We start from the raw sequence: 115343 nt of genomic DNA on the forward strand, positions 1-115343 counted from the left end.
ACCTAACTAATCTAGCCAAATCCTTGTTTCTCAACAAGTTTTTATCTGCATCACCGCCGATGGATGTGCATTCTACAGCATTTCAGGGAAGGTGCAAGGGATTTATTCAAATTTATTTCACTTATCGCATCAACCGATTATTTTTTACACAAATAAGGCTGAAAATGTGCGATTTGGTCGATTATTTGCTCAGTTTTATTTTTTTCTTGCCAGTGTAAAGGTCTGCAATCGATATATTCACAGTATCCCGTGCCCTCATAACTCCGATTGTCCCATAAGAGTTGATAGTGAAAGCTGCCCACATAACCTGCTGCCAAACCAAATTTATAATCACCTCGACTTTGTGCTGTTAGTTGAAAGACAACAACGTCCTTTTCTGAATATTGCCAACTAAATTCTCGTGGTAAATACATATCTCGTCCATTTGGTGTTTGTACTTTTGGATAAACACGGCTGACATCAAAAATGACTTGATCATCATAAAGTCGAGATTGCTGTTCATTCGACTGAATTTCAATCCGAGAAAAAATAATACTATTCCACTGGTTTCTGAGTTCGGACAAAATAATTTGCAAATCTGCATTAATCTGAATGATTTGATAGGTAAAAAAATGAAAAGCTATAAAAGGCAAATGAATGGCTCTAGCATGTTTTAAAATACCCTGTGCTTCAATTTGATACTTTTGTTTTTTATAGGTGATTTCCCCTTCACATTGGCAACGCACATACCAATAATCGCCAACTCCCCATTGTAAAGCTGAATGATTTTCTATTTCAGAGTCAATATTCACTTGGAGTTGACAACCGAGCTCATCATCATCACGCTTAAAATAATAATTTGGGAAATCAACTTGGATTTGATCTACATCTAAAAACTGATAACGGTCTTGCTCCAATTGACACTGCTCTTTGGCACTATAACTTTTGAGATGTCCAACAGTTGAGGCACTACTACTGACCAAAACGGTCGCAGTATCAATTGCCGTCGTAGTAATAGCACTGGCGTTATAACAAATCGGAATGCGAGGTTGACCGATTAGACTAATAAAATTTAAGTAATAAAAGGGCTCAGGTAAATTCGGCAGAATTAAAGCTTGATAAACAATTTTAAATAAGCCTTTTGGCGGATAGAATGTTAAAGCTTCTGACTTATTGAGGTTCAGCCGCTTTAATTGATTGTTATTCATCAATATTGGCATACTGAACCTCTCTTTTCTAAGTTATTATTTTTGCTTCATTCTTTTTTGCAAATAAAGTCGTTACAAAGCCTGAAAGTACATAAAGAATACATACAATCAAGATCCCTACTGGAATGTTGTACGTGATTGCCGCAAAAATCAAGACCACAGGCAACATCACAACAAAAGGTACACGTTTACGATCCATTTGTTTAAATGAATAGTATTTGATATTTGAAATCATCAACAAGCCAACACTGACCATGACAACACAGTTCACAACCTGAACCACGATGTCCTTTAAGTCAAATAGTAAGGGAAAATCCCGTCCCACCCAGACCATTGAGATCACCGTCACTGCTGCAAGTGGGCTAGCAATTCCAATAAAGTAACGCTTATCCACCACACCAATTTGCACATTAAAACGTGCTAAACGAAATGCAGCACACGCGGTATAAATAAAACAACAAGCTAAACCGATACGTCCAAGGTCATGTAAACTCCAGCTATACATCAGAATCGCTGGTGCAACACCAAAAGCTAATAAGTCAGAAAGTGAATCATACTGCTCACCAAATGCACTTTGCGCACCGATTGCGCGTGCAACTCGACCATCTAATCCATCAAGCAATGCAGCTAAAAAGATTGCGTAAATCGCCTGATTAAAGTTGCCATTCATACTCGCAATAATGGAGTAAAAACCAGAAAGCAACGCTGCCGTGGTAATAAGATTAGGCCATAAATAAATACCACGGCGTTTTACTTTTTGCCCTTCATGCGTTTGTTCTTCTTCTTCTACTTCAAAGGTGATGCCATCAAAAGAATGGTCTTCTTCATTTAAATCAGCATCAGGTTTAAGAGAATTTGTCATTATTTTCAATTCCTCGAGAATATTTTGACTTCTTTAGTGGCGAGATGGGTTATTCACCCACCAACCAACGCACAGCGGCATGACCACCATTTTCACTCATACGTAAATGCGGGAATAGCCATTGTAAGGCTTGGTCTGCATCTTCAGAGAATTTCCAAGGGGGGTTAATCACGAGTAAACCGCATCCATTCAAGCCAACTGGCGTGTCATCAGGCCAAACACAAATTTCACAAATTAATTGGCGACGAATTCCTGTTTTGAACATTTTCTTTTCAAAACGTTCAATCATGGCGCGATCTTTGATTGGATACCAAACTGCAAACACACCTGTTGGCCATTTTTTATGTGCGGCTTGGAGAATTTCAACCAATTGTGGGAAGTCTTTACGCTCAATTTCGTAAGGTGGGTCAATCATGACCAATCCGCGTTTTTCTTTAGGTGGAATGACACCCATCAGACCTTCATAAAAATCACGCTCATGTAAGCCCGCACGTTTATCGCGGATATTAAAATACAATTGTTGAAACACATCACGCTGCAATTCAAATATAGTTGCTTTATCAATATCACGCATGCCTTCAAGCGCAAACCAAGGTGAACCTGGATAAGCGCCTTTACCTGAACCTGCACGCATATCTTCAACAATTTTAAGATATTGTTTTATGCCTTCAGGTGCATTACGTTTAATCGAATCATCAAGCTTGACCAATCGATGGATACCCGTTAAAAACTCACCTGATTTTTGTGCTTCAGACGTAGATAAATCATATTTACCTGCACCACCATGGGTATCGATATATCGATAAGGTTTATCTTTAGCATTTAAACGAGCGAGCAGTTGAAGCAAAAGTACATGCTTCATAACATCGGCAAAGTTACCCGCATGGAAATGGTGACGGTAATTCATGTTGACAATTATTCCTCAATTCAAAAGATAGTTTAACATGAAAGAAAAAAGTATTCTTTAGCGTTGATGTGATCATCTAAAATTGCACTGTAATCAACTTACTAATGAACTGGAGTTCTATGCAACAAACCTCTTTCACAAGTTCATGGAACTTAAATCAAATTTTAGATGATTTAAATGAATTTGGTTTTGCTCTAATTGATGATGTCTACTCGGCTGAATATGTGGAATCACTAGTACAAGAATGCAGCACCCATCTTGCTGAATTCAGAGCAGCAGGAGTACAAAACGGCGTTGTCAGTCATATCCGTAGTGACCATATTCTATGGATTGATGGTCAGTTACCGATTGCCCAACAGCATATCCAAGCTTTAGAAGAGTTCTCACAAGCGTTAAATCAGGCGTTTTATCTTGGGATTAAAGAAGTAGAAGCACATTTTGCCTGCTATAACGCAGGTGAATTTTATGCTTTACATCGTGATAATCCGCAACAGAAAAATGACCGCATGATTTCAACCGTTTTTTATCTACATAAAGATTGGCAGGAAGATTGGGGTGGTCAATTACGTTTGCAGGATAAAAATGGTCAATGGCATATTATCCAGCCCTCGCCTAATCGTCTGGCGATTTTCCAGAGCGATTTATTACATGAGGTTCTACGCTCAAAACACCAGCGCTTGTCGATTACTGCATGGTTACGCAGTGGAGGCTCAATCTGGAATCAGGGCTAAGCCCTTTAAATTCAAGAAAACAGCCTTATATAGCTAAGCATAACTGATGATTATGGATCAATACATGTCGAATGAGACGAAACAAGTCATTGCACGAATTGGTGAAACTGACCAGCTCTTTTTAGAGAACAATAGTCCTGAACTTGCTTTAGAGCGTGCTGATCTGCGTTTACAGCTAGTCGTACTCAGCCATGTACGTCAGGAACAATTACACTTCTTACAGGAAGCAATCGTACTGCTTGAACAAGCACGTATTGAATATGATGAAATGCCATTAAGTTTGTATTTGAATTTGTCTTTATGTTTAGCCAAAGCGTATATGATTTACTTTGAGATAACCAAAGAGCAGCGTTTTGCTTTAATTACACAGCAAATTCTTAAACCTTTGGCATATACAGAACACTTAGAGATTTATTTCTTCTTGGCTTACGCTTCAGCTGCGAAGCAAGAACCAGCATTAACACGGCATTGGCTAACGAAATACGTATCTTGCTTAGAACATGATTTAGAGTTATTGCAGCTTCATCCTGCTTTTGGTGAAGTCCGCAAAGAAGAATGGTTTAGCACCCTATTACGCAATAAAGCTCACTGATGTGAGCTTTATTTTTACTGAATCATTATTTGGTACTGTCTACATGCAACTGTTGATTCAGTTCATCAATCACAATGGCCCATTCATCATCTTTGTGCCAATGACTTTTTAGAAAATCTCGCTGACCTACGCTCCAAAACTCAGCTTCATGTAATTTCTGGTCAGCACTGAGCTGATGGGTTTTTATAAAACTTTCAATTGAGGCATCATCTGCCTCCAGTCCAAGCTGCTCAAATAAAAGCTCAAGTGTTGGTTGTTGTTCAAACATTGTTATTCTCCCAAACAAGTTACTTCATAGAAATAATTTAACAGTAATACTGCTAACATACAGAAAGATGCCTATATTTTATTGTTGTTTTTTGTGTGTAGTTAGCATGAAAAAAGCACCTTATGAAAGGTGCTTTTTCAATCTATCAAACTGATAAATTAGTTCAACATGTCTGCAATTGCAGCACGTTCTTCTTCAAGTTCATTTAACGTGAAGTTGATACGCTCACGGCTGAACTCGTCGATTTCTAAACCTTGAACGATTTTGTATTCACCGTTTTCAGTTGTTACAGGGAAACCAAACATAACGCCTTCTGGAATACCATAAGAACCGTCAGAAGGAATACCCATAGTTACCCATTGACCATTTGTACCTAATGCCCAATCACGCATATGATCGATTGCAGCATTCGCAGCTGAAGCAGCTGAAGACAAACCACGCGCTTCGATAATCGCAGCACCACGTTTACCAACTGTAGGAAGGAATACATCTTTGTTCCAAGCAGCATCGTTGATTTTGTCTTTTAAGCTTTCGCCATTTGCTTTAGCAAAACGGTAGTCAGCATACATTGTTGGAGAGTGGTTACCCCAAACTGTCATATTTTCGATGTCAGAAACTGCAACACCCGCTTTTTGAGCAAGTTGAGTTAACGCACGGTTGTGGTCAAGACGTAACATTGCTGTAAAGTTTTTCGCTGGAAGATCTGGAGCAGATTTCATTGCGATGTATGCATTGGTATTTGCAGGGTTACCTACAACCAATACTTTAACGTCACGGCTAGCAACTTCGTTAAGTGCTTGACCTTGACCAATAAAGATTTCGCCATTTACTTTTAATAAGTCAGCACGTTCCATACCTGGACCACGTGGACGTGAACCAACTAATAAAGCATAGTCAGCATCTTTAAATGCAACTTTAGGATCATCAGTCCCGATCATGCCTGCCAATAAAGGGAAAGCACAGTCATCAAGTTCCATCATTACGCCTTTAAGCGCTTGTTGAGCTTTCTCAAAAGGAACTTCAAGCAATTGTAAAATTACAGGTTGATCTTTACCTAACATTTCACCGCTTGCGATACGGAATAATAAGCTATAACCAATTTGACCTGCAGCGCCTGTAACGGCAACACGAACGGGTTGCTTCATGTGATATTCTCCAATGAGATGCGTTTGCACAATTGAACGCTAAAGTGGTTCAATCGAATTATCATAAACGGCAAATATTGTACTCTAAAGCAAACACAGATGCATTTAAAAGAGAATGGATTTCAACAAAAGTCTGATAGAAAATACAAATTAAGTGAAGAAAAAGCTTAATAACTGCCTTTAATTGTAAATTCATTTGGACATCCCGTCACAATATGACTTGCACATTGTTTGTATTGCCCATTTTTTTGATAACACACCCGAATCTCAGTCAACATGGAATCAAATTTTGAAGACTGACAGGTAAAGCGAATTCCTGTAGGAGGTAATGACGGGTTTAATTTCATAAATTGTTGTCGAAGGTTTTCTTTTTGCACTTCAATGGTATTCGGACTCGTTAAATCAGCAGGTACTTTTAAGCGCTCAGCAAAATTAATAATCGTTCTAAAATATTGACTGGCATTCATCGATGTACACCCCCCCACTTCCTGCCATAACTGCACACGTGCATTTTCATCGGGCATTACACGCGCCACGACTTTAGCTTGTAAGGGAGATAATTTCGCAGAGGTTTTAGTGGAACAATCCCGATTTAAAGGAACTTCTGGCAATAAGCTTGCGATAGTAAGAGAATAACCTTCTAAACATTTACGCTGTTTTTGTCTTGATGAATCAAAGGAACAAGCTGCAGGAGTCATTTGAACATGCATCACATAACCCGAAATATCAGGGTTCTCTGCAGCATGTAACGGCGCAGCAAGTGACATGACCAAATAACAGATCAAGATCTGCAATGATCGAACTAACCGTCCCTTGAATAAATTCATAAATTTCATCAAATATAAAAACTTCATTGTTTCAAATTAAATGTCTTTGTTTCCCTAAGGTTCATTGCGCACAGGTATTGTTCCCATCCTTTTTTCTAAGGATTGCGCGCCTAGCCCTAACACAACACCATAATGCGTCGCATTGGTCATCACATGTTTGACGTAATCACGTGTTTCCAACAATGGAATCGTTTCTGTGTATTGATCAGCCGCCATGGTTTGAAAATCTGGCTGCCATCGTTTTGCACGATTTGGGCCAGCATTGTAACCTGCTGTTGCTAATACAGCATTGCCACTCAGTTGGCTTTGAATCATTGACAGATAGTATGTCCCATAACGAATATTGATATTCATTTCACTTAGAGCCGCTGGGTTATAAGTTTCACCCATTTGGCGTGCAACTAACTTTGCAGTATTCGGCATAATTTGCATTAAACCACCTGCACCCACATGTGAACGTGCGGATGTAACAAACCGACTTTCTTGGCGCATTAAACCATATGCCCAAGCTGGATCAATACCAGCATTGTAACTGTGACTCGTGACATTACTACGGTGTGGTGTTGTATAGCGATAAGTATCATTATGGCGCGAGGTTGTACGATCTGCGGCATAGATTGCTCGGTCATACCAACCAATATCATGCGCTTGCTTAGCGGCAGCTAAAAGTAAACCATCATCATGCTGCAAATACGCTTGGCGGACTGCCCAATTCCATTCGCGATTAATGTAATTTGCTGGTGCATCAATATTTTTTAACGCGAATGCACGTTTAAAGTGGATATTTTGGTTTAAACGTTGAATATCTTGTGAACTTGGTTGCTCGTTATAAGGCTGATGATTATAACGTTCGCCTAAACGATCTTTAGCTAGCAAATTATGGTAGTCATCCCCAGCTTGTGCCAGCTTACGATAAAGCTGTTGAGCAGCTTGCTTTGAAGCAGCATCTGAGCGCTGTTCAGAAGCACGCGCAAGCCAGTACTGCCAACGATCTTCTTGTTTCTGCGTGATTGACATGGCATCAATTGCACGAATTAAACTTTCCCAAGCACCAAAACGAATTGCTTGACGTGCATAAATTTCTGCCTCTTCTGGACTAAATGGATAACCATAACTTTGATCATAGGCATTTAACACTTCTCGGTTAAAGCCATTCTTCATGACCGTCGTTCCACCCACATAACCTAGCGTACGATATAAATATTTTTGTACAGGTTGAGGCGTATCTTGTGCAACACGCTGAATATTTCCTAAAGCATTGGTGAAATTACTATCTGCGACACGTCCCAATGCAAAAATTAGATATGCATAATCAGCATCGCTGGCTTTAGGAGCATTCCATAAATATGCCAATGGATTAGATTGGATCTGATTCAATTGAGCCAAGGACAAATCCAAACCTATAGTTTGAGCGGTCGCAATCGCTAAACCAGATTGGCCCGCTCGCAGTTGTCCCCAAAGTCGTTGTTGACGATCTTGAGCAGTCATCAGAGGACTAGATAACATCAGTCGCCCTAAACCATTACACGATTCAGGCTGTGTACTTGTCGTTAACCAAATATCTTTATATTCAGCAAAAACTAGACTATCCCCCGTTTTGGCACGGACTTGTGCAACCGCACAACTCTCTTCTTGGTCAGGATTAGTGACATAGCTGAGTACAGGTTTTGCTTCATTAAAACTGGCTTGTTTTACTTTTTCTTCGACATAATCTGCTGCTAATTTTTCAGCCATCGCTGATTGAGGATAACGTTGCGCAAAAGCGATAATTGAAGAAGCAGGTTGTAGCCCTAGGTTGGTATTCAATTTCCAATACTCAGGGTAATAACCTAATACATCATTTTGCATTTCATATTGATATTGATCGAGCAATGCAACATTGCCAGAACTCGCAGCACGTAGAGCATCATTAAATTGTTCGTCTAGAGCATATACAGATGAGCAGATCACCACGCCGCCCATCGCAACAAGTCGACGGAAGCTTTTCTTGTTACTCAGTTTATTGATCATGATTGTTGTAAAATCATGTTGCTTATTCATCTTCATCAATACGTTTGCTCAATTTTGCCCGCCATTATAGTGTAATAAGTCTAAGTACCAACTATTGTTGTGTTATGTAACTTACTGATTCATATTCATTAAAATTCATCCAATTTTATTCATAAACTGTCCATTTTTGTCAGTTTTTTATTCTCTGCGTTCTTACAAAAATACTGCTATAATCCGCGGTTTGTTTAAATCCACCTTGTTTAGGAGCCTGCATGACGGTTCAAACATTCATTCCAAGTGCTGTAAAAGCTGCTTCAGAAAACACTGTTACCCAGCCAACGCACACCACTGATGTTTCAATTAAAAAATTATATATTGAAACGCAAGGGTGTCAGATGAATGAGTATGACAGTCATCGTATGGCAGACTTATTGGGTGATTCACATGGTTATGTGCTCACTGACAATCCAAATGATGCAGATATTCTGCTCATGAACACCTGCTCAATTCGCGAAAAAGCACAAGAAAAAGTGTTCAGTGGCTTAGGTCGTTGGCGTAAACTCAAAGAACAGAATCCTGATCTGGTGATTGGTGTCGGTGGCTGCGTTGCATCTCAAGAAGGTGACAACATTCAAAAACGTGCACCATACGTCGATATGGTATTTGGTCCACAAACCTTGCATCGTTTGCCACAAATGTTGGATCAGCATCAAGCTCAAGTTGAAAAGCCAAAGAAAGAAAAAATCAAGCTGGTTGATATTTCTTTCCCAGATATTGAAAAGTTCGACTTTTTACCTGAGCCACGTGTGGAAGGCTTTAAAGCATTCGTTTCAATCATGGAAGGTTGCTCTAAATACTGTTCATTCTGTGTGGTACCTTATACTCGTGGTGAAGAGGTTTCTCGTCCACTCGATGATGTATTGGCTGAAATCGCGGGCTTAGCTGAAAAAGGCGTGCGTGAGATCAGCTTGCTTGGTCAAAACGTGAATGGCTATCGTGGTGAAACCTTTGAAGGTGAAATTTGCACTTTCCCTGAACTGCTGCGTTTAGTTGCAGAAATTCCAGGTATTGGACGTTTACGCTATACGACTTCTCATCCGCTTGAGTTTTCTGATGATTTAATTCAATGCTATCGTGATTTACCACAAATGGTTTCACATTTACATCTGCCAGTACAAAGTGGTTCCAACGATGTGTTGCAAGCCATGAAACGTAACCACACCATTGATGTCTACATTGATAAAATTGCCAAATTACGTAAAGTTCGCCCAGATATGCATTTATCTAGCGACTTCATTATTGGTTTCCCGGGTGAAACAGATGAACACTTTGCGGAAACATTACAGTTTATTAAAGATTTAGATTTTGATCATTCATATAGTTTTGTCTATTCAAAACGCCCTGGTACGCCTGCATCTGACCTGCCAGATGATACCCCAGAACAGGTGAAAAAAGACCGTTTGGCTCAAGTTCAGCAAGTGATCAAACAATCAAGTATTGATAAAACTGATGCTATGCTGGGTAAAATTGAACGTGTCTTGATTGAAAAAGTATCGGATAAAGATCCAAATGTATTGGTTGGCACAGCAGACAATACTCGTTTGGTTACATTTATCGGTGATGCGACATGGGTTGGACGTTTCGCAGAGATTGAGATCACTGAAATTAAAACTTTAAATTTAGTTTATGGTGAACTCTTGAATCTTGAACCTGACGTGGCGTAATGTAAGGGTATTCCTACACGTGAGCTAAAAGGGTTTCTCTTGACTTCAGCGATTAAACGTACTGTAACGTTCCCTGAAATTTCCATGGAACATTTAAAACGAATGCTCGGTGCATACAACGGGCATTTAAAGCAAATCGAACAACGTTTAGATGTCAAAATTACTCACCGAGGCGATGCCTTTTATCTAGACGGTGATATAGAAACAGTTGAAAGAGCCGAAGCACTATTGCAACGGCTTTATCAAGAATCAGAAATTTCCCCACAAATTAGTGCCGATGTCCTGCATTTGATGATTCAAGGTTCACAGACAGATCGTGATTTCATGGATGATTCCGAACAAGAACATACAGGCTTAGATAGCGTTTGGTTACAGACCCGCAAAGGGCGAATCAATCCTCGTGGTGCCAATCAAAAGCGTTATGTACAACGTATTTTACAAAGCGATATTTCCTTCGGGATTGGCCCTGCAGGGACTGGTAAAACTTATCTAGCAGTTGCTGCTGCAGTGGATATGTTAGAGCGTAATGAAATCCAACGAATCTTACTGGTTCGTCCTGCGGTTGAAGCTGGCGAGAAACTCGGTTTTCTACCGGGTGACTTGACCCAAAAAATCGATCCCTATTTACGTCCACTTTACGATGCTCTCTATGAAATGCTGGGCTTTGAAAAAGTGGCCAAACTGATTGAACGCCAAGTGATTGAAGTTGCTCCGCTTGCCTACATGCGTGGACGTACGCTGAACCACTCATTCGTCATTTTAGATGAAGCACAAAACACCACCCCTGAACAGATGAAGATGTTTTTGACTCGTTTAGGGTTTGGTTCGCGTGCTGTGATTACAGGTGACGTGACACAGGTTGACTTACCTCGTGGGCAACAATCGGGCTTAGCACAAGCATTACGTGTACTGGAAAATGTCCATGAGATTCATATCACGCGTTTCCATTCTCGTGATGTGGTACGACACCAATTGGTACAAAAAATTGTTGAGGCTTACGAAGGTTGGGACAGTGAACAGCAACGCCTGTCTGCTGAAGCCCGTGCCGAACGCAAAGCCAAACAAGAAGCATTGATTGCAGAAAATGATTCTGCGGCAGATGCGCAACACATTTAAAAATCCCCCTCCCCCCTTTTATTGCAATACTTTAATCGCATATCAGGGGGACGATTTTAAGGATCTATTTTGAAAATCAATTTAAGTCTTCAACAAGACTTTCAAGCGAATGAATTACCACTAAAACGTGGTCAAATTAAAAAGCAGATTGAAACCACACTCCGTCATGTCGGTTTCGACGTAGACTGCGAAATCGGAATTGCCTGCGTGGACCTCGCAGAAAGCCACGAGTTGAATCTACAATACCGCGAGAAAGACAAACCCACCAATGTACTGTCCTTTCCAAGTGATATTCCAGAGGAAATGCTGAGTTTACTGAATGCTGAACCTTTGGGTGACTTGGTGATTTGTATCCCTGTGGTTTTACAAGAAGCAGCAGAACAGCAAAAAACACCAACTGATCATTTCACGCATTTATTGGTTCATGGCGTTTTACATTTACTTGGCTACGATCACGAAACCAGTGAAGCTGAAGCAGAAGAAATGGAAGCTTTAGAAATTGAGATTTTAAAAAAACTAGGGATTGCCAACCCTTATCAAGCCGATGAAAGCTAATTTAAGACACTATGTATATCGTTATTTTTAAAGCTACGATCAAACAACTTGATGCAACTTAATTTGAAATGGCACAGAAGCTAAGAAATAAAGCCTTGAGTCAATTTAACTGTGTCAAATTTGAAGCGTGTAATGAAAATGGTTTTGAAATTGCGTTGTCTTACTGGCATGGCCTTGAAGATATCAAGCAGTGGCAACGCGCTGCAGAACATTTAGTTGCTCAGCGTTTGGGTAAAGAAAAATGGTATCGGGATTTTAGTGTTGAAATCTGCACAGTTGAACGTGCTCATTCAAATCAAAATAGCTTGTGAATAGATGTAAACTTATCCACATCTTCAATAAAAAACGGCTGAATTCAGCCGCTTTTTTATTATCTATTTTTAAAATTGATAACGTAAGGTTAATGTTGCGTTACGTGGTGCGCCTTGAGTAATAGTACACCTTTTTAATGTACTTCAAATTCCGCATCGACAGGATCAAAGCGCCATGTTCGAATAATTCGTAATTCAGAAATGTCCTTTTTCATATCATTATCAAAGGGTCCAAAAGGTGCTCCACGGCGCACCGAAGCTTTTGCCGCATCATCCAGAATCGCATGTCCTGAGCCTTCAATGAGACGAATAGCACGGATACCCCCCTGTGCATTCAGGATCACCATTAAACGTACTTCACCCGATAAATGTTGTTGTTTCGCTTCATCTGGATAATAACGATTACCGTATAGTTCAACTTTCTGACGAAATTTATCAAGATAAGCTGCTGACGCATCTTGTTTTGCCTGAATCCCATCTACTGTTTTAATACGTTGTTTACGACTAAAATTTTGCTGACGTTGTAAATATTGTGCTTCCAAACTCGCAACCATCGCGGCTTTGGCTTGAAATTGACTCTGTAACTCATCTAAGGTTTTTTTACGTTCAGTTTGCTCTACTTGCTTCTGCCAGCTTAAAACCGTCATGAGCACTTTTTCTTCAAATTTTAATTCTCGTTTTTGCTGGACTTTCTCTAAACTTTCGAGCTCAGACTCTCCTGTTGTCGCATCTGCTTCCATCGAAGCTGGCATATCACTCGACATGCGATGTGCTTCACGAAAGTCACCTGAACCTTTTTGATCAGCTTGCGCCAAGAAATCGGCATCTTTGACTTTTTCTTGACTTGTACGAACCGTAACTGCGATTTCTTTGGTTGATGTATCTGTAGGTGATGGCATTGCGAACTGAATGGCAAGCACAGCACCATGTAGAAGCATCGCTAACGCAACTGCCCCGATAAAAATTGGATCTTGCCACCAGTAAGGGGACAGTACTGAACGAAAATTTCTTTTATTCCACATGGCATTCAAGCGACAAAATATGTCTCATCCCCAACAGCAATCACCGTATAAAACCAAACTAATATTCAAAATATTAAAAAAATGTGATCCACTTATAGTCACAGTGTTTCCGTACCATCATTTTATGAAAATGTAGCAATTAATTTTGCTACACTGCAAGTCAGAAATTTATTTTTATTTTTTAGCTAATACAAAGATCGTGGTATTGCATTCAGATTTGTTGATGATTGAGTTCGGTTAGAAACATCAAAAAATCTATAATCAATTCACTTTCTGGAACAACTTTTATGCAAACGCTAATTTCATCCGTTGTTAAACGTCTACGTAAAGTTTACCAAAAAGCAGAAGAATTCATTGAAGAAGAAAGAGAATTTGCACTTTCACAGGTATTTGTGAATGCGACAATGGAGCGTTATGTCACAGAAAAAGTTGGAATTATTCAAGATCTACACGCTGATCTATATGATGGATGGCTACGTTTATATTCCACGATTGATGTTAAAGGGCTACATACCACCTTATCCGTTGATTTAAAACTTATTCAAATGGAAATGAATAAAGATGTTCAACTGATGGTGTTCGAACAAATTAGTAATACACAAATGATTGAAGCATCATTTAAGAATATTTTCCAAAAATGGGGATTTTATATTGCGATTTGGTATTACCAAAAATTTCGTGATGAAGATCCTCTAGGAAAAATCTTAGAGCATTTTGAAGTTGTTTCAGTCAAAGATGAATTGCTTTATTTAGATTTAAATCGCTGGTTTAAAAAGAAACCGAGTATTATTGAAACGCTGAGCAAAGTTCATGTAAACCGCGCCAGAGTCCGTCCAGCTGAACTGATTGTTTGGGGGAACGTCAATTTGGCTGCCATTTTGTATCCGCCAAATGAAGATGACTTTGATGAAGAGGGATTAGATGACACAGAAGTCACACCAATTCAGCAAAAAGACACTAGAAAATAATCGTATTGAATAGGGTGGTATGAATTTCAGATTTATGCCACTTACTCAAATACCATCATGATTTATACGAAAAATTAACAAGCATTGAGTAAAAAACCTGATTTTTTCTTCATAATCTACAGGCATAATAATCACAAATCTTAATGATAAATGAATGATTGCTCATTGATGATCATTCAAAGGATGTATAGCGTGATGACAAAGAAATTATTGAAAGTAGTGAGTATTACGTCGGCTGCCCTGTTCAGTGTCAGCATGTCTAGCCATGCTCTAGCAATGGCACCTTTCCAAGCAAGCTATCAATTTAGCTACAACAACAAAAACCTCGGTTCAGCGACACGTACACTTTCGCAACAAGGACATAATTGGACCTATCAGTTTAGCGCAAAAGCAGGCGGAATTGCCTCAGCCTCGGAAACGAGTCAATTTAGCTTTGTGGATAATAAAATTACTTCACAAAAGTTTAGCCGCAGCAGCAAAATCTTAATTCACAGTAATACGATGAGTATTAACTTTAATCCAAACACTAAAGTTGTGAATACGAAAAAAGATGACACCGCCCGCTCATTCCCATGGCAAGCAGGTGCGTTAGATGAACTGAATGCTGAATTGCAAATCCGTGAGGATTTAAAAAGTAATTCACTTAGAACCAAATATTTAATTGCTGATGCAAAAGCTTTAGATGAACGCCGTTTTGTTAAGCAAGGCACGGAGACCATCAAAACCAATTATGGGACGTTCAGCACCATTAAAGTCGTTATGCAACACGATAAACCAGAACGTAATACGGTATTTTGGTTAGCACCAAAACTTGATTACCTACCTGTCAAAATGGCACATAATGATGGGAAATCTTCTTATGGCTTATTATTAACAGGCTATTCAGGTAAAACCAACTAACCATATGGTCAATTTTAGCTTGCAATTTTTTAGATGCTTTTTAAAATATGCCTTTGCTTGAAAAAGCATCCGTTTAGAGGATTCTCCCGTGTACGCTTTAGAACAGAAAATCTTAAATGAAGGTATCGTTCTATCTGATCAGGTTTTGAAAGTTGATGCTTTCTTAAATCATCAAATTGACCCCGTGTTAATGCAACAGATTGGTAAAGAGTTTGCTGCTCGTTTTAAAGATGCAGGCATTACTAAAATTATTACGATCGAAGCTTCAGGAATTGCACCTGCAATCATGACTGGCTTGGAGCTGGGTGTTCCAGTAATTTTCGCGCGTAAATACCAATCTTTAACACTCAAAGATGATCTTTACCGTTCTAAAGTGTTCTCATTCACCAAACAAACTGAAAGCACTATCGCGATCTCTAACAAGCATCTTAACGCAACAGATAAAGCGCTTGTAATTGACGACTTCTTGGCAAATGGTCAAGCGGCATTAGGTTTAATCGATTTGATTCACCAAGCAAATGCTGAAGTTGTGGGTGTGGGTATCGTAATTGAAAAGTCATTCCAACCAGGTCGTGATGTGTTATTTGAAAAAGGCTATCGTGTTGAATCTTTAGCGCGTGTTGAGTCTTTGACTGATGGCAAAGTTAGCTTTATCACAGAATAAGCCTGACTGCTAACGAAAGGGCGCCTTAAGCGCTCTTTTTTATATTGGAAAATGAAAAAATACTACACATCGCAAGTGTCATGCCAAGCGCAATCAAGGTATCATGACAACAATTTTGCTGCCCCATATTCACTGGTTTCAACACCTATCTTGATTAACCACAGAGAATGTTTTAGAGAAAGTTATGCGTACATATTTAGACCTTTTACAACATATCCTCGACAATGGCGGCGATAAAGGCGATCGTACAGGTACGGGTACTCGTTCAGTATTTGGTCATCAAATGCGGTTTGATCTTTCTAAAGGCTTTCCACTATTAACGACAAAAAAAGTACACTTCCGATCTATCGTGATTGAACTACTATGGTTTCTAAAAGGTGATACCAACGTTCAATATCTCAAAGATAATAAAGTCAGTATTTGGGATGAATGGGCAACCGCAGAACAAACTGCACGTTTTGGTCGCCCTGAGGGTGAACTTGGTCCTGTGTACGGGCATCAATGGCGTAACTTTGGCGCAACCCAAAATGAAGATGGTAGCTATCAGCAAAATGGTTTTGATCAGATTCAATGGCTTGTGAATGAAATTAAAACTAATCCTAATTCACGTCGTTTGATCGTCTCGGGTTGGAACCCAAATGAAGCAGCTAAAGTTGCTTTACCACCTTGCCATACCTTGTTTCAGTTTTTCGTACAAGATAACAAACTATCATGCCAGTTGTATCAACGGAGCGCAGATGTTTTTCTAGGCGTGCCATTTAATATTGCCAGTTATGCCCTACTTACACATATGATTGCTCAAGTTTGCGGCTTAGGTGTAGGTGACTTTGTTTGGACAGGTGGTGATACTCATTTATATGCTAATCACTTTGAGCAAGCACAATTACAGCTTACACGTGAGCCTCTACCCTTATGCCAATTAAAACTCAATCCCGAAATTACTGATATTTTTGACTTCAAATTTGAGGATATCGAAATTATTGGCTATGAGTCACACCCTGCTATTAAAGCACCCGTCGCAGTTTAAATCGATCAGAGAGAATATAAAATGGCATGGCAAGGTATTGAAGTTGTCCACGTAGTCGCAATGGATAAAAACAACTGTATTGGCAAGGGCAATGCTTTACCGTGGCATATCTCAGCTGATCTCAAACACTTTAAAGCGATTACCCAAGGCGGTGTTGTCTTGATGGGGCGTAAAACTTTAGAGTCTATGGGACGTGCTCTTCCCAACCGAGTGAATTGGGTCATCACGCGTGATTTAGAATGGCAATTTGAGGGTGTTAAAGTAGCACATAGCATTGAAGATGCTTTGACACATGCACTTACAGACGTACAACACGCTGAAAAAGCATCTTTATTTATTATTGGGGGGGGAGAGATTTTTACCCAGACCCTCGCAATTGCTGATCGTCTTGAATTAACCCATGTTGATCTAGATGTACAAGGTGATGCACATTACCCAAAAATCTCTGAGGATTTTCGCAAAGTAAACTCAGAACAACACATTGATGAAAAATCAAATATTGCTTTCGAGTTTGCGACCTACCAAAAATAAAAAATGGATCGCGCGTCATCATGCATAATATTGGATCACGTGAGTTTTTACTGGCGCTAGGCATTGGGCTATTACACAGTTTTTTTGCCTTATTTGTGATCCTCTCAAGTATTTGGTTATGTCTGGCATTCTGGATTCAACATCCTTTTGGAACAATCTTCAGCCGAATCATTATCATTCTTTGGGCACTGTTTGCACTTAGCCTACTTGGTGTTTATGTCAGTGGGCATATTTTTAGTCGCCGTACTGATCTTTTAATTTACTGTGTTGCCTTCGCCTGTTCACTGGTCTGGTATTTTTCATTAGAGGCTCGACAAGATCTTGACTGGAATCCTGAAGTCGCTGAGCAGCTTACTTACCAAAAGCAAGGCAATCTAGTACAGCTGCATAATGTGCGTAATTTTAATTGGCATAAAGACGGCACTTATGACATTCGCTGGGAAAATCGTACAATTGACCTAGATAAAATTACAGGCATCAATGTCATCACATCCTACTGGATGGGACCTCAAATCGCGCATACGTTAGTGAGTTTCGATTTCTCAGATCAAAAACCTTTGGTTTTTTCTATCGAGATTCGCAAAGAAAAAGGAGAAGAATTTTCCGCGATTGGTGGCTTCTTCCGTAAATATGAACTCAGTTTAGTGGCTTCTGATGAAAAAGATCTGATTTATACGCGAAGTAATATTCGTCATGAACAAGTTTATTTATTTCCAATAAGAATGCCTCAGACTGAACGTAAAGCGCTATTTATCGAATATCTACATAAAGCAGATGAGTTACGTGCTGAAGCAAAATGGTACAACACGCTTACCAGTAACTGTACAACGCTCGTTTTTGACATGATCCAAGCGATCAACCCACAAACTTTACCTAAAGATTATCGTTTACTGGCTTCCGGCTATTTACCCAATTATCTTTTTGATCTACAAGCACTTAATCAAAATTATAGTATGAAAGAATGGTATCAATTGGCATGGATCAATACACGTGCTGAAAAATATGAACAACAACCAGATCAATCCAGTGAATATTTTTCGAAAATCATTCGACATGGATTACCAAAAGCAAATTAGTCCATTTCGCTTTTTAACAAAACAATACTCAATCTCCTTCTATAGTCCATTTTGATTGATTTAAATCAATCAAGATGTATGCATTCACGTGATGATCGCGAATCCACAATCATCCTCGCAAATTATTGCAAGATCGTGGATAGAAATACCACATCATGAATACATAGGAAAAATACGCTCAGGCTTAGGTGAATTTTTATGAAATTTATAAGGGATACTGAATCAGTTATTTGATTTTTTGACATAAAAAGCTAAATCTCTGATTGATGATGGGCTTTTACTTTTCATTGACTTCGTATACTTTATTAGTATTCTTAGAATTAAAAATTGGGAAAATTTATGCAACAAGCACTATTCGGTGGAGGTTGCTTTTGGTGTGTAGAAGCTGTTTTTCTACAACTAAAAGGCGTCGAAAAAGTTGTGAGTGGTTATGCTGGTGGTATCGTTCACAATCCAAGTTATGATCAAGTTTGCCAAGGTAATACTCAACATGCAGAAGTTGTATTGATTGACTTTGATGAACAGCAAATCAATTATACTCAACTCCTAAATGTTTTCTTTACCACCCATGATCCAACTACTTTAAATCGTCAAGGTAATGATGTTGGCACCCAATACCGTTCTGTTGTCTATTATTTTAATGATGAACAAAAGCAGCAAGCGGAGAAAATTATTCAAGATTTAGAAAATGATGGTCTCAATATCGTAACTGAACTTAGCCCAGCACCAACATTTTACCCTGCTGAAGAATACCATCAAAATTTTTATGCCCGTAACCCATCACAAGGTTACTGCAATTTTAGCATCCCACCAAAACTGTCAAAATTGCGTTCAAAATATCTCGAACTACTCAAAACAGAGTAAGCATAAAAAAAGCAACTCACTGAGTTGCTTTTTTATGAAATAAATTTTAGTTTTCACTCACAAATGCAATATCACTCAACCCTGCTTCACTCGCCCGTGACATGACTTGCGCTACTGTATCGTATTTTGATTCTTTATCAGCACGTAACTGTACTGTCGGTTTTGCTTCTGCTTTTGCTGCTTCTTGGAAACGCGTCTGTAACTCATCCAAACTAATAATTTGAGCATCCCATGCCACTTCACCTTTTTCATTAATACTGATGGTGATTGCTTTCGGTGGTGGGTCTACAATGTCAGCGGTCGTTTTTGGTAAAGCTAATGGAATTGATGGGTTAGCAACCGTTGCTGTGACTAAAAAGATAATCATCAATACCAACATAATGTCGATCAGAGGAATGAGATTCATCTCATTCATGCCACTGTCGTGGTCTTCACCCAATTGAAAGCCCATCTTAAGCTTGACCTCCAACTAAACTTTGTTGAGTCGCTTTAGTTTCTGTCTTTGCAGGTGTTTCTTGCTGCAACATCGTATCGATTAACAAGCTATGTGCTTGATCTTGTAAATCATGTGCTAAACCACGATTGAAACGTACACAAATGTTGTAAGCCAATACCGCAGGAATCGCCACAGATAAACCCAAGCCAGTCATGATCAATGCTTCACCAACAGGAGTTGCAACTTGAGCTAAACCCGCCTGACCGCTCGTACCTACAGCGACAAGTGCATGGAAAATACCCCAAACAGTCCCAAACAAACCCACAAATGGCGCAAGCGAAGCAATTGTTCCAAGAACAGATACACCTTTTTCTGCTTGAGATTTTTCAGCTGAGATTTGACGAAGTAAAGCTTGCTCAGCAACCGCTTTGCGTTGTTCAAAGGTCAAAGGTTGTAACTTAGATTTAAGCTGAGCCAAAGCTTGAACAAGTTGACTGTAAGCCTGTTGTTTTAATTGGCGTGTTCCTAATAGACGTAGAATAAAGATCGTCCACGTTGCAATCGACATTGCTAAAAGGATGAAATACAGGGTTTTACTCACTGCATCTGCATGTTGCCAATAAACTGAAAAGTTCATATACGAACTCCTGATTTAATCTGTCACTAGGACGCAAATTTATTAAGGATTAAATTCAAACGGTTGCTCTGTTTTGATTGGATAAGCAATACCATTTTCCATATACGGTTTAAACTTTGAACTTCTAACAGCACGTAAAGCCTTTTCATCAAGACTCGGTAAACCACTACTACGAGTAATTCGAGCATTGGTTACTTTACCTTTTTCATCTGCCTCGATATAGATCGTAATTAAGCGTGTTTGATTTTCTAAATCTTTCGAAGTAAATGATACTCTTGGAGATCTACTCCATTGAATACCTGTCCCCCCGATAGAAACTCGTTTTGGTGAAGAATCAGCAGCTGGCTGTGGTTTAGGCGCTTCTGGTTGTACAACAGGTTGTGGTTTTTCCACTGGCTTTTCTGTCACAGTTGTACTAACAACCTTCGTTTCAACTTTGGATTCGACTTTAGGTTCAGTCTTTTGCACTACTTTTTTTGGTGTTTCTGCTTTGACCTGTTGTACTTTGTCAACTTTTTTCGGTGGTGGAGGTAAAGGCTTATCAATCACTTTTACTTCTTTCACTTCCTTTTTAGGTTGAGGTTTTGGCTTTTCTTTCGGCTTAGGTGGTTCTGGTTTAGGTGGTTCCGTAATTTTAACAAACTTAACCTTGAGTGGCTTTTTCTCAATCGGTTTTAACTCAATTGGCTTCATGTGGCTAACTGCCCACAGAACTCCTGCATGTCCAATCACAACCGCTACAAGTGCAGTGATGATCTTCTTTTTCATCGAGTGTGGCATATTCAATATCGCAGGAGATTGACTCATAAGAATCTAAGTACCTAATAGATGGTGAAATCTTTACAAAGTGAAAAACGATTTCAGTCATCGGATAGAACAATTAAAGTGGCGCAATAATAAATGAGAAGTGTTTTCATTTGCAACTATTTTTTTGTGAACATCTTTTAATTGATTGATCAATTTACACTTATTAAAATAAAATGTTATAACATAGCGTTATTAATATAAAAGAAGCATGCTTTAAAGCATGCTTTTTTAAAAATCTATTTGGTTTAGAAAACAACCGTTTTATTACCATCTACAATAATACGATCTTCCAAATGCCATTTTACAGCGCGAGCCAATACATTACGCTCAACGTCTTCGCCTAACTCACGTAACTGTTCTATATTGTAATCGTGGCTAACACGTTCAACATCTTGTTCAATAATTGGACCTTGATCGAGATCAGCAGTCACGTAATGTGCTGTTGCACCAATCAACTTCACCCCTTTCTCATAAGCTTGCTTATAAGGATTTGCCCCTACGAAAGCAGGTAAGAATGAATGGTGAATATTGATAATCTTCATTTCCCACTGCGCAACAAAATCTTCACTCAGAATCTGCATATAACGCGCTAAGATCAGTAAATCATTGCCTTGCATCATGTCATTAATTTGTGCATAAGCTTCGACTTTATTGTCTTTATTCACAGGCACAACATGGAATGGAATACCAAAGTTTTCAACAGACTCACGTAACGCTTCATGATTTGAAATCACTTGAGTAATTTCACATGGCAATGAACCACGTGCATGACGCCATAAAAGCTCTAATAAAGCATGATCCACTTTAGAAACGAGGATACCTACTTTCTTTAGTTCACCAACAAAAGTCAATTTCCATTGCATTTCATAACGTTCAGCAACATTGGCAGCAAATGTTTGCATCAATGCTTCTTTACGAGAATGTAAATGATCAAGTTCAAACTCAACACGCATAAAATAACGCCCGCCTTGAGCTTCTGTTGCGTACTGATCAAGTGCGGTAATATTTGCTCCCTGATGATACAAAAAGCTCGATACAGCTTGCACGATTCCAGGCTTGTCTTCGCAAGTAATCAGTAATCGTGCGGTATGGGCGGTCGTCGTGTTCATGTGGTTAATATCACTTATTCGAATCAAAGTTAAAATCAAGCCGAGCATTCTAGCTCTTTTTTGCTTGTGACTAAATACCTATCACTTATTCATCACTATCATTTTTCAGATTAGATAAACTCGCAAACAAGTCAGATGGGCCTAAAGACTTTAATAATTGTTCATACGTTTGACGACTTTCACCCATTAAATACGGGCCTTCCAAGAACACCATTTGTCGTAAAGCTTGCCATACCCATTTTTCTTCCAAATGGTTGTTGTCACTGATATGACCTGACATATATAAAAAGTTAGTCCAGTTGGTGAGTACAATCCACAAGTTGATAATCAAAGCTTCAATTTCTGAATCAGTCATCTTCATCAAACCGGCATCCACAAAGGCACGATAAATTTTTTGCCCTTGCTGCATCACCTGCCCTGCAAAACGAGGATATATTTTTCTGAAGTCTTCATTATTTTCAACAAGATGATAGACATCACGGTGAATAAAGCGATAAGCCCACAACTGATTACTCAAAACTTGGAAATAACTAATTTTATCATTGGCATTTAAAGGTCGATCCGTTGGCAAGGCTAACATCTCCAAGGTTTCAGCCTGATATTGCTGTGCTAATTCTTTAATAATTTCCTGTTTATTACGGAAGTGATAGTAAAGATTGCCTGGGCTAATTCCGAGTTCAGCAGCAATATGATTGGTTGTGACCGAACGTTCTCCACGCTCATTAAACAACTGCAAACTGATATGCAGAATTCTATCTTTTGTTTTATTCGGTTTAGCGTGAGACATTGAGTTTAACCATCTATAACATTATCAATAGGTTATAAAACAAACCTATAAAGCGACTTGACACTTTAGAGTATTTACTCTAAAAATTAAAAAATAATAAGCTTTCTTTTGGTCCACTCTTATGAACAGTCAAACAAAAACAACCGCTATGACACCTCATGTTGATGTGAAACGGCTACATGATTTGCTTGAACAGCAAAAAGCAGCTTACCAACGCTATCCTGTGCCAAGCGCCAAAGAACGTATTGAGCGCTTAGCTCGACTTAAAAATATCTTGGTAAAATATCAAGATCAATTTGCTAACGCAATTAGTCAAGATTATGGCAATCGTGCCATTATGGAAACCAAAATTGGCGAAGTTCTAACATGTTTAGAACATATCAAATACTATAGCAAAAACTTAACTGAGTGGATGAAGCCCTCTAAGCGCCATATCAGTATGTTACACCAACCTGCAAAAGGCTGGGTACAATATCAACCATTAGGTGTGATTGGTATTATTGCACCATGGAACTATCCATTATTACTTTCAGTTGGCCCATTGATCTGCGCAATCGCTGCAGGCAATCATGCCATGATCAAGATTTCGAGTGCATCTTCTCAGTTTGGTGCTGTATTGGAAAATGCACTTGCAGAAGTATTTCCTCAGGAACTTGTGAGTGTTATCAATGGTGGTGGCGCGATTTCAGATGCCTTTAGTCATTTAGCATTTGATAAATTAATTTTCACAGGTTCAACGTCTGTCGGTAAAACCGTGATGGCAGCAGCATCACAGAACTTAGTTCCTGTGATTTTAGAGCTAGGTGGAAAATCGCCTGCTCTTGTACATTCGGCAATGAATATTCGTGATGTGGCACAACGTATTGCGGTAGGTAAACTTTGGAATGCAGGTCAAACTTGCGTTGCACCTGATTATATGTTCCTACCTAAAGGCAAAACGGCAGAATTCACCAAGCACTATAACGACTTTGTGAATACGATGTACCCAACGCTACGTGACAATAAAGATTACACGTCAATTGTAAATGACAAACAATACAATCGTCTTCAAGGCTATTTAGAAGATGCACGTGATCAAGGTGCGACGATCGTCGAGTTAAACAGCAAGAAAGAATCTTTAACTGAAGTTCGTAAAATTGCACCAACGTTACTCACAGGTGTAACCACAGAAATGGAAATTATGAAGAATGAGATCTTTGGTCCAATTCTTCCTATTCTAGAATATGAACATATTGAAGATGCACTTCAATTTATCAATAGTCGACCACGTCCACTCGCATTCTACTATTTTGATATTGATATGGCTCGTGCTGATTATGTTGCAGGACGTACCCATTCTGGACATTTTGGTATTAACCAAACCCTCACTCATGTAGCGCAAGATGATCTACCATTTGGTGGTATAGGTGCATCGGGTATGGGCAAATATCATGGTAAAGAAGGCTTCTTCAGCTTCTCTAACGAACGTTCAGTGATGTCTAACCCTGTTAACCCTAAACTTTATAGTTTAAAATTCATTCTGCCGCCGTACAACAAACCAACGCATAAACTGCTTTTGAAAACACTATTCCGTTAAGCTGATCAAGGCATGATCTATCACACTAGATCATGTCCTGTTTTTACCAAATTCGCTTGTCTTTTAATCGTATTTTTGGTATAAAACGCCCCTTGAATGATTTCATCCGTTTACTTGAATGGCTAGTTGCACGAAACGGTGCTATATAAACTAGCAATGGAGTTCACCATGTCTAAGGTTTGCCAAGTTACCGGCAAGCGTCCTATCGTTGGTAACAACGTATCGCACGCAAACAACAAAACCAAACGCCGGTTCGAGCCGAACCTGCACCACCACCGTTTTTGGTTAGAAAGCGAAAAGCGTTTTGTACGTCTTCGTTTAACCACTAAAGGTATGCGTATTATTGATAAATTGGGTATTGAGAAAGTTGTTGCTGATCTCCGTGCTCAAGGTCAAAAGATCTAAGGAGTCTGAACAATGCGTGATAAAATCCGCCTCGTTTCTACAGCTGGTACAGGTTATTTCTATACCACTACTAAGAACAAACGTACTATGCCGGAAAAAATGGAAATCAAAAAATTTGATCCAAAAATCCGTCAACACGTAATCTTCAAAGAAGCTAAAATTAAATAATTTTAGTTTTCTTAAAAAAACGACTTCAATTGAAGTCGTTTTTTTTGCTAAAAAAAATGTTTTGGCTAAAATAAAATGAATCACTATTTCATAATTTTTTTTGATAAATAAAAAATTTGTCATCAACAAATCCGATTTTACTTGTTACAATTTATTCGCTGTTTTCTTGGCATGTTTTATGCTGAATTATTTGTACCTTAACCGCAATGATTAAGGAGTTTCAATGCCTCATGATGTTGATTTAATTATATTACTTGCCGTCGGTTTCGGTGTAGCACTTATTTTTGGCTATATTGCCGCACGTTTACGTCTACCACCATTAATTGGTTATTTGGTAGCAGGTATTATTATAAGCCCTAACACCCCAGGTATCGTGGCAGATATACATCTCGCCAATCAACTTGCCGAACTCGGGGTAATGTTCTTAATGTTTGGCGTAGGGATGCATTTTTCCCTCAATGATTTATTACTTGTTCGTCGTATCGCCCTGCCCGGTGCGATTTTACAAATCGCTGTAGCAACACTCTTAGGTGTCGCTGTATCTATGTTTTGGGGCTGGAGTTTTGGTTCTGCACTGATTTTTGGTTTAAGTTTATCGTGTGCAAGTACCGTAGTATTACTCAAAGCACTGAGTGATCGTGGTTTACTCGATTCTGTCAATGGCAAAATTGCAGTGGGTTGGCTTTTGGTTGAAGATCTTGTTATGGTCTTGGTCTTAGTTTTATTACCTGCAATAGCTGTTCTACTTGGTGGACACCCATTAGCTGGAACGGATACCTCTCAAAATATTTGGATCACCATCGGCCTAACATTACTGAAAGTAACAGGTTTTATCGCCTTCATGCTGATTATTGGGAAGCGCTTAATCCCGAAAATTATGCAATTGGTTGCTCGTTTAGGTTCTCGTGAATTATTTACACTTACCGTCGTTGCTGCTGCCGTTTCGATTGCTTATGGTTCTTATGCGATCTTTGGTGTCTCAATGGCATTAGGTGCTTTCTTTGCTGGCATGGTCGTAAAAGAATCTGATTTCAGCCATAGAGCAGAAGAAGAGACGCTTTCATTGCGTGAAATCTTTGCGATCTTATTTTTTGTTTCAGTGGGAATGTTATTCGATCCAAAAATCTTGATTGAACAACCTTTACATATTTTAGCTGTCGTTGCCATTATCATGATTGGTAAGACTTTAGCAGCGATGGCTTTAGTTTTATTCTTCCGCTACCCAATTAATACAGCTCTCACTGTAGGCGCTAGTTTGGCACAAATTGGGGAGTTTTCATTCATTTTAGCAACCTTGGGCTTGTCACTCGGTCTACTCACCCCAGATGCACAAAACTTGATTCTTGCTGGTGCGTTATTTTCAATAACTTTAAATTCATTTGTATTTTCAGCGATTGAACCCGCTCAACGCTGGATACGAGAACGCTCACATTTAGCTCGCTTATTAGAACGCAGTGGCGACCCGCTTGCCATGCTTCCAGATGAAGTTGATCAAGCTTATTTACGTGATCAGGTGGTGATCATTGGCTATGGTGGCGTAGGACGCCGCATTAGTGAAAACCTGATGCAACAGAATATCAAGGTCGTGATTGCTGAAGAAAATCGTGAGATTGTTGAAAAACTGCGTGCCCAAGGAATGGCTGCCGTAAGCGGTGAAGCGACTGAACCTTATGTACTCATACAAGCCCATATTCAGCATGCACGCTTATTGGTTATTTCCCCTATGGATATTTTAGATATTCATCGTATTGTCGATATTGCAAAGCAATTGAATCCTGAGATTCAGGTCTTGATCTGTGCTGAAAGCAAGGAAGAGGCTGCTGTTATTCGCGATGAAAATATTGGTGAAGTTTTCTATGCGAAAGAAGAAATGGCGAAAAATATGAGCCATCATATCCTGAACCAAATTGAGCTTGCTCATCAAAGTACGTTACATTAACAATCTATTTTCAAATTAAAGCATCTAATACCAATTATTCAGATAGTTGGTATTTTTTATCTTTTAAATTTCAGTCTTATGATTTAAAGCTAAAATCCAAATACTTAATAACATTTAACCCTCGTATCTGCTCAATGCTTTTGAAAGCTGACGAAGTGTTTTGATTTGTTTGCCATAACGGCGACAAGAACGACAAGCAAATAAATGTAATTGTAGATTGCTCTGCTCTATAAACTGAAGTGGTCTATCCTGTTTCTCGGAAATTAATTGTGTTGCTTGTCGGCAAGTTAGTATGCGCAATCCTCCTTAAGTAACCATTTATTTTCTAGACATTCACGTAATCTAGTTCGGCTTCTATACACCAAGACATTAAAATTTGAGACAATAATCTCAAAACACGAACTTAAACCAAAATTAACTCTTATTAAATAGATGAAAATAGAGACTACGCCCACTGTAGACACAATTAACAGAATTAAAGACTTTCCAATGAGTTAACCTGAACGATGCTAAATAGCATTTAAAGAAAACCTCAACGGGTGTGCAGCATCAATACCGTCCGAAATGTATAGATTAAATATTTGTGGTAGTATTGCGCGCAATTGGAAATCTCTTAATCAAGCTAGAAGAGTTTCGTTGTTTGATGCTCACGCTCAATGTATCCAAATATTTAGTCATAGCGTCTGTTCGATCAGATCAATCGGTTGCGCTTTGCCGAAAATGTTTGGACATACATCAGTGATGAATTCTTACTTTAAGTTTATTTCCCACTATTTGTCATAAATAGTCTATTTTCTAATCCGCTCAATCATTTTATTAGGTTGTTTAACACTGAATAAAGGCATGATTTTTTATGAATATTGAAAAAACTCAGACACCACGAATCAGTGTTGCACCCATGATGGACTGGACAATCAAAATTTTATTTATATTTCAAATCAAAAACTTATTAAAAAATTTTAAAATTTTAGGCGTAAAATAGGCGCAAATAACGTCCACATTTTGTCCAATTTTGCTGTTCTATTATTTTAATTTTATTTGATTGTTATTTAACCAAAAAAGCTTTAATTTACTATATTTCTGAGAGTTCATATAAAAAATCTGAAACTTTCTGTGCAAGAATTTCATGATCATCTTGACTTTCAACAATATCCACCATCAAATCATCAAGTCCCGTATTATCTTGAATACTGACACCTTGAATTTCAAGGAAAGTAAGCATCACGGCAAGACCTGTCCGTTTATTACCATCTACAAATGCATGTCCTTTTGATATCGCAATACCGTACCAAGCAGCTATTTCATAAAGATCATCGACCTGATTGTAATACATTTGTTGATCAATTCTACTTAACACACTTTCTAATTTATCAAGATGACACCCCTCTCGACCAACTCCTGTTTGTCTCAAAATTTCATCATGAACAGCAATTACAAATGTAGAATTGATGGTACTCATTTATAAGCTAACTCTTGAATTTCTTTCTTATGCTGTTGAATGACACGTTTTGCACTATGCATTACGACACGCTTTGTTGCCTCATTGTTATCAAACGGAATTGATAATAGTTGACCAGCCATCGCTGAACGTGGCTTTCTATTTTCAATTTTAAAATCACTTAAACGTTTAGTCATAGTCCTCTTCCTATCAGGTGTTTCAATATACATTCATTTTAACATTGAATAGACCTACCGACACTCATTTCACAAAGCCTTGGTAATCTGACTCAAACAGTTTAAGCATTGCTTTCTCGTGCTTTTCAATTTGTTCTCTTTTCCAGACTTTTTCTTTTTCAAGCAATTGAATCATTAAGTATAATTTAAGTGTATCAATTTTACCCTTGTTTATCTCATGCATAAAATAATCACGTTTAGCACTTGGCAAGCGATTACCTATGCTCGAATTCTTACTCGAACTAATGAGGCCTAAGTTACCAAAGCTATGTAAATTTTCATCATCATCTTTACTATCCGCAACTTCAACTTGCTGTGCATAAAAATGCTCAACTGAACTCCGTTGCGTAAATTTAAAGTTTTTAATTACACCATGCCGATCATCTAAATTATGGTTTGTAGCGTCACAATAAATCAAGAAATCCAAATAGTTAAAGACAAAATTACTTTCAATATTGCCAAAGCTTAGTTTTGATGGATCAATTTTAAAATCATCAATTGTATGATTACCATAAATCAAATCAAAATAATCAATCTGTTTTTCATTTAGATACCGCTGAAAAATAAATTTTCTCGCTAAATGTTGTAATGCATTAAAATAGTCAGACTCAGATTTATCTTTATTTTGATAAAGCCAATACAGTGCACCATTTAACCAATATTTATAAGACAAGGTAGGCGTGGATACATGAAATGCTGTCATCAATAACAGAACTCTTTGAGCAATATCAGTATTATTTCCCTCAAATGTATTCACATACGAGCTACTATCTTTATATCGTTTAAGCCGCTTTATACTCCAATCATCATGATCCGTAGAATAATCCCGTTTAACAATGTATTGATCAAATATAAATTTGCACTTCAGCAGGGTAAACATAAAACCTTTTACATTCTCAATAACCCTTTCATGCTCTTGGTTTCCCTGCCCTTTTAATAGAATATATTTTTCAAATTGATCAATCAGTTGCTTATCATCCAATGCAACTTTTTGATTACGGTTCGTTTGACTTAGCCAAATTTGTAAAACCTGCAATAAGAAATTTGGGAAATTAATGATACTGTTGAATCGTTCAGGTTTTTCTTCGCTTTTATCTGGATTTTTAATGTTGTCAGGAGGAATGGTAAGCATATCCAAAATTCTTAATTTAGATTCTTTTTTCTGATGAGACTGAACTAAATTATCTGCATAGTTTTGCTGTAATTCTGAAAAATCATTAGAAATAAAATCTCCCCAATCCTTTCCAAAAATCGCTTCACGCTGCGCAGTTGAAAAACCATATTGTACATAGCGCTCCATGTTAGCAGTCGCATTCCAAATGTTAGTGAATAACGCAATGCTTGATATTTTATCAGCTTCATCATTTATTTTATTGAGTACGCCAATCAATTTCGCTTTTAAAATTTCATGTTTTTCTAATTGTTCACCGCGACTATTCATCACCTCAAAATAATGATTGAGATTGGTATCCTTCGGAACTGCAACTTGTGTAATGACTACGTTTTGAAATAGGTATTCGCAAAAATCAACTAAACGTTTTTGTTTGATGATTTTTTGAATTGCTTGTTGAACTAACTCAAACCCTTGAATGATATCAGCGTTATATGTTGATGATCTCAAGTGTTGAAGTTGATCACCTCGTAATAAGACCTGAAAGGTTAAAGAAGACTTTGGACGACTTTCAAAATCAAGATTGAATTGATTAAACCAAGACATATCAAGAACAATTTTTTCTTCTTTGGATAATCGTTTCAAGCAAATTGCCAACAAAGTTAAAGTGGTAAATCGTTGCTGACCATCGATAATTTCATATTTGCCATTACTATGCTCAAAAACAACCAGCGTTCCAATATAATATTTTTTATTTTCTTTTTGATAATCTTGAATATCCAAAATTAACTGATCAATTTCTTTCTCACCCCAAGCATAATTCCGCTGATACATCGGAATCATATAAGCCTGTTTATTTTCTAATAGACTTTTAACATCAAGTGCATGGATAAATTCATTTGTCATGATGATGTTCCTATTTGATATAATTTAATTCTTTAAATAATTTAACTAAAGGCTCAACGTTAGTGCCTTCCTGTTTATCAACAATAGGAAGTGACCAGCCAAGTAGCTCATTGGGTGATTGAGCATATTTTAGTAAACTGAATATATTCTTTTCTCGAACATAGTTATCTATGGTTGCCAATTGCACCGAATATTGCCTAATCCGACAGTGATATGCCCAAATAAAAATCTTTTCAATCGCCTCTGATAACCGATCTGTAGCAAATTTATCGATGTAAAAAATCAATGCACAATCAAACAAAGTTCGCACATAACGATCACCTGACCGATGGCTTGCACGATGAAATTCATTCAATCTTTTGATAATTCTATTCGCTCTGTCTTGTAGTGTTGTACCAAATATAGAGTTCTGCTCAGACCGATCTTGGTGATCAACCACATTACTGATCTGTTTTTCATAGTATTCAACCATTTCAAAAAAACGACGACCGTTAATGATTATTTGATCAAGCTGAAATGGGAAACTCATTTTTTGTCGATCTATTTGCCGTTGATATTGTGCGTTATAGTCATCGATAAAATAATGCGCTATGCGTAATGGTTCTAAATATGGATGTTGCGACGCTTGTTCAAGATGAATACCTTTAAAAAGATACGCATGATCTTTATTGAAATATCTTGCAGACTTCCCCCTTGACCAAAGACGTATACGGAATAAATAGTTCGAAAATAAATTTGCCAAATGCTCCGAGTCTAAACTTTCCCAATGAGCAACAGTTTCGGCTTTTACCTGTTGTTCCTGTGCAGAAAATTCTCGTAAATGATAGGCTTTTAAAAGATCATGCGGTTCTAAATCACGACCACGTGCATTCTGCGAATCAAAAAACTGAAATGCTTCTGAAACATCATCTAAAATAAAAACCGCAACCTGACAATTATTTAATAAAAAATCAATATCTTGTTCCGAAAATTGTAACGAGACAATCCGTTTTGCTTCATTAAAATTTTGGTAAATGTTGTAATGACTAATATCACTATTGAATTCCTGCCTGCGCATAAAACCGTTAATAGCTTTAGATATTTCAAACAAATCTATTTTTAGACCATCTCGTTTTAAATCTAATTTTTGCTCCTGAATAGCTGCCCTAACGAGTAACATTAAAGTTATAGTTCGTTGTTGCCCATCCACAATATCTATATTTTTATAATTATCACTCATTGGATTACGATGTAATACGATAGTACCCAATCGATATGCAGATTTATCTTTATGTTCCTGTATATCATTGACTAGAGCATTTAAATTTTTTTCAGTCCATTTATACGGACGCTGGTAATCAGGAATACTCAGTTGTTCTAAACTTAATAGTAATTCTTGTACCGACCAAATCCCTGTTTGAAGTTGATCAACGTGATGCTGAGCCATAAAAAATTATCCTGAAATTAATTTTTTAATTGTTAAAATTGTTATTTCATACTTCGAAGCAATTTATAGCCATACCCATAATCCAGAACAAGAGTTTTTGTAGATTCACAAATACTTTTTTCAATCAACTGATTAAGCAATTGTTCTGCCTGAGTATATCCAATTAAAAACTTACGCTGTAAACTCGATACCGAAACAGCACCCACTTCCTCTGTGAATAATTTGGCACATTCAAAAAGATCATCTGATTGCATAATTCCCTCATTCTCAATGAATTAAATTTTTGCTCGTACTAAGACTATGCTGACATTGTCATATGCCTGCTTTGAAACTAATGACGCTTTCATATTGAGTAACCATGTTCGAAGCTCCATATCTGCTTTTAAAGGAAGCCATTCCCCACACTCCATCACATCATGTACACCATCTGTACAAACCAATAAGGCATCATTCTCAGTCAAATATTCTTCTGTTCTTGTAAAATCCATCACTTCATGCAAAGGATCAGCACAAAAGTATTGTAATAATGCACCATAAATACTGGCGTAGTTTTCTCCTGCTCTTAGCTCGCCACTTTCTCTTAACTGTTCAAGATAATTGTGATCTCTGGTCAGGCAGTGCCACTTTTGATCATGTTGGCTAAACAAATAAACTCGACTATCGCCAAGATGTTGAATGGTCACAAAACCTTGTTCGCCATCATTTTCAATGAGTGCGAGAGTTGAACTTGCGCCAAAACTATTTTTTTGATGTGCTACCTGATCAACAAGATACTGCTGAATAACGGATGTTTGATATTGGTCTAATTCTCTATTTTGAGTTAAAGCCTTTAAGACCGTGTATGAGGCTTTATCTGCTGTTGGGCTATTGCTAATCCCATCCGCTACAGCAACACACCACTGTTCTTTTTCAGAATGGCTATATAGTTTAGTGATGAGTCCATCATGTTGAATAACTTTATTTTCAATCAATATGGCATCTTGTTGATACTTCGATCTTGCCTTCCATGTCAGACCTTGCATTTCAAAAGTACTCATCACACCGATCTCACACTTGGTAATGATTTTATTTTTACCAAACCCCAATAGCACAATCAAGAAAAATATTAAATAAATTATTGATTAACAATAAATTATTTATTTAAAAACTTACTTTACGCTTTTTGATTCTCATTCATGTCTAACTATTTAAGCAAAGATGTAATAAAATATTTTTCAAGCTAAATCATGGTTTAAGACGATACTTTTGTTTCGGACTTTTCGGTTTATCTGGAATAGTACGTTCAATCAAGCCAGCTTCTATAGCAGGATTCAAGTAATTCTTTTGGAACGTTGCTCGATGAGTCAATCCGACCAATTGCATCAACTCAGCCAAAGTATAGTCTTCTTGCTTCATTGCCGAAATTAAACGCTGAACTTGATCGCTCACTTGTACGCCAGCTTGAGCGGTAACATGATCGCTATCTTGAGCGGTATCAGTTGAACTGAGGATTGCATCTAAAATCATCTGCAAAATAAATTCTATAAATGGTGCTGAATCAACACGATCAGTACTTGCTTGCAATGCTTCGTAATAAGCTTTTTGATTTTGATAGATCAAACTCTCAACAGGAATATTAGCAAAGATTGGATTCCATCTGCTTAATATCAAAGTTTGCCATAGCCTTCCCATTCGACCATTGCCGTCCGCAAATGGATGAATAAATTCAAATTCATAGTGGAATACTGAACTTTGAATGAGTGGATGCACATCACTGTCATTCAACCAATCAAGTAGATCAACCATTAATCGATTAATTTGATTTGCAGGCGGAGCCATATGCACCACTCGATCACCTGACATCACACCTACACCACCATGACGATACTGACCGACTTCATCAATCAAACCTGTCATTAAAATTTGATGCGCTTGTAATAGGTCTCTTTCTTGGCTTGGTTGCCATTGCTGAAAGGCTTCATAGGCTTTGATAGCGTTACGCACTTCCTGAACTTCTTTCGGAGGTGCTATTATAGTCTTACCATTAAGAATCGCCGTGATCTGCTCTGTACTTAAAGTATTCCCTTCAATCGCAAGTGAGCCTTGAATGCTACGGATACGATTAGCTTTTCTAAGTTTTAGGCTGTCTTGGATTTCCTCTAAAACAGTCAAGCGCCCTATATTCTCACTAATCTGTGCTATCAGATGAATGATTTTTGAGGTAATAGTATAAGGCGGTTGGTATTTCATATTCCCTCTATGATTTAACTTATTTAATTAGACTGAGAATTCTTCAAAACAAACTCTTTTAAAAAGGCAGCAACTTTCACATTGACTTTGAAAGGTGGTATTGACTTCCCATCCTCCTGCTCGAAATATTGCTTTGCTTTTGTCTTATCTACAGTATTCAATAATGCATCAAAGCGTGCAAATTCATTGATATTATTTTCATTGACATGTGCGCTGATCAAATGTCTTAGTTTGGACTCATCTAAACCAAAAGAAGTCGAGATAGCATGTATTTCATCTTCCTTGGCTTTAAATTGATACTCTGTAATATAGTCCCTAAATGACTTAGCTTCTTGCAATTTCACATCACCACGTTGAACATCATGCAAAAAGATATTGGCAATTCTTTGCTCATCATGCGTCAAAGCTGCAAAACTTTTATGCAGTTCATTTAATGCTTCTTCAACCGAAATTGTTTTTTCACTGTCATGTAATGCTTTTAAGTATTTGGTAAAGCGACTGTTCATGTAATCTGAATCAATTTTATCGGTATCAATTTCAGTCAAATAACCGTCTATCTCAAATGGAACACTGCCCCCACCGCCACCACTTCCACCCTCAGAAAATAATTCCTTATAACGTAAAGCAAGAATGAGATATGTTTGTTCATCTATTGCAACTTGAAATGGTAGTTTACTCGCATTATTGTCGTTAAAGTGATACGTCAGTATGTTCCAATTAAAGCCCTGAATTTTTGCAGCTTCTAGGTGCTCATTGAATTGTTTAAATAACTTTGCAAACTGACCACAAGCCTCTTTGTCTTCAGGTAACTTTTCAAAGTTTTCGATGCCCGCACTTTTAAATAGTTGCTCTATATCAATAAAAATAGCGTTTAATTTATTTAGGTTGTCTTGCAGTTTATCTACAAATAAAGCCAAAGGTTTATCGCCTGAATACAACTTTACTGCTGCATCAATATTACGTTTCATCGTATGCGGACGTCGGTAATATCGAATGATACCGAACGGTTTATCTTTACCAAATAAGCGGTTGGTACGTGAAAATGCTTGAATCAAGTTTGCATACTCAAGTATTTTATCCAAATACAAGGTATTGACCCATTTAGAGTCAAAACCTGTCAGCATCTGATCAACAACAATCAATAGATCAAGCTGTTTTTCAGGGGTATGTTCTACACGCTTATACAATTCTTTGTGGGCTAAACGGTCAGCAATATCACGCTTCATTTTGGCGTGGGTGGCTAAACTGAACTCCATGCCATAACGATTGTTATAGTCGCTAATGATCTCAACTAAACCATCTTCTTTGAATTTAGCATTTTCATTATTATCAATATTTGGATCAAACAGTGCCGTAATTTTTAGCTCAGGCTTAAGCTTTTTAAATAAGCGATAATATTCAATTGCTTCAGCAATACTACTTGTCGCAAACATGCCATGAAATTTATTATTTTGGCTATATTGAATCCAGTTCTCTAAAATATCCTCAACCACTTTCTTCTGGTGCGCTGGACGACGATACTGTTCAGTCAGTAAGTAATCCTCAATCCCTTTGATATAGTTATTGGCTTTGTCCCAATGACCTGCCATAGCAACCTGACTTTTATCCATAAAACGTAAATAAATTTCTTTCTTTTTAGGATCAGCCAAAGCTTCTTTAATCGTATTGGCTTTGGCTTCATCCAAAGCCACCACTTCTCGTAGTTTTGAATCTTTATAGGTTGAAATCAGGTAAGGATCAAAACCCAGTACATTTTTATCTCGAATACCATCTGCAATACTGTAACGATGCAACTCATTCCCGAATACTGTCGCTGTGGTATTCATATTCTTTTCGTTTTCGTCTTGAATCGGTGTCCCTGTAAATCCAAAAAAGACTGCCTGAGGAAAGGTTTCTTTAATGGTAATGAGCATATCGCCAAAGGTCGAACGGTGTGCTTCATCTACAATAATGACAATGCGCTTTTTCTGCATCTGCTCAATATCATGAGCTTTGAGTCCACCTTCTTCTTGTTTGATATTACTCATTTTTTGAATTGAGCTAACAATCAGGACTTCATTCGGATTTGTACTTTTGAGCTTGCTAATCAGCGCATGGGTATTTTCAGTGGATTGTACAAAGTCATCTGTATCCGCAAAGTTGTTGTATTGTTCTAAAGACTGCGTACCGAGTTCAATACGATCCATCAAGAAAATCACTTTATCTGCATCTTTCGAGGTTGCAATCAGATAAGCCGATTTGAAACTGGTCATGGTTTTACCTGAGCCAGTCGTGTGCCAGATATAACCACCTAAACGGTCTCTTCCATCCCACTCGATCCGTGCCACACGGTCGGAAATCGCACGGACGGCAAAGTACTGATAACTACGCATGACCTTTAACACGCCATCGGTTTTATCCGCTACGGTGTAAAAACCTATGAGCTGATGTGCCATAGGAATCGACAGCAATGTTCCTGCAATGTCTTTCCAATAATTGATTGGTTCGTTATTAAAGTCTGCCCAGTTAAAATAGTAGTCTGAGTTAAATGATCCATCTGGGCCTGGATTTGCAAAGTATTTGGTTTCTTCGGGGTTCATCGCTACAAAGATTTGTACCAATGAAAATAGTCCTGAAAAGATGCCTGAACGGGCATAGTTTTCGATTTGATGCGCTGCTTGACTAACAGGGATGCCTGAGCGTTTCAATTCGATATGAAACAGTGGCATACCATTAATCAACAGCATGATGTCGCCACGTCGGTCATTTAAAATCGGTGAAGACGTTGGGAATTTGGGTTGTTGTACAATTTGATAACGGCTTTCTCCAGCCGCAATTTGCTGTCGGTCATAGATACTGAGGCTAATTTCTTTACCTAAGTGTGCTACATCATTTGGATTGTCTCGTTTGATAGAAACTGTTTTACCGTTAATAAAGCCATTGAGTGCCAACGGTGTACGCAAGTTTTTAATTTGTTCTAATATTTGTGCCATTTCAGAGTCAGTAAGTGGCTGACCATTCAACCGATCTATACCACTATTATTTTCAAATAGAATTTTTGCCCAATTTTTAATTAAATCTTGTTCCGTTGGATTTTTTAGAACAGTACTTTCCCAACCCTTGTTAAATAGAGTTTCGATAAAGGCCTGTTCAAATGCTGTTTCTGTTTTAAATGTCATGGTCTATTTGCTTTTTATCAAGTCAATTTTAAATTCTATCTCCTTACATCAAGTAGGAGTCCCCCCTTTGTTAAAGGGGGTTAGGGGGATTAATTAAACAAACATCTTTTCTAAAAATGCTTGTTTTAGATTTTTTAGGGTTTGAAGCTGTTGCTGTTGTAATACGAGGGTTTCATCAAGTTGTTTAAAGAATTGACCTATTGCAATCTGCTCAGTTTTATCAGGAAACTTAAACTCCATTTGCTTAAACATTCCTGTAGTAATCTGATTAATTGTAGCCCCTAAATTTCGACTAACAGCTAAATCAAATAAACATGTATCAAATAAAGCATTAATAAAATATGGATTTTTAGCCTTTACTCCAGTCATAAATGCACCAATGACTGTATTTTTCATTTGCTTATTTATGACAGCATGTTTTCCAATTAAACTTCTCGATCCATTTCGTACCACAACAATAATATCACCAACTTCTACATTACAGACATTCACAGCATCATGTACGACATATACATTATCATCCATGAAAATTTGATTATCTTGAACATTTGAGGATCGTAAAACCAATGTTCCATTCTTGTTGGTAAGATCATCAGGTGAATAAGTTAATCCACTAAAGAATTCTACTTCATTATCTAAAAGTTTCTTTTCCCAATCCCCACTAAACCCTTTTAAACGAATTTCAGGCTGTTTGCTTCCTGCTTTTGGAAACATTTTTTCCAGCATGGCTTTTTTTAGATTTTGCGTTTGAGCTAGTTTTTTTTCATGTAAAGCAATGGATTGATCAAGATTTTGGAAAAAGTTACCGATTTGGGTTTGTTCATCATAACTAGAAAAGAAAGATAGGAATTCTTTCATATCCGATGAAAGAATATGTCTAATCGTATTACCAGTAGCAATTTTTTCTATAGCATTTTTTGTACTGTTCGTTTGCCATTGATAATTTAAAAAGTGAGGATCAGTTTGCACCTTATAATCTGAAAACATAATCAAAGCATGGGCAGCTGAATTGTTTAATTCTTCCGAAATTACAGCGGAGTGCCCCACATGACCTGACTGAACCATCACAATATCATTAGTTTTAAGCCATTTATCTCTTTGTTTAAAATAAAAATAATCATCAATAAAAATTTGTGTGTTTTTATTAATTTTTCCATTTTTTACATTATTAGACTCTAAGTAGAAATTTCCTTTTTTAACATAAAAAGGAGTCGCTGTACCAACAAAGGCATTTCGAATTTTGCCAAAAATATTATTTAATGGTTGCTGACTCCAACTTTCACTATGTCCGTTAAATCTCACCTCAGGGTATTTTAACTTTTCCATATTAAGCCCCTTTTAACAGTGCTTGAAACTGCGCCAAACCTTGCATATCAAAGTCATCACCTGTTAAGTCATCAATCAAGTTAGCAAGGCTATTTTCCGCTTCGGTGAGCTTTTGCGTGGTTTCGGTATAGGTCACTGCATACTTATCTGCCAAAGCCTGCACCACATCAGTCAAATGCTCAATCATTTCATTTGGTAATGCCAAAATTGTAGACACAATCGGTTGCACCCACTTCGCTTCCAACAATTCTAAAACTTGCTCATCTTGCAAAGCTTCAATCGTGACTTTAGTCAACAGATGCAAAGCATTCGCATCGGCTTTAATCTCAGCTTTCAACTCTTTTTCCTGTGCAAGCAAATCTTCCACTTCGAACAACTTCGCTTCCAGAGAGTCTTCCGCAAAAGTAAAATTCGCCTGTAACGTTTTTAAATAGGCTTTGACTTTGGCTACAGCAAATGTGCCGTTTTTATTGGCTTCAATCTTAGCCCACTGTACTTCAGGATGTGCCTGTATAAACTGTTCTTGCTCAGGCTTTTTGGCTTTATTTGCAAGCAATACTAACAATTCATGGATCGCACGGATTTCAGGCGTTTCAATCTCTTCAAATGCCTGCTTCAATGCTTTGGTAATTTCTGCGGTAACAAACGCATCATTGGCATCGTTCAATAAAGTGTCTTTTTCTTCCTCAGACAACGAGTCCATGATCGCTTCGATTTCAGCACTTGCCTCAGTTAAAGCTCGTTCTTTGCTTTGCAAAACAGTAAGTTCATCAATGAGTAAATGCTGTTGTACCAAATCAAATGGCAATACATAACCCATCCAACCGTCTTGAACTTCCTGCTCCTTACCATCTTTCTTTTTAATGACGATATTCGGATTGACAATCTTGGCAGCAGCTAAACCTTCAGATTGAATAATCTCCAAGTCCCCTGCGATGCTTTGCCATTGATCATCTAAGGCTTGATAGGCTTGATATTTATCAATTAAAGCAATATTTTCCAAACGCTTGAAAATATCCTGACTTAAAACATTTTCCTGCTGTGCAATATGCAAAGTCTGCATCTTGCCAATGAGTTCAGCTTTTAAATAATCATGGAAATTAGCAAAAGCAGTATTAAATTGCGTTTTAAATGTTTGAACATTGGCATGCTGATGAATAGCGTGACTGATTTCTGACGTGGCTAAATCGACATAAGGTGTATCGCTGTCCGTAAATAAGTCTTTACGAAGCTGAGGGAATGCACTCCAATAGTCGGCATGTGCATCAATTTCTTTTTTTGGAATACCGCCAAACATGGTGGCATAAATATCCCAAGTTTCTGCTGTTGCAGACGAGTCTACATAACGAGGAATATTTAAGTTATAACCTTGCCCACGGATTTCTTTCAAACTGACCAATTTAGAAAATTGCTCAACATCTTTACGCTGTACAACTACATCAACAACTTTCTTAATATTTGATGCTTGAAGATGATTATTCTTCCCAACTTTAATAAAGTCTTTCGATGCATCAACGATTAATACATCACTGCTTTGGCGACGCTGTTTTAAAATAATGATGACAGTTGGAATACCTGTACCAAAGAAAATATTGGCAGGTAGCCCAATGATTGCATCAATATGTTTATTTTCAAGCAAGTTTTTACGGATACGCTCTTCTTCACCACCACGGAACAATACGCCGTGTGGCAGAACAATTGCCATGATGCCATCAGGTTTTAAATGATATAGATCATGTAGTAGAAACGCATAGTCTGCTTTGGTTTTTGGCGCTAGTCCAAAACGAGCATAACGTGGATCAGATTCTTTATTTGATGAATCCCATGCCTGTGAATATGGTGGATTCGATACCACAGCATCTACATACAACGGCTCATAGGTATTGATCGGATCATTGTCATCAAAATACGGCCAGTCATCCTCAAGCGTATCGGCATTTCGAGCCACAATATTGGCAGGTAGAATGCCACGCATCACCAAATTCATACGGGTTAAGTTATAAGTATTTTCCTTTAACTCTTGAGCGTAGTATTTGATTTTATTTTCATCATTAACGTGCTTGGCAACGGAACTACCAATGTTAATCAACAATGATCCCGATCCACTTGTTGGATCGTAAATTTTAATTTCGTCTTGGTCTTTTAAATGATGTGCAATGATTTCAGACATCAACACAGAAACTTCATGCGGAGTATAAAATTCCCCTGCTTTCTTACCTGCATTCGCAGCAAATGAACCAATTAAATATTCATAAATAAAACCAAGTACATCATAGTCTTGCTTGCTATTCATCGGAATAACTTTGATCAGTTGCAATAAATCACTGATGGCTTTGGTTTGACTGTTTGAGTTGTCACCAAGTTTACTCAAACCTGTTTCTAGTGTTTTAAAAATGCCATCGAATACTTTTTTATGTGATGGGCTAATTAAACGTGAAAAAGCAGAAAGTGCATCACGGACATTGGCAACGTTGAAGTCATTGCCTTTTTTCAACCATGTCGAAAACAGATTGTCATAGGCAATAAAGTAACCAATACCATCTTTAATAAAATCAACAGTTTCAGGATCTTCTTCTGTGAGTGCTTCAATATCAGCCTGACTAAAGTCGTTAGTTTCTAAAAAAGCTTGCTCTTTGTCTGATAGAAATTTGTAGAACATGAACCCTAAGATATAGTCTTTATATTCATTTGCCTCAATTTTCGAGCGCATTTTGTTTGCGGAATCCCAAATTTTGGAAGCGAGTTGTTGCTTGTTCATAGGTTGTCTACAGTTCTTAAAAAAGTTAAAGCCTTTATGTAACGAAGGCTTATGATGACTGTATTCTCGTAGATTTTGGGGGCATTCTCAATCACGATTGCAAATTCCTTATGTTCTATCTTGAGATTTACTGTAAAAGTTGTTTACAAATTAAAATATTGACTTTTAACATTTCATATTCTTATTAATTTAATATAGTTTTTTCATATATTTAATCCAACAATTTTAACTTATGGCAACTTTAGAAAAGAACTTAGAAATAGCAAATTTAGTATGTAAATTTGGGGATCACAATCTACTAGACTTGTACAAAGAAGTTGTCGAACCTTCATTTTTCAAAAATAAAAATCGAAAAGCTGGCAAAAGTAATTTCTATTTTGATGAAGTATCATTGGTCAATCTAGGTGAAGATATTCTAGGTAAAAAAGATACTCTAGCTTTAGTAGGACGATTTGTAAAACAAACTAAACTTGAACGTGAACAGTATCGCGATTCAACAGGGAAACTAGTAAAAGATAAGAAAAAACTTGATTCTGCACCTTCTGCAATTTTTGCTTTAATTTTGAATAACCATAGATTACTTTATGCTGCTGAAACTAAATATGCTCCAACTCCAGAAAATTTTAGAAGCACATTGTCATATTTTTTAAGAAATGAACAAATTAATTATAAAGATAGTTTACCGAAAGAAGAAAGAAATCCCTTTTTAAAAAAATTCCCACTTGTTGAGCTAACACTTACTCCACTTACCAATCAAAAAACTTTAAGTGAAAATATTTACTTATTCAATAAGTTAAAGAAAGTGACATTTATTCTCAATGATCGCAATTCTGAAATTGATGGAGAGGATATGTTTCGTCAAATGCAAGAAACTTCAGATGAAGCTGGAGGTCAAGGAAAATTTGAAATTACCAATAACGAAGGTTTAAACCAAAAAGTTATCGCTAAAGAAGCAAATAAAGCGACTATTCAAGGAAACCAAAACATAATACTTCTTGGTACAGATAAGTCTGGCAAACGATTAAAAATTGATAATGAAGATGTGAAAATTCAAACGACTATTGATGTTGTTCAGAATAATATTTTTACTACAGTTCTACATATGTTTTCAGAATTCAAAAGTCTTATCCTATCAGAAGAAATCAAAGTCAAGGAAACTGATAGCGAAACACAAAAAATACTTGACTCAATAGATACAAGTAAAGTTCTTGACCTAAATGAGACTGAAGAATGAGTGAGCTATTACAAGAAAAAAATCTTAGGGAGATTTATAGAAAATCTAAAACGATTCCAATATCAAATTTTAATACATATTTTCCAGTAGTGGTCGGGGCTATTTTTTTGTTCATCTTGCATATTGGTAATGTAAGTATAGAAACCAGCTACAGTAAAATTAATGAATTGTCTTCATTTCTATTCTCTCCAATATTTGCTACCTTAGGTTTTTTAGTGGCTGGATACACGATTTTTTGTACAATTTCGCCGTTAGATTTGCAAAAAAAAATGATTAAATACACTGATGAAAAAACCAAGCTAATTTTTTTTAAGAAAGTCCATTTCACATTTATTAGAGTTTTTATTTACTTTATTGTCTTTAGTTTCCTGTTGTTTCTTATATTTTTTTTTAAAGATTTGAATCTAGACTTGGGAAAATCTATTTTTAAAATTGATACTTTAAGAGGAATTTATAAATACACTAACTACTTAATTCTTACACTCTTAATAACAGGGACTACTTTTTTATTTTGTGAACTTAGTTCATTTATTTTCAATATTTATAATTCAGTTGCTACAACCTTGCATTGGTTGATAAACAACCCACCAAACTCAAATAATGACAAATAAGTTATCCATAAAAGGGAGCAAAAGCCCCCACTATTATTCTTCTCGGCTCTCTAACTTAGTTTCTATCCATTGATGGATTTCCCAAGCTGACCAACCAATAAGAGATTCGCTTAAACGAATTGGCTGAGGAAATGTAGAATCATAATATTTTGACTCCTTATTTATGAGTTCGTAGATTTTTGACCGACTAATGCTGGTGAACTTCATTACATCTTTAATAGTAATAATTTGATTCATCTGAAAAGATTGAGCCATAAGTACATCCATGATGTTTTCTCCTAATCAATTCAAAGCCTGCACACTCTGCTGCAACCCTTTCTGAATATCCTGAACATGACTTAAATCATCGGTCTGCTGATGCTGTTCTGATTTAGATTCATCCGTGTAAAACTCCTCAACAGTATCTAAGCCCTCTTCACCTCCCACCTCAAAACTGGCATTGCCATAACCCTGCCGTGCCACATGATCCAACGCCTCCTGATAAAACCCTGCTGCTTTGCTCTGTTCATCCATCTGCTTGGCTGAACTAATCGCATCTTTCAAGTTTGTGCCGTCACGTAAGGTTAAATCCACGTAATAGATCGGGGTACGATAACTTTGAGTTGTGCTTTTGCCTCTCAGAGTGAGTTGCAAAGGCAGGCACGAAAGCAGGTCACCCGATGCTGCATGGTAGTAACGCAACCTTGCCGCCAAAGTGCGGATGCTATTAAAGCCCGTGGTTCTAAAGATGAATGTGCCAAACTCATCCGATTCATCTAAATTCACATACAATCGTCCATAGGGTTTGCACAGTCCACCTTGCGCCAATGAACAGAGATCAGGTGATGGGCATGGGTGTTGTTCAATGCCGTTTTGACCGAGTCGCTGGCAGGTTTCTCCATTACCTGAACAGATTAAACGCCCTGTTTGTCGGTCAAATAGGCTGTACTCTGCACGTAAATTCAGTTCAGGATCGTTGAAGATCATACGGACTGGAATGCTTCTGAGCTTTTGGTTTTGGTTCGGTGCTTTGGCACGGAGTTGTTCATCAAGTGGATGCTTCACCCAGCCATCCTTGTTCTGGATTTGACTGGTAATGGTGAACTGGTCATCCTTTTCAGGGAGGCGTTTGCCGTTCTTTTCCACGATCTTGCCGATGCTGATACGACCTAAAACGGGTGGTGTGATTGCTAAACCTTTAATCATGTTGGATTCCTCTTCGGTAATTTTTGACTGATGCCCCTTTGATATGAGTAAGAAGCAGTCATTTTTTGAAATGCATATAAATCTCGCAAGGCAGTCCATTTGCTCTCTATAGGTACGTTTCCTCAACGTGCTTATGGGGAGCGGGGGCTGTTTTGCGCTTTTTTGATGAATTGGGGATTTAATGGGTTGGATGGATTTTTGTGGGAATGTTTGGAGATTCGGCTTAGGCTAATTTATTTAGACTGATCATCATCTGCATAAATCTGAAAACGCCGTGTGCCCTGTTTGTTTTGTGGAAACTGTTGCAGGAACTCAGGATGCTGTTGCAACAAGGCTTTACTGTCCAGACCGACTGAATCCTTGGATTTCTTCCAAGTAACAGACCCTGTTTTAAAAGTCGCTCGTTCTGCATCCTGCATCTTGGCTTGGATTTGATGCTTAAGCTGGTCAAAGCTGGCTTGGTGCTGTTCAATCAAATGACGTTGTTTTAACAATTGCTCAAAGTCTTGATTGGCTGCCACATCTTCAGATAAATCTGTCGTACTGAGTGGAACATGGGCTGGATATAACAGTTGTAAAGCTTTGGCTGCCGATTCAGAGGCATCCACATCAGGCGGCACATCTTTTTCCACACATTCCCAGAAATAGCGTTCCGCATTGATGAGATATTTGATCACTGTTTCATTACGTGTGACCTTAAATATCTTGGTTTCATGCCCACAGATCAAGGCACAAATATGTGCTGCCTGCTTTCCTGTTACTGCCAATTGATGCTGCACCTGACACAGCACATATAAAGGCACGCCATCTCGCCATAGTTTTGAGCCATATTCCCCCACCGTTTTACATTCCAGAATCTGCACTTCATCATTACCGACTACGGCATAATCCAGATTTGCCAACATAAAGTGTTTGTCTTCATCGGGGTGTTGCAGCACTGCATTGACTCGACGGACTTTATGATTGGTGTGCATGCTGTAGTATTCAGCCACCAACGGTTCTAGCTGCTTGCCCCAGTACAACGGTGCATAGCCTGCGCTTTCATCCTCGATATTTTGTTGCATCCGCCCTGTCTTGATCATCCACAGTTCCAGCATCGACATATACGGATTCAGTCCACAGGCGGTGGCGGCATCACTACTGCCAATGCCCAGTTTTCTGACTTCCAGCCATTGTTGGTAATTCATCTGTTTGGTGTTGGCAAGTCGTTTTGCTACACGTGTTTTGGTTTTTCGTGGCTGCGTATTCGGTCGGTCTCGTTTGGTTCGAGTTCCGACTTCAACCTGTTGAGTCGATGAGTTTTGAGTGGTTGGATTCAGGTTGGGTGAATACGGCTGTAACGGTGGATTGTTTAAGGTGTTTTGAATTTGAGTATGACTATTCATTAAAAATATTCCTGTATCGATAAAAGTGTAAAAGCTGAATTTCGGGCATAAAAAAAGCCACGTCGGGGGAGACGTGGCGAAAAGGTTCTGCGGTTTAAGTTTTACCTGATGTTTAAATTAATCGGTTTAACTTAAATAAAACTGAACAATAACTAGATTTATTAAGTCACCATTCTTAATGCCTGTTCCAAACCTCGTTGTTTAATGGCTGCACCTGCACCAAACCAAGCTGAATCTAGTCGATGGTCGATACTCATGGCTCGACGTTCATGGTCACAAAACTCGGTGATGCTGCATAGCAAACCATACGCCGTATCTTTAGCGGAACTCAGTTCTGCCCCACGTCCATGTCCGTTAAACATGGTCATGACTTTTGACATTGCTCGTCCATTCGGTTCAGTTTTATTATCTGCTTTGGATGGGCTTGTTTGATTTGGCATCGCTGCATTGCGGTAATACTGAATAATGCTTTCATCCTGTTCCGCCATACTGAGATTGGTATTGTTAAATACCGCATCAAAGTAAGCTGCCGCTTCCTGCTGCGTCACCTTGCGCTGACTAAGCTGCTTCATTTCATACATATGTTCATCCCATGCACGAACTGAAATTCCGAGTTGCTGTTTGACCCGTTCAGCATCAAATCGGGTACTGTGTGGCACTTTGACTACACCTAAATTACCTTGTTGACCACGTAGTGCGATTGCCAAAGTGTTGTTACACACCACACGGATTGAGGTAAATTGTGCCGTGGTGGCGAGTGTGCCATCACAGGCGGTTGCTAAAAGAATATAGCCATTACTGACATCTTTTCCTTTTAAGGCTGCGCTTTGCCCTGTCCGTGCCAGTGCCCAGAATTTCTTACCGCCTTTCAGTACCCCTGCTGTTTCCAGTTCAAAGCCTGATTGCTCAGTCAAGTCTTTATAGAAATGCAGGATTTCCATTGGCTGGACTTCCTGAAAGCGCTGGCTCACTACCGATAACGGTGCATGGGTGTCTGAGCGGTAAAGTACCCGTTGTTCTTCAAAGGGCATAATGATGTTTTGTCCTCGATGGTTTTGTGCCATGTAGCTGACATCGGAGGATTCAATCCGCCAATCCATGCCTGCCTGCTCTGCCCAGACTTCCAGTGGTTGATTAGGTGTGAGCTGGTTGCCGAGCCCATGCCAAGGGGTTTGTCCAACGAATGCCATTGTTTCAACTAAATGTGCCATAAGATCTGTCCTTTAATTTTGCTGTAAATTGTGTCTTGTTCAGTATTTATGCGTGCTGATGCTGGAGCGGGTTTGATCGGCCAATACCAGAATCACGCCACCCAGTGCTGCACCTGCCACGCCACCAAGCATCGGTGAGAAGCCCATCGACTTGGCGAGGTTCATGCCCAGCATTGCCAATGTCGTCGGTGCGCTGGCAAGGCTGAGTTGCAGGGGTTGGGGTTCTCGAAAGCGAGGGCTATACGATTCTTCTTCTGTATCCAAATACGACATGGAGTTTCTCCAATAGTTAAGAAATGAGTGTTTAAAACGCTGTAGCAATGCCCCTAAGTTCAGTGCTTGGCGTTGCTTCATTTCAGTAATATGTATTTGAAATAATTTGGAATCGTATGCCTGTTCATTTTTTACTGAGTTGTACAAAACATCGGGACAAATCGAATTGACCTATGAAATCGTTATGATTATGATGGGCTTGCTGACCTACATCGTCAGTCGGTTTTGACAGACCGCTTCATACAGCGCATCAGGGTTTATTCATCTGAGTATTCTTCGTATGCGTAAAAACCTTCTCGTCCCCCTTTGCGGTAGAACGGGAGGGGGACGCGTTCGCGCGTGCTGGTTCTGTATGTCCAGTCTGTCAACCCCTTTTCGTTCTGCCACCATTATTTGACAGTGATGCGGTAGAACTCCATATACATACAGGAGTCAATCATGACTGTTTTCTTTATTTCCAATCACGCCCCACCCTTGCCTATCTGTCATGGCACGTTGCCTTATAACGTTACTCATCTGACAGACTAAATCGATATCAGCACAACTTTTTTGATGTGAATCAGGTTTGCATTACCCTTTCAATGATGTTCAGTCATTGCTGCGTTGCTGTGCCTAAATTCTGCAAATCAGTTTGTTCTGTGCCTTCTAAAAAAGTAATAAAAAACAATAATTCAGGATCACAATTTCATGAACAATCGAATCAAAGCATTTCTACAATGCAGTGCTGTTGCTGCCTGCATGTCCATGACCAGCCTCAGCCATGCCGATGCAAAAAGCATGACCCAGTTTTATAACAATCCCGCCAGTGCGCCTAAAGTGACCCGTTGTAAAGGCAACGTCAACTGCAACGCTTTTTTTGCCCTGTCTAAAGAATGGCAAGTGATTCCCAAGAACTACAAACTGGATGGTTATAACCTCAGAAGCTTTATTGAGGACAATGATGGCGATGGTTTAAACCGTGACTTTGCTCCGCCACAGCAAGATCGTGCCTACCAAATCCTCGAAGCGGGTGCATTTACCTTTAAGGAAAAAGCCCGTAATGATGCTGACCTGCTGATCTTTGTGAAAGGTCTGGCGGTTCTGCACTACATTGACCGTGGTCAGAAATAATAAAAATCAGGAATAAAAAATGAATAACTTTATTAAGACATTGCTTCAATGCACTGCGGTGGCAGGCTGCATGTCATTTGCCAGTTTAAGTCATGCCGACATGAATCAAGTCATGGCACTCATCAATGATCCCGCATCCGCACCTGCAATCAGGCGCTGTGATGGCAACCAGAACTGTAATGCCTTTGTGGCAATTAGCAAACAGTGGCAAGTGATTCCCAAGGATGATCCCCTGCGCTACTACATTTACAGTGCTGACCTGAATGCAATTCTCAGGGAGGGTGACAAAGGCCTGAATGAACAGAAGCTCAGGGACATCGATGAGTTTGCCTACCATCTGTTTGACTACAATGCGGAGAACTTTAATGACAGGTGGATGTACGTCAAGGGTTTAACCGTTCTGAAATATGTACAGCGTACCCAGTTTGATCCTCAGTGACAGGTACATTGCCCCACACATCCATCATCGATTTAAAAGGAACTTCCCGCCATGAAAAGATTCATACTTACGGCTGTGATTTTATCCAGCCTCACCGCCTGCAATAAGAAACCTGTCGGGGAATCCACAGAACCCGCAACCGATGTTGCCAACATGGATTTGGCTGACCTCAAACCACAAGGCGACACCTCAGAAAAAGCTGACTGGCCTTTGGATGCAGCCACAGAACAAAAGGCTGAGGCTGCCGCAATTGCCCATGACCAATATGATCCAGACAGTATTTATACGGGATCAGACAATATTGCCATTCCATCGCCCCAACTCAAAAGACGGCTGTTGCCTGGGGAAACGGTAGAGGTTCAGTTCAGACCCGAGGGATTTGTTCCGATATACAAGATTATCGCAAGTACAGGACTGGCTGGAACGCATCTGCGCATTGTTGCAGAAACAAATAATGATGTGATTGATGCTGTCAAAATTAATCAGGGCGATTGCAAGATTGCAGGTGTAGAACCCTACACCGTCAAGTTTCCGCAACGGGTACATTACGGCATGGTATTCGATCTTGCCATCGAAAACTGTACTGCCACTCAGATCAATAATGTCACCTTATCTACAGTACAGGGACAATTATCACACAGGCCAATGGAAGAATAATTTAAACCATTGATGGTCACCCATACAGGAAAAAACCATGAAAACCCCATTACTGATCTTGGCTTGCAGTTCATTCATATTATTCGGCTGTAACAAGAATACTGCATCACAAAACGCCAAGGACTCCACTGAAACCTCACAGACCGCTAGTGAAACCAAGACCATCGACCCAGACCGCCAGCAACTGATGGATGAACTGGCAGAATATAAGGACAATCCTGATATTCCCCCTGTACAGGAGAAATTGGCTCGTGCCTATTACCAAATGCTGAAAACAGGTGGTGGTGACTTAGAAGAGATTCGTGGATTTATCAGCGAACTACAGGACACCGAACAGGCTGCGGTGGAGCAAGCAGCACAAGAGGAAACGCCATCCGCCAATGAAAATTTTGAAGTTCGTTTGTCCTCTCAGGAAGTGCCTGGCACAGCGACCGCTCACTTTGCGGCAATGGCTGTGAACAAGCTTGAAATCATTTCCCTCAATGATGCCAGTACCTCTATCACAGGAGTTAAAGTGAATCGTGGCAATTGCCCTGTTGGCAGTGGCGAGGGCTACAGGAACATGCGTTATGGCAGCGTAGGCCATGTATTTCTGCGTTGTGATCCTCAACAGGTGCGTGAAGTCACCTTAACCACCGCCAATGGTGAATATACTTTTAATATGAATGGGCAATGAACAAAATCAGTAAAGTAATGAATCCCATCATTACTTTACACTTTCACAATAATTCATTAGCCAAATGATTAATCTAAATAACAAAAGATCAATTAGTCTTTTGCCTCCTCATTCTTAAACCCTTTTGCTACTCCGAAAAAGCTATGCTAAGATGACCTAACAAAGCCGCGTCATGCTGAACCTGCTGTCGGGTTAAACGACGTTCTATTACTTTATATATTCGACCTTGCCTATATTCCATTGTGGTCGATGTGTAATCGACAGACATCGACCAAGTAAAAGGTAATTGGCATGTCTGAATCTACTATTTTTATTTCTAAATCCGCATTCCGTAATCTCAAAAAAATAGCTAAGCAAAATTTAGGCTATGTTTCTTCGTCGCATCTAAGTGAGGGAGTTGCAGCTGCACTTGGATTCAAAACATTTGCAGCACTGCGTGCAAAATTTGTTGAACATAATACTACAGAGGTTAATAAACCTGATAATGCTCAGCTTCTTGAGCGTTTAGCACACTTTGGTTATCCCATACCAAATAATCGAATCATTTTACCGACATTCAATAAGTCCTATACTCCATTTCATAACCCACCTCTACTGAAGATGCAGGGTGTCCGTTGGACAGCATGGCGTAATCTCATGGTAGCAGCAATCAACGCTGGCCTAGAACAAAAGCTCTTTGGGCTATCAGCAGAAGACAACTGGTGGACAAATAAAGAAAGCTCTCATTGTCGCTATCTATTTTTATTTAATAACAGTATTCCTGCAACAGCTAGTGTTAAGGCTTGCCGCGGTGGTGAATTAGCGTTCCATATACTTCTTGCCCCAAGAAATAACACAGTTAATGCAGATGAATGCCGTGGAATACAGGATGGAATGGCTTTTGCACATGGCTGGTTGGAACGCACTCTTGGTGCTTGGATTATGGAGGGAGGTGAAGATTTTTCTTGCAAACGTGTTATACAGCCCCAAGTTGCCCAAACTGTAATTCAGCCTCAAGGCTATTCTGATCAAGGAAGTTTCATTTTCTAGCCTTATCACAAGCATTTTGCCTTTATCCCGACATGTCAATATCCATACCTTGAGCAGGTGTGGATATTACAGATAACAAATGATAACTGACACCATCACTTTTCTGTGACCTGATAACCATAGATTCACTTCAGAGAATTCCTAATCCATATTGCACAAATCCAAATAAATTTTTAGACTCAAATACCCCCTCTATTTCAATAATGAAGAAATGAAAGAACAAATTTTAGCCTTTGTAAAAAAAATGAACGGTCATGTTTCATTTGTAGAGTTACAAAATCAATTTCCTGAAATAAAAGGAAATGAACATTTTGGACAAGAAAGTTTTAACTTATTGTTCTGGCCGAATGTAACGATGGAATTTATTGAATCAATCAATACCCTAATAGCAGAAAATAAACTTAAGTTTGCGCCTTGCGAACCATTGCTCTATACAGGAGATGGCGTAATTTTTGACTTTCCTGTCGCAAAAGAGTTCAAGAAATATGCCTCGTTACGTTGGTATCCGTTGGTTTTTAGTGCTGCTTGAGCCTATCTCAGGTCAGTTTATAGACTGACCCTTGTACTCCATATAGAATAATTTTAAATATTAAAACTTAAATTATATACATCATACGAAAAAAATATGGTACATTTTGACAAAATCATTCAGGTATTATACTTATGGATATCAACGAGCTTCGCCCACACATTCAAAGTCGAATCGCACACGAATTCGGGAATATTTTTTTAGACAATCTAGAATTTTCTGTAAAAAATAAACTGTTAGAAAAAGACTTCTTTATTCAAGAAATGTTTGATTCTCCAGAACTTGCAAAACAAGAAAGTCCAAAGTATGAACCAGGTTTAATAATGGATGCTCTTAACTCCACAGCAAAAGATTCTGGTCATAAAGCCTCGATTGAAGATACAAAACCTAAAGGCCATCAATTTGTGCAGATGACAACTAATTCTTGTCACGTCGTTATAACTAGAAGAGATTCAAAAAATACTAGAAATGCTCATTTTTATATAGAACAAGCTCGGTCAAACATTGGTCTGGTTAAAGGCCATCAAAGTGATCTATTAGTTAAGGCTATTCTCAATGAGGATATCGAGCTTGACGACTTATTATTTGTTTGCGTAACCAGTTATTGGAATTCAGATTTTGAATTACTTGATCTAGATTTCATAATTCCACATCCAATTGAAAACAGACCTATTCTACATTTTAGTTTAGCAGAACTTAAAAAATCTGCCTTAGAACCGATGACTGATGTCGCAGAAGAACCTATACTCGCGATCAAGAAGCGCCTTGAACAAGCTGATGATGATTCTCGCGCTTCAGGTGAGTAAATATTGGAGGTACAGACGATGTTGGGTATAGATAAGTTCGAGCCAGAAAGGTTGAAACTTGCCCGTCAAATGTACGATGACTTAAGTAAGACTGCTTTGGCTACAATGATTGATGTAGCACCATCTACTGTTACAAAGTGGGAAGATGGCACTCATAGCCCTCAGCCAGAGGTATTAAATAATCTAGCTGAGGCTTTAGGCATTCCTTTGCATTGGTTTATTCGTAAAGTTCCTAATTACGGTAATCCCTTATTTCTAAATCGTGCAAAAAAACGTGTGCTTAAAGCCCCTTGTTCTAGATCGAATGCAATGCTAATGAATTTAGCAGAAGTACATGCAATTGCAGATGAGTGGATTTCATTTCCTAAAGTTGACTTAATTACTCCTCTATCTAGAGAAGAATCTCTATCATTAGATGATGGGAAAATTCAGTTATTAGCGGAACAATTACGCACACATTGGGGATTGGGCTCTTCCCCCATCCCAAATTTGATGAAACGTATAGAACGTGCAGGTATTGTAGTTGCTAGATTTGAGATTGGTTATGAAGAGATGGATGGTACATCTGCGTGGATAAATGATAAGCCTTATATTTTTATTGCTGCTGATAAACATAACTACTTCAGGAGTAGATTTGATTTAGCACATGAGTTAGGGCATATCGTAATGCACAAGTATCTAACAGAGGAAGATAAAAAGAATTGGTTTGATAAGCTTGAAAAACAAGCCCATTATTTCGCCAACTGTTTTTTATTTCCAACGAAAGCATTCATTGCGGAAACGAGAAGTCGTATTTCTTTAGAATCCTTAATGTTACTTAAAAAGCGTTGGGGCATCTCTTTAGCAGCAATGATATATAAAGCTAAGGATCTGAATATTATTTCTGAAGATCAGTACTCTAAGCTCTGGAGAAGTTACCGTTATCGTGGTTATACAAAGTTAGAACCTTATGATACTGAAACTATTCCTGAGGAACCTAATCTACTTAAAAATATGATCAAGATGCTGCTTGAACAAGGAGGATTCGATAAAGCTAATATTATTGATAAATTTGGTCTTAAAAAACATTTGGAACTGCTGGCAGGATTACCTAAAGGCTTTCTAGATGATGATTTTGGTCAAATAATCAACATGAAGCCTACAACTGTCAAATCGAATCAATCTGAAAGCTTAGTACCATTAAGTAAATCTGCGAAAATCATTAAATTTTCACGCAATTAATCAAAGCAGCCTCTGTGGAATCAGAGGCTGCTATTTAACTATTCACCAGACTAATATATAGATCATGGCTACATCTCATGCATTTATTTAAATTGACTAATGAGCAATTAACACAGATGCTTCTACCTGAGCGGTTTGCCTCCTCCTCAGCACAATTAGAAGTAGAAAATACTGATTGTGTTTTTAAACATTCAGATACGTTTGAAATCACTTATAAAGAACTTATTGAAATAATTGGTAAGGCGAGGTTAGCTGGAGCACAGCTTATTCCTACAAATACGAACCACTAAATGAGTAGTTCCCTAAAGAAAGTTAATCTCCGTTAGACATCAACAAATACGGAATACATGACGATAAAGGCTGAATGCGCCTATTTGCCTTGTCAAACTGGGCAATACCAAAAGTTCGCATTCTCCATATCTTGGATCGTAGGTACTGAAACTCTTTTTCAGGATTGACCAAGTACATGGCTGCGTTAATGGCATTCATCACCTGCTGAGGATTGTCACGATGAATCATACCAATGCCCAATGTACCCTCTCGCTCAAACTTCCTGATGTAGTCAGTATCATGACAATTAAAGTACATACCACTACGACCTGTGATTTCCAACCAAGCCTCACCAACCAACTTGGCTAAACCATAACCCTGCTGGTGTTTATGCCCGTCATAGATCAGTAATACATGTGCATGCAGACCCTTGGTAGCACCCTCTTCCAGTGCCCATGCATAACCCTGTAGGTCACTAAAACAACCGTCCTGATTGGCTAAACGGCTTCTAAAGGTATCCATGTGCTGTTGAAAGACACCGACATCCACTTGATACTGTTCTTCTTTTAAATAACCCAAATCAACACGTACAAACAATAACTTGGAATAGTGCTGGGTTAAATCCGTTAAATACTGCTGTAAACGTTTCCGATTTCTTTCCTCTTGATTCTGATGCTGACCAATGTATTCCTGCATACCATGCAGACTCTCACGAAATATGATTCTGAGGTATGACATTTCTTCATCACTGAAATGAATCATCTGGTCATAGGGTTGGAACGAAAGCATTTCATCTATTGCAGCAATGACATTCACAAAGCCTTGAATACTTGGTACATAGCGTAAGTCATTCCGATAGAACACTTTAAATGCAGGTACTAAATCAACCAAGGCATACTTTAATTGTTCATTGCTGATCTGGTCGTTATAGACCTGATGCATTACGTGATCAATGGCTGTTAAGACGTAAGATGAATTAATCGGTACTGTATTGAAATCTAACATGAAAGTTCTCTAGGATGATTGAATCATACTAAACAGACTCATGTGATAATTTACTTATTGTGGGATGGATATGAGTAAAGATCATAGTAGAGATATGATCTTAGTCTATTGATTAATATCAATAATCTTAGATATATATCAAGATATGTATATAGAAATATAAATGAATATAAGATTAGTTATATATTCATAATATTAATAACCTGCTCACCTGAGCACATAGACCTTCGATGAAGTGGCGGCAGCCCCATCACCAAATTCACCACTGCAACGGCAAAACAAGAAATTACCCTGTAAGCTAAAGTTACGTATCTTGAGGTTCATCTGTACCTGATGAATCTTTTTTACTTACTTTCTGCTTTTTTCTAGGCTTATTTCCCTTAATTAACACCTTAGGTATATTGTTATTAGGCTTTTCCTGAAATGTACAATCGACAATAAACTCAGGGACACTTTCTGTCAGTAACTTTTTCTGCCGTTCTTTATTTACAGATTCGATAAGTGCAGACCAGTTTGGTGCAATTTCTATTGAGGCTGACCATGATCGCCATCTCTCTGAAAATACATGAGTAATCTCTAATTTCGTCCTACTGATCTTTTCAGGAACCAACATCAACATTGTGGGTTTACAATGCTTATCTAAACAGCTTTCCCATTCTGCCTTAAGCCATTTAAGTATTTGATCATCCCTCACATTAAAAGCGTTGTTATCCAAGAAAAAAATAATTTCGGCATAAGGTGTGGTATCCTGATTTTCTCGCCAAAAGCCCCAATATCCACTCATCCAATATAAAGGTCGAGCTCTTTTGGCTTGATGTAGAAATTTAGTAAATAATTCCGAGAACTCACTTTGTTGCGTTTTTTTATACTTGAAAACAAGTTGGAACTTTACATAAAAGGCTTTAACATCGTTCTTTAGTAACGGTTTGAGATATTGATTCGTTGTATCAATACGGTCTTGATAAAGCTTATATTGATTTAGGCGATGTGTCGCAATTGACTGTCCCGCTAATTGCGTAAGAGGCAGATTTAGAAAGTCTCTTAATTTTGCAATATGATTATCTATATCTACCAAATGTTTTAATTTGATGCTTTTAGCAGCAACTGATTGTTTAAAATTAAGAATCAGTTGAAAATTTATTTTTTCACTGAACAACTGATGATATAGAAGACTATCTTTAATATGTACATAGTGTTCTGAAAGGGAAATAAATTGACGACCTATTCGTGTCAACGCTTTTTCTAGTACTGGAACTGTAAGCTCAGAAATATCAGATTGATCCTGTCTAAGGTCAAAAGCATAAAAAGATGAATCTAAAAGTGTCTCAATAAATATTTCAAGATAATTTAGACTTTTAGAACTAGCCTCATCCAAAGCTCGGTAATAGCGTTTCGATAAATTAATTCTATCTTTTGCATTTTTAGACAAATGTCGGGTAGACCAAGTACTCTTTTCATTGAAATTCAAAGCATCAGAAGGTTTTAACAATTTCTGCATTGATGCCTGTGCTGACTTTAAAGTTTCATGAAGTACTTCGTAGTTCGGTACCCCCATGAAGTTTTGATTAAGTTGACCATGCAGGTAATTCTCACTATGTAACTGTAAATACTGATCAATTTTAAAAAAGTAGTTGAGTACCCATTGCTTAAATGCCCTAATTTTTGTGGTATCAGTAGATTTTAAAAAACCTACTGCTTGTTTGGAATAATGCTTTCTGAGAACAGCATTCCAATTACGAATTTTTATCTGATTTAAATTAATTTGATTAGTGCGGAATAGACATTTTAGGTCATCAACAATCTGTTTTTCATCAATTGTTGGAGCAGACTTCAGATAAAGAATACAATGTAAATTAATACCTGATCTAAAATCTGGTTCAATTTTAACCAACCCATAGATACAACCTACGATTTGCGATAACACAAGCTTAACGCATTGAACAATATTAGCATTCTCAGCCCAAAATTTCTTTTCCTCTTCTCGATAGTTTATAAGTGAAAAATTGATAAATCTAATATCGAATACAAACACATACAAAGATGAATTTGCTTTAAGGAAATTTTGGAACACCAGATACTCATTTTCAATCTGATGCTGAACAAACTCCTCCATTTTTTGAGTCTTCTGTAAACGATATTGTGTATTTGCACGAACCAATGAAATAAGTTGTTGAACTTGTCGCATTGGAAAGTTTTCAACTGACCAATTTTGATAGTGGGAAGCTCTATAGATAAAAGCCTGCTTACTGTATTCATTTGTTGCTTTTCGATAAGCAAGCAAGTTTGTAAGCTTTAAATTTCTGGCTATTTCCCACTGACAGTCATTATCTAAACGTTCATAGTTTTTTCTCAAATCTTCAAAATAAACACTAGAGCTTAGAATCGGGTTTGAGAGCAGATTTAATGGAAAACGAAAGGTATCCAACTCTGCACATACTTGATCAATTTTTCTACGGTTATTCTTACGCTCAAACAATTCTGCCAGCCAATTTTCATCCCAAATGCCATCCTGAATATCGCAAATAAATTGTTCCGCTTTTTGCAACAGATCAACATGCTCTTTGAATAATACATATTGCTCTTTACTTACAGCTGATGTGTTTTGAGCTCCACTAACTCGATGCCTAAATAATTTATAAAATTCATTATTTATAGTTAATCTATTTTTCTGCATTTTAAATGTACTAAACCCTTATATATAAATGATAGTAGACAAATTACAATTTTTTTAAAAATCTATTAAGAACAGTTAATATATAATTAAAACACATCAAAAAATATAGGTTAATACAAAAAATAAACCCATAAAAAGGATAAAAATGAGCACACACCAACCCAGTTAAAGCTGGGCTGATGGGCTGTCAATTTAGTCAATTAGATATGTTTATTTGTTCCATTGAATACATCATTTTTTATTGGAATTAGTGCAGATACCAGACGGTATGTAGGTCAACTTTTTTTATTTTTTACGACAATTTGCTCAACAATTTCTGGATGCTTTTTTAAAAGATTCTTGATCGATTCTGGTTGGTACAAAGTGTTGTAAGCCAACTTATTCCCTAATATCGAAGATGGATCATCTGCCAAGGATGCTTTTTTAAAAGTCTCACATTCCATTCTGAGACCTCTGATCCAATCCTCAATCGTTTTGTCCCGTGTCTTAGGTTGGTAGAAGTTTCGTTCAGGTGGATTCTTCTTATATTCTTCAAATTCCTTTACGGTTTGCTTTAATAATTGTGTTTTTTCTTCCAATTTTTGATTGATCCATGCCTTATCAAAATCTTTTAATACACGATCCAGCTCAGGCAGTACGCTTTCAACAGCTTGATTCAAGTTTTTCCAACGACCTTGATTAGTTGCTTTTTCCAGCATGAATTCAAATATTTTTTGCTGCTTTGGGTATAAATAATCATTATATCTTTCTCGAACACCCCTCAAACCACTTAGACGACGACGTATAGTATCTGTCACGCCATTGCCTATCTCCATATCTAAAAATTTATTAAGCATTTCTTTGAAAAGTCTTTCACTTTCCTTTTTAGTCAATCTATTCAAATCTTGCTTTAAAGCATTTACTTTTTGAGCTAATTCCAAAAAATCTTGACTACAATAATTCTTATTATCTTTCATAACTTTAAGTGGCTCTTGCATTAACCTCAAAAGAACACTTTTATCATCATCGTTCACTAAACCATAGCCAACAGAACTCCATAGATAACTCAACCCCTGCTCGTCAAGTTTTAAATGATCAATGCCACAGTCACTCCGCCTCTTCACACTAAAATGATATAAAAAGTTCCAAAATATCTCACACTCTAAATCATTCAGAACATCTAAAGTTACATCAGACATATAAAACCAATTGTTTATAATTTTCATGATATTAGCATATCATTATAGTTGTGTATTTTTATACTTAACTGGTATTCTTTTTTTCTATAACTAAAATTATTAGCATAAAAAAATCATTAGATAACAAGATTTATCAGGAAAATTTATGGGCGCAGCAATTCAACTATCCACTTCAGACTATTTATTCATGAAATACCGTTCAATGACGGTTTTACTAGATGAGGTAGTAAAAGACTACTATCCTCACCTCAGCAAGGTGAAAGTCCTTGAAAAAGCACGTAATCAGGAATTTCCTTTTTCTTGCTTTAAATTGGATAAAAGCCAAAAAGCACCGTACTTTGTTCATATCCAAGACCTAGCCAAAGTTTTGGATCAAAACTATACATTGGCTCATCAGGATCATATTAATCTTCACCAATGAGAGGCAACACTTCTGCTAGCTCTATCGTCTTTTTTCTTTTTTTCACAGAAACATACCTTTCCAAACTTCCCCACGAATCATGCAAGCTTACCTGCTGAATCTGGGGAATGGTAAAGCCCTGTTCTGCAAGACGTGTACATCCCTCGTGCCTTAAATCGTGAAATCGTAAATCTTCAATACCCAGTAATTTACAGGCATTCCTAAACTCGCCCCCTATGGTTCTAGGGCTAAGTGGTATCAATAAGTCCTTATCGTATCCCCTTTTAAGCATACGTTTCCTGACGTCTTTACGCTGCAAAAGCTCAATCATCTTTTGACATGGTTCAAGGACATTAAACTCTTTATGATTTCCTTTGGAGCCCTTGGGATTCTTCAGGTCTCTAACTTTCCAAACTTCATTATCCACATCATGATCAGCCAGAAGCATCTCTGTGATTTCCGCCTCACGTCGGCATGAAAATATAGCAAACCACATGATCAAGTGCATGGGATAACTATATACAGGGTTCTGCCATTTTCGATAAAAGTATTCTGTCAGTTTTTTTAACTCCACCGTGGTCGGCAATCTGTCGCGCTTGCCACTGGAGGAAATTTGTCTGGTTTTCCTTAATTGAGCTGTAGCCTTATCAAAACCAGCCAAATCTACATTCACGTCCCACATGACTGAGGCATGGGACAATACACCACGGATATGCAACAGCTCATGTTGCAAAGTACTCGTTGCAATTGGCTTTAAATCCAGTTTGTCATACCCATTCTTGCGTAAAGCAACATGATCAGAAATATCTGCTGGTTTTATTTTTGTGATAATATGCTGCGCTATTGGAAATTTCTGAATTAGACGAAGACAGTAGGTTTTGGTACGACCATATTCATTGCCAACTTCATCAAGATATTTCTCTATGGCATTGGCTAAAGTGATGTTGGTCACATCCGATCTGCCTAATAAAATCTCTGGATTTTCTTCGATTTCCTCTTCACGCATTGCTAACCATTTTTGGGCAAGTCGCATTGAACTAAACGTTTTACTCTCTTTGAAATTTGCAAGGCCTTTACGGCTTATTCTAATTTCAGCACGAAAACGTATTGTTCCATCCGCCAATTTGCGTTGTGAAATTGTTCCCATAATTTACGCCTTATCTCTTTTCCAAGACCATAATGGCGTAATTTGGCGTAAATTTCAAAAATAATGGTGCGAAATGAGGCGTAAAAAATCGAAATAGTCCAAAATATGCAACACTGTAAAGGTATGTTTTTTAATATGAATATCAACAAAACCATTGAAAGCACGAAAGAACCTCGCATCAGTGTTGCACCCATGATGGATTGGACCACAAAAGACTATCGTTTCTTTGCTCGCTTATTTAATCCCAATGTCGTGTTGTATACCGAAATGGTCACTACAGGCGCGATTATTTACGGTGGTGCTAATCGGCATCTCGATTTCAATCAGCAAGAGCATCCGATTGTGCTACAACTCGGTGGCTCAAATCCACAAGAACTAGCTACCTGTACCAAAATGGCTGAAGACTGGGGTTATAACGAAGTTAATCTCAATGTCGGCTGTCCAAGTGATCGCGTGCAAAACAATAAAATTGGTGCTTGCTTAATGGCTGAACCCAATTTAGTTGCAGAATGTATTCATAGTATGCAAAAAGCAGTATCGATTCCTGTAACTGTAAAGCATCGTATCGGGATTGATGACATGCAATCTTACGAAGAAATGCTGCATTTTGTTGATACGGTGGCATCAACAGGCTGCACACATTTTATTGTACATGCACGTATTGCGATCTTGCAGGGCTTATCGCCGAAAGAGAATCGCGAAGTTCCACCATTACGCTATGAAGATGTCTATCGTTTAAAGCAAGAACGCCCACATCTAAAGATTGAGATTAATGGCGGTATCAAAACCTTTGAAGAAACACAACAACATTTACAGCATGTTGATGGCGTCATGATTGGTCGTGAGGCATATCATAATCCATACTTATTGGCGGAGATGGGTGAACTTTGGAATTTGGAAGCACCTAATCGTTTTGAGATCATGCAGCACATGATGCCTTATATTCATCAACGCGTTGCTGAAGGTGCTCCACTTTCGATTATCACTCGCCATATTCTAGGTTTATTTCAAAATCTACCAGGCGCACGTAAATGGCGTCAGGCCCTCAGTGGTGGAAATGCCAAAACGATTGCTGATATTGAAAATGCAATCATCAATATCCAAACAGCGATGCAACGTACTGAAGATTACGTTCGAGAACATCAAAGTTAATTTGATGTTCTACGCATAACGTTTACACATCGGAATATAGCGTAATCCGCCATTTTCAATCACTGTTGAAGTGACTGTAAATCCGAAATTTTCATAAACGGGCTGCGCATAACAACTAGAATTCACAGTAATTTTTGAATGTTGCTGAGAAAGTTTATCTTCTAAAAACATCCAAAGCTGACGACCTATTCCTTGCTGTTGTGAATCCTGCTTAACAAAGAAATGAATCAAATGAGAAGGTTGTTTATAAGCAATCACACCAATAATGGATAAATCTTTCTCGAAAACAAAATATTCAATGCTTTGCATTTCAAGTAATTTCTTAATCATATCCTGACTGAATTTTGCTTCACCCTCTACATTCAGTGCAAAATCTTTTATATATGGCTGAATTAATTCTACTATTTGCTTGATATCTGTTGCTTTTGCTGGACGTATCACTTGTTATTCTTTCCATGTTTCACTTTAATAAACAATAGTTTATTATTTTGCAAATCACAAAGCTTTGTTTCCTTGAATCAATGCTTGCGTATATTTTCCAATCAAAAAAGAAATATAATCTTACAAATCATTTTATTCAAACTAATTTACAACTAAATTCATGATAATAAAAAGATTTTTTATGTGATTTTTACGCTAAGTTCCTCACAACACCCTCAGACAGTTACGTTATTACATTGCAAATAAGTTTTTTTAAGATTTATCGATTAATATCTGCGAGCCACGGAATTTGGCGACCGTTTCAAAGTTGTTTTAGGATTGGTTGAGATTGAACTATGATTTATGATGCACCCTCATTAGATTCGATGATGCATGCACAGACTCAAAATGCAGTCATTATGCTCAGAGAAACTCCCGCAGATATTACACCACCATACGCATTATCCAAGAATTCGCAGCAAATTAACTTACAGAAGTTTTCAGATAAACTTTCTCGTGTTTCCTCATTTCATAGTTCAGCAAAGTGCGCCAAATCAATTCGCATCGCATTACAAACAGCGGGCGCAAAAATTGCACAATATCCTATAGCTGCCTCAGATTGGGGTGGAACGCTACAAAAGATTGGCTATAAACAAATTGACCCTGCTTTTGATAACCCAATGCCAGGTGATATTTATATTATTCATCGCACCAAAAAACATGTGTATGGTCATATTGCCGGTTTTACAGGCTCACAATGGGTTTCTGATTTTAAGCAAACTAGCTATGACGTTTATAAAGACAAAAACGTCACTTATACTTATTACCGTCTTGGTTAATTAAAGACTGAATCAAAGCCTAAACGAAGATTATGTTTTAGGCTTTTTAGCATCTAATTTTTTCAGCACTTCAGCCACCGCCACCATCGCAAAGCTTGAAGTCACCACCACCGCAGAACCATAGCCGCCACAACGTAAACCTGCGCTTGGACATACATCTGCACTGGAAAATGGATTATCAATCGAATACACGCAAGTGATTCCGAATTTCTCTTTTGGTTTTTTACAAATCCCTTTTGAACGCAGCTGAGTACGTAACTTTGCCAACATTGGGTCTTGTTCAGTCTTGGACAAATCTGCCACACGAATCTTCAGTGGATCAAGTTTACCACCCGCTCCTCCCGAAACAATCAACGGGATTTTGTTAAAACGGCAGTGCAGCATCAAAGCCAACTTGGCCTTAACATCATCAATACAGTCTAAAACGATGGTTGGGACAGGGTTCAGGATTTCCTTGACATTCTCAGGTGTGAGATAGTCATCAATCAGATTGACCTTCATTCGTGGATTGATTTGACGGCAACGTTCGGCCATTATCTCAATCTTTTCCTGTCCAAGTGTCGAGCTCATCGCTGGCAATTGACGGTTAATATTTGATGCTGCTACCACATCCATATCGACCAAAGTCAATTCACCAATCCCTGTACGTGCCAGTGCCTCAACCGCCCAACTGCCAACACCACCAATCCCAATCACCATGACATGACTGTGTTCATAATGCGAAAATGCATTTTCTCCATAAATTTTGGCGACACCAGCAAAACGGCGGTCATATTCGTCATTTGGAATTAATAAGTCGGTCATCATTACAAGCAACAGGGAGTATTTTCACAATATTATAGCAAGAGTTTATTTGAGTGTAATGAAAGAATATTTTTTCAACTTCATTCATTGTAAGATATAAAACAACATGCTATACACTATAAAAACAAGAGCTTACTAGATATAGACATGATGTCATTACAACAAGATTTTTTAAGATTTACTGACTGGAAAAATGAGTTCTCTGGTGAGGAGTTTGATCAATTTCTTGCCGAATTTGATATACATCATCCTGAATTTTTACAATGGATTGAACAACATCAAGCCCCTTATGCTTATTTTCAATTTTATGTATTATTGGTTAAAAATTATCTGAATCAGCAGCAAAACTTTGCAGAAATTTTAGATTTTTTATTCAATCAGGAACAAATGTACCTTGGTGGATTTATTCAACTCATTAAGAAGCCCCAAGCAAAATATCCTGATCTATTCGACTTAGAAAAATTTGAAGAATATCTCATTCAACATTTACAAAATAAAGAGCTTGAAATTTACTTTTCTACCTTTAAATCATTATTTAGTGGTTTCTGTTTACATTATTTCCGTTTTCAAAAATTACCTACCTATCTATGCCAACAGGTTACTGCAAATAATGGTGAATTAGTTTATGAACTCACCATGTGCTGTCATTGGCATAACTATGATTATGGCATTTTGGATAAATTACTTGAATTTAATGCACAAGGACATCATTATTACAATAGTTATCATGATTTAAAAAATTGGGCAGAATGTACTGAAGACTCAAAAATTCAAGAAAAAATTGCAACTATTATGCAGTTTAGTTTAAATGATCGATTAAAAGATCTGAGTCCTTATTTTTATGAACCCTATTTGCATGCCCTACAAAATCATCAAGCCAATACAATTGAAAGTTATATTGATTTTCTACGTTATTTACCGAATACAAAAACCAAAGAGCTTTTGAATCAACTCATTGAAAATCAAAATTTACATATTGCAATTCGTCTTGAATCAGTACTGATTTATTTTTTAACTTTCCAACAACAACATCCGCTCAAGCAGGAACTTACCCATACTTTACTCACCTTGCCATTAAATCAATGTTGGGGCGGTAGTTCTAGTAATAACGGCTTTGTTTATAGTTTTGATTTATTTAAACAAAATGATTTTTTTAGTTTAGATGAAATTTTACTGGCACTCAATAATACGCAATGGTGTTATACAGCCTGTAAAGCCTTATATGATTATAGCGATAATATTGCAATACAACAAAAGATTGTCACCACTGTCAGTGATGCAGTTGCTGCAATGATTCAACGGATGCTTAAAGTGAATGCAGATGATTATGTCACTGCTGAACCTATTGGTAATTTAGTTTCAGTCTTAAAAGCATACAATCTAAATTCCGAACAAAAGCAAAAACTCGAATTTATTTTAATAGATGGTTTAGAACGTTGTATTGCCCATTTCACCGAACAAAAACATTTACATCAAGAAATGGTCGAAATGATTTATTCATTAGGATTTAATGTACCTGATGACTACACTGGTTCATTAAGTTCTTGGACAAAATTAGAACTTTCCTATCATAGCAAAGGACTGAGTAAGCCACAGGTTTGGCAAATGCTGATAGATGCCGAAGTCATTCAATCTGATGCAACACTTGAACTGGATGAACCAATTTTTCCAAATTTTTTAGGCAGTGCGAATATGCTGACCTATAGCAGTCGTAATAATGATTATTCTTTTTATGATGAAATTTTTAAATATTATTTTCCTTTTAAAATAAAATGGCTCTATGATGAGGAACAAATTAAAAGTATTCCTGCTGACCAACTGATTTATCTTAATCAAGAAGATTCTGAATTAGAATGGAGAAGTATTGAACATTTATATTTTAAATATGACGAAAAATATTATACTTTCTTTATTTATAATTTTATGAGTAGAGATTGGGTCAATTTCCCCTCAATTGTTTCTATTTTTAATCAAATCTTAAAATACTTTAATATCCATAAAGCAGTCTATCAACTTAAAGATACTGAAGATTTTGGTCGTGATGATGTATTTTTTTCGGCTCATCCTGAAAAGTTTGCAGAGATTAATCAAATTTTGGGGATTGAATGTATTGAATCTATTTTCTTTACCCCACAAGCCAAAACAAAAGAATTTTTAACCATTGAAAATGAATATAAAAATATTATTCAAAATGGTGGTTTTATTTCCAGTTCAGATCAAAACTTGATCAAAATTCCAGAAACGGAATCCATGACAAGCAAACAAGCCCAACAATGGTTAGTTAGTAACAAAGATGAAATGCGTAATCAGGCTTTAAATTATTTAGCACAAAATGATTTTTCTCAAAAAGCCATTGATATCCGAAATTTATTTATTAGTTTAGCATTAAATATGGTGGGCGATTATTGTGTTGCACATAATCTAAAAAAGAGATTTCCACTATGGCAAAATACTCGCTATCTAAATGAAAATTTCAATTTAAAACAACGAGTCGACCTATTAGATACTATTTTCAATGCCGATGATTTAGCCATTCACCTTAAATACCCTTATGATTAACGGACAGATTTAAAGCATGTAAACTATTCTCCCATAGCCTTTGAGCTAATTTTTCAGATTCCATATTGAGAACTTGGCTTAACCCCTCTAATACATAAGGTAAATTCACAGGCGTATTACGGGTGCGATGCTCGGTCGAAGTTTGGCAACACAACGGCATCATATCTGGACAATCTGTTTCAATCACCAAATTTTCACTGCCAATCGCCTGCACTACTTGATGCAGCTTTTTGGCATTTGGATTGGTGATTTGTCCTGTCACCCCAATTTTAAAGCCCAGTTTAACCAATGCCTTGGCCTCTTCGACTCCACCACTAAACGCATGGGCAATGCCACCCAATTTGAATTTTTGTGCTTTTAAAATGGCAAGGGTTTCTGCATGTGCCTTACGGATATGTAATAACACTGGCTTTTGATATTGTGTTGCCAATACAAGTTGCTCAATAAAATAATATTGTTGCTTGGCAAACATTTCGGGCTGTTTATGTTGTTTTAAAAAAGTATCTAAACCAATTTCACCTATAGCCACACAGTGATGCTGTTCTAAGACTTGCTCAAGCCGCTGTAAATGTTCTGGCTGATGTTGTTCGATATAAAAAGGATGCAAGCCTGGGGCAAGATAAGAGCTTGGCACATTTTCCCAATATTGTAATTGTTGATGAGTTTGAATCAAGTCATCGAATCGGGATTCAACAAAACCAATCAACACCAAAGCATCGACCCCAACCCGTTTTGCTTGCTCAGCCAGATGTTGCCGATCAAGATCAAAATCGGCAACATCAAAATGGGTATGGGTATCGAACAGTTGCATTAACTTTGACTTGGCGTACTTGCAGCAGGCGTAGATGCTGCGGGCGTATCTATTTTTGGTAGATATTCAGGTTTTAAAACACCCTGCAATTCAGTAAATGGAATCACTAACCGCGGCAAACCGACGACATAAGGACCAATCTCATATTCACCATACTGTAGAATTAACCCCTGCTCACCTAATAAGAAATTATCGGTGACTTGAAATGGCCAAGCCTGTTCATATTCTTTCGGGTCAGTGGCGAGTTTTGAATCGACAATCCACACTTTAAATGCGTCATGCGCCAATTTGTCTAGAGTTGCTTTTTGCTTCGGTAATAATAGGTCATGCAATTGAATCTGTTTTTGGTTCGCTAAATCAAAGTTATAGTAACGTTGAGAGGTTGAACCATGTGCTCCCCCCAAATAACTGCTGCTATTTAACACTACAGTTGCTAGCTTGCCTTTCGATTGTAAAATTTTAGGCTTAATCATCAAACTGATCTGATGACTACTACTGAGCGCTTTTAACTCTTCATCAATCTTCACAAACGCATTAGCATAGGCTTGTGCCTGAGCATCTAAACCTATTTTTTGCTCACGCGTTTTTGCTGTAGATGCTGCTGAAGCATCAGCATCAACGACATCGAGCATTTTACTCAGTTGATCGAGAATCTGTTGATCCAGTAACTGGTCAATGAACGGGAAATTACTTTGTAATCGTTCAACGGTAAAATCTGGACAGGTATTGCCTTTACATTCAGGTAAATTTACCTGCAATTTCACGGTTTCACCACGCAGAATTGGCTCAGCAGTTTGCTGTACCACTGGCGGATCTGTCGGTTTATCCTGTGATTCTTTCGGCTCTGATTTCGGCTGGCAAGCAGCAAGCAAAATGGCACCTGCAAGAATGCTATATTTATAAAATGCTTTCATGTAAAACCTATCAGTATTGTTATTACACAAGATTTTTAAATGCTATCGAAGTTAAAGCAAAACCGCTATAAGCGCATGCAATTTCTATACGAAACTCAAGCAAGTAGATTAAAACATTTGCTGATAAATTTCAGGTTGTAGCATCTGTTTGCTTTGTTCAGTGCTTAAATAAATATCCAACTGCGGTGCATCTTTACTTATTTCATTGGCACGATAATGCAAGCCAATTCCTTCCCCATCGAAGAACCAATCTGCCTGCCCCCAATACAGTTTTTTAGGAACTTGTTTCTTCACCTCTGTACTTTGTTTTTCAATCCATTGTTGATAATGTGCTTGAATAATATTATTTAATTCATTTTGCTGATTTTTCTGTATCACATCGAGTACGGTTAGATTTTTTTGTAACTTACGATCAGCAACGAAAAAGTAAAATCTGTCTTTAACCGCAATATCTTCTTGCTGTGTATCAACGCCAATTTGCAACAACACATACTGATTACGCTGTGAAGCAATACGTGTCGTTAAGCGCAGCTCATACGCTTTATTTTTAGAATACTTATCTTGCCATTCATCTGACTTTTTCACATAGGCGTTGATGGCCTGTTGCAAGGTCAGGTTTTTATTCTGTTCAATCTGTTGCTGGATTACGTTGGCCTGATTTTTTGCAATCCACGTATTCAGCCATTGATCCTGAGTTTTAATGGTTTGAATGTCGACATCAATACAGTTTTTCTTTTCACAGAACGGTAAGGCATAATCCGCTTTGGCTTCTTGCATATTGAGGTATGGTAGGACTTCAGCTTTTTCAGTATGCGTTGATATTTGATTTATGTTTTGAGCTGTATCCGTCTCATTTTTTTTAGGATGATCGCATGCCGTTAAAGCCATCATTCCAATCATTATACTGACAGCAAAAAGTGGTTTTAAAGTATTCATCTCATCCTCTTTTTTAGATCGTTCAATTAAAAACAGCCTCTAATTTAGAAGCTGTTTTTGTACATTTTAGTGTTCTCGTGTGTTACGGAACTGAATATCTGGCCAGCGTTCTTGCATTAACTGCAAGTTTACACGGCTTGGTGCAAGATAAGTCAGATGACCGCCGCCATCTACCGATAACTGATCATGCGCTTTTTTCTTGAACTCATTCAGAATTTTTTCATCATCACAATGAACCCAACGTACCGTATGAACACTGACAGGCTCATAAATACAGTCAACTTTATATTCTTCTTTCAAACGATAAGCGACCACATCAAACTGTAACACACCGACTGCACCCACAATCAAATCATTACTAATTTGAGGCATAAATACCTGTGTTGCACCTTCTTCAGATAACTCTTTCAAACCTTTTTGCAATTGCTTAGATTTAAGAGGATCACGTAAACGAACTCGGCGGAACATTTCAGGTGCAAAGTGAGGGATACCTGTGAAATGAAGTTTTTCACCGCTGGTAAATGTATCACCGATCTGGATGGTACCGTGGTTATGCAAACCTATAATGTCTCCAGGCCAAGCTTCTTCCAAATGTTCGCGTTCGCCCGCAAGGAAGGTTAATGCATCGCTAATACGTACATCTTTACCGATACGCACATGATTCATTTTCAAACCTTTTTCATATTTGCCTGAGCAAATACGCATAAAGGCAATACGGTCACGATGTTTCGGATCCATATTGGCTTGAATTTTAAAAACAAAACCAGTGAAACCCTCTTCATTGGCATCTACTGTACGTTCTTGTGTTGGATGTGCTTTCGGTTCTGGTGCCCAATTGATAAATGCATCAAGCACATGATCTACTGCAAAGTTTCCTAAAGCAGTACCAAAAAGTACAGGCGTTTGTTTACCTTGTAAAAATAATTCACGATCAAGTGGTTCATTGGCCATTTGAACTAACTCAAGTGATTCTTCAAAAGAAGCCCAAGCTAACTCACCCACTTTTTCACGAATATCAGCATGATCATAACCATCACGTACTTCAATGTCCGTAATAGTTGAACCGAAACCAGCTTTATAAACATATAATTTGTTTTCAAGTAGGTTATAAACCCCAGCAAAGTCACGCCCCATACCTAAAGGCCATGTAATTGGGACACAGCGAATATTTAAAACATTTTCAATTTCGTCAAGCAATTCTAGAGGCTCGCGAATTTCACGGTCCATTTTGTTGACGAAGGAAATGATCGGTGTGTCACGCATACGACACACTTCCATCAATTTAATCGTACGTTCTTCGACACCCTTAGCACCATCGATGACCATTAATGCAGAATCCACTGCGGTCAAAGTACGATAGGTATCTTCCGAGAAGTCTTCATGTCCTGGTGTGTCCAGTAAGTTAATCGTATGGTTTTTATAAGGGAACTGCATCACAGACGTGGTAATCGAGATTCCACGTTCTTTTTCCATTTCCATCCAGTCAGATGTCGCTGCACGATCCGACTTACGACTTTTAACCATTCCAGCAACCTGAATAGCTTTACCCCATAACAGAAGTTTTTCGGTCATCGTGGTTTTACCCGCATCGGGGTGGGAAATAATAGCAAAAGTTCTGCGAGCCTTTACCTGTCTAGTTAATTCATCTTTAAACATGAGAAATATCTACAATATGTACACAGTTATGTACACATTTCTAAATATGTACTAAAACTGAAAAAGTGGGAATTCAAAATTGGCGTAATTGTAGCAGATTTAGCGTTGTATAGGCATAGTTGGGAATCCAGTGGCTTTTTTTGGGGGGTGAACCACCTATTAGAATATCAATGAAGTCCCTTAGTTTTATAAACTCAATCTAGACCTTTGCTTCGGACTTTTCGGCTTATCTGGAATAGTCCGTTCAATCAAACCTACTTCTATCGCTGGATTCAAATAATTCTTTTGGAACGTTGCTCGATGAGTCAATCCGACCAATTGCATCAATTCAGCCAAAGTATAGTCTTCTGACTTCATTGCCGAAACCAAACGTTGTACTTGATCGCTCACTTGTACGCCAACTTGAGCGGTAGCATGATCGTTATCTTGAACGGTATGAGTTGAACTAAGGATTGCATCTAAAATCATCTGTAAGATGAATTCTATAAATGGTGCTGAATCAGTCCGATCGGTACTCACCTGCAATTCTTCGTAATAGGCTTTTTGATTTTGATAGTTCAGGCTTTCAACATGAATATTGGCAAAAATTGGATTCCAACGACTCAATATCAAAATTTATTACCAGAGCCTCCCCCATTACCATCAGCAAGTAGATGGATAAAATCAAGGTAGAAGACTAAGCTTTGAATTAGTGGATGTATATCACTTTCATTAAAATTTAGTGTGCTTTTAATAAAACCTCTTCTTGACTAGGTCTCCATTCATGAAAGGCATTAAGGCATTACGCACTTCCTGCACTTCTTTCGGAAGTGCAATCACTGTTTACCATTTCAGGTATATTTTTTCATATCAAAGTAAAACTGTTGACTTGTCTCTGATAATATTCAAACCATTATTTTACATAGCACATTTGCCTAATGAATGCCGTTGAAATCGAAGCAGCCGTATCCGAACTTGCAAAAAAGTACATGCTGACTTTGTTGGCATTCACCCATTTATCGATGGCAATGGACGTACCTCGCGCCTCTTAATGAATCTTGAATTATTAAAAGCTGGCTATCCACCTTGTGTCATCACTGTTGAAAATCGATTAGATTATTATGAAGCTCTTGATCAATGGATGGTTTATGGGAAAACTGATGCATTTAACCACTTGGTTTCCGATGCGGTACTCGAAGGATTTAAACCGTATCAAGTTATTTTAGGTCTTTAAAATAAAAATTAGCTTGTAATGTATCTTATACAACAAGATCAAGTATATGGGTAAAGTATTCACTTTACCCATACCGAATTTTAATCAACCCTCTAATTCAAAAACTTATTGTCAATAACTCGAAATGTGAATATTGAAAAATTATTTAAAATATCAGATTACATTTTTATCAAAAAATAATATACATGATATATTTCACACAAAACACATAAATATGTAAGAGGGAAAAATGTTAAATGGCAATTTAAAAAAAAATGCTATTGCTCAATTTGAAGCTACAAAAAGCGCTTATGAACACCTGGGACAAAAAGTAGGATTACAGTCCGAAAAATTAATGAATCTTCGTAAAAATGATGCTCATAACATTATTACTAGAATCGAAGCACTTTTTAGTGGTATCGCCAATAAACCTAAAGAGTTTGATAAGACATTCAGTGAATATAAAGCTGAATTTAAAGTTTTTAACGATATTCTCGATAAGATTAAGGAAAACGCACGTCAAATTGATATACAGGCTGGTGGTACTGCTGGAGCTGGAGTAGCTGCTGGGGCTGGTGTTGCAGCTTTCGCCCCAACTGCAGCTATGGCAATTGCAACTACTTTTGGTACAGCATCTACAGGTACTGCCATTTCTGCTTTAGGTGGTGCAGCAGCTACTAATGCAGCATTAGCTTGGTTAGGTGGAGGAGCCCTTGCTGCAGGTGGTGGTGGTATGGCTGCAGGTAATGCTTTATTGGCACTTGCAGGACCAGTAGGCTGGGCCATTGGCGGTACAGCATTGGTCGGAAGTGCACTTTTTGCGCGCAGTAAAAATGAGAAAATCGCTAAAGAAGCTGATGAAAAAAGAAAGGAAATTGAAGTTCTAAATAGACAATTTAAGGCAGCCTCTTTAGAAGTGGAAAAACTTACGGAAGAAACACAGAAGCATATTATGGGGATGCAATACCAATTAAGAACACTAGATTCAACACTTACTACACTTAATTATAATCAATTAGATGATGGCCAAAAAGCACTTATGATTTCATTGAAGAATCATGTAGAGAGCTTATGTCTACTTATGAAAAAGAAAGTTGAACTCTAATTTTATTTAATAATCAGGCAATATTAATGCAAACAACTTCAGTACAAGACCAGATTTCTAGTGCCATAATCGATGGCATTAATGTTGCTAGACTGCAAGATGAAATTTCACAACTTAATCTGCAGGATCAATGCTTTATTAATTCAATGAAGCACGTCGATAAAGTCCGAGAATTTATTGGTACACCTGAAAATATTTTAGGTAGCGACCTTACTAAACATGGAGAAATTGCTGAACATGTTGAAGTAGGTATTCGTAATGCAAGAGATGCTCTTGCAGGTGATACTGTTAGAGCCACCTTTGAAGGAGTAGGACGGACTGCACCTGAAGATTATTTGATTGATGGAGTTCAGGTTCAATCAAAATTTATTAACGGTTTGGGTAACAACCTTGATCATGTGCTTAAACATATGGACAAATATGAAAATTTCGGTCGTGACGGATCCTATTATCATATTCCAAAAGATCATTATGAATTGATTTCTAAAATTCATCGTGGTGAATCCATTGAAGGTTTAAGTCAAAAGACGATCAATTCTGTTCAAGCAAAAATTGAAGAAATCCAAACCAAGTGTGGACAGCCATTTAATGAGGTAGTTCGTCCTGGGGTATCTGATTATGCTGAAGTTCAACAAGGTCAAGTGCATGAAACATTAAATAAGCACAGTACTGACCTCGAACAACAAAATGAAAAACTAAAAGATATTATTCATGATAAACATCAAGCTAATTTAACAGAAGGGCTAAAAGCAGCGGGAGCTGCTGCAGCTGTCGGTGGTGCTATTTCCTTAAGTTCCTCTTTATATCTTAAATATAAAAATGAAGGAAAAAATTTATTTAAGGGTGAGCTTAGTAAAGAAGATTGGAAGGAAGTTGGATTAAATACAGCTAAAGCATCCGCCTTAGGTGGTGTGACTGGTGCTGCAGTTTATGGTTTGACTAATTGTGCAGGTTTAGCTGCCCCCTTAGCTGGTGCATTCGTTACTGCATCTAAAGGGGTAAGCTCATTGGTAAATGACTTTTACCAAGGGAAATTAACTTTTGAAGAATTTCAGATGAATTCAATTTTTGTCTGTGCAGATAGTGCAGGTGTTGGTCTTGCTGCGCTAGCAGGACAAACATTTATCCCTATACCTGTTTTAGGTGCTGTTATTGGTTCAATCGCAGGAAAGTTTGTATGTGAAATTTTATTAGGTGAAGATAAAAAGCTTGCACAACAAATGGAAGTTTCTATGCAACTTTTTCTAGCTACGGTAGATGAAGTTTATATAAATGTCGTGAATAAAATTAATTCTGAATTTGAAAAAATTGCTGATTTAAGAACAAAAGCTTTTGACCTCAATACCAACATTTCGATCACAGAATCTAGCATTATCTTAGCTCGTACTCATGGAGTAGAGGAATCTAAGATATTGAAAAATGAAGATGATTTACGAAGTTTCTTATTCGATTGATATTTAAAAAGTATATTAGAGAAAAACTATGAGTCTTAGATTTCGCAAAAGTATCAAAATCTTACCTGGCGTAAAAGTTAATATCTCAAAAAAAGGGATTAGTAGTATTGGTTTAGGTAAATCAGGTGCATCAATTAATTTGAATAAAAAAGGAATACGCACAAATATTGGTATACCCGGAACCGGAATATCTTATTCAAAATTTCATCCGAATAAAAAACCACCTGAGAAAGAATTAGGACAAGAGCCTTCATACATCCCTATAAAACCACACTCAACTCCTTCAAAAAACTATGTTTTATTATTAGTAGGTATTTGTTGCTTTTTAATAGGTGTTATATTTTTTTAAATTCATCATACTAATTTTATTTATAATAGTACTAATCATTCCAAGAACTAATAATACTTACACAATTAATGAAGGCTTGAGTTAACAAAAAACTAACTCAAGCGAGACATATTGTTTCTAATCCACTACCTCTCTATTTAGACAACTTTACGAATTAGACATTTGAACATAAGCTAAACGACCACCAGAGTCTTTAGAAAGAATGATTTTCACACCCTCTTTCAACTCAATACGATTGCCAATTTCAATTTTATGCTGCCGATCTTCTTCATCAAAGACAAATAAGCCATTCATTCTCTCATTCACTAACCACCATTGTTGGTTATATTCAATAAAATACCCCATTCGACGCATTTGGTGCGCTTCTAAACGTTCATTAGGTAAAACCAAAGCATTAATATGCCATTCAAATAATGATTGGTTTGACCAAACCATTAACCGGTGATTATCAGATTTATACTCCTTCTGATTACGAGAAGAGTAAAAGTTCAGAATAGGTAATTTTTTCGTGTATGCTGTCCCACAGAATGGACATTTTGGTTGTCTTGAATTATCAAATACAAACCATTTTTGAGTACAATCTTGATTTACACAAGGTTGAAGTAAATCAGTTGTTTTAGTCAACGCAGCTTCCCAATCATTTGCCGAAGGTCTTTGATTAGGTTCATGTAAATAATCTTCAAAACTCTTTTTAAATAATTCTGATAGATATGGGCCAGTCACTGTATATGGAATTTTTTTAGTATCCACCCATGGTAAATATGATTTTTTCCAATCATCAGCATTAATAGCATTAGATGTATCTATAGAGTGTTCAACAAATAGCGCATGATCTCCCATACTTAATTTTTCATCATTCTGACTATCATTCAGGTCATGTACTTTTTTACCACGTAATGGATGGCGATATAGCAAATACATATAAATCAATACTGCTAGTGCATGTCTATCTGTTCTGATGGATGGAAGAAAACGTTTTGGATCATTCCGATCTAGATGACTTGTAGCTATAACTTCAGGTGCAATAAAGTCAGGTGTACCAACAACATCTGGCGGAAATTTACCCGGCACTACCAAACCATCTAGATCGATAATACATGCTCTACCTGTCACAGGGTCAATCAACACATTCTTATAAGATAAATCTGAGTGAGCTAATCCAGCTGCATGCATGCGTCGAACACCTCGAGCAAGCATCATGCATATTTTTAAATAACTTGCCCACGTGCCTTTCTCTCTCGCATCAAGAAAACGATTTTGATTACTTGCACTTGCGAACCATCTTCCTTCTTTTTCTCTACCTTTGATATTCAACTGATCATTATTAGATGAACCAAATTTAAAAAAGAACTCTTTACTATAAGCGGGTGCAACAATACCCAATAAATTGTTATGCTCAACTAAAGCATTAGGCCAACAAAAACCACTTTCCCAATATTTCCCCCCCAAACCGTTCATAATACTGTCATGCTTAGTCGTGACGATTTCTAGTAAACGCCGTTTCTGTTCTTGATAGTCATTTTGATTATCATAAAACTTATTTTTTTTCTTATTAAAAAAACATACGACATAGCTTTTATCAGGTGAGAAATAAACATCTTTCATCGCACCTGAAGCAATAATTTGATCTATATAACTAATTGATCTTCCATCATGGGTTTTACAATGAACGATATTAGACATCTGTGAAACTCTCATCTGTGAAACTTAAATTCGGTTCATTGTGTGGTAAAAGCACAAGAAGCGTTCTGTCATCATGATGTCCTTTTTTGAAGAAATGAATTTTTTCATTCAACTCAGCCCCATCTATATCGTTATTTAAAACTTCTTTATATTCATTATAAAATTGAGTCCAATTATCTAGACTACTTAGTTCACTATCTGTTTCAAAATATGGATCTGAAATACCATCAGACATTAAAAACAACCAATCGTGTACAGATGCAATTGTGATACTTACATATTGATGAAAGGGTTCTAAATTTGGACTCAAGAAAACTGTTTGTCCCACATAATCCCCTCCATCTGTTTGACCTAACAAACGTACCTTCTCTTGGTTATATACCGCAACAGCACCATCTCCAACCCAAAAACTTGATACAAAGCGTTTGTCTTGCACATGTTTAACAATTACAATTTGTAAGGTAGTTGCAAAATCTCTGAAAGAACTTTGAGTATTTTCAATTTTCTGGCGAATCTTCTCCATTGCATAATCAGTCGCTTCTCTAAATAATTGAATTGATGCTGTATTCCAATTTTCAACAATAGATTTATTTATTTCAGACGTGTGTGACTCCTCAAAAACATACTTTTCTAAATCCTGAAAAGCTTGTATTTCGGCCAATTTATGGCTTAAAAAGTTTATTGATTGTTCTGTGGCTAATCTCGAACCTTCTCTTGAATACTTTGCACTTCCAGCACCATCTGCCACAGAAAGAATTACTAAGGATGGATCATGCTCTAAAATTTTATATTCGAAATGGTCATCCCTAAATGAACCATTATGTTCATGTGAACGTCCTCGACGACTTGCAGCAATAATTTTATAATTTTGGTTATTATTAAATTTTATCGTTTTATAAAATTCATGCTCTTTAGGAAATAATGAATCTTCGGCAGGCTCATTGACCTCCCATAGATCTTTAGGATCTGCAACAATAACTAGATTTACGCTAACCTTATAAATATTATCTTGATATTTATAATTAAAGTTGATAACAGATGATCCCGTTTTTTGAGGAATACCTACAATAAAATTATCTTCAACACTTAAACCGAGATTATTTTCTGAAAAATTAATGCTTTCATAGAGAATTTCAATTTCTATATTTTCCTTTATAGTAATTTTTTCTTTATAAAACTCTTTAATTTTTCCATTTGCAATTGAGAAAGTCACCTTTGGAGGTACTATCTTAGAGACTGATTTATTTTTTGATTTTTTAATATCAATATTTGATATCATTTGATTGCTATATTTATGTGTTTGTTGCTCATTAGTTTCACCGACTAACGCCTCTTGTTCTTTATTATTTATATTATTAATTTCATTGTTAACCAACTCAGCATTAACGTTATCCAGTTCAGTTGATTTTGAATTGCAAACCTCAGTCATTGATTTATTTTTCTTGTCTTGAACTTCTGTAGTATGTACTTGATCATTTGGAGAAATATCAGCAATTAGATTATCTACCTTTTCTTCAAAAGAAGAATTTAAAGCTTCAATATTATTTTTTTGAGACTCTAGTCGCTCCGCTTTAATATCTTTGCCAAAATCTTCTTGGTCTATCTTATTATTTCTCTCTGAATCAATTTGAATTTCATCATTTACAATCACAATATCCTGTGATAATAATTTCTCTAATTTATCAGAATCATTTATTTTTAAATACTCTTCGGCTCTATTTTTATTTGCTAAATCAGTCTCTGCTTTATCAACTAAAACCTCTTGTTCTATCAATAAAGTAGGTATATTTGTATCACCTATTTGATTAGAGTCTTTTGAACCATCTCTTTTATTAAAAAAAATGCCCCCTTTTTCATTAAAATCTATTTGTTCATTAATAATTTTTTTTATTTCATCTAATTCAGATAAAAGTTTTTTCTTAGGGTTAACTCCTCTCCAATTTCTCTTTAAATCTAACATTTCAATTAAATCTACTGTATGATTGAAAAAATCATCTAAATTCCCCCAATAATCTTTTTTACTTAGCATAATTTTAATCCTCAAATTTCAAGCACATATTAAAAACTGATTCTGTTAAATATTCGACATTCAATATATTATCTGTCAAAGTAATATATTTATATTTTGATTTTATAGTCAGATTATCCATAGAATAAATAACAATATTGGAAAATTTTGAAATATTACTAATAGTTTTAGAAAAAATTTCAAAAGTAAATACATCTACTGCATTATTTGAACTAAATATAAATAAGTTTGGGCGATAAAATTCCTTGCCAAAACTTATTGAGTTCTCTAAACCATAAAGAGCATTTCCCAAAAAATTCAAACCCAATAATTCATTTTCCGAAATTTGAAAATCTCTCAAGTTAGACTTACTATTAATAATACTTTTAAAAATTAAATTTTTAGAAAAAGTATAGAAGTAAATTTCACAACTTTCTTTAAGATAATCATCATTATTCAACAACTTATATAATACTTCTAGCGCAATATTTGTTGCTTGCAATTTTTCATGAGTATTATAAATTGAGCTGTCTACTAGGCATATTACAGGAAGTTTTTTCATCAAAAAATACCATAGCCCCTATTAGGCTATGGTGATCACCTCTTAAAATACGAAATTGATTTCAGGTGGTGGCGGAGGCAAATCCCCAATAACAGCATCACCTTGATTTGAATCAACTTTTTGACTACTCATTGAAACACTTTGCGTAACCCATTTAAAGAAAGCTGTAATTGTTGCACTGTCAGCAGTAGGTAAATTAACAATTCCTTCTGCTAATTGCTTTAGAACACTTGCAGCTTCAATACTGCCAACACTACAAGGAATAATGAGGCCCGGCTTTACTGCTTTCAGTTTTTCGAAACCCTGCTTCCAATCATCCGTTGGCACACCATCAGACATAATAAAAATTAATGGCTTCCAATCCCCTTTAGAATCATTTGTATTCTTTTTAACTTCGTTAATAATACAATTTGCTGTTAAAGTTAGACCTTCACCCAAAGCCGTCCAACCTCCAGCTTCTATAGATGGGGTTTGAAAATCTGCAAGTTCCGTTAATGGCACTATCTGCTGAGCTCTATCATCAAATGTGATTACTGATAAATAAGCTGTTTCTAGGGCATGTGGATCTTGTCGTAATGAAGAGACAAATAAGTCTATACCGTTTCTAACAGATTCAATAGGCTCTCCTTGCATCGATCCTGATGTATCAATAACTAAATAAACAGGCAGTCTTCTCATAATTCTTACTCATTATCGTAAAGAAAAAAATCGTTATTTCTTTTCAGTTTCAGTAAAGTATTTTTCATAAATTTATAAGCATAAAAATACTCATAGATTTTTTTAAAAACCAATTCATTATAAATACTTAGTTGTATTTCGATACTATCAAAATCTCTTAAGTTATTCAATTTAATGTGAAAAATATTTTTTGGTATTTTAGTCGTATCGAACCAAATCGTCATAGCACCCATGACTTTATCTTTATTAATAATAAAAGGTCCCTCAAGAGGGGTACTAGAAGATAAATGGATGATATCAATTTGTTCATGATTACAATCTAAAGTAAGCAAAACCATATCTGAAAAATCATCCATACTATTTTTGCTTTTAAGCTGAATATAAAATTTTTTCAGCTTGAGGCTTTCTAAAACAATTTCTGGCAAATAATTCATTTGATCATTCATATATTGCCATCATTTTTAAAGTGTTCATTTGCAAGTTTACGGATTTGTTCTTCTGTAGTTGTAACAACTCGAATATCAACGCGCTGAGATTTTGATGGATTTTCATTTTCACCACTATTTAGAGGTTCACCAGAATTATTTAAAGGCTTAGATGACGAATAACCAATTGCTCTTACCTTCTGACTAAGCCACTTTTTTTGATCAGCATTTAAACTTGAAGAGCTTAAAAGATAGACTAAGGTTGATTGCGCACGCGCCTGGGATAAATTCATATTTGCAATATAAGATTCTTGCGTTGAACTATTGCGTGACCAATATGTGGAGGTATGTCCTTCAATATAAATTTCTTTAATATTTTTTTCGATCTCTGGTTTCATTACAACTGTTAAATAATTCTTAAAAAACTCATCAATCACATTCTTAAATTGCGGTGATAAATCAGAAGAGCCTGTATCAAATTGTATAAATTGACTATTATTAAATCTCACAAGACCGGTCGTATCTAAATCAGCTCCCCATTTAGATAAATTATTTTTAAGTACTTTATTTAATTCAGAATGCAACATCACCTCATTTCTTTGAAAAACTTTTGGAAATTCAATAATATCTTTAGTGGAAACAATAAAATAAACTGCAATAAATAAAAAAACAAGCATAAGTGAGGTCATAATATCACTTAAGCTTACCCACTCATCTTCTCGACTTAATTTTCTAAAAAATCTCATTAATTAATTTTCACCCAAAGAAATACTAGTAGGTAGGGCTTTAGGTTCTTGGATACCCTTTATTGAAGAATGTTGATTTTCAATTTTCATATCAATCTTATTAATATAATCATTAGTCGTTTCAATTTTTTTTAAAAGTTCTAATTGTAGACCCGATAATTGTTTATCAAGTTTAGGAATTTGAATATTCTTTATTAAAGCATGTTGATTTTCAATCAGTGAATCTATTTTATTTAGGTGATCATTTGTCATTTCAAATTTTTGTGTAATGTCCATATGTACTTCATATAGTTGCTTATCAACTTTATTCTTAAATTTATCAATAGCAGCCATTTGGTGAACACCAACTTTTTCAATTAAATCTGTTTGATTTAAATATACCTTCTTAGAGTATTCTACATTTTTTTCATATATATCAATACTATTCTTTTTGAATAAATTATTAACTTCTATTACTTGCTCAAATGATTTCGCCATATCTAAAGAATTTTGTTGATAGGTTTTCATGTTTTCAATGAGTTCTAGATTTGATTGATTAAACTGGTTATATATCGCATCCATCTGTATGCGATATTTTTCAGCATCAACAATACTTTCTTTGCCTAAAGTAGCTAATTGTTCTACTTTTGCATCTATAATATTGATTTGCTTATCAAGCTCTTCTGAACTTGATTGAAGGGCTTTATTCATTTGAATGAAACTTTCAGTATAATTTTTCAACAAATCAAACTGTTTTTGTTGTTCAAGATAACTTTCATTTATTTGTTTTAAAGTGGCCTGATTATTTTTAATCTCTTCACTATAGCTATTCTGCCATGAAATAACATTTTCTAAAGTTTCATTCAATTTAGGGAAGTTAGAAGCAAATTGATTTCCCATATCTTTATTAAACTCCAACATTACAGACTTTAATGCAGCGATAAATATTTCATTATTCCTTTCTGTTTGAGAAGTAATAAATTTCTCATTACTTTCTTGCAGGGAGGCAATACGATTTACAAGTATGTCTTTATAATTTTTAAATTCAGTTTCTTGTTTTCTCTGAATTGCTAAAGTATCTGCATTACTAGTAACTAATTCTTTAATGTATTTGATGAAGGTATCTTTATAATCTTTTGATTCATTTTCCTGTCTCTGTTGAATCAATAAACTTTTTTCATTATTATCTAGAAATATACCTATTCTAGCCTCTAGCGCATCATCATTTTTTTGATCATTTTTTACGAAATAAAATATTGCTTTGTATAAAATAGAATAAAAAACTCCTATCGTCGATGCTATAAAAGCACCTTGTATATGTATCAAAAGATTGTTAATTGCCTTAGTAGGATTAGAGCTCAAATCGAAGTCATAAAGCCCTAAACCCACCCCCATGAACATAAAAAGAATGCCTACAGTAACCAAAAATGAAGGTGCATTACTTCTAATAGAGTAAACTTTATTGAAATAAATTAAAGTGAAAAATGCTATTGTTAGTGTGACCGTGCTGAATCCAATTATCCAATTCATACTTTTAGTTTAATTGAAATTAATTACACAATTTTACAGTTTTTTTTTAATTTAACTAGATTAAAACCATCTTAAAACAAATTATTTATAAAAATAATTTGGAGATTGGACGTGATGATATAAAAATTCCTCTGTACATGACAAAAAAGGTAACTCATTGAAATAAATGACATAATGGTAGTTTTTCTGACGAACGTAAACTATGCCACATCTCAACGAGCTACAACATATCCTAAACCAACATTTCAAATGGAACAAGGCGAGAATATCTTGTCTTACATTCATGATGATTGCTTTACTTTTCAAACAAACATCCAATCTTGCAAAGCTGTCTACCCTGTTTATGAATGAAGCTCAACCCCAATCATCTTACAGAAGAATTCAAAGATTCCTTTCAAAGCATTACATTGATTTTAATCACGTTGCACAGTGATGTGTGCTTAAAAAACAGGAGGGTTTAACTTGGTAAACTATACATACTCATTAGGAGTTTACCATGAGCAAGAAACAGAAGACTTACACCGCAGAATTTAAAGCTGAAGCCATAAAAACCATTGAAGAGAACCAAGGTAATGTATCGGAATCCGCTACACAACTTGGCATTTCAATGCAAACCCTTTCCAACTGGAATAACAAAGCAGTTATTTTATAATCAGCGAAGAATTCAAAAAGGCTTGGATTTTAAGACACCAAATCAAATGGCAGAAGACTTTTATCGGTTAGCTGCCTAGAATCTCCCAAGTGAAAGTCTCCTGCTAATTCAGCACACATCATATTGTTTGATATATACGCTTGGTAAAGTTTTATTTAAGGCAATCATGATGCCACTATTTAATCCAGTTCTATAGGTCAAAGTACCTTTGAGTTCTGTACCTTCTTCTTTACCATGCCCGCTGCTATGAACCAACACACCGTTATTTTTTTTCAATGTGCTTTAATAGTTCAATCACATGTTTAGAAGATGGTTGAAGACTTAATCCTGTATAACTTTTAGGAAAACTCATTACACCCCCTCCACTGCATTCGCTACCAAAGCATCTGCTAAATGCAATTTGGTTTTCTGTAATTTACTTTGTAAAACTTGAAGCTGTTCAATTATAGAAAAAAGTTGACTTACTTTTTCAATGATATATTTTTGCTCAATCAACGGAGGTAATGGTATTACTAGATTAGTGACATCTTCCATTTTAAGGTTTGGTTGTAAGCCACTATCACTAAATCTTTTTTTATAAAGATTAAGAACAAAATCACTGCGCATAAATAAATAGATATATTCATTCATATCAATTTCAAAAGGTCTAATCATACTCACTCGCTGATTGAGCAATGACTTATCATAACTTTGAGGACATTTACAAATTTTAAGACCTGTACTGATATATGGGCGTGTTAAAGCTAATAACAAATCATCTTGGAAAACTTGGAAAGCCTCTATTTTCTTGTTTAATTCAATATTCAAATAATCTGAAGATTCAATAAACTCTCCAACCCCAATATTGGTGATTTTAATAACTCTGTGTAAGCCATCTTCTTCAGTAAAATCCTGACTAGAAAAAGCATTTCCTGAGTTAATTAAAGAAATATTACCTAACTTTTCCCACTCCCACCCACTCGGCAATTCAAACGGTTTTTCATCCTCAGCAATCTCAGGCAAAGGCTTTGACTTCTTAATCTTACCTTCTTTAATGAGCTTAGCTTTTTCATCCGCAATCTTTTTCAGCAACTCACTTGCAGGCTCATCACTTGGGTCTTGTTTCACCAACTTACCCATTACAGCAAGCCGTAAAACCGTTTGTTTTAACTGCTCAATGCTGTATTCTGTGGTAAATAACACATCAAAATTTGCAACAATGCGTTTCCAGTTGTCTTGAAATTCATCGGCATCGCTCGATTCAGTGAGTGCTTTTAGCAAAGTATCGACCAATGTAGCATGGGCATCACTGCTTAAAGTTTGTTGTTGCTCAAGCTGATCGCACAGTTGCATGAGCTCATCAACTTTCTCAACTATACGGTGTTGTTCTTCTAGTGGTGGAATAGGAATAATAAATTTAGCAATGTTCCCCATACTTAAATTTGCACGAGCATTATCCACTTGTTTATCAAACATATAGCTTTTGCAAAGATTGCTATTAAAAAAGTGAAGCAAGTAATCCTTTGATAAATATTCACAGAATGTTCTAATCAAACACACTGCTTGGTTGATATTGGCAAGCCTATCTAAATCATAAATAGCTGTTCTTCCAATTGATCCTCCAACAATATTCATCAAAAAATCATCTTTTTTCAAAATGGAACGTGGTTCAATTTCATTGAATTTAGCTTCAACATATTTAAAATTATGGGTGATTAATTGATAGTTTCCTACATTTTCACTGGTAATAAATAAAACGTCATCACTATTTTCTGTGTACTGAACACCCTGCCATTTGGGTGAAGAACCCTTAGTTATTAAAGAAGTTAGATTTTCTAATCTACAAAATTCCCATCCATTTGGTAATTTAAATGGAATCTCTTTTGCACCAATTGCTTGTGGTTTTTTAGCTTCTTTAATTTCACCATTTTCTACTAATTTAGATTTTGCATTTGCGATATTTTCTAAAACTATTTTAGCTGGTGTATCCGTATTACGATGTTCAGATAATTTCCCCTGGATTGCTAAATCTAAAATCAATTCACGTAACTTCTGCACACCATAAATCGTATCATTCGAACCAGAACTACGCCCACGCCCTGACTTCTTCTCCGTTTCCGCAGTCAGCCAAATATCCAAATGCTCAGTAATGAGCTGTTTTACATCGGTCATCTCATTCACCCTAAATTATTGGCTTAACGCTTCATCTAAAATCGTTTTTAGCTGGTTACGGATTTTGCTGATCTCAGCTTGTAAATCCGCATACTGCGCCAACGATTCCTCAGGGTCTTTGACTTCCTCTTCCGCTTGATGCGGATTTTTAATATCTAGGTTGTAGTTACGATCTAAAATCTCTTGCTTAGAGACTTTCCACGCCTGCTCATTTTCAACACGACTGGTAAAACCGTCAGCTTCATTGCCCCACCATGCTTTTAATGAATCAAACTCTTTTAATTGAATCGGCTTGGTCTTGTTATACGCTTTTATGCCTTGTGGCAATTGATGCTCATAGAACCAGACATGCTCAGTTTTCTTACCTTTGGTGAAGAACAAGATATTCGTACTGATCGTGGTATAAGGCGCGAATACAGACTTAGGCAAACGAACAATCGTATGTAGATTACACTTCTCCATCAGCTCTTCTTTAATGGCGGTTTTAATGCCCTCACCAAACATAAAGCCATCAGGTAAAACCACGGCTGCACGACCATTGGCTTTTAAAAGCTGAATTAACAGCACCATAAAGAGGTCAGCCGTTTCACGGGTCTGAAACTTGGCTGGGAAATTATTCTCAATGCCATCTTCTTCAATGCCTCCAAAAGGTGGATTAGTCAAAATCACATCAACACGCTTATCTACTCCCCAAGAAATTAAAGGATGCGCTAAAGTATTGTCATGTCTAATCTGTGTAGGCACATCAATGCCATGTAAAATCAAATTGGTCGTACATAGCAAATGTGGTAATGGCTTTTTTTCTATACCAAAGATTGATTGTTGTAAGATTTTTTCATCTGCAGGAACTTTAACAAAATGCTTTCGTTTAAATTCAATTGTTGAAGTTAAAAATCCGCCTGTACCACAAGCTGGATCAAAAACTGATTCTTCTAATTTCGGAGCTATAATTTCAGTCATAAACTTTGTAACTGCTCTCGGTGTATAGAACTCACCTGCATTACCAGCCGATTGTAGATCTCTTAAAAGTTGTTCATAAATATCACCGAATGCGTGTAATTCTTTTGACTTCGTAAAATCCAACTCAGCTTCAATTTTATTAATAACTTGTCGTAACAACGTACCCGACTTCATATAGTTATTAGCTTCTTGAAATACACTTGAAACTAAAAAAGCTCTTGGATCATCATTGTTTTCGGCTAGAGTTTTTAATTTTTCAAAAAGTACATCATCGATAAACTTTTTAAGTGCATCGCCTGTTATTCCTTCAGAATTTGCTGCCCAATTTCTCCAGCGTAATTCTTCAGGGATTGGGGATTTAAAGACTTCACCTTCAAATAGAGCAAGAGTCTCTGCTTCCATTTCTCTGGCATCAACTACTTTCAGAAACAACATCCATACTAACTGACCAAGACGTTGTGCATCACCATCTACACCAACGTCTTTACGCATGATTTTTTGAATTGCTTTAATAGTTCCTGAAATACTCATAATTCGACTTCAAATGTTTAATATTAAATTTGTGTAAGAGTTTAGCAGACAGCCCTATCAAGACACATCATCGTAAAGTTGATCGCCTAGTTCTTTCAGTGCTTTTGTATATTCTTCAACCGAACCAAAGGACTGAATAATTTCCATGAGTGATCCCATCTGATTAAAAGGTGGAACTTTTAAAATCTGCACGTCTTCAATCGGCTGAATCCCTTGATCAGCAAACTTGTCCAGCAATGCATCTAACACCTGACGCGCCTGCTCGTTGTACTTGGTAAAGTAATTACGTTTACGGACGTTATTGGCACGTTCTTTTTTAGTCAGTGCTGGCTGATCAAAAGCAATATGACAAATCAGATCAAAAGCATCGAAGTCCTTACCAACTTCATCTTCCAGTGCTTCAAAAATCACACCTTGCTTTTGAAATTCTTCAATAATTAGCGATTTTTTATCTGCCCCTTTCCATTTTCGAAGGAAGGTATCTAAAGACTCATAATCCTTCAGAATATGCTGACGAGTGTAATCTTTAAGTGACTCTGTGACTAACTTGCCATCATTGTCATAGAACTGAATACGTTCCCCAATAACTTTCACAGGAACATTGTTCACAACAAATTTTTTAGGTGGTTCACCTTCAGTATCATCGTCATCGCTACCTCCTGTTGGAGGATCAAAAATCGTTGGCTCAGCAGTTGTATCATCACTAACTTCTCCATCGTCTTTTTCTTCTGGAGGGACAATCGGTTCACCTTCTTTTGGTTCATAAATCACCACAGGCTCACCATCAAAAGCAGGATCACTAAATAATTCTGTCGCTTTCTTAAAGTCCATAATCGTGAACCAAGACTTTCCAAACTCTTCATTTACTCGTGTACCACGACCAATGATTTGCTTGAACTCGGTCATGGATTGAATATGCTGATCGAGAACAATCAATTTACAAGTTTGGGCATCAACACCTGTCGTCATGAGCTTGGAAGTAGTTGCAATGACAGGATAACGTTCTTCAGGGTTAATGAAGTTATCTAGTTCAGCTTTACCTTCTTGATCATCCCCCGTAATGCGCATGACATACTTGCGATTTTCTTTAATTTTATCAGGGTTCAGGTTTACAAGTGCCTGACGCATACGCTCTGCATGATCGATATTGTCACAGAACACAATGGTTTTGGCATAGGGATCAGTGCTGTTCAAATATTCCGTAATTTTTCTAGCCACTAACTCTGTACGCTTTTCGAGGACAAGCGTTTTATCCATATCCTTTAAATTAAAGATACGATCTTCAATTTCATTACCATGTCTATCTTTTTGACCTTTAGCTGGTCGCCACCCTTGCAGATCCTTATCTATATCAATACGAATCACTTTGTAAGGTGCAAGGAAACCATCTTGAATACCTTGTTTCAAGGTATAGGTATATACAGGTTCACCAAAATAAGTGATGTTAGATGTATCTTTTGTTTCTTTAGGTGTTGCAGTTAAACCGATGTGGGTCGCTGAACTAAAATATTCAAGAATGTCACGCCATGCAGAATCTTCTTTAGCACTACCACGATGACATTCATCAATCACGATTAGATCAAAGAATTCAGGACTGAACTGCTTATAAATGTTCTTCTCTTCTTCTGAGCCTGTTACAGCCTGGTATAAGGACAGATAGATTTCATAGCTTTTATCAACCGTGCGATTGGTGATTTTTGTCATCTTGTCGCCAAAGGGTTTAAAGTCATTATTCTTGGTTTGATCAACTAGAATATTACGGTCAGCTAAAAAGAGAATGCGTTTTTTAGCACCAGATTTCCATAAACGCCAAATGATCTGAAAAGCGGTATAGGTCTTGCCTGTACCTGTTGCCATAACCAATAAGACACGATCTTGCCCACGAGCAATTGCTTCTAATGTCTTATTAATCGCATTGGTTTGGTAATAACGTGGTGTGCGATCTGTACCATCATCGTAATAAGGAAATTCAACAATAGCTTTTGCTTCAGGGGATATTACACCATGATGTTGCTGATATAGATTCCATAACACATCTGGTGCTGGGAATTGATCTAAACCTAACTCTGTTTCCACCTTATTGGGATTAAACAAACCTGTCTGGTCATGCAATAAGAAACCATCTCCATTCGTTGAAAATACAAATGGAGTTTGTAAACAGTCAGCATAACCAAGCGCTTGCTGCATACCAGCACCTAAAGTATGTTTATTGTCTTTGGCTTCAATCACCGCAATTGGAATGTTCTTTTTATAGTAAAGAATGTAGTCTGCACGTTTGGTCTCCCCGCGGGTATGTAATTTGCCACGAACCATGATTTGACCTTTGGTAAAAGTCACTTCTTCACGGATCTGTTGCGCTGTCCACCCTGCATTTATTAAAGCGGGATAGATAAAACGAGTGCAGATCTCACGTTCAGACAAATCTTTTTTAGACATATATCCTCAAAGCGAATAACTTAATTTTTATCATATATTTAAAGATAACCATTATTTTTAAAATATAAAAGCAAATACTGCATACTTTTAAACTTAGGTTGAATAGCTTGAAACAAAAAAATAAGGGAGCAAAGGCTCCCTTTCTATTCTCGACTCGCTAACTTACTTTCAATCCATTGATGGATCTCATAAGCTGACCAGCCGATACGATTTTGAGTAATTTTAACTTTCCTTGGGAATGTAGGATCGTAATAAGGTGAATTCTCATCCATCATTTCATAGATAGTTGAACGTCCTACTTCTGTAAACAGCACAACTTATTTGATATTGATAAGCTGATTCATTTGAAATGTTTGACTAATAAATGTATTCATGACTGATTCTCCTTAGATTGTTTAAGCGAGCTGTCTACCGCTCAAACAATCAGGACGTTCTGTAAAAAACTAATTTGAATACTTCATAACCTTGACCTAATTTACAGCCCTTACACTTTGTCTCAGACTCTGTTTTATCTCCGTGGCATCATTGACCGCTTGAGCAATCGATGCTGCTGATACGACATCAGACCTCACCTCAACAGCATTTTGCTGATCACTATAAAACTCCTCAACAATATCCAGCCCCTCTTCTCCACCCACCTCAAAACTGGCATTGCCGTAGCCCTGCCGTGCCACGAAATCCAATGCCTCCTGATAAAACCCTGCGGCCTTGCTCTGTTCATCCATTTGCTTAGCTGAGCTAATCGCATCTTTCAAATTTGTACCATCCCGTAAAGTTAAGTCCACGTAGTAAATCGGAGTACGGTAGCTTTGAGTCGTACTCTTACCTCTCAACGTCAATTGCAAAGGCAAACATGAAAGTAAGTCGCCCGAAGCGGCATGATAATAACGAAGACGAGCTGCCAGCGTCCGAATACTATTAAAACCTGTGGTTCTGAAGATAAATGTCCCTAACTCGTCCGATTCATCTAAGTTGACGTAGAGTCTGCCATAGGGTTTACAGAGTCCGCCTTGTGCCAGTGGACATAAGTCAGGTGATGGACATGGATGTTGTTCAATACCATTTTGTCCGAGTCGCTGACAGGTTTCTCCATTACCCGAACAAATTAAACGTCCTGTCTGTCGATCAAATAAGCTGTACTCTGCTCTAAGATTAAGCTCAGGATCGTTAAAAATCATACGAACTGGAATGATTCTGAGTTTTTGATTCGGTACTTTGGCACGGAGTTGCTCATCCAGTGGATGTTTCACCCACCCCTCTTTGTTTTGGATTTGGCTGGTAATAGTAAATTGGTCATCCTTTTCAGGAACACGTTTACCATTCTTTTCTATAATTTTACCAATGCTGATACGCCCAAGTACGGGTGGTGTAATTGCTAGACCTGTAATCATGAGATGAATCCTTATTTTGTTAAATATTTACGAAGTCACGATATTTACTGTAAAGCACCGCCTCTTCACCTATTCCAGTTCAGCCTGATCAATCACCTCTCTTTATTCATCGGTCACAAGAGATTGAGTGCATCAAAGATTTACGCAAAGCTTCTCCAACGCCCTTTCTCTGTTATTTAGAGGGAGGGCAAGTGGGGCGGCTTTGCGCATTTTTTAGGTTTAAGGAGGGGGGCTAGAGTTGGTTAAGAACTTGAATGAATATTAAATCTGCGACTACCAATACGGGTTTGAGGATACTGATCTAATAATTCGGGCTGTGTTTGGAGTAATGCTTTCTGATCTAACACCACACTATCCTTCGATTTCTTCCATGTCACGCTGCCCTGACTAAATATGGCTTTTTCAGCATCCTTCATTAATATCTGAATACGATGTTTTAGATAGTCATATTTGGTTTGATGGTGTGCTAGATGCTTCTCCTCATTCAGTAGATCAGTAAAAAGTTGATCTACTCCTGATAAAGTAGACAGATCCACAGTTTGTAAAGGTATATGCTGCGGGTATAAGAGTTGCAGAGCTTTAGCTGCTGACTCACTGGCATCGACATGAGGTGGTATATCGTTTTCTACACAAGACCAGAAGATTTTTTCTGAAGCAATCAGACGATTGATCACAATTTCATTGCGTTCAACTTTATATATCTTGGCTTCATGTCCACAGATTAAGACACAGATATGAGCTGCTTGTTTACCTGTAACAGCCAATTGATGCTGTACTTGAATGAGCACATACATAGGCACACCTTCTCGCCAATGCTTGGTTCCCCACTCTCCAACTGATTTACATTCTAGAAGTTGTACTTCATCACTGCCTACGACTGCATAATCCAGATTGGCTAACATAAAAGCTTTGTCTTCATCTGGATGTTGTAAAACTGCATTGACCCGACGAACCTTATTACCAGTACGCTGTTGATAGTAATCTGCAATCAGCGGTTCTAACTTGTTCCCCCAATACAAAGGTGAATAATGGTTCTTAAAAGGTTGATCTGGAGGCGCTTGCATTCGACCTGTTTTAATCATCCATAGTTCCAACATCGACATATGTGGATTTAAACCACAAGCTGCTGCGGCATCACTACTTCCAATGCCTTGTTTTCGTACTTGTAACCATTGCTCACGACTCATACCTTTGGTTTTAGCCAAACGTTTAGCTGAATTTGGCTGTGATCTAGAAGTCAGAGCGGTTTGGGGTGGATTTAGGTTTAAAGGCAAATGAGCGATTGCATGACTTGATGAGGTTTGAGTATTTGGATTCATCATATTCTCCATATCTGTAAAAAATTAAAAATTTGGGCATAAAAAAAGCCGCACCTGGGGGAGGTGCGGCAAAAGGAAAAACGAATCATTAAAATTGATTCAGGAAAGGTTCAGCTTATGCTATTCATTTAATAAATGAGCCCCTATGTATGTTGAGTTTAAGCCACCATTCTTAACGCTTGCTCTACTCCTCGTTGTTTAATGGCTGCCCCCATACCAAACCAAGCCGAATCCAATCGATGGTCGGTACTCATCGCTCGTCGTTCATGGTCACAGAACTCTGTAATGGCACAAAGTAAACCGTAAGCTGTATCTTTGGCTGAACTGAGTTCTGCCCCACGCCCTTGTCCATTGAACATCGTCATGACTTTTGACATTGCTCGTCCATTCGGCTCAGTTTTACTGTCTGATCGAGATGAATTTATTTGGTTAGGCATTGCAGCATTACGGTAGAACTGAATGATGCTTTCATCCTGTTCAGCATTGCTTAGATTGGTATTGTTAAACACCGCATCGAAGTAAGCTGCGGCTTCTTGCTGTGTTACCTTCCGTTGACTGAGTTGCTTCATCTCGTACATATGCTCATCCCATGTACGAACTGAAACACCCAATTGCTGCTTTACTTTTTCTGCATCGAAACGAGTGCTGTGTGGGACTTTAACAATGCCTGCACTATTCTGTCCTTTTAGCGCAATCGCCAAAGTGTTACTACAGACCACTCGAATTGAAGTGAATTGTGCAGTTGTAGCAAGTGTTCCATCACAAGCCGTTGCTAATAGAATATAGCCATTACTGACATCCTTGCCTTTTAAGGCTGCGGTCTGCCCAGTCTTAGCCAATGCCCAGAACTTCTTACCGCCTTTGAGTACACCTGCTGTCTCAAGTTCAAAACCTGATTGTTCAGTGAGGTCTCGATAAAACTCCAAAATAGAACTTGGTTGCACTTCTTGAAAGCGTTGGCTAACAACAGATAACGGTGCATGGGTATCAGAACGATACAAAACTCGTTGCTCTTCAAAAGGCATAATAATACTCTGACCTTTCTCATTCTGCGCCATGTAACTGACATCAGATGATTCAATGCGCCAGTCCATACCTGCCTGTTGCGCCCAGACTTCAATGGGTTGATGTGGGCTGAGTTGATTACCCAGACCATGCCACGGGGTTTCACCGACATACGACATTTGTTCAAGTTGATGTGCCATGATGATTTCCTCCCATCCTTAGTTGAAATTGCATTGGCAATTGTTGCAGTGGAAATAAGCGGTAGGCTGCTGTGGCTGTGAGGGTTGAACCAGACTATCCAGCAAACCACCCACCACTGCCCCAGCCAATCCACCGAGTAATGGTGAAAATGGCGTAGGGAAACTCTTGGCAAGGCTTGCACCAATCCCTGCGCCTGCCATTGAAGAAAAACTGTTATTGCCTGATGGCTGTGTGGTTGCACGACTGATATTGTCTGAATAACAATATGGACATGTAATATTCATAAGATATACCTCATTAAATGAAAAAAGGCTTATCGATGGATAAGCCTATGTTTTTGAATGTAAGAGACAAAGAAAACATTCAATCTTCATGTTAATGATATATATCTATGATTTTTTGGGATTGAGACTTTTCAAAGCTTTGGGGGAATTGCCCTTTACTAAATTCTCTCATACCTTTCAATCTAGCACGTAAGTATTGGTCATCCTTTTCAGGCAAAGCCAGATAACCTATTACCTCAAAAGCATTACTGACTGCAAATGGATCTTTACGTTCAATCAACCCTAGACCTAATTTCTTCAACTCGCAATATCGCTGCTTATGATCTTGCTGATTACAGTTAAAAAATAAACCATCACCTTTGGTAATTTGCTTGTGCCAAAGCTCTCCGATATTCTGCCCTAAGTAACTATCTCGACACCGTATAGAGCCATTATAGATCACTAACAAATGGCAATGGAAACCTTTACTTTTCCCCCCTTGCTCTAAACGATAGGCATAACCTACCTGATCTCTAAAAATCGTATCCTTGTTTTGAATGCGATTTATTAACTTCTTAATATCTTTATCAAATTGACTAATCGTTGCATTACGCTCATATTGATAAGACAAATCAACCCGAACTAATAATAATTTTCTATGTTGCCCTAACAAACCTTCAAAATATTTAAATAGCACTTGTCGGTTACGTTGGTTCTTAACATGAAGTTTACTAATAAAGTTTTTATGCTCTTCCCGTAATTGATTCTGAAAGGATTTAAATGCCTGCTCTTTATCAAAGACAGCGTAATTATCAAGATATATATTCTGAGGCATAAGGTCAAAGTAGGTCTGGACCAATGGACTGTATTCATAATTACCGTCATACACGGAGCTAGCTAATCCAAGAATTTGCTGATGTTCTGTTTTAAAGGATTTCCAATCATACATTTTGTTCGATACAACATGCATTAAGTTTTCGATTCTAAGTAAAGCTTGAGATTGATTCATTCGAGACACTCCAAGGTCTTTGTTCCATAGGAGTGTCTGTTTGGTATTTTTATAAATTAGAATAGATCTGTTTTGATTTATTCGTATTGATCTTTGATCAAAGTAGATGATCAAGATTGTTTAGGTATGGGTATTGAATGATATTAAATATATATCCTAGTCACTCATACCTTGAATTCGGTCTACAAACCTCTCCTCTAAGGAGAAAACCCTTCTTCTATAGCAAAATGGAAAACTATACAAATTTCTGTAATGCTATGTAGTGAAATGACAAGCTAAAGTTAAGTAAAGCTAGACTCAACCATTTAAATCTCTTTTTGCCCACGACCAAACCTTGACTTAATATCATCGGTATAAACAACATCAAATGTTTCCAGAAAAATGAAATATGGTAGAACACGCTTTTCAAAGAATGACCATTTTTCTTTATCCCCTGCTTCAATGATGAGCTCTGCTGGCATCTTCCATTCTGGATTTTGCAAGATAGGCACAGATTCGAAGTTCAGCTTGACCTCCATACCGTTAAAACTTTCTGAAGAGGCTTTAAGCAAATCACAAGTATAAGCAAGAAACTCGGTCGGGATATCTCTAAAACGTACCTCCGCATCACTCTCTTGAATTTTAGTTTCCATCAAGCTATTTGCATTAAAGACAATAATGATGTCTTGTACTAATTGCCCTGTAACAAAGTTCTCTCTCCAGAAATATAAATAGTTCAGATATCCTGAAAAACCTTCTGGCTTTGCTGCTTTCTTATTAAGAGAAGTAAAGAATTTCTGAAATTGCTCATAGGGAACCCTATCTTTACAATTCTTATAGGCAATTTCTAATCTAAATCGATAGAGAGCTATGTCTTTTTTCTTGTATCCATGGAAATACTGAACAGCTTTTTTTAATCTCTCCGAGTTTTGTGCCCACTTTTTTGTTACCTCAATATGACTTGGTTTAATAATTCTGGATTCCGTGTCACCATCTCTAAGTCTAAAAAGATTCTTATCTGTTCGAAGATTACCACTTTCAGCAAATGCTTTAAGCCTACATAGAAGTCTATTTAAATTACATAAAGCATCTTCAGTCAGATCATAATTCAGATCATATAGTGCATTTTTACCTCTTTTTTGTTCAACTTCAAATTTGAAAAATTCGGCAAGGATTTGGATGTTCCGACTGAAATAATTTCCAGTAAATTGCTTGATATCATCAACATTATCTAATACAAAGAGTAGCTCTCGGCCTAATTGAGTTATTCGATTCTCGCATTGTTTTAATGTTTCTTGGGCCTGCTGCTTAGATTGACTTGAAGCATTCATAAAAACAGGAACTGGCTTGAACAACAAAGCCAACATAAAAACTTCTAGCCTCATTAAAGTTTCATGAGGATCATATTTCTTATACAAATCTGCAATATTCTTAAAACGCGGTCGACGGCTTAACCGAGTCGAAGGGAAATCATCATATTCAACCTCTAATTCTTTATATAGGGTTTCAATGATTTCTAAGTATTCTCTTAATGGCTGATGCATATTGATACTGGACTTTAATTTTTTGTTATTCTCAACAATCAAATCTCTTAAGGGTTTATATGGTCGTTCCCTACACTTCTCTCTCTTTCCGCTATTGCTCAGTCCGAGATTATTTTCAGTTTTCGAAGCTTTGATTTCCGTAAGTAGTGCTTTAAATCTTTCATCATCAAATAGCTTATTGATAATTGAATCAGCAAGACCTTCGCTTGCTTGATTATCTATATTTGTTAGATCATCATTAAGATTCAAAATTTCATCGGCTCTGCTAAATGTTATTTGTCCCTCACCCACTGTCCTTATTCCTTATAATAAATGACTTGTAGCAACTTAATTTATCATGTTAATTCCAACTTGGTAAATCATTAATTCCCATAGTTTTTTATTCAAATTCCTAGTTATTTGAACATAAATTCCATTTTAGGTTTGAGTTAAAATATAGCTTTGGGATGGCATATCCACTTAGGTTGAGAGCCAATTTAGCTTTTACAGCGATCATCAAACTTAGCTCAGAATTTACCGTCAGAACTTCTTCTAACCATCGATAACCAAGCAGAAAAAATACAAAAATCTGAATATATTTTGCTATGTAATAAATTTAGGAATGTCGTCTATAACTTTCTGAAAATGCATAAATAGGAATCCACTAACAAATAAGTGGATTCCTATTTATGCATTAAATCTTTAGCTAGAGTGGGGGCTCACTGAATGCTTACTCTAGAACTTACTTTCACTAACATCAGATTTTTTACACGCTCTTTAAATCTCTGATTTTGGGAGAATGATCTGCTTTACAAGTTCCCTTTCATTTCGTAGACAATTAATTAGCGATAGCTCGATATCACTATTAAATAAAATTTCTCGTCCCAAGCTTATAAATGGGTATTTTCCTTTTAAAGCCTGAGCATATTTTGAGATGTTTGCATTGATGGAATTTAGTTCTTTGGCTAATTTCTTTTGTCTTCTCTTTGCATAGAAACGATCAAGATCATCTTCTGGATCTTGCACTCTTTTACTCTTTTGAGGTTTACCATTCTCTACAATGTGCTTTTGCACCTCTATTTTCTCAATAAGAATTTTCTTTTTATTTTCAAGCTCTATTAATCTTTCTGCTATAAAGTTCCGATCCATTTCTTCAAACTTTGCAATAACTTCGTCATATACATCATTCACAGCTCTATTCGGGTTTTTCCACTTACCCTGTTTTTCAGCACGCTCCTTAAGAATATTAAAAAAAATCTTATGTTTATCATAAAGTTTATTTTCATATCGAGCTTTAATCTTTACATAACCTTCTATTTTTTTTCTTAATACAGATTGCCTAATCAACGCATATTGTACTGTTTGGCCTGATTTAGTTGTTATCATTTCAATCAATCCCTCAAGAATCCTCTTATATTCTTTTTGGACGATGTAATTGGCTAGCTCATTAGAATTTCCTATCAACTGATCAACCAAACCAATTTGCTCAACAACTCGACTTGCTGTTACCGACTCATTAAAGTTACTTAAATCCCACAAACTATTTTCCCGATAAGAATCATTAAAGCTTTTATCACCAAGACTCACTAACTTTTTTAAAATTTGCTCTTTTGCTCCATTAGTTAAAGTCGCCTCTGCTTGTTGAATGTATTCTTTCCATTCAATCAAATGTAAATTCTCTATTGCTAATAGGTATAGCTCATTATTCAGGATATGTAAGTCTTCTGTACTTATCTTTTTCATATTTATAAATTTCAATTAGATAAATAAATTCTAGCAACTTTTTTATTAACTTCAATAGAAGTATTCATTTACATTCAAGTTATACCTAAGCTGACAACATCTAATCAATTTTTAAAATAGAGGGGCTTATGGCAAAGCTTAAAATTGCAGTTAAATTTAATTTAGTAAATCTATTACATGAAGATTCAAAACTTGTCGTAGGTAATTTTATTAATGAGGTGAATCAATGAGCTATTTAACATCAAAGGAGATAAGACATATATTAAAAGATTGCTCTGCATCTACATTATGGCGTTACCAACAACCTAATCAAAAAATGTTCGAACAACCCATGCCGCAACCTATTAAGAAATGTGCTGGATCTTCAAGTCTTTGGGATGAAGAAATGTTTAATGAATGGCTACTCAAATATTTCAATAACAACAAAATGAGCAATCTGTCTAGCTAGACAGATTGCTTAACTTTTTCCACCATTTTTTATAAGCTTTCGACATCTCTTTTTGATAATCATAATAGTCATATGTCCCCTGTTCCCCAGGCATTACATGACCAACCATCAATTCCGCAACATCCCTACTCGTAAATGCACTGAAATTTGTCCTAGCTGTACGCCGTAAATCATGCATAGACCAATGATCCATTTCAATTTTATAATTCTTCCTTGCAAATTGCATGAAGTTATAAGGGGTATCTGTTGGCCCACTACGCCCCATTGGCTCTTTGCCATTTTCATGTGGGAAAATGTATTCAGAATTACTCAAATCAATTGCCGACTGAAGCCACGGTTTGATCTCATCAATAATAGGTCGAACAATGTCCCCTTTACTTTCTCCTGTCTTATGATTTTCATACGGTACTGTCCATGTATTTTTACTAAAATCAAAATCTGATTTCCGTGCAAGCCTCAACTCACTATATCGATTACCATAAAACAAACATAACTTGAGAAATAAAACATTCCTTAATGATGTTCTAGACTCATCACAAATTTTAAAAATTAAAGATAACTCATCATCTTGTAATACTCGAACAGTTTTATTTTTCTTAATATTCAAGTCACGTTTTCCAGTGATATGTCTTATGGGGTTTTGCTCAATTAATTTTCGATTGATCCCCCAATCCAAACACTGCTTTGTATTCGTAAGAATGCGATCAGTTATCGATGGTGACTGTTTAAATTGCTCTTCTAGTAAATCTAACCACATATGTAATGTTATTTGCTCAGCAGGTATGCTACCTAACTTTGGGAAAACATAAAGTTCAAATGATCTCAAATATTGATCTGCATTCTTTTTATTAGGAATAGTATATTTCGCATGCCACTCACGAAATAACGCTTCAAAAGTTATAGCCTCTGTGATCTTGTGAAGCTCTACTTTTTTATGAATACGTGGGTCATGTCCCTTTTCTAAAATTGCTTTCATTTTCTGCAATTCAATACGAGCTTCTTTAAGGCTCATATTTGGATAGGTTCCCAAGTCTAAACGAGCTTGCTTATCGTTATATCGAAAACGCATCTGAAAAGTGAGCTTTCCTTTTTGCGATACACGAACGCTCAATCCATCTTGATCAGGCTCTGTATGTATAGCTGAACGTTCACGATCTAGATTCTTCTTAAGCCACGTATCTGTTAAAGGCATTTTACTCCACCTGTGTACATATTTTTTTTCAAATAGAAAATTCTAGAAAATATGTACACACATATGTACACAAACATACTGACTAGACTTGAAATCTATTGAACGGGGTTGAAAGACACAACAGATAAATAATAACAATATTTTTATATTTTTACAGCACTTACATTGATTTTATTATTATATTTGAAATAGGTTGAATGGGCTTAAAAGGGTATCAAATATTTGGGTGGGAAATGATCGCAAATGTGCGTCGTTGGGCAACTTGTGCCGCTAATTCATCTTTAAAACTCATGAGAAAAATCTTCAATATGTACACAGTTATGTACACATTGCTTAATATGTACCTTAACTGAAAAAGTGAGAATTCAAAATTGGCGCAATTGTAGCGGATTTAGTGAACTTGTTTATTGATTGTTGATAAGTACCAAGTTATCCACACAGAGCTTTATTTGTTAACAACCGAATTGAAATTGAGCTATAAACAGGCTTATGAGACCAAGCAATGCGGTCAGGTCATTGCAGATCGGCAAGCACATGCGGTGATTCCACCTAGAAAAAATACGAAACCATGGAAAGATACAAAGACTAGCTCGCTAGAGCGAAACGAATGACTTCGAACAGTTACACGTTTAGGCAGGACACTATGGAAAAAATGGTCAAACTATCATCGCCGAAGTTTGGTAAAAACCAAGATGCACTGCATCAAATTATTGGGTGATAGGCTTAGTGCAAGGCGTTTTCATAAACAAGTCAATGAGATTCATGCACGTGTGGCAGTATTAAATAAATTTACGGAGTTGGAGCGACCTCGCACCCAAGTAGTCACTTAAATTTGGATAACTTGGGACAAGTTTAGTCTTTGAATGTTTGTGCAACAAAGCCCCTATCCGACAAATAGTTCAGTTATAAATTGAAATTATGATTATTCTCAAAATTTTTCTCATATCTGTGTGAATGATTATGTCTTTTATCAAATCACGTAAGAAATTAGTATCTTCCGCAATCGCATCTTCACTCTTCGTGATTGCAGTACCAGCCATCGCTCAAGATCAGCCAGTACAACTCCCAACAATTCATACCCAAGCAGAACAAGAACAAGGTCTTAAAGTAGACCAATCCTCAAATAGCAAATTTGTCGTTCCTCTTTTAGATACACCAAAATCTGTTTCTGTTATTTCAAAGCAGCTTATTGCAGATACTCAAGTTACAAGTCTTTCTGATGCTTTACGTACGATTCCTGGTATTACTTTAAGTGCTGGTGAAGGTGGTAATCCAAACGGCGACCGCCCTTTCATTCGTGGCTATAACTCAGAAAGCTCAATGTATGTAGATGGCATTCGTAACTCAACATCACAAAACCGTGAGATGTTTGCAGTTGAACAAGTTGAAGTTACAATGGGTTCTGCCTCTGCTTTAGGTGGTGCAGGTACTTCTGGCGGTAGCATTAACATGATTTCTAAAGTTGCTAAAAAAGGCGATGCTTTAGAAGGCTCGATCTCAGGGGGTACAGATAATTATGCACGTATCACTTTAGACGGAAACAAAGATTTTAATAATGGTGTCGCAGCTCGTGTGGTGGTCATGGGTCATCAAAACGAAAAAGCGGGACAACATGATGGTGCTGAATATAAACGTGCAGGTATTGCACCAAGTATTACCTTTGGTTTAGATACAGCAACTCGCGGCACCTTGAGTTATTACTACCTTAAAACCGATGATATTCCAGATTCTGGTATTCCATATAACAATCCATTTTCTTCAAATGCTGATCCTAAAAAAGATTTTACTCATTTGAATGGCAATGGCAAACCGATTGATGTTCAACAAGGCAGTTACTATGGTTGGAAAGATCGTGATTTCCAAAAACAAGAAAATCAGTTTGGCACATTCAAATTAGAGCATGATTTAACCGACAACCTAACGCTGAGTAATACAGCTGTTTACACAAAATCTAAGAATGATTATCTGTGGACTAATCCAGATGATTCTAAGGGTAATTTCTATAACAAGACTACGGGTGCTTTAGATGGCTCAGTTTGGAGACGTACGAACTCTCGTGTTGCAGATACGGACGGCTTTACAGATCAACTTGCTCTAACAAGTAAGTTTGATACAGGTGCATTTAAACACCGTTTTAATACAGGTGTTGAGCATAGCGATCAAAAAACTGATCGTACTCAATATATTTTAAACGGCTTAGATTCAACAGGAAGCGCAAATAATACGTGTAACGCTACTGCAATTGCTTCTGGTTGGTGCACGTTAGTGCAGAATCCAAGTAATGTTCCGTGGACAGGTCGTATAAGTACTGATGGCGCTGATCGTTACAATATTCGTAGCAAAAACCAATCTGTTTATTTTCTAGATAATATCGAGCTAAGCCCACAATGGCTTTTGGACTTGGGTGTACGTTGGGATAAATTTGAAACCAAACAAACCATGACTTATGGTGCTCGCAATAATGCCGTGACAGGTCTAAATGATACAAAAATCACAGCTAAAGCTGGTGATCAAGTTACGGTTGAGAACAACAAAGATTTCTTTAACTACCAAGCTGGTTTAACCTTTAAACCAGTGGAAAATGGTTCAATCTATGTCAGCTATGCCACTTCAGCAAACCCAGTAGGTGTCGATGGTGGTGATGGTTCTGAAGGGATTACTTCTGCAATTCAAAACCTAAAACCTGAAGAAGTTAAAACATATGAATTAGGAACAAAGTGGGATGTTCTTAATGATAAATTAAACCTCACAGCAGCAATTTTCCGTACTGAAAAAACCAATACTCGTGCTACAGCTGAAGATGGCACCACTCAAAATATCGGCGAAACACGCGTTGATGGTATTGAGCTTGGCGTAAACGGCAACATTACTGAAAAATGGGCTGTTTCTGCGGGTTACACCTATTTAGACAGCGAACTTGTAGATGGTGGTTACACCAATGTAGGTAGTACTGCAGCCCCTGTTTACCAAGCAAATCCAAGTAATGGTAACCAAGTACAAAACGTTGCAAAAAATAGCGCTACGCTTTGGACGACATACCAAGTCTTACCAGATTTAACATTGGGTGCTGGTGCTGTCGCAATGGATAAAGTCTATGGTAATGCCACGAATACCAAGTGGGTTCCAGGTTATGTTCGCTATGATGCAATGGCGCGTTATAACGTAAATAAAAATGTTGATTTACAGCTTAATGTAAACAACTTATCTGATAAACGTTATTTCACTAAAGCATATTCATCACACTATGCAACTGAAGCGGAAGGTCGCAGTGCAGTATTGTCTGTGAACTTCAAATACTAAAACCTGAAAGTCCATTGTTAAACGATGGATTTTAATAAAAAACAGCCTCGTCACGAGGCTGTTTTTTTTATTGTCTTAAGGAAAAGCGATAAACACTATAGATTACGTTGATTGACGCGCTTTGACAGTTCTTCAGCGGACTCTTTCCGTTCAGAATAACGGTCTGTTAAATACTTGCTCTGCCCTCGCGTCAACAGTGTGAATTTATATAATTCTTCCATCACATCTACGATACGATCATAGTAAGACGATGCTTTCATACGACCATCTTCTTCGAACTCTAAAAATGCTTTTGGAATTGAAGACTGATTTGGGATGGTAATCATGCGCATCCAACGTCCTAAAATACGCATTTGATTGACACTATTAAAAGACTGAGAGCCACCACTGACTTGCATCAATGCCAAAGTCTTACCTTGGGTTGCACGAATTGCACCACCTGCCAGTGGAATCCAATCAATTTGCGATTTAAAGATGGAACTCATCGAACCATGACGTTCAGGCGAACACCACACCATGCCCTCTGACCACGCCAACAATTCATGTAGCTCTTTGACTTTTGGGTGTTCCATATCCGCATCTTCAGGTAAGGGCAAACCTTTAGGATGAAAGATTTTTACTTCAGCACCAAACTGCTCCAAGATACGCCCTGCTTCCATCACGGCTAAACGACTATAGGAACGTTCACGATTCGAACCGTACAACAATAAAATACGTGGTGGATGATCCAAGGCTTGCGCCTGCACTTTTTCTAAAGTGGGTTGATCAAGTAAATTCATATCTATATTTGGAAGAGTCATCACAATTACACCGATTTAAAATACTTTTTTCTGAGCCATAAAGACACACTGACCAAAGCAATCAGCACAGGCACTTCAACCAATGGACCAATCACTGTGGTAAATGCCACAGGCGAAGCTAAACCAAAGGTTGCAATAGCGACCGCTAATGCCAATTCAAAGTTATTCCCAGCAGCAGTAAAGGAAATTGCAGTGGTTTTCGGATAGTTATTGCCCATCCACTTGCTCATAAAAAAGCTCATGAAGAACATCACAACAAAGTAAATGGTTAATGGAATCGCTATACGAATCACATCGAAAGGTAAGCTCACAACATCACTACCTTTCAAACTAAACATCGCGACAATTGTGAAAAGTAAAGCAAGCAGACTCAAAGGACTAATTTTTGGTAAAAAAACAGTTTGATACCAATCTAAGCCTTTAGCTCGGACAAGGATCAATCGTGTCATAAAACCTAGAAAAAATGGAATCCCAAGATATACCAATACCGCATGCGTAATGGTCCAGAAGTCGACATTAATGACTTGTCCTGCAATGCCAAAATACGGTGGTAAGAAAGTTAGGAATAACCACGCATAAGTACTGAAGAATAAAATTTGGAAGATACTATTAAATGCAACAAGTGCTGCTACATATTGGTTATCACCACAGGCTAAACCATTCCAAACTAAAACCATTGCAATGCAACGTGCTAAACCGATCAAAATCAGTCCAGTCATATATTCAGGATAATTATGTAAAAACACAATTGCGAGTACAAACATTAATACTGGAGCAATCAACCAGTTCTGAACCAAAGATAAAGTTAAGGTTTTTTTATCTTTAAATACCTGTGGCAAAGCGGCATAGTCGACTTTTGCCAAAGGTGGGTACATCATCAAAATCAGACCAATCGCAATTGGGATATTGACGGAATCCACACTCATTTTGTCTAAAGCGACAGAAGCCTGAGGTAAGAAAACACCGATCGCAATTCCCAACCCCATGGCAATAAAAATCCATAGGGTTAAGTTACGATCTAGAAATGACAATCTTTGCTGAGCCATGATGTTCTCATTGAATATCTGAGATGTGATTGATTGCAGCAATCAATTCAGGACGAGACATATTTGCGCTATCTAATGCAAATAGAGCATCTAAACGGCGGTTGATATGATCTACAGTCACTTGGAATGCTTGTAATTTTTCTGATTTAGGCAAATCTAAATGTGAAGGATCAGTCAAGCCCCAATGTGCTTTAATTGCACCGCCTAAATACAGTGGGCAAGCTTCCTGAGCCGCAGAGTCACAAACTGTAATCACCACATCTGCCTGATATTGTTCACAGTCATCAATGGTTTTACTCCACAAACCATCAGTTGAGAGGCCTAAGTTTTCAAGCGTTTCAATCGTCAGTGGATGAACCTGTCCAGAAGGCTTACTGCCTGCGCTATATGCTTTCCAATTTTCAGGTGCACGACTGTTAAAAAGTACTTCGGACAAAATGCTGCGACAACTATTTCCAGTACATAGGAAAATAAATTTCATGCGGTATTACTCACAATAACTTTTAATTTGGAGAGACTGAGATTGGTTACTTGCGGAAGTTTGTTCACGTGCCAAGAGATTGAGTAATTCATGACACCAAACAGGCAACTCTGGATGAATGCTGTAATACACCCACTGGCTTTGTCGTCTGTCTTGCAATAAACCTGATGAACGTAATAACGCTAAATGTCTCGAAATTTTTGGTTGGCTCAAGTTTAATTTTTCAGTCAAATCACAAACACATAGTTCTTTATTTTCCGCCACTAAAGTGACAATACTGAGACGTGTTTCATCAGACAAACACTTAAAGAAATTCACTCGATCCATTTCCAACCTCAAATACTAAATTATTATTTAATTAACACGCTGACCATTTTCATCAATCACCTGTTCACCATCCTCTTTGGAAAAAGCACCTTGTTGTGCAACTGGTAAAATATCCAGCACCAACTCCGATGGTCTGCATAAACGGGTACCCTGACTCGTCACAACAAAAGGACGATTAATTAAAATAGGATGTTCAAGCATAAATTCGATTAATTGATGATCTGTCCAAGTCTCACGATCCAAATCAAGTTCACGATAAGGATCAACATTCGTACGGATCGCAGCCCTTACAGACAAACCAGCATCACTAATCAATTGAATAAGTTCAGATTTTGAAGGAGGGTTCAGTAAATATTCAATCACGATAGGTTCAATACCCGTATTGCGAATTAATCCGAGTGTATTTCGAGATGTCCCACATGCAGGGTTGTGATAAATCGTAATTTGTTGTTGAGTAGACATAATGAGTAAAAACATTTTGAATTAATGATAGTGACTTTATATATGAATATTCATATATGCGCAATACCATATATTAAGTTTGATAAGCCCACTTACGTATACGCCCCAACTGCCTAAATAAGTATTTTTGAGCAATTTACGACCATGCAATATTCGAAATTGATCATTTTCAAAAATAAGTTAAGCACATGAGTCACTGAGCTTAGGGACTTTTTCTTCTAATATGCGGCTACACAGTTGTAACCATAGAGTTCTTGCACGATGACTCAATTGCCTAAATTTAAAAATACCTTTGTTAACGCTAAAACAGCCCAATCAATCTTAAAAACGCGTGCGGGTAAGCAAGCTGCACAAGTATTTTCAAATGCGGCAGATCGTTTCTTGAGGGGACATCAACTGGCATTGTCAGGAAAGACACCTTTTGAAGTCGTTTATGAACGTGAAATTATTAGCTTACGGTTTTACAAGTCAGACGTAGAATCGGGTGAAAATAAACACCGTGTGCCACTGGTTATTATTCCCCCATTAGCAGCGAACACCTTAGTGTTCGATTTGTTTCCTGATCGTAGTCTCATTCGTTACTTTCAAAGCCAAGGTTTTGATGTATATATGATTGACTGGGGCACACCAAGCCTTAAACAAGCTAAATATAATTTCGGTACATATATCAAAATCTTTATGCCCGACTTTATCAACAAAATTCGTGAACATAGCGGACAACAACAACTATCACTGTATGGTTGGAGTCTCGGTGGAGCGATCTCGCTTTGCTATACCTCATTATTTAAAGATAAAAATATTAAGAATCTAATGATTTTGGCATCACCAATCAACACTCATCAATCAGGTTATATTGGTAAGCTCTATCAAAAGTTAAACACACCAGCACAATGGGTACGGACCAATACTAATTTCCGAATCCGTCAAATTCCGAGCCGCTATTTCCATATTCATGGTTGGCAAAATACGCTCGGATTTAAGCTCACAGATCCCGTGGGTAATTTTAAAAATTATTGGCAATTACTAAAAAATTTGAACGATCGGCAGTTTGTCATTAATCACGCAACATCAAGTTCGTTTGTTGACAATATGCTCGCCTATCCTGGGGGTGTAATGCGCGATATTATTTTACGCTTCTGGATTGATAACGAACTTTCGACAGGTCTCGTTAAATTCGGAGATCAAACGGCTGATTTTAAAGATATTGAATGTTCAGTACTTGCGATTGGTGGGGATACTGACATTATTGTGACTACAGAAGCTGTACGACCATTAATGGATTTGATCAGTAGCCAAGATAAAACCTTTGAAATTGTCTCTGGTGGTCATATGGGTTTGGTTTCAGGTAGCCAAGCACCACAAGCAGTTTGGCCTGTCGTAAGCGCATGGTTGCAACAGCGCTCAAATTAAGTGCTTACAATTGCTAAAATAGTCAAGGCTGTGAATCTCTTTTACTTGAAAAGATATGAGCAGCCTTTTTCGTGAATAGATGATATAGAAATCGTTAGGTCCAAATAAACTAAGCAAAGTTGTGATGATTCAACACTAAATTTTCAACATTTACAGGCATACCCAATAAATAACCTTGTAATTGATTACATCCTAAATTAGTTAAAATATCAGCTTGTTGCTGTGTTTCTACACCTTCAGCTGTGACGATTAAGCCTAACCTAGCGGCAAGGTGAATGATACTTTCTAGAATTGCCTCTTCTTTCGAGTTTGGTTGTAAATCTATGAGAAAACCGCGATCAATTTTAAGTTCATCAACAGGCAGATCTTTTAAATATAAAAAGCTTGAATAGCCAGTTCCAAAATCATCAATCGCAATCCGAATACCCAACTTACGCAAGCGTTCTAAAGTGCGAATACTTGAATCAATATGATGCATTGCTGTTGATTCAGTGATTTCTAAAATAAGATTATGGGGCTGAATTTGATATTGTTCTAAGAGCTGTTCTAATACGTTAAAAAGTTTTTTATTTTCAAATTGTAATGCAGATAAGTTGACGGCAATTGGATAAAAAGGACTATTACTTCGTTCCCATTTTTGAATCTGCTGACAAGCTTGCTCCAATGCCCAATATCCCATCGGAATAATCAAACCTGTTTTTTCTGCTCCCTCAATAAACATTTGAGGAGTCAACAAACCTAAGCTTGGATGCTTCCAACGAATGAGCGCTTCAATACCACAAACTTGATAATTCGCAGTAAATTTAGGCTGATAAAATAAAACAAATTGCTGCTCATCTACAGCTTTATACAAATCATTAATTAATTTGGATTGGCTACGAACATCTTGCTGATCCGTTGTAGAGTGGAAAACAGTAAACGTATTTCTACCCTGCTCTTTAGATGCCAACATTGCTACATCTGCATTAATTAATAAATCCTGAACATTCGTACCGTGCTCAGGATACATCGCAATTCCCAAACTTGCAGAAATATTAATTTCTTTTGTTGCGATTAGATATGCCTCTTGAATAAAATGCAGAACTTCTTCTGCCAGCAACATCGCTTGATTAACATCAGTATTTTCAGAGATCAATACAAACTCGTCACCACCAATACGAAATAGCTTATGGCTTGAACTTAATTTTTCATGTAACCGATTGGCCATTTGAATTAAAAGTTGATCACCAATATGGTGTCCAAAAGCATCATTTACCGATTTAAAGCGATCTAAATCTACATATAAAAATGCTGCTTTTTCTTCTCGTAAGCGATGATGGCTGAAGATTACTTCCGCATAATCTGTCAAATATAATCGATTCGGCAACTTTGTTAATGAATCATGTAGTGACTGAGTTGCTAATTCTTTATTTATTCTAACTAATTGTTGATTACGCTCCTCTAGTCGGGCTTCTAAAACTGCGACGGCAAAACCAGCAACAAATACCAAACTGGTAATAAAAATAATGCTAAACAATAAAACGGCTTGCTCTGTATGTACTGAGCCAAGTGCTTCCGCAAATCCTATATCAAAATAAGTGGCTGCCATACCCGTGTAATGCATACCTACAATACTAAAAGCCATCAATATTGCAACGACAGCCTTTAGTGCAGTTTTATATTTAACCGCGGTTTTATATTTAAAAACGAATAAACAGCTCAAACCAGAACCACATACAGCAATGAGTACTGAACAAATCACGAGTAATGGATCATATCTCAATTGATGGTGTTCAACTGAAAGCGCCAACATCCCCGTGTAATGCATTCCAGATATTCCTAGCCCTAAGAATAATGCACCTAAGATCAGACGTGGCATAGGTAAAGTAGGTCTAGTCGTTAGCCAAACAGCAAATACCGAGGCAGTTGCGCCTATCAAATATGAAAGCACAGTCAAACTAATATCAAAATGATAGCCTTCAGGCAAACGGCTCGCGAGCATTCCAATAAAATGCATTGCCCATATTGCCAAGCCTAAAGTCAACCCACTCGTTACTAAAATGCTTTTCTCCAACTTTTTATAAGCAGCTTTAAAAACGAGTTCTTCCATTGAAACTGCAGCATAACAAGTCGCTACTGCAACCAAAATGGAAGCGATGACCCATGTGCTATCGTAATCAACGTTAACCATAAAGGACTTCCATGATTATTCAGTACTTTTTTTTATTTATTGAGCGAATTGCTCAAAATCAGAACGATCATTAACACTCAAAAAAGATACAAATGGTGTATTCATAAACTTTCCTTAACAATAACATCATCTAGTATAAGTTCAAGTCTTTTTCATTTTATAAATCAATAGAATAAAAACACATATTCATTTCAAACCAATGAAAATTCTTGTTTTTTTACTGCAATTTTAAAAGCAACCAACAATTATAAAAGATGCACTACCTTTCATAAATACTCTAAACATGTATATAGTATGCCTTTTTATCATGCTGTTTGCTATAATTCTGTTATTAAAAAAGACTAAGAATATGAAGTTTTTTATATTGAAAGCAAATAAGTGACTACACTCCTTATCAGGTAATTTATTTTTTATACTCTCAGTAACATCTTAAAAATTCTGCTTACTTCCATACGAGCCGTGAGAATTAACTTAACAACCTAAACGGCAAGATTAGGCTATCATCACAAGGTACAGCACTTTAAGTGATGCAATAAAAAAGCCCTTGTATAAACAAGGGCTTTTAAAGATTAAACTAAAACTTAGTTCTTCTCTTTGTCTACGATTTTGTTCGCTTGAATCCAAGGCATCATCGCACGTAACTTGTTACCCGTTACTTCGATACCATGCGCAGCATTTTGACGACGACGAGCAGTCATAGATGGGTAGTTTAATGCACCTTCTTGAATGAACATTTTCGCATATTCACCAGATTGGATACGTTTCAATGCATTACGCATTGCTTCACGAGATTGTTCATTGATTACTTCAGTACCAGTTACATATTCGCCGTATTCAGCGTTGTTAGATACAGAGTAGTTCATGTCCGCGATACCGCCTTCGAACATTAAGTCAACGATCAATTTAAGCTCGTGTAGACATTCGAAGTACGCCATTTCTGGAGCATAACCAGCTTCAACAAGAGTCTCGAAGCCCATTTTAACAAGTTCAACAGCACCACCACAAAGAACTGCTTGTTCACCGAAAAGGTCAGTTTCAGTTTCTTCACGGAATGAAGTTTCGATGATACCAGTACGACCACCGCCTACACCTGAAGCGTAAGAAAGCGCAACGTTACGTGCATTACCAGAAGCATCTTGGTGTACAGCGATTAGATCTGGAACACCTGAACCACGTTGGTATTCAGAACGTACAGTGTGACCTGGTGCTTTAGGCGCAACCATGATTACGTCTAAATCTTTACGTGGAACAACTTGGTTATAAAGAATAGAGAAACCATGAGCAAATGCTAAAGTAGCACCTTGCTTGATGTTTGGCTCAATCACATCACGATAAAGCTGAGATTGGAACTCATCTGGGGTCAAAATCATCACTAAGTCAGCTTGAGCAACAGCTGCTGGAACTTCAGATACTTTAAGACCTGAATTTTCAGCTTTTTTCCAAGATGCTGAACCAGCACGTAAACCAACAGTTACGTCAACGCCAGAATCTTTCAAGTTAAGTGCATGAGCATGACCTTGTGAACCATAACCAATGATTGCAACTTTTTTGCCTTGGATGATTGATAAGTCACAGTCTTTATCGTAAAAAATTTGCATCTGTTTTCTCCGCTAAAATTTTTGTCATTTCCCTTGTCATACAAGGATAGATTCTTTGAAACTTCCCAATTCTTGCATTTCTATATGAAGAATTGGGGAAGCGATTAAATACTTAAAACTTTTTCACCACGTGCGATACCAGACACACCAGAACGTACAACTTCTAGAATGGTATTTTCAGCAAGTGCATCAATAAAACCATCAATCTTTTCAGTTGTACCTGCGATCTGAATCGTATAAGTGGTTGGTGTTACATCAACGATTTGGGCACGGAAAATATCAGCTGTACGCTTAATTTCCGCACGAGCGGCACCTAAAGCTTTCACTTTAATCAACATAAGCTCTCGCTCAATATGCGCACCTTCTGATAAATCAACCACCTTAACCACTTCAACTAATTTATTCAGTTGTTTTGTGATCTGCTCGATTTTGTGATCATCACCATAAGTTGTCAGCGTCAAACGAGATAAAGTTTCATCTTCAGTTGGCGCAACGTTTAAAGTCTCAATGTTGTAACCACGTTGGGAGAATAAACCGACCAAACGAGAAAGCGCGCCTGCTTCATTTTCTACAAGTACAGAGATAATGTGTCTCATGCCGTGCGCTCCCCTTTACCTAACCACATATCTTTCATCGACTGACCTGCAATCAACATTGGATAAACATGCTCTGTACGATCAACCATGACATTAATGAATACACATTTATCATTAATTGCCATTGCTTCAGCCAGTTTAGAATCCAATTCATCTGCATGATTGATTTGAATACCTACGTGACCATAAGCTTCCATCAATTTTGCAAAATCAGGTAAAGAATCTACATAAGAGCTTGAATGGCGCCCTTCATAGTTCATGTCTTGCCACTGCTTCACCATGCCTAAAGCTTGGTTATTCAAGCAAAGAATTTTCACATTTAAGCCATATTGCTTACATGTTGATAATTCTTGGATACACATCTGAATTGATGCTTCACCTGTAATACACACGACTTGTTGATCTGGGAATGCCAGCTTGGCTGCCATCGCATACGGCAGGCCAACGCCCATTGTTCCCAAACCACCTGAATTGATCCATTGACGCGGGCGCTTGTATTTGTAGTACAAGGCACCAAACATCTGGTGCTGACCTACGTCAGACGTAATGATCGCTTCACCATTGGTCACACGATCAAGCGCTTCCACCACTTGTTGTGGTTTCATTTCACCATTTTGAGCCGCTTCATAGCGTAAGCCATGAACTTTACGCCACTCATTAATCTGAGACCACCATTCAGCAATTGCTTCCGGATTTGGCTTGGACACATTCATCTGTTTCAACTGTACCAACATTTCCTGAAGGACAGGTTCAACCGCACCCACAATTGGAATATGCGCCATGATGGTTTTTGAAATGGTCGCTGGGTCAATATCAATATGAATGACTTTGGCATTTTGACAGAACTTGGCTGGATTGTTGGTCACACGGTCATCAAAACGTGCCCCAATCGCCAAAATCACATCGGCATTATGCATTGCCATATTGGCTTCATAAGTACCATGCATCCCTAACATACCCACAAATTGTGGATCATTACCTGGGAAAGCACCTAAGCCCATCAACGTATTGGTCACTGGATAACCCAATAGATGTGCAAGTTCAGTCAACAATGCCGAAGCATTGCCCTGAACAACACCACCACCTGTATAAATCATTGGGCGTTTAGCAGTGATCAGTTCATCAATGGCTTTACGAATTTGACCTGAATGTCCACGTGAAGGCGGTTGATATGAACGCATCTTCACTTTTTCAGGATATTCGTAGGCAAATTTTTCTGCTGGATTGGTGGCATCCTTAGGAATATCAACAACCACTGGGCCTGGACGACCAGAAGAGGCAATATAAAATGCTTTCTTAATAATGGCAGGAATTTCGCTGGCGTGACGCACTTGGAAACTGTGCTTTACGATTGGACGAGAAATACCAACCATATCTGTTTCTTGGAATGCATCTTCACCAATTAGGTGACTTGCAACTTGCCCTGACAAAATCACCATTGGGATTGAGTCCATATAAGCCGTTGCAATAGGAGTAACAGTATTTGTTGCACCTGGACCAGAAGTAACAAGAACAACACCTGTTTTACCAGTTACGCGCGAGTATGCATCTGCCATATGACCAGCAGCTTGCTCATGACGTACAAGGTAATGATTAATTTTGTCTTGTTGAAAAAGCGCATCATAAATATGTAAAACTGCGCCGCCTGGATAACCAAAAACATGCTCTACGCCTTCGTCCGCAAGCGCACGAACGAGCATTTCACCACCAGATAAAAGTTCCAACGTGATTCACCCTAGTGTTAGTACAATTTATGGGAGACATAAATTGTATTTTCATTCATTAACTTATGCACTTTTCTAAGTGTGCGTATTCTACTCGTTTTTGCTGCAATAGGAAAAATTTTCTGACTCATCAGCCGTATAAGCTGTTATTACATCTCGAATCAAAACATGTTGGGATAAACATATTTCAAAAAATCATTCTCTCGGCTAGAAAGAATGTCCATTGCAAACCATGACATTTATTCGAAGGGTGATCAAATAAGCGCATATAAAACTAAGCAAGCATTTTTGTTGCTTTCATACACAAAGTCAAGAATAAAGAAAAGGTTTTTTTAGAATAATTTTTAGCTGTTGTTTTTTTAATCTCTCAGTTCAAGGTGATTTATCGATCCAAATGCCCATTTATCAAAAAACTATTTTCTTTTTATACAAAAATAGGCATTGTGATGAGCTAATTCAAACATTTTGATCGAATATAGACAAAATTCTTTTGGGGGGAGATCAAATTATGAAACCATCATATTTTAAAACAAGCCTATACGCTGTCGCAACTACGACTCTGCTTCTTTGTTCTAGCCAAAATTATGCTCAGCAGTACTACAAATGGATGGATGCTAATGGTTCAACCCATTACACCACGACTCCTCCACCAAAAGGAGCAAAACGATTAGATAGAATTTCCACTTATGGGACTAGCACTCAAAATACAAACCCGCCGAAAGCACAGCAACCTCAAAACGAAAATCAACCATCTGAAAATCAACCCAATCAAAATATGACTCGACCGCCAATAGATGAAATACCTCAAGCGCCTGCTGTTTCTGCTGCACCCATTACACCTCGTGGTATATAAAATCTAATCATAGACTTTATTGTTGTTTAAAATCTTAAGGTGGCTATGATTTATTTGTCACCTTGCTTGGATAAAATAAAAATATTATTAAAAAACAAAACAATATATCAATACTGTTTCAATATTTACACATTATTATGACGGCTGTATTGAAAGCCTCGTCATCTAAAAAAAGAGAGCCTTTAACAAATTCAAAGATACTCACTTTTTTAAAATACACCAACTGGTTTCCACTCGCATCATTTAGAAGATAAAATCCTCAGCTAAAAACTGACATCCCCCCCTATTTTGCGCTATGCTGTGCGGTAATCTTAACTTTAATTTTTGTTGTATCGCATATCCCTATGACGACTTCTCACATTGACTCCGAATATCAAGCAAGTGCCATTGAGCCTCAAGTTCAACAAGACTGGGACAATCGCAAAGTTTTTAAAGTTGCAGACACTGTAGAGGGCAAACATCGCTATATCCTGTCGATGTTCCCTTACCCAAGTGGCAAGCTGCATATGGGGCATGTGCGTAACTACACCATTGGTGACGTGATCAGCCGTTTTTATCGTTTAAAAGGTGAAACAGTATTACAACCAATGGGTTGGGATGCGTTTGGTTTACCTGCTGAAAATGCAGCTATCGCTCATCAAGTTGCACCAGCAAAATGGACATTTGAAAATATCGCATATATGCGTGACCAATTAAAAAAATTGGGTTTGTCTGTAGACTGGGATCGTGAATTTGCCACCTGTACACCAGAATACTATCACTGGGAACAATGGTTATTCGTACAACTTTATAAGAAAGGCTTGATCTATCGTAAGCTTTCAACAGTGAACTGGGATCCTGTAGACCAGACAGTGTTGGCCAACGAGCAAGTTGAAAATGGCCGTGGCTGGCGTTCAGGTGCATTGGTTGAAAAACGTGATATTCCAATGTACTACTTCCGCATCACTGACTATGCACAAGAATTATTAGACGATTTAGACACATTAAAAGATGGTTGGCCACAACAGGTCTTGACCATGCAACGTAACTGGATCGGCCGTTCGACAGGAATGGAAATCACCTTCCCTTCTGCAAATACTGAAGTCTATGCAGATGGCCTAACCGTTTATACAACGCGTGCGGATACCTTAATGGGTGTGACTTATGTTGCTGTTGCAGCAGAGCACCCTCTTGCGCTTAAAGCAGCAGAAAACAATCCTGAATTGGCTGCATT

Annotated in this window: 108 protein-coding genes and 6 pseudogenes (1 of these 114 running past the window's edge); 43 read left to right on the forward strand and 71 right to left on the reverse strand. The window is 37.3% G+C overall.

Going from position 1 to position 115343, the window contains the following annotated elements; genetic code table 11:
* Window positions 1-137: 137 nt before the first annotated feature.
* The 3 genes from CDG59_RS00005 to CDG59_RS00015 are packed head-to-tail and all read right to left on the reverse strand — an operon-like array spanning window position 138 to window position 2956.
* Window positions 138-1199, reverse strand: coding sequence for a DUF6670 family protein (locus CDG59_RS00005; protein ID WP_087542761.1), 1062 nt, complete (start codon window positions 1197-1199; stop codon window positions 138-140).
* A 16-nt stretch (window positions 1200-1215) separates the two neighbouring features.
* The gene (gene pssA / locus CDG59_RS00010; protein WP_087542763.1) at window positions 1216-2049 is read right to left on the reverse strand and encodes a CDP-diacylglycerol--serine O-phosphatidyltransferase; all 834 of its coding nucleotides are present in this window, start codon (window positions 2047-2049) and stop codon (window positions 1216-1218) included.
* Between the two features lie 49 nt (window positions 2050-2098).
* A complete protein-coding gene (locus CDG59_RS00015; RefSeq protein WP_087542764.1) occupies window positions 2099-2956 on the reverse strand; it encodes a 23S rRNA (adenine(2030)-N(6))-methyltransferase RlmJ in 858 nt (285 codons plus the stop codon).
* A gap of 119 nt (window positions 2957-3075) precedes the next feature.
* Here CDG59_RS00015 and CDG59_RS00020 point away from each other — a divergent pair, with 119 nt between their 5' ends.
* Window positions 3076-3687 (forward strand): 2OG-Fe(II) oxygenase, encoded by a 612-nt coding sequence (locus CDG59_RS00020; RefSeq protein WP_087542766.1) that lies wholly within the window; start codon window positions 3076-3078, stop codon window positions 3685-3687.
* Window positions 3688-3751: 64 nt separating this feature from the next.
* Entirely contained in the window at window positions 3752-4279 is a 528-nt protein-coding gene (locus tag CDG59_RS00025) for a hypothetical protein (protein WP_087542767.1), read from the forward strand.
* 25 nt (window positions 4280-4304) lie between these two features.
* Here CDG59_RS00025 and CDG59_RS00030 read toward each other — a convergent pair whose 3' ends face one another.
* The 4 genes from CDG59_RS00030 to CDG59_RS00045 all read right to left on the reverse strand — a co-directional run bounded on the left by CDG59_RS00030 (window position 4305) and on the right by CDG59_RS00045 (window position 8481).
* Window positions 4305-4547 (reverse strand): DUF2789 family protein, encoded by a 243-nt coding sequence (locus CDG59_RS00030; RefSeq protein WP_005162388.1) that lies wholly within the window; start codon window positions 4545-4547, stop codon window positions 4305-4307.
* Between the two features lie 158 nt (window positions 4548-4705).
* Window positions 4706-5692, reverse strand: a complete 987-nt coding sequence (locus CDG59_RS00035) for a malate dehydrogenase (protein ID WP_005162390.1) — start codon at window positions 5690-5692, stop codon at window positions 4706-4708.
* 167 nt (window positions 5693-5859) lie between these two features.
* Entirely contained in the window at window positions 5860-6546 is a 687-nt protein-coding gene (locus CDG59_RS00040) for a ribonuclease I (protein ID WP_413772658.1), read from the reverse strand.
* Window positions 6547-6573: 27 nt separating this feature from the next.
* A complete protein-coding gene (locus CDG59_RS00045; RefSeq protein WP_413772659.1) occupies window positions 6574-8481 on the reverse strand; it encodes a transglycosylase SLT domain-containing protein in 1908 nt (635 codons plus the stop codon).
* A gap of 299 nt (window positions 8482-8780) precedes the next feature.
* On the opposite strand from CDG59_RS00045, the gene miaB reads away from it, so the two are divergent.
* The 4 genes from miaB (at window position 8781) to CDG59_RS00065 (ending at window position 12214) form a co-directional block, all read left to right on the forward strand.
* A complete protein-coding gene (gene miaB / locus CDG59_RS00050) occupies window positions 8781-10232 on the forward strand; it encodes a tRNA (N6-isopentenyl adenosine(37)-C2)-methylthiotransferase MiaB (RefSeq protein WP_005162399.1) in 1452 nt (483 codons plus the stop codon).
* A 39-nt stretch (window positions 10233-10271) separates the two neighbouring features.
* Window positions 10272-11348 (forward strand): PhoH family protein, encoded by a 1077-nt coding sequence (locus CDG59_RS00055; protein ID WP_087542771.1) that lies wholly within the window; start codon window positions 10272-10274, stop codon window positions 11346-11348.
* Window positions 11349-11417: 69 nt separating this feature from the next.
* Window positions 11418-11903, forward strand: a complete 486-nt coding sequence (ybeY, locus tag CDG59_RS00060) for an rRNA maturation RNase YbeY (protein ID WP_087542772.1) — start codon at window positions 11418-11420, stop codon at window positions 11901-11903.
* Window positions 11904-11971: 68 nt separating this feature from the next.
* Entirely contained in the window at window positions 11972-12214 is a 243-nt protein-coding gene (locus tag CDG59_RS00065; protein ID WP_087542774.1) for an antibiotic biosynthesis monooxygenase family protein, read from the forward strand.
* Window positions 12215-12348: 134 nt separating this feature from the next.
* Here CDG59_RS00065 and CDG59_RS00070 read toward each other — a convergent pair whose 3' ends face one another.
* Complete coding sequence (locus CDG59_RS00070) at window positions 12349-13236, reverse strand: TonB family protein (RefSeq protein ID WP_087542776.1); 888 nt, start codon at window positions 13234-13236, stop codon at window positions 12349-12351.
* 287 nt (window positions 13237-13523) lie between these two features.
* Between CDG59_RS00070 and CDG59_RS00075 the strand changes: the two genes are divergently transcribed.
* The 7 genes from CDG59_RS00075 to msrA all read left to right on the forward strand — a co-directional run bounded on the left by CDG59_RS00075 (window position 13524) and on the right by msrA (window position 19266).
* On the forward strand, window positions 13524-14204 hold the full coding sequence (locus tag CDG59_RS00075) for a hypothetical protein (protein WP_087542778.1): 681 nt from the start codon (window positions 13524-13526) through the stop codon (window positions 14202-14204).
* A 195-nt stretch (window positions 14205-14399) separates the two neighbouring features.
* Window positions 14400-15104, forward strand: a complete 705-nt coding sequence (locus tag CDG59_RS00080) for a DUF3108 domain-containing protein (RefSeq protein WP_087542780.1) — start codon at window positions 14400-14402, stop codon at window positions 15102-15104.
* 88 nt (window positions 15105-15192) lie between these two features.
* Window positions 15193-15768 carry a xanthine phosphoribosyltransferase gene (locus CDG59_RS00085; protein ID WP_087542782.1) on the forward strand — a complete coding sequence of 192 codons (576 nt, stop codon included), beginning with the start codon at window positions 15193-15195 and terminating at the stop codon, window positions 15766-15768.
* Window positions 15769-15952: 184 nt separating this feature from the next.
* Window positions 15953-16795: a thymidylate synthase gene (gene thyA / locus CDG59_RS00095; RefSeq protein ID WP_087542783.1), complete on the forward strand. Its 843-nt coding sequence runs from the start codon at window positions 15953-15955 to the stop codon at window positions 16793-16795.
* A gap of 21 nt (window positions 16796-16816) precedes the next feature.
* Window positions 16817-17326, forward strand: a complete 510-nt coding sequence (locus tag CDG59_RS00100) for a dihydrofolate reductase (protein ID WP_087542785.1) — start codon at window positions 16817-16819, stop codon at window positions 17324-17326.
* A gap of 20 nt (window positions 17327-17346) precedes the next feature.
* A complete protein-coding gene (locus CDG59_RS00105; RefSeq protein WP_087542787.1) occupies window positions 17347-18402 on the forward strand; it encodes a DUF4105 domain-containing protein in 1056 nt (351 codons plus the stop codon).
* Window positions 18403-18741: 339 nt separating this feature from the next.
* Window positions 18742-19266, forward strand: coding sequence for a peptide-methionine (S)-S-oxide reductase MsrA (gene msrA / locus CDG59_RS00110; RefSeq protein ID WP_087537288.1), 525 nt, complete (start codon window positions 18742-18744; stop codon window positions 19264-19266).
* 46 nt (window positions 19267-19312) lie between these two features.
* On the opposite strand, the gene CDG59_RS00115 is transcribed toward msrA, so the two are convergent.
* The 5 genes from CDG59_RS00115 to CDG59_RS00135 all read right to left on the reverse strand — a co-directional run bounded on the left by CDG59_RS00115 (window position 19313) and on the right by CDG59_RS00135 (window position 23042).
* On the reverse strand, window positions 19313-19717 hold the full coding sequence (locus tag CDG59_RS00115; protein WP_087542789.1) for an ExbD/TolR family protein: 405 nt from the start codon (window positions 19715-19717) through the stop codon (window positions 19313-19315).
* 1 nt (window position 19718) lies between these two features.
* Window positions 19719-20339: a MotA/TolQ/ExbB proton channel family protein gene (locus CDG59_RS00120; protein ID WP_005162437.1), complete on the reverse strand. Its 621-nt coding sequence runs from the start codon at window positions 20337-20339 to the stop codon at window positions 19719-19721.
* Between the two features lie 42 nt (window positions 20340-20381).
* Window positions 20382-21146, reverse strand: a complete 765-nt coding sequence (locus CDG59_RS00125) for an energy transducer TonB (RefSeq protein ID WP_087542791.1) — start codon at window positions 21144-21146, stop codon at window positions 20382-20384.
* Window positions 21147-21391: 245 nt separating this feature from the next.
* On the reverse strand, window positions 21392-22255 hold the full coding sequence (purU, locus tag CDG59_RS00130; protein WP_087543100.1) for a formyltetrahydrofolate deformylase: 864 nt from the start codon (window positions 22253-22255) through the stop codon (window positions 21392-21394).
* A gap of 85 nt (window positions 22256-22340) precedes the next feature.
* Window positions 22341-23042 (reverse strand): TetR/AcrR family transcriptional regulator, encoded by a 702-nt coding sequence (locus CDG59_RS00135; RefSeq protein ID WP_087542793.1) that lies wholly within the window; start codon window positions 23040-23042, stop codon window positions 22341-22343.
* 121 nt (window positions 23043-23163) lie between these two features.
* Between CDG59_RS00135 and CDG59_RS00140 the strand changes: the two genes are divergently transcribed.
* From CDG59_RS00140 to CDG59_RS00155, 4 genes are all read left to right on the forward strand, one after another.
* Entirely contained in the window at window positions 23164-24618 is a 1455-nt protein-coding gene (locus CDG59_RS00140; protein WP_087542795.1) for a coniferyl aldehyde dehydrogenase, read from the forward strand.
* 168 nt (window positions 24619-24786) lie between these two features.
* Window positions 24787-25023, forward strand: a complete 237-nt coding sequence (rpmB, locus tag CDG59_RS00145) for a 50S ribosomal protein L28 (protein ID WP_004649871.1) — start codon at window positions 24787-24789, stop codon at window positions 25021-25023.
* A gap of 12 nt (window positions 25024-25035) precedes the next feature.
* On the forward strand, window positions 25036-25191 hold the full coding sequence (gene rpmG, locus CDG59_RS00150) for a 50S ribosomal protein L33 (protein WP_003654787.1): 156 nt from the start codon (window positions 25036-25038) through the stop codon (window positions 25189-25191).
* Window positions 25192-25414: 223 nt separating this feature from the next.
* Window positions 25415-27130 carry a cation:proton antiporter gene (locus tag CDG59_RS00155; protein ID WP_087542796.1) on the forward strand — a complete coding sequence of 572 codons (1716 nt, stop codon included), beginning with the start codon at window positions 25415-25417 and terminating at the stop codon, window positions 27128-27130.
* A gap of 114 nt (window positions 27131-27244) precedes the next feature.
* Here the strand turns inward: CDG59_RS00155 and CDG59_RS00160 are convergent, their stop codons facing one another.
* The 12 genes and pseudogenes from CDG59_RS00160 to CDG59_RS00215 form a co-directional block, all read right to left on the reverse strand.
* Window positions 27245-27424 carry a zf-HC2 domain-containing protein gene (locus CDG59_RS00160; protein ID WP_087543102.1) on the reverse strand — a complete coding sequence of 60 codons (180 nt, stop codon included), beginning with the start codon at window positions 27422-27424 and terminating at the stop codon, window positions 27245-27247.
* Window positions 27418-27516: pseudogene (locus CDG59_RS00165) on the reverse strand (RNA polymerase subunit sigma); the annotation flags it as partial. The pseudogene CDG59_RS00165 and the gene CDG59_RS00160, both read right to left, overlap by 7 nt.
* A gap of 686 nt (window positions 27517-28202) precedes the next feature.
* The gene (locus CDG59_RS00170; protein ID WP_005218292.1) at window positions 28203-28589 is read right to left on the reverse strand and encodes a type II toxin-antitoxin system death-on-curing family toxin; all 387 of its coding nucleotides are present in this window, start codon (window positions 28587-28589) and stop codon (window positions 28203-28205) included.
* Window positions 28586-28765 carry a hypothetical protein gene (locus CDG59_RS00175; protein WP_004818975.1) on the reverse strand — a complete coding sequence of 60 codons (180 nt, stop codon included), beginning with the start codon at window positions 28763-28765 and terminating at the stop codon, window positions 28586-28588. Before CDG59_RS00175 ends, CDG59_RS00170 begins: the two co-directional genes overlap by 4 nt.
* 64 nt (window positions 28766-28829) lie before the next feature.
* A complete protein-coding gene (locus CDG59_RS00180) occupies window positions 28830-30821 on the reverse strand; it encodes a DUF262 domain-containing protein (protein WP_087542798.1) in 1992 nt (663 codons plus the stop codon).
* A 10-nt stretch (window positions 30822-30831) separates the two neighbouring features.
* Entirely contained in the window at window positions 30832-32247 is a 1416-nt protein-coding gene (locus tag CDG59_RS00185; protein ID WP_087542800.1) for a DUF262 domain-containing protein, read from the reverse strand.
* A gap of 41 nt (window positions 32248-32288) precedes the next feature.
* A complete protein-coding gene (locus tag CDG59_RS00190; RefSeq protein WP_087542802.1) occupies window positions 32289-32501 on the reverse strand; it encodes a DNA translocase FtsK in 213 nt (70 codons plus the stop codon).
* A gap of 21 nt (window positions 32502-32522) precedes the next feature.
* Entirely contained in the window at window positions 32523-33284 is a 762-nt protein-coding gene (locus CDG59_RS00195) for a PP2C family protein-serine/threonine phosphatase (protein WP_087543103.1), read from the reverse strand.
* Window positions 33285-33471: 187 nt separating this feature from the next.
* On the reverse strand, window positions 33472-34476 hold the full coding sequence (locus tag CDG59_RS00200) for a Fic family protein (protein WP_087542804.1): 1005 nt from the start codon (window positions 34474-34476) through the stop codon (window positions 33472-33474).
* Window positions 34477-34499: 23 nt separating this feature from the next.
* On the reverse strand, window positions 34500-37634 hold the full coding sequence (locus CDG59_RS00205; RefSeq protein WP_087542806.1) for a type I restriction endonuclease subunit R: 3135 nt from the start codon (window positions 37632-37634) through the stop codon (window positions 34500-34502).
* A 93-nt stretch (window positions 37635-37727) separates the two neighbouring features.
* A complete protein-coding gene (locus CDG59_RS15340; protein ID WP_205666448.1) occupies window positions 37728-38960 on the reverse strand; it encodes a restriction endonuclease subunit S in 1233 nt (410 codons plus the stop codon).
* 1 nt (window position 38961) lies between these two features.
* Window positions 38962-41718 (reverse strand): type I restriction-modification system subunit M, encoded by a 2757-nt coding sequence (locus CDG59_RS00215; RefSeq protein WP_087542808.1) that lies wholly within the window; start codon window positions 41716-41718, stop codon window positions 38962-38964.
* A 232-nt stretch (window positions 41719-41950) separates the two neighbouring features.
* Between CDG59_RS00215 and CDG59_RS00220 the strand changes: the two genes are divergently transcribed.
* Window positions 41951-42952, forward strand: a complete 1002-nt coding sequence (locus tag CDG59_RS00220) for a hypothetical protein (RefSeq protein WP_087542810.1) — start codon at window positions 41951-41953, stop codon at window positions 42950-42952.
* Window positions 42949-43563, forward strand: coding sequence for a hypothetical protein (locus CDG59_RS00225; RefSeq protein ID WP_087542812.1), 615 nt, complete (start codon window positions 42949-42951; stop codon window positions 43561-43563). The genes CDG59_RS00220 and CDG59_RS00225 overlap by 4 nt, the downstream gene beginning before the upstream one ends.
* Before the next feature lie 33 nt (window positions 43564-43596).
* Here the strand turns inward: CDG59_RS00225 and CDG59_RS00230 are convergent, their stop codons facing one another.
* The 5 genes from CDG59_RS00230 to CDG59_RS00250 form a co-directional block, all read right to left on the reverse strand.
* Window positions 43597-43830: a helix-turn-helix transcriptional regulator gene (locus tag CDG59_RS00230; RefSeq protein WP_087542814.1), complete on the reverse strand. Its 234-nt coding sequence runs from the start codon at window positions 43828-43830 to the stop codon at window positions 43597-43599.
* Window positions 43831-43845: 15 nt separating this feature from the next.
* The gene (locus CDG59_RS00235) at window positions 43846-44748 is read right to left on the reverse strand and encodes a hydrolase or metal-binding protein (RefSeq protein ID WP_087542816.1); all 903 of its coding nucleotides are present in this window, start codon (window positions 44746-44748) and stop codon (window positions 43846-43848) included.
* Between the two features lie 233 nt (window positions 44749-44981).
* On the reverse strand, window positions 44982-46133 hold the full coding sequence (locus tag CDG59_RS00240; protein WP_087542818.1) for a YqaJ viral recombinase family protein: 1152 nt from the start codon (window positions 46131-46133) through the stop codon (window positions 44982-44984).
* 161 nt (window positions 46134-46294) lie between these two features.
* A complete protein-coding gene (locus CDG59_RS00245) occupies window positions 46295-47344 on the reverse strand; it encodes a DUF932 domain-containing protein (RefSeq protein ID WP_087542820.1) in 1050 nt (349 codons plus the stop codon).
* Between the two features lie 39 nt (window positions 47345-47383).
* Window positions 47384-47617 carry a hypothetical protein gene (locus CDG59_RS00250; protein WP_087542822.1) on the reverse strand — a complete coding sequence of 78 codons (234 nt, stop codon included), beginning with the start codon at window positions 47615-47617 and terminating at the stop codon, window positions 47384-47386.
* Window positions 47618-48304: 687 nt separating this feature from the next.
* On the opposite strand from CDG59_RS00250, the gene CDG59_RS00255 reads away from it, so the two are divergent.
* From CDG59_RS00255 to CDG59_RS00295, 9 genes are all read left to right on the forward strand, one after another.
* The gene (locus CDG59_RS00255) at window positions 48305-48727 is read left to right on the forward strand and encodes a hypothetical protein (protein ID WP_087542824.1); all 423 of its coding nucleotides are present in this window, start codon (window positions 48305-48307) and stop codon (window positions 48725-48727) included.
* 19 nt (window positions 48728-48746) lie between these two features.
* Window positions 48747-49166 (forward strand): hypothetical protein, encoded by a 420-nt coding sequence (locus CDG59_RS00260; protein ID WP_087542826.1) that lies wholly within the window; start codon window positions 48747-48749, stop codon window positions 49164-49166.
* A gap of 51 nt (window positions 49167-49217) precedes the next feature.
* A complete protein-coding gene (locus tag CDG59_RS00265) occupies window positions 49218-49823 on the forward strand; it encodes a hypothetical protein (protein ID WP_087542828.1) in 606 nt (201 codons plus the stop codon).
* Window positions 49824-49860: 37 nt separating this feature from the next.
* A complete protein-coding gene (locus tag CDG59_RS00270) occupies window positions 49861-50499 on the forward strand; it encodes a hypothetical protein (RefSeq protein WP_087542830.1) in 639 nt (212 codons plus the stop codon).
* Window positions 50500-50790: 291 nt separating this feature from the next.
* A complete protein-coding gene (locus CDG59_RS00275; RefSeq protein ID WP_087542832.1) occupies window positions 50791-51528 on the forward strand; it encodes a hypothetical protein in 738 nt (245 codons plus the stop codon).
* 211 nt (window positions 51529-51739) lie between these two features.
* Window positions 51740-52057 carry a hypothetical protein gene (locus CDG59_RS00280; RefSeq protein WP_087542834.1) on the forward strand — a complete coding sequence of 106 codons (318 nt, stop codon included), beginning with the start codon at window positions 51740-51742 and terminating at the stop codon, window positions 52055-52057.
* A 134-nt stretch (window positions 52058-52191) separates the two neighbouring features.
* A complete protein-coding gene (locus CDG59_RS00285) occupies window positions 52192-52863 on the forward strand; it encodes a hypothetical protein (RefSeq protein ID WP_087542836.1) in 672 nt (223 codons plus the stop codon).
* An 18-nt stretch (window positions 52864-52881) separates the two neighbouring features.
* A complete protein-coding gene (locus tag CDG59_RS00290; protein WP_087542838.1) occupies window positions 52882-54084 on the forward strand; it encodes a helix-turn-helix domain-containing protein in 1203 nt (400 codons plus the stop codon).
* Window positions 54085-54161: 77 nt separating this feature from the next.
* Window positions 54162-54374: a hypothetical protein gene (locus CDG59_RS00295; RefSeq protein WP_087542840.1), complete on the forward strand. Its 213-nt coding sequence runs from the start codon at window positions 54162-54164 to the stop codon at window positions 54372-54374.
* Window positions 54375-54396: 22 nt separating this feature from the next.
* On the opposite strand, the gene CDG59_RS00300 is transcribed toward CDG59_RS00295, so the two are convergent.
* The 3 genes from CDG59_RS00300 to CDG59_RS00310 form a co-directional block, all read right to left on the reverse strand.
* On the reverse strand, window positions 54397-55359 hold the full coding sequence (locus CDG59_RS00300; RefSeq protein WP_087542842.1) for an inovirus-type Gp2 protein: 963 nt from the start codon (window positions 55357-55359) through the stop codon (window positions 54397-54399).
* 304 nt (window positions 55360-55663) lie between these two features.
* Window positions 55664-58033, reverse strand: a complete 2370-nt coding sequence (locus CDG59_RS00305; RefSeq protein ID WP_087542844.1) for a hypothetical protein — start codon at window positions 58031-58033, stop codon at window positions 55664-55666.
* Window positions 58034-58308: 275 nt separating this feature from the next.
* Window positions 58309-59211 (reverse strand): hypothetical protein, encoded by a 903-nt coding sequence (locus CDG59_RS00310; protein ID WP_143225205.1) that lies wholly within the window; start codon window positions 59209-59211, stop codon window positions 58309-58311.
* 145 nt (window positions 59212-59356) lie between these two features.
* On the opposite strand from CDG59_RS00310, the gene CDG59_RS00315 reads away from it, so the two are divergent.
* Window positions 59357-59632 (forward strand): pyocin activator PrtN family protein, encoded by a 276-nt coding sequence (locus CDG59_RS00315; protein WP_087542847.1) that lies wholly within the window; start codon window positions 59357-59359, stop codon window positions 59630-59632.
* Here the strand turns inward: CDG59_RS00315 and xerC are convergent.
* Entirely contained in the window at window positions 59616-60758 is a 1143-nt protein-coding gene (gene xerC / locus CDG59_RS00320; protein WP_087542849.1) for a tyrosine recombinase XerC, read from the reverse strand. The two genes, CDG59_RS00315 and xerC, sit on opposite strands and share 17 nt — an antisense overlap.
* 135 nt (window positions 60759-60893) lie before the next feature.
* Between xerC and dusA the strand changes: the two genes are divergently transcribed.
* The gene (dusA, locus tag CDG59_RS00325; protein ID WP_087543107.1) at window positions 60894-61910 is read left to right on the forward strand and encodes a tRNA dihydrouridine(20/20a) synthase DusA; all 1017 of its coding nucleotides are present in this window, start codon (window positions 60894-60896) and stop codon (window positions 61908-61910) included.
* 9 nt (window positions 61911-61919) lie between these two features.
* Here dusA and CDG59_RS00330 read toward each other — a convergent pair whose 3' ends face one another.
* Window positions 61920-62351 (reverse strand): GNAT family N-acetyltransferase, encoded by a 432-nt coding sequence (locus CDG59_RS00330; RefSeq protein ID WP_087542851.1) that lies wholly within the window; start codon window positions 62349-62351, stop codon window positions 61920-61922.
* 335 nt (window positions 62352-62686) lie between these two features.
* On the opposite strand from CDG59_RS00330, the gene CDG59_RS00335 reads away from it, so the two are divergent.
* Window positions 62687-63169, forward strand: coding sequence for a CHAP domain-containing protein (locus tag CDG59_RS00335; protein WP_087542852.1), 483 nt, complete (start codon window positions 62687-62689; stop codon window positions 63167-63169).
* 30 nt (window positions 63170-63199) lie between these two features.
* Here CDG59_RS00335 and CDG59_RS00340 read toward each other — a convergent pair whose 3' ends face one another.
* A complete protein-coding gene (locus CDG59_RS00340; protein ID WP_087542854.1) occupies window positions 63200-63973 on the reverse strand; it encodes a ThiF family adenylyltransferase in 774 nt (257 codons plus the stop codon).
* A 147-nt stretch (window positions 63974-64120) separates the two neighbouring features.
* Between CDG59_RS00340 and CDG59_RS00345 the strand changes: the two genes are divergently transcribed.
* Entirely contained in the window at window positions 64121-66532 is a 2412-nt protein-coding gene (locus CDG59_RS00345; protein ID WP_143225206.1) for a hypothetical protein, read from the forward strand.
* Here the strand turns inward: CDG59_RS00345 and CDG59_RS00350 are convergent.
* The 5 genes and pseudogenes from CDG59_RS00350 to CDG59_RS00370 form a co-directional block, all read right to left on the reverse strand.
* Entirely contained in the window at window positions 66513-67343 is an 831-nt protein-coding gene (locus tag CDG59_RS00350) for a TatD family hydrolase (protein ID WP_087542857.1), read from the reverse strand. The genes CDG59_RS00345 and CDG59_RS00350 overlap by 20 nt on opposite strands.
* A complete protein-coding gene (locus tag CDG59_RS00355) occupies window positions 67343-68257 on the reverse strand; it encodes an RsiV family protein (protein WP_087542858.1) in 915 nt (304 codons plus the stop codon). Before CDG59_RS00355 ends, CDG59_RS00350 begins: the two co-directional genes overlap by 1 nt.
* Before the next feature lie 108 nt (window positions 68258-68365).
* On the reverse strand, window positions 68366-69193 hold the full coding sequence (locus tag CDG59_RS00360) for a hypothetical protein (RefSeq protein ID WP_087542860.1): 828 nt from the start codon (window positions 69191-69193) through the stop codon (window positions 68366-68368).
* A 66-nt stretch (window positions 69194-69259) separates the two neighbouring features.
* Window positions 69260-70849, reverse strand: a complete 1590-nt coding sequence (locus tag CDG59_RS00365; RefSeq protein ID WP_087542862.1) for a peptide chain release factor 3 — start codon at window positions 70847-70849, stop codon at window positions 69260-69262.
* Window positions 70850-71035: 186 nt separating this feature from the next.
* Window positions 71036-71671: pseudogene (locus CDG59_RS00370) on the reverse strand (Fic family protein); the annotation flags it as partial.
* A 124-nt stretch (window positions 71672-71795) separates the two neighbouring features.
* On the opposite strand from CDG59_RS00370, the pseudogene CDG59_RS00375 reads away from it, so the two are divergent.
* From CDG59_RS00375 to CDG59_RS00390, 4 genes and pseudogenes are all read left to right on the forward strand, one after another.
* Window positions 71796-72062: pseudogene (locus tag CDG59_RS00375) on the forward strand (Fic family protein); the annotation flags it as partial.
* A gap of 229 nt (window positions 72063-72291) precedes the next feature.
* Complete coding sequence (locus CDG59_RS00380) at window positions 72292-73146, forward strand: hypothetical protein (protein WP_087542866.1); 855 nt, start codon at window positions 72292-72294, stop codon at window positions 73144-73146.
* Between the two features lie 26 nt (window positions 73147-73172).
* Window positions 73173-74600 carry a hypothetical protein gene (locus CDG59_RS00385; protein WP_087542867.1) on the forward strand — a complete coding sequence of 476 codons (1428 nt, stop codon included), beginning with the start codon at window positions 73173-73175 and terminating at the stop codon, window positions 74598-74600.
* Window positions 74601-74628: 28 nt separating this feature from the next.
* Window positions 74629-74949 (forward strand): DUF4236 domain-containing protein, encoded by a 321-nt coding sequence (locus CDG59_RS00390; protein WP_087542869.1) that lies wholly within the window; start codon window positions 74629-74631, stop codon window positions 74947-74949.
* A gap of 147 nt (window positions 74950-75096) precedes the next feature.
* On the opposite strand, the gene CDG59_RS00395 is transcribed toward CDG59_RS00390, so the two are convergent.
* Genes CDG59_RS00395 through CDG59_RS00425 form a run of 7 tightly spaced genes read right to left on the reverse strand, consistent with a single transcriptional unit; the run spans window position 75097 to window position 82425 of the window.
* The gene (locus tag CDG59_RS00395; RefSeq protein ID WP_087542870.1) at window positions 75097-76632 is read right to left on the reverse strand and encodes a helix-hairpin-helix domain-containing protein; all 1536 of its coding nucleotides are present in this window, start codon (window positions 76630-76632) and stop codon (window positions 75097-75099) included.
* On the reverse strand, window positions 76625-78661 hold the full coding sequence (locus CDG59_RS00400) for a PP2C family serine/threonine-protein phosphatase (RefSeq protein WP_087542872.1): 2037 nt from the start codon (window positions 78659-78661) through the stop codon (window positions 76625-76627). Before CDG59_RS00400 ends, CDG59_RS00395 begins: the two co-directional genes overlap by 8 nt.
* 4 nt (window positions 78662-78665) lie before the next feature.
* Window positions 78666-79202 carry a hypothetical protein gene (locus tag CDG59_RS00405; RefSeq protein ID WP_087542873.1) on the reverse strand — a complete coding sequence of 179 codons (537 nt, stop codon included), beginning with the start codon at window positions 79200-79202 and terminating at the stop codon, window positions 78666-78668.
* A gap of 42 nt (window positions 79203-79244) precedes the next feature.
* Window positions 79245-79880, reverse strand: a complete 636-nt coding sequence (locus tag CDG59_RS00410) for a vWA domain-containing protein (RefSeq protein ID WP_087542875.1) — start codon at window positions 79878-79880, stop codon at window positions 79245-79247.
* Between the two features lie 5 nt (window positions 79881-79885).
* On the reverse strand, window positions 79886-80326 hold the full coding sequence (locus CDG59_RS00415; RefSeq protein ID WP_087542876.1) for a hypothetical protein: 441 nt from the start codon (window positions 80324-80326) through the stop codon (window positions 79886-79888).
* Window positions 80323-81051 carry an OmpA family protein gene (locus tag CDG59_RS00420; RefSeq protein ID WP_087542878.1) on the reverse strand — a complete coding sequence of 243 codons (729 nt, stop codon included), beginning with the start codon at window positions 81049-81051 and terminating at the stop codon, window positions 80323-80325. Before CDG59_RS00420 ends, CDG59_RS00415 begins: the two co-directional genes overlap by 4 nt.
* A gap of 3 nt (window positions 81052-81054) precedes the next feature.
* Window positions 81055-82425 (reverse strand): hypothetical protein, encoded by a 1371-nt coding sequence (locus CDG59_RS00425; RefSeq protein WP_143225207.1) that lies wholly within the window; start codon window positions 82423-82425, stop codon window positions 81055-81057.
* Between the two features lie 631 nt (window positions 82426-83056).
* Between CDG59_RS00425 and CDG59_RS00430 the strand changes: the two are divergent.
* Window positions 83057-83200: pseudogene (locus CDG59_RS00430) on the forward strand (transposase); the annotation flags it as partial.
* Between the two features lie 120 nt (window positions 83201-83320).
* On the opposite strand, the gene CDG59_RS15250 reads toward CDG59_RS00430, so the two are convergent.
* From CDG59_RS15250 to CDG59_RS00485, 12 genes are all read right to left on the reverse strand, one after another.
* Window positions 83321-83488 carry a hypothetical protein gene (locus tag CDG59_RS15250; protein WP_171294954.1) on the reverse strand — a complete coding sequence of 56 codons (168 nt, stop codon included), beginning with the start codon at window positions 83486-83488 and terminating at the stop codon, window positions 83321-83323.
* Between the two features lie 75 nt (window positions 83489-83563).
* Window positions 83564-85363, reverse strand: a complete 1800-nt coding sequence (locus tag CDG59_RS00435; protein ID WP_087542882.1) for a restriction endonuclease subunit S — start codon at window positions 85361-85363, stop codon at window positions 83564-83566.
* Window positions 85364-85378: 15 nt separating this feature from the next.
* Window positions 85379-86854, reverse strand: a complete 1476-nt coding sequence (locus CDG59_RS00440) for a type I restriction-modification system subunit M (protein WP_087542884.1) — start codon at window positions 86852-86854, stop codon at window positions 85379-85381.
* Between the two features lie 57 nt (window positions 86855-86911).
* The gene (gene hsdR / locus CDG59_RS00445; protein ID WP_087542885.1) at window positions 86912-89290 is read right to left on the reverse strand and encodes an EcoAI/FtnUII family type I restriction enzme subunit R; all 2379 of its coding nucleotides are present in this window, start codon (window positions 89288-89290) and stop codon (window positions 86912-86914) included.
* 143 nt (window positions 89291-89433) lie between these two features.
* Window positions 89434-89604 (reverse strand): helix-turn-helix transcriptional regulator, encoded by a 171-nt coding sequence (locus tag CDG59_RS00450; protein WP_227519093.1) that lies wholly within the window; start codon window positions 89602-89604, stop codon window positions 89434-89436.
* A gap of 156 nt (window positions 89605-89760) precedes the next feature.
* Window positions 89761-90681 (reverse strand): hydrolase or metal-binding protein, encoded by a 921-nt coding sequence (locus CDG59_RS00455; RefSeq protein WP_087542887.1) that lies wholly within the window; start codon window positions 90679-90681, stop codon window positions 89761-89763.
* A gap of 242 nt (window positions 90682-90923) precedes the next feature.
* Entirely contained in the window at window positions 90924-92000 is a 1077-nt protein-coding gene (locus tag CDG59_RS00460) for a YqaJ viral recombinase family protein (RefSeq protein ID WP_087542888.1), read from the reverse strand.
* 158 nt (window positions 92001-92158) lie between these two features.
* Window positions 92159-93205: a DUF932 domain-containing protein gene (locus CDG59_RS00465; protein WP_087542890.1), complete on the reverse strand. Its 1047-nt coding sequence runs from the start codon at window positions 93203-93205 to the stop codon at window positions 92159-92161.
* Window positions 93206-93223: 18 nt separating this feature from the next.
* Window positions 93224-93490, reverse strand: coding sequence for a hypothetical protein (locus tag CDG59_RS00470; RefSeq protein WP_087542891.1), 267 nt, complete (start codon window positions 93488-93490; stop codon window positions 93224-93226).
* A gap of 91 nt (window positions 93491-93581) precedes the next feature.
* Window positions 93582-94478 (reverse strand): inovirus-type Gp2 protein, encoded by an 897-nt coding sequence (locus CDG59_RS00475; RefSeq protein ID WP_087542893.1) that lies wholly within the window; start codon window positions 94476-94478, stop codon window positions 93582-93584.
* Window positions 94479-94783: 305 nt separating this feature from the next.
* Window positions 94784-96292, reverse strand: a complete 1509-nt coding sequence (locus CDG59_RS00480; RefSeq protein ID WP_087542894.1) for a hypothetical protein — start codon at window positions 96290-96292, stop codon at window positions 94784-94786.
* A 465-nt stretch (window positions 96293-96757) separates the two neighbouring features.
* Complete coding sequence (locus CDG59_RS00485) at window positions 96758-97723, reverse strand: hypothetical protein (protein ID WP_018677623.1); 966 nt, start codon at window positions 97721-97723, stop codon at window positions 96758-96760.
* Between the two features lie 226 nt (window positions 97724-97949).
* On the opposite strand from CDG59_RS00485, the gene CDG59_RS00490 reads away from it, so the two are divergent.
* Window positions 97950-98171, forward strand: coding sequence for a hypothetical protein (locus tag CDG59_RS00490; protein WP_018677625.1), 222 nt, complete (start codon window positions 97950-97952; stop codon window positions 98169-98171).
* On the opposite strand, the gene CDG59_RS00495 is transcribed toward CDG59_RS00490, so the two are convergent.
* Window positions 98164-99363, reverse strand: a complete 1200-nt coding sequence (locus CDG59_RS00495) for a tyrosine-type recombinase/integrase (RefSeq protein WP_087542896.1) — start codon at window positions 99361-99363, stop codon at window positions 98164-98166. The two genes, CDG59_RS00490 and CDG59_RS00495, sit on opposite strands and share 8 nt — an antisense overlap.
* Before the next feature lie 220 nt (window positions 99364-99583).
* Window positions 99584-99655 (reverse strand): annotated as a pseudogene (locus CDG59_RS15725) (hypothetical protein); the annotation flags it as partial.
* 193 nt (window positions 99656-99848) lie between these two features.
* On the opposite strand from CDG59_RS15725, the pseudogene CDG59_RS00500 reads away from it, so the two are divergent.
* A pseudogene (locus CDG59_RS00500) lies at window positions 99849-100193 on the forward strand (transposase); the annotation flags it as partial.
* Between the two features lie 130 nt (window positions 100194-100323).
* On the forward strand, window positions 100324-102663 hold the full coding sequence (locus CDG59_RS00505) for a TonB-dependent receptor (protein WP_087543108.1): 2340 nt from the start codon (window positions 100324-100326) through the stop codon (window positions 102661-102663).
* A 95-nt stretch (window positions 102664-102758) separates the two neighbouring features.
* On the opposite strand, the gene arsH is transcribed toward CDG59_RS00505, so the two are convergent.
* Genes arsH through arsC form a run of 5 tightly spaced genes read right to left on the reverse strand, consistent with a single transcriptional unit; the run spans window position 102759 to window position 105779 of the window.
* Entirely contained in the window at window positions 102759-103463 is a 705-nt protein-coding gene (gene arsH, locus CDG59_RS00510) for an arsenical resistance protein ArsH (RefSeq protein WP_087543110.1), read from the reverse strand.
* Window positions 103464-103468: 5 nt separating this feature from the next.
* The gene (arsB, locus tag CDG59_RS00515) at window positions 103469-104509 is read right to left on the reverse strand and encodes an ACR3 family arsenite efflux transporter (protein ID WP_087542897.1); all 1041 of its coding nucleotides are present in this window, start codon (window positions 104507-104509) and stop codon (window positions 103469-103471) included.
* 7 nt (window positions 104510-104516) lie between these two features.
* Window positions 104517-104990 (reverse strand): arsenate reductase ArsC, encoded by a 474-nt coding sequence (locus CDG59_RS00520; protein WP_087542899.1) that lies wholly within the window; start codon window positions 104988-104990, stop codon window positions 104517-104519.
* 6 nt (window positions 104991-104996) lie between these two features.
* Window positions 104997-105317 (reverse strand): metalloregulator ArsR/SmtB family transcription factor, encoded by a 321-nt coding sequence (locus tag CDG59_RS00525; protein WP_087542900.1) that lies wholly within the window; start codon window positions 105315-105317, stop codon window positions 104997-104999.
* Window positions 105318-105344: 27 nt separating this feature from the next.
* Window positions 105345-105779: an arsenate reductase (glutaredoxin) gene (gene arsC, locus CDG59_RS00530; RefSeq protein WP_034602872.1), complete on the reverse strand. Its 435-nt coding sequence runs from the start codon at window positions 105777-105779 to the stop codon at window positions 105345-105347.
* Between the two features lie 261 nt (window positions 105780-106040).
* Between arsC and CDG59_RS00535 the strand changes: the two genes are divergently transcribed.
* On the forward strand, window positions 106041-107189 hold the full coding sequence (locus CDG59_RS00535) for an alpha/beta fold hydrolase (RefSeq protein WP_087542902.1): 1149 nt from the start codon (window positions 106041-106043) through the stop codon (window positions 107187-107189).
* Window positions 107190-107298: 109 nt separating this feature from the next.
* On the opposite strand, the gene CDG59_RS00540 is transcribed toward CDG59_RS00535, so the two are convergent.
* From CDG59_RS00540 to CDG59_RS00555, 4 genes are all read right to left on the reverse strand, one after another.
* Complete coding sequence (locus CDG59_RS00540; RefSeq protein ID WP_087542903.1) at window positions 107299-109359, reverse strand: putative bifunctional diguanylate cyclase/phosphodiesterase; 2061 nt, start codon at window positions 109357-109359, stop codon at window positions 107299-107301.
* Window positions 109360-109940: 581 nt separating this feature from the next.
* Complete coding sequence (ilvC, locus tag CDG59_RS00545; protein WP_087542905.1) at window positions 109941-110957, reverse strand: ketol-acid reductoisomerase; 1017 nt, start codon at window positions 110955-110957, stop codon at window positions 109941-109943.
* A gap of 104 nt (window positions 110958-111061) precedes the next feature.
* Window positions 111062-111553: an acetolactate synthase small subunit gene (gene ilvN, locus CDG59_RS00550; protein ID WP_005162601.1), complete on the reverse strand. Its 492-nt coding sequence runs from the start codon at window positions 111551-111553 to the stop codon at window positions 111062-111064.
* Window positions 111550-113277 (reverse strand): acetolactate synthase 3 large subunit, encoded by a 1728-nt coding sequence (locus CDG59_RS00555; RefSeq protein WP_087542907.1) that lies wholly within the window; start codon window positions 113275-113277, stop codon window positions 111550-111552. Before CDG59_RS00555 ends, ilvN begins: the two co-directional genes overlap by 4 nt.
* Before the next feature lie 508 nt (window positions 113278-113785).
* On the opposite strand from CDG59_RS00555, the gene CDG59_RS00560 reads away from it, so the two are divergent.
* Together CDG59_RS00560 and leuS are read left to right on the forward strand one after the other, a co-directional pair.
* Entirely contained in the window at window positions 113786-114130 is a 345-nt protein-coding gene (locus tag CDG59_RS00560) for a DUF4124 domain-containing protein (RefSeq protein WP_087542909.1), read from the forward strand.
* A 344-nt stretch (window positions 114131-114474) separates the two neighbouring features.
* Window positions 114475-115343: the beginning of a leucine--tRNA ligase gene (leuS, locus tag CDG59_RS00565; protein ID WP_087542911.1), read on the forward strand. It continues 1756 nt past the right edge of the window; only the first 869 of its 2625 coding nucleotides appear in the window; it begins with the start codon at window positions 114475-114477; its stop codon lies beyond the right edge, outside the window.

It is taken from the genome of Acinetobacter sp. WCHA29, assembly GCF_002165335.1.
Classification (GTDB): Bacteria; Pseudomonadota; Gammaproteobacteria; order Pseudomonadales; family Moraxellaceae; genus Acinetobacter.

Bases quoted from the DNA above. Each gene is read 5' to 3' on its own strand.
- CDG59_RS00275 (WP_087542832.1), top strand. From the start codon at position 50,791: ATGTCTGAATCTACTATTTTTATTTCTAAATCCGCATTCCGTAATCTC.
- arsB (WP_087542897.1), bottom strand. From the start codon at position 104,509: ATGGCTCAGCAAAGATTGTCATTTCTAGATCGTAACTTAACCCTATGG.
- CDG59_RS00335 (WP_087542852.1), top strand. From the start codon at position 62,687: ATGATTTATGATGCACCCTCATTAGATTCGATGATGCATGCACAGACT.
- CDG59_RS00045 (WP_413772659.1), bottom strand. From the start codon at position 8,481: ATGGGCGGCGTGGTGATCTGCTCATCTGTATATGCTCTAGACGAACAA.
- hsdR (WP_087542885.1), bottom strand. From the start codon at position 89,290: ATGTCTAAAAAAGATTTGTCTGAACGTGAGATCTGCACTCGTTTTATC.
- ilvN (WP_005162601.1), bottom strand. From the start codon at position 111,553: ATGAGACACATTATCTCTGTACTTGTAGAAAATGAAGCAGGCGCGCTT.
- CDG59_RS00355 (WP_087542858.1), bottom strand. From the start codon at position 68,257: ATGAAAGCATTTTATAAATATAGCATTCTTGCAGGTGCCATTTTGCTT.
- CDG59_RS00140 (WP_087542795.1), top strand. From the start codon at position 23,164: ATGAACAGTCAAACAAAAACAACCGCTATGACACCTCATGTTGATGTG.
- CDG59_RS00260 (WP_087542826.1), top strand. From the start codon at position 48,747: ATGAATAACTTTATTAAGACATTGCTTCAATGCACTGCGGTGGCAGGC.
- CDG59_RS00560 (WP_087542909.1), top strand. From the start codon at position 113,786: ATGAAACCATCATATTTTAAAACAAGCCTATACGCTGTCGCAACTACG.
- CDG59_RS00215 (WP_087542808.1), bottom strand. From the start codon at position 41,718: ATGAACAAGCAACAACTCGCTTCCAAAATTTGGGATTCCGCAAACAAA.
- rpmG (WP_003654787.1), top strand. From the start codon at position 25,036: ATGCGTGATAAAATCCGCCTCGTTTCTACAGCTGGTACAGGTTATTTC.
- CDG59_RS00505 (WP_087543108.1), top strand. From the start codon at position 100,324: ATGTCTTTTATCAAATCACGTAAGAAATTAGTATCTTCCGCAATCGCA.
- CDG59_RS00170 (WP_005218292.1), bottom strand. From the start codon at position 28,589: ATGAGTACCATCAATTCTACATTTGTAATTGCTGTTCATGATGAAATT.
- CDG59_RS00065 (WP_087542774.1), top strand. From the start codon at position 11,972: ATGGCACAGAAGCTAAGAAATAAAGCCTTGAGTCAATTTAACTGTGTC.
- CDG59_RS00115 (WP_087542789.1), bottom strand. From the start codon at position 19,717: ATGGGCTTTCAATTGGGTGAAGACCACGACAGTGGCATGAATGAGATG.
- miaB (WP_005162399.1), top strand. From the start codon at position 8,781: ATGACGGTTCAAACATTCATTCCAAGTGCTGTAAAAGCTGCTTCAGAA.
- pssA (WP_087542763.1), bottom strand. From the start codon at position 2,049: ATGACAAATTCTCTTAAACCTGATGCTGATTTAAATGAAGAAGACCAT.
- CDG59_RS00455 (WP_087542887.1), bottom strand. From the start codon at position 90,681: ATGATTACAGGTCTAGCAATTACACCACCCGTACTTGGGCGTATCAGC.
- CDG59_RS00280 (WP_087542834.1), top strand. From the start codon at position 51,740: ATGAAAGAACAAATTTTAGCCTTTGTAAAAAAAATGAACGGTCATGTT.
- CDG59_RS00240 (WP_087542818.1), bottom strand. From the start codon at position 46,133: ATGAATAGTCATACTCAAATTCAAAACACCTTAAACAATCCACCGTTA.
- CDG59_RS00395 (WP_087542870.1), bottom strand. From the start codon at position 76,632: ATGTCTAATATCGTTCATTGTAAAACCCATGATGGAAGATCAATTAGT.
- CDG59_RS00190 (WP_087542802.1), bottom strand. From the start codon at position 32,501: ATGCAATCAGATGATCTTTTTGAATGTGCCAAATTATTCACAGAGGAA.
- CDG59_RS00485 (WP_018677623.1), bottom strand. From the start codon at position 97,723: ATGAAAAAGATAAGTACAGAAGACTTACATATCCTGAATAATGAGCTA.
- CDG59_RS00350 (WP_087542857.1), bottom strand. From the start codon at position 67,343: ATGCAACTGTTCGATACCCATACCCATTTTGATGTTGCCGATTTTGAT.
- CDG59_RS00230 (WP_087542814.1), bottom strand. From the start codon at position 43,830: ATGGATGTACTTATGGCTCAATCTTTTCAGATGAATCAAATTATTACT.
- CDG59_RS00040 (WP_413772658.1), bottom strand. From the start codon at position 6,546: ATGAAGTTTTTATATTTGATGAAATTTATGAATTTATTCAAGGGACGG.
- rpmB (WP_004649871.1), top strand. From the start codon at position 24,787: ATGTCTAAGGTTTGCCAAGTTACCGGCAAGCGTCCTATCGTTGGTAAC.
- CDG59_RS00295 (WP_087542840.1), top strand. From the start codon at position 54,162: ATGCATTTATTTAAATTGACTAATGAGCAATTAACACAGATGCTTCTA.
- CDG59_RS00360 (WP_087542860.1), bottom strand. From the start codon at position 69,193: ATGAATACTTTAAAACCACTTTTTGCTGTCAGTATAATGATTGGAATG.
- CDG59_RS00195 (WP_087543103.1), bottom strand. From the start codon at position 33,284: ATGAGTACTTTTGAAATGCAAGGTCTGACATGGAAGGCAAGATCGAAG.
- CDG59_RS00235 (WP_087542816.1), bottom strand. From the start codon at position 44,748: ATGATTAAAGGTTTAGCAATCACACCACCCGTTTTAGGTCGTATCAGC.
- CDG59_RS00390 (WP_087542869.1), top strand. From the start codon at position 74,629: ATGAGTCTTAGATTTCGCAAAAGTATCAAAATCTTACCTGGCGTAAAA.
- dusA (WP_087543107.1), top strand. From the start codon at position 60,894: ATGAATATCAACAAAACCATTGAAAGCACGAAAGAACCTCGCATCAGT.
- CDG59_RS00225 (WP_087542812.1), top strand. From the start codon at position 42,949: ATGAGTGAGCTATTACAAGAAAAAAATCTTAGGGAGATTTATAGAAAA.
- CDG59_RS00255 (WP_087542824.1), top strand. From the start codon at position 48,305: ATGAACAATCGAATCAAAGCATTTCTACAATGCAGTGCTGTTGCTGCC.
- CDG59_RS00405 (WP_087542873.1), bottom strand. From the start codon at position 79,202: ATGAAAAAACTTCCTGTAATATGCCTAGTAGACAGCTCAATTTATAAT.
- purU (WP_087543100.1), bottom strand. From the start codon at position 22,255: ATGAACACGACGACCGCCCATACCGCACGATTACTGATTACTTGCGAA.
- CDG59_RS00075 (WP_087542778.1), top strand. From the start codon at position 13,524: ATGCAAACGCTAATTTCATCCGTTGTTAAACGTCTACGTAAAGTTTAC.
- thyA (WP_087542783.1), top strand. From the start codon at position 15,953: ATGCGTACATATTTAGACCTTTTACAACATATCCTCGACAATGGCGGC.
- arsC (WP_034602872.1), bottom strand. From the start codon at position 105,779: ATGTCTACTCAACAACAAATTACGATTTATCACAACCCTGCATGTGGG.
- CDG59_RS00465 (WP_087542890.1), bottom strand. From the start codon at position 93,205: ATGGCACATCAACTTGAACAAATGTCGTATGTCGGTGAAACCCCGTGG.
- CDG59_RS00005 (WP_087542761.1), bottom strand. From the start codon at position 1,199: ATGCCAATATTGATGAATAACAATCAATTAAAGCGGCTGAACCTCAAT.
- CDG59_RS00285 (WP_087542836.1), top strand. From the start codon at position 52,192: ATGGATATCAACGAGCTTCGCCCACACATTCAAAGTCGAATCGCACAC.
- CDG59_RS00035 (WP_005162390.1), bottom strand. From the start codon at position 5,692: ATGAAGCAACCCGTTCGTGTTGCCGTTACAGGCGCTGCAGGTCAAATT.
- CDG59_RS00125 (WP_087542791.1), bottom strand. From the start codon at position 21,146: ATGAGTCAATCTCCTGCGATATTGAATATGCCACACTCGATGAAAAAG.
- CDG59_RS00220 (WP_087542810.1), top strand. From the start codon at position 41,951: ATGGCAACTTTAGAAAAGAACTTAGAAATAGCAAATTTAGTATGTAAA.
- CDG59_RS00020 (WP_087542766.1), top strand. From the start codon at position 3,076: ATGCAACAAACCTCTTTCACAAGTTCATGGAACTTAAATCAAATTTTA.
- CDG59_RS00300 (WP_087542842.1), bottom strand. From the start codon at position 55,359: ATGTTAGATTTCAATACAGTACCGATTAATTCATCTTACGTCTTAACA.
- CDG59_RS00155 (WP_087542796.1), top strand. From the start codon at position 25,415: ATGCCTCATGATGTTGATTTAATTATATTACTTGCCGTCGGTTTCGGT.
- CDG59_RS00120 (WP_005162437.1), bottom strand. From the start codon at position 20,339: ATGAACTTTTCAGTTTATTGGCAACATGCAGATGCAGTGAGTAAAACC.
- CDG59_RS00415 (WP_087542876.1), bottom strand. From the start codon at position 80,326: ATGAATGATCAAATGAATTATTTGCCAGAAATTGTTTTAGAAAGCCTC.
- CDG59_RS00200 (WP_087542804.1), bottom strand. From the start codon at position 34,476: ATGAAATACCAACCGCCTTATACTATTACCTCAAAAATCATTCATCTG.
- arsH (WP_087543110.1), bottom strand. From the start codon at position 103,463: ATGACTCTTCCAAATATAGATATGAATTTACTTGATCAACCCACTTTA.
- CDG59_RS00135 (WP_087542793.1), bottom strand. From the start codon at position 23,042: ATGTCTCACGCTAAACCGAATAAAACAAAAGATAGAATTCTGCATATC.
- CDG59_RS00385 (WP_087542867.1), top strand. From the start codon at position 73,173: ATGCAAACAACTTCAGTACAAGACCAGATTTCTAGTGCCATAATCGAT.
- CDG59_RS00400 (WP_087542872.1), bottom strand. From the start codon at position 78,661: ATGCTAAGTAAAAAAGATTATTGGGGGAATTTAGATGATTTTTTCAAT.
- CDG59_RS00270 (WP_087542830.1), top strand. From the start codon at position 49,861: ATGAAAACCCCATTACTGATCTTGGCTTGCAGTTCATTCATATTATTC.
- CDG59_RS00540 (WP_087542903.1), bottom strand. From the start codon at position 109,359: ATGGTTAACGTTGATTACGATAGCACATGGGTCATCGCTTCCATTTTG.
- CDG59_RS00340 (WP_087542854.1), bottom strand. From the start codon at position 63,973: ATGACCGACTTATTAATTCCAAATGACGAATATGACCGCCGTTTTGCT.
- CDG59_RS00475 (WP_087542893.1), bottom strand. From the start codon at position 94,478: ATGAATCAATCTCAAGCTTTACTTAGAATCGAAAACTTAATGCATGTT.
- CDG59_RS00460 (WP_087542888.1), bottom strand. From the start codon at position 92,000: ATGAATCCAAATACTCAAACCTCATCAAGTCATGCAATCGCTCATTTG.
- CDG59_RS15340 (WP_205666448.1), bottom strand. From the start codon at position 38,960: ATGGAAAAGTTAAAATACCCTGAGGTGAGATTTAACGGACATAGTGAA.
- CDG59_RS00425 (WP_143225207.1), bottom strand. From the start codon at position 82,425: ATGGGGGTGGGTTTAGGGCTTTATGACTTCGATTTGAGCTCTAATCCT.
- CDG59_RS00305 (WP_087542844.1), bottom strand. From the start codon at position 58,033: ATGCAGAAAAATAGATTAACTATAAATAATGAATTTTATAAATTATTT.
- CDG59_RS00535 (WP_087542902.1), top strand. From the start codon at position 106,041: ATGACTCAATTGCCTAAATTTAAAAATACCTTTGTTAACGCTAAAACA.
- CDG59_RS00310 (WP_143225205.1), bottom strand. From the start codon at position 59,211: ATGTCTGATGTAACTTTAGATGTTCTGAATGATTTAGAGTGTGAGATA.
- msrA (WP_087537288.1), top strand. From the start codon at position 18,742: ATGCAACAAGCACTATTCGGTGGAGGTTGCTTTTGGTGTGTAGAAGCT.
- CDG59_RS00365 (WP_087542862.1), bottom strand. From the start codon at position 70,849: ATGTTTAAAGATGAATTAACTAGACAGGTAAAGGCTCGCAGAACTTTT.
- CDG59_RS00345 (WP_143225206.1), top strand. From the start codon at position 64,121: ATGATGTCATTACAACAAGATTTTTTAAGATTTACTGACTGGAAAAAT.
- CDG59_RS00015 (WP_087542764.1), bottom strand. From the start codon at position 2,956: ATGAATTACCGTCACCATTTCCATGCGGGTAACTTTGCCGATGTTATG.
- CDG59_RS00315 (WP_087542847.1), top strand. From the start codon at position 59,357: ATGGGCGCAGCAATTCAACTATCCACTTCAGACTATTTATTCATGAAA.
- CDG59_RS00105 (WP_087542787.1), top strand. From the start codon at position 17,347: ATGCATAATATTGGATCACGTGAGTTTTTACTGGCGCTAGGCATTGGG.
- CDG59_RS00420 (WP_087542878.1), bottom strand. From the start codon at position 81,051: ATGAGATTTTTTAGAAAATTAAGTCGAGAAGATGAGTGGGTAAGCTTA.
- CDG59_RS00245 (WP_087542820.1), bottom strand. From the start codon at position 47,344: ATGGCACATTTAGTTGAAACAATGGCATTCGTTGGACAAACCCCTTGG.
- xerC (WP_087542849.1), bottom strand. From the start codon at position 60,758: ATGGGAACAATTTCACAACGCAAATTGGCGGATGGAACAATACGTTTT.
- CDG59_RS00520 (WP_087542899.1), bottom strand. From the start codon at position 104,990: ATGAAATTTATTTTCCTATGTACTGGAAATAGTTGTCGCAGCATTTTG.
- CDG59_RS00250 (WP_087542822.1), bottom strand. From the start codon at position 47,617: ATGTCGTATTTGGATACAGAAGAAGAATCGTATAGCCCTCGCTTTCGA.
- CDG59_RS00440 (WP_087542884.1), bottom strand. From the start codon at position 86,854: ATGAGTATTTCAGGAACTATTAAAGCAATTCAAAAAATCATGCGTAAA.
- CDG59_RS00410 (WP_087542875.1), bottom strand. From the start codon at position 79,880: ATGAGAAGACTGCCTGTTTATTTAGTTATTGATACATCAGGATCGATG.
- CDG59_RS00290 (WP_087542838.1), top strand. From the start codon at position 52,882: ATGTTGGGTATAGATAAGTTCGAGCCAGAAAGGTTGAAACTTGCCCGT.
- CDG59_RS00175 (WP_004818975.1), bottom strand. From the start codon at position 28,765: ATGACTAAACGTTTAAGTGATTTTAAAATTGAAAATAGAAAGCCACGT.
- CDG59_RS00525 (WP_087542900.1), bottom strand. From the start codon at position 105,317: ATGGATCGAGTGAATTTCTTTAAGTGTTTGTCTGATGAAACACGTCTC.
- CDG59_RS00205 (WP_087542806.1), bottom strand. From the start codon at position 37,634: ATGACATTTAAAACAGAAACAGCATTTGAACAGGCCTTTATCGAAACT.
- CDG59_RS00185 (WP_087542800.1), bottom strand. From the start codon at position 32,247: ATGGCTCAGCATCACGTTGATCAACTTCAAACAGGGATTTGGTCGGTA.
- ilvC (WP_087542905.1), bottom strand. From the start codon at position 110,957: ATGCAAATTTTTTACGATAAAGACTGTGACTTATCAATCATCCAAGGC.
- CDG59_RS00470 (WP_087542891.1), bottom strand. From the start codon at position 93,490: ATGAATATTACATGTCCATATTGTTATTCAGACAATATCAGTCGTGCA.
- CDG59_RS00380 (WP_087542866.1), top strand. From the start codon at position 72,292: ATGTTAAATGGCAATTTAAAAAAAAATGCTATTGCTCAATTTGAAGCT.
- CDG59_RS00080 (WP_087542780.1), top strand. From the start codon at position 14,400: ATGACAAAGAAATTATTGAAAGTAGTGAGTATTACGTCGGCTGCCCTG.
- CDG59_RS00025 (WP_087542767.1), top strand. From the start codon at position 3,752: ATGTCGAATGAGACGAAACAAGTCATTGCACGAATTGGTGAAACTGAC.
- CDG59_RS00495 (WP_087542896.1), bottom strand. From the start codon at position 99,363: ATGCCTTTAACAGATACGTGGCTTAAGAAGAATCTAGATCGTGAACGT.
- CDG59_RS00030 (WP_005162388.1), bottom strand. From the start codon at position 4,547: ATGTTTGAACAACAACCAACACTTGAGCTTTTATTTGAGCAGCTTGGA.
- CDG59_RS00100 (WP_087542785.1), top strand. From the start codon at position 16,817: ATGGCATGGCAAGGTATTGAAGTTGTCCACGTAGTCGCAATGGATAAA.
- CDG59_RS00070 (WP_087542776.1), bottom strand. From the start codon at position 13,236: ATGTGGAATAAAAGAAATTTTCGTTCAGTACTGTCCCCTTACTGGTGG.
- CDG59_RS00180 (WP_087542798.1), bottom strand. From the start codon at position 30,821: ATGACAAATGAATTTATCCATGCACTTGATGTTAAAAGTCTATTAGAA.
- CDG59_RS00490 (WP_018677625.1), top strand. From the start codon at position 97,950: ATGAGCTATTTAACATCAAAGGAGATAAGACATATATTAAAAGATTGC.
- CDG59_RS00435 (WP_087542882.1), bottom strand. From the start codon at position 85,363: ATGACCGATGTAAAACAGCTCATTACTGAGCATTTGGATATTTGGCTG.
- CDG59_RS00265 (WP_087542828.1), top strand. From the start codon at position 49,218: ATGAAAAGATTCATACTTACGGCTGTGATTTTATCCAGCCTCACCGCC.